This is a genomic window from Bacteroides sp. ET225, from assembly GCF_024733745.1.
Taxonomy (GTDB): Bacteria; Bacteroidota; Bacteroidia; order Bacteroidales; family Bacteroidaceae; genus Phocaeicola; species Phocaeicola excrementipullorum.
On record NZ_JANRHN010000005.1, the window covers coordinates 57672 to 173014 of the forward strand.

Sequence of the window (115343 nt, forward strand, 5' to 3'; positions counted from 1 at the left end):
GAGTATAACAAGTTTTTGTAGATATTTTCAGAAAGTTATTTTTTAATGCATTTTGTAGAAGATGTTAAAAAGGAAATAAACTGTCGCAAAGCAATGTCATTGGTAGCATAGCGAAGATCTTGTGTGTACATCAGTTTGTGTTTTTAAGATCCTTCACTGCGTTCAGTAGGGCAAATAAAAGCTAATTTTCATTTTGACACAGCTTTAAAAGTTTACGCTATCTCTCTCAGAATCTGTTCCACCTTTTCGAAAAAGAGCGAGATGTGCGCTCCGTCCACAAAAGCATGGCTTACGGTCAGTGCGATAGGCATGTAGAGCCGTCCGGCACGGGTGATGGCCTTGCCTGCATTCATCAGCGGATAGTCCAGCGGGTGGCCTACAGACTGCTGGGTGTAGGTGATAGACGTGAAGTAGAGTTTCGGTGTGGCACTCAGCAAGAATACATCAAAATCCCCTTGGGAGGCTATCTGTTTGTCGGTTCCGTAAGGATCGCCGTCTTCCGGAATGGAGGTTACTATCTGCCTGGCTTTCTCATAGAACGTGCAGAAATCCTTGTGGTAGGGGATGCGTACCGTATAGGAAGTCTTTCCCGGCACAGCGATGGGGGAGATGACATCTACAGTGTCGTGATAGACCACCTGCCCGTTCTTGTCCCAGCGGTAACGCAGCTCCTTGATTTCGTTTACAGACCGAAGAATGGCATACAGGTAATAAAGGAAAAAGGACTTTCCCTTTGTCTTGGCGGAAGCATACGCTTCGGTGCAGTCCGCTTCGCCGGTAACGGCAATCCATGAGTTGGCGAATCCGCGGAAGAAATTGTAGTTGTCCTTCCGCTCCCACGTATCGATGTCAATGATATGTTTCATGCTTTTCCGAATTTTTGCGCTACTTTATGATAGGTCGGCAGATTGACATGCAGGCGTTCTCCCAGTTCGATCATGTCAAACAGCAAGCCTTGTATTTCTGATTCGTGTCCGCGCGCAATGTCCTTCTGCATGGAGGCCGTGCTGTGCGGGTCGAGCTTGTCGATTACTTTCAGGTTGTATGCGACCGGGTCTTCAGGGAAAGCTATGCCCAGCCTGTGCCCGATTTCGGCGCTTTCGCGCGACAGGCCGACGAAGGTGTCGCGCACTTCTCCCTCGCGCTGCACTTCACCCATCGGAACGTCGTGATATGCGCCCGTACATGCCATGGCTGAGATGAACGCCCACTTGATGAAGGTGTCGCGGTTTATATCGTCGGAAACATCTGCTTTAATGCCGCATCCGCGCAGTTCTCCGGCTATTTCTTCCAGCCGTTTCCGGGCAATCCCCTGTTCGGGGCGTGCTCCGAATACCATGCGGAATATGCTTCCCATCTGGGTGATCTCTCCTTCGCCCGAAACAAAGCCCACGATATAGATGCATCCGTCGAGCACATCCACTGAAGGCACGAGCCGTCCGATACGCGGACCTGTGCCGTATACGTTGAGGATAGGAATCACCAGTGTGCCGGGAGCTGAGGCACGTTCCAGCACATCCTTGATTGAATCGATGGAATATCCTTTTACGCACACGAAGATCACGTCTGCTTTCCCTTCGAACTCTTCAGATGTGCAAGCTGTGACCGGGAGATAATGCTCTCCTTTCAGGTCTGACTTCAGGTGAAGTCCGTTGCGGCGTATGGCTTCAAGGTGTCTGCCGCGTGCGATGCAGGTTACATCTTTGCCTGCCAGGGCCAGGAATCCGGCTATGGAACCTCCCACGCCCCCTGTTCCTACTATCAAATATTTCATGCGAATGAGTTTTTATGTTCTTGTGTCTGCAAACTTATAGATAAACTGAAAAACAAGCAAACCTGAAGGCTTAAAAACATATTTGAATCCGATGGGGTTTGCGTGGTTTGGCTTCTGATTGTATGGAATTCCTGCCGGATAAGGATTGTTGTTAATGAAAGATGTTTGTATCGGAGTACACAGGTCTGTTATTCGTGTACTCCGAGGCGGTCCTTATACGTTGAAGCGGAAGTGCATGATGTCGCCGTCCTGCACTACGTAGTCTTTGCCTTCCACGTTCAGCTTGCCGGCTTCCCGTACGGCAGCTTCGCTTCCATAATGGAGATAGTCGTCATATTTGATGACCTCAGCGCGGATGAATCCTTTCTCAAAGTCTGTGTGGATAACGCCTGCACATTGCGGAGCCTTCCAGCCTTTGTGGTATGTCCATGCCTTGACTTCCATTTCGCCTGCGGTGAAGAATGTTTCCAGGTTCAGCAGCTTGTAGGCCGACTTGATGAGGCGGTTTACTCCGGATTCTTCGAGTCCCACTTCTTGCAGGAACATCTGGCGGTCCTCGTAGGTTTCCAGTTCGGCGATGTCTGCTTCTGTTTTGGCGGCAACGATCAGTATCTGTGCGTTTTCATCCTTTACGGCTTCGCGCACCTGCTCTACGTATTTGTTTCCCGTAACGGCGCTTCCTTCGTCAACGTTGCATACATACATCACCGGTTTCGAGGTCAGCAGGAAGAGGTCGTGTGCAATCTTCTGCTCGTCTTTCGATTCAAACTGTACGGTGCGTGCGGATTTGCCTTGCTCCAGTGCCTCCTTATAGCGCACCAGCACTTCATAAGTCTGCTTGGCAACTTTATCTCCTCCGGTTTGCGCCTGTTTCTGTACGCGCTGGATGCGGCTTTCGATGGTTTCAAGGTCTTTCAGCTGAAGCTCTGTATCGATAATTTCTTTGTCGCGTACGGGGTTGACCGTGCCGTCTACATGCGTTACGTTTTCATCGTCGAAACAACGCAGCACATGAATGATCGCGTCGGTTTCGCGGATGTTGGCCAGAAACTTGTTTCCGAGTCCCTCGCCCTTGCTTGCTCCTTTCACAAGTCCGGCGATGTCGACTATCTCTACCGTTGTAGGGACAATGCGGCCCGGATGTACCAGTTCGGCAAGTTTGTTCAACCGTTCGTCGGGAACGGTAATCACTCCCACGTTCGGTTCGATGGTGCAGAAAGGAAAATTGGCCGCTTGGGCCTTTGCGTTTGATAAGCAGTTGAAAAGAGTTGATTTGCCCACGTTCGGCAGACCAACGATACCACATTGTAATGCCATAAAGTTTATTTTGTTTTTAATATTATCCGTTGATATTCAAACGATGTGCAAAGGTACTTAATTTTTATCATATATTTGTGCGTGCAGAAATTGTAATTGCATGGTGGCAGACTTTTCCGCTCATCTGCTTTCAGTTTATAAGTGAAACCGGTGCTTTTGTGCGGTTAACTTTAGAAATCCGGTCGCAGAGAACAATAAAAAAGAGGCACTTCCTCACGAGGTGCCTCTTTCAAAAGATGAGAGAGTTTATGAATTTTGTTTTCTGCTATCAGGTGGTTTATTTATCCATTGTAACGGTCATTTCCGGAATCAGAATGAAATCTTTCTTTTTGTTGTTCCATTTGTAGTATTCCGTTGTAACGCTCTTGTTATCATAAATATAACGGATGCACAGGTCATTCTCCCAGCGGTTCTTCATGCCGTTCCATTTTTGTGACATGTTTTCAGTCATCTGGTTGTTTGCGTCATATTTATAGTTATATTTCATATAGTTGGTCAGCATATTGCCGTCTTTCTTGTAAACGGTTTCTGAAACTTTCACGCCGTTTACCTCTTCTGCGTTATAGATGAGATTGTTGTCCCATTCTTCTGCAAAAACTGTAAGATTAGCTACGAAAGCAATCACTACGACAAACAAACTTCTCAATAAACTTCTTGTCTTCATATCTTTATTTTTTTAAGGTTTGACTGACATTTTGTTTTTAATCACAGTGCAAATATACGGATAGTTTTGATATGGCGTATATGTTTTGCCGAAAATTTTGCGGTTAATTAGCAAAATGTTATCAAATAAAGATATGTTAACAATCTCTTCAAATCAATGCGCTTCGAGCCAATTCTTTCCCCAACCGCAGTCTGCACGCAGAGGTACTTTCATTTTGTAAGCACTTTCCATTTCGCTTATCACTATTTGCTTCACTTTTTCCTTTTCTTCAGGCAGTACGCTGAAGTTCAATTCGTCATGAACCTGAAGAATCATTTTCGATCGGATGCCCTCTTTCATGAAGCGTTGGTAGATGCGGACCATCGCTACTTTTATAATGTCGGCAGCACTTCCCTGTATCGGAGCGTTTATGGCGTTCCGTTCGGCATATCCGCGTACAACGGCATTGTGTGAATTGATATCCGGCAAGTAGCGTTTGCGCTTGAATATAGTTTCGATGTATCCCTTCTCACGTGCCGAGCGGATGCTTTTATCCATATATTCCCGTACGTGCGGATATGTTTCGAAGTATCCGTCGATAAGGGCTTTTGCTTCTTTCCGGTCTACATTCAGACGCTCCGCCAGGCCGAATACAGAAATGCCGTAGATTATGCCGAAGTTTGCTGTTTTTGCTTTGCTCCGCTGTTCGCGGGTGACCCCTTCCAGCGGTTCCTTATATATCTTTGCTGCGGTTGCCGCATGGATATCCTGCTCTTCATTGAACGCTTCAATCATGTGCGGGTCTTCGCTCAGATGCGCCATGATACGCAGCTCTATCTGTGAATAGTCGGCCGAGAAGAACTCGCAACCGTCGTCCGGTATGAAGGCCTTCCGTATTTCTTTGCCGTCTTCGTTGCGTACCGGGATGTTCTGAAGGTTCGGGTTGCTTGAGCTTAGCCTTCCCGTAGCCGTAACGGTCTGGTTGAACGAAGTGTGTATCCGTCCTGTCTTCGGGTTGATCAGTTGGGGGAGAGCGTCGATATACGTTCCCAGCAGTTTTTTGAGTCCGCGGTGTTCAAGGATCTTGCCTACGATTTCATGTTTCCCCTTCAGGCTTTCCAGCACTTCTTCCGAGGTTACATATTGTCCGCTCTTGGTCTTTTTGGCTTTCTCCACAATCTTGAGCTTGTCGAACAATATCTCGCCCACCTGTTTGGGAGAAGCGATATTGAAGTTTGTTCCGGCCAGCTGGTGCACCTCTTCTTCAATCTGGTTCATCCGAGCGGTGAAGTGTCGGGAGGTTTCCTTCAGAGCCTCCGTATCAATCCGTACTCCGTTCCGTTCCATATAGGCAAGTACGGGGACGAGCGGCATCTCGATTTCCTCGAACAGGTCTTTTACTCCGTTCTCGGCCAGTTCGCCTTCCAGCACATTCTTCAGTTTCAGCGTCACGTCGGCATCTTCGCACGCATACTTGTATACTTCATTGGGCGGAAGGTCACGCATGTTTTTCTGGTTTTTTCCTTTGGGTCCGATCAGTTCCTCTATTTTGATTGTATCATATTTCAAATAGATTTCCGCCAGATAGTCCATTCCGTGCCTAAGTTCGGGCTGGAGAACGTAGTGGGCAATCATTGTGTCAAACATTTTCCCTTTTAGGGTTACTCCATAGTTTTCCAGAACCAGCAGGTCGTATTTGATGTTTTGTCCGACCTTGACTGTTTTTTCGTTTTCGAATACGGGCTTGAATATGTTTACAATCTTTTGTGCTTCTTCACCGTCGGGCGGCACCGGAACATAAAAAGCCTGGTTTTCTTCATACGAGAAGCTCATCCCGACCAGTTCGGCACTGATTGGATCGGTTCCTGTTGTTTCTGTGTCTAGACTGAGAACTTGCGTTGTAATTAATTTTTGAAATAAATCACGCATTTTCTCTTCATTATCAACAAGTTGATAGTCGTAATGCAGGTCGTCAAGCCTCGTGAGATTTGAATTTTTCGTTTCTTCCGTTCCGTTGTCCGTGAAAAATCCAAAGAGATCAGGTTGTGCGGGCGTGGCCGGTGCGGGTTTCTTTTCTCCGTTCAATACCCGTTCTATGAGGGTGCGGAACTCCAGCTGCTCGAAGATCCGGCGCAATTCTTTTTCGTCCGGTTCTCTTCTTTTCAGGGTTTCCATGTCAAGCTCTACCGGCACATCGGTCTTGATGGTGGCAAGGAATTTTGAGAAGCGAATCTGTTCTTCGTTTTCTTCCACTTTTTTCTTGATAGCTCCTTTCAGCTCATCGGTATGGGCCAGCAGGCTTTCGATGCTTCCGAATTGCGCAATCAGTTTTTGCGCCGTCTTTTCTCCTACGCCGGGACATCCTGGAATGTTGTCAGCCGTGTCGCCCATCAGCCCAAGCATGTCGATGACCTGTGCGGGCGATTCGATATTGAATTTCTCCTTAACTTCATCGACTCCCATGATGTCGAAGTCCTTGTCGCCGTATTTTGGGCGATACATGAATACATGTTCGCTTACAAGCTGGCCATAGTCTTTGTCGGGAGTCATCATATACGTATTGATGCCCCTTTTCCCGGCCTGTGTCGCCAGTGTGCCGATCACATCGTCTGCCTCATAGCCTCTTATTTCCAGTATGGGAATCCGGTAGGCTTTGATAATATCCTTTATCGGCGTTACCGACCATTTGATTGCCTCAGGCGTTTCTTCTCTCTGCGCTTTGTATGCGGCAAAGGCATTGTGTCTGAATGTCGGCCCGGGAGGGTCGAATGCGATTCCGATGTGTGTGGGTTCTTCTTTCCGCAACACTTCCTCCAGTGTATTGACAAAGCCTAGTACGGCTGAAGTGTTGAAGCCTTTTGAATTGATACGGGGATTCTTGATGAATGCATAATAGGCACGGTAAATCAGTGCGTATGCGTCTAATAGGAACAGTTTCTCCATGTCGGCTAAAAATCTTTAGTTTTTTCATGTAAATGTACAAAAAAATACGCTATTATTTCTTTTATTATTATTTTTGTACGCTAAATAAATGCACATGAACAAAATAGATTTGATAAAGCAGCCCGTAGAAACAGAATTAAATGAATTTAGGGCACTTTTTGAGGCCTCTTTGACAAGTTCAAATCCGAGGCTGCAGGATGTGTTGTCGTATATAAAGAAGCGGAAAGGGAAGATGATGCGTCCTATTCTGGTGATGTTGATGGCCAAACTGTTCGGCAAATTGAATGACGCGACGTTTCATGCTGCTCTTTCTTTGGAATTGCTTCATACGGCGAGCCTTGTTCATGATGACGTTGTGGACGAAAGCGATGAACGTCGGGGGCAATCCTCTGTCAATGCGATCTATAATAACAAGGTGTCTGTGCTTGTAGGGGACTACATGTTGGCAACGAGTCTGAAGCATGCTTCACATACAGGGATGATACGTCTGGTTGAACTGGTCGCTTGTCTGGGACGGGACCTTTCTGAGGGTGAAATACTTCAGCTGACCAATATCGAGAACAATGATTTTTCAGAACAGGCTTATTTTGATGTCATACGCAAGAAGACGGCTGCTCTGTTCCGTGCGAGTGCTGAGAGCGGAGCTGTATCAGTAGGGGCAGGTGAGGAGAACATCCGCAAGGCCTCCCTCTTCGGCGAGCTGATTGGAATAGCCTTTCAGATCAAGGATGACATATTCGACTATTTTGACAGTTCCCAAATCGGCAAGCCCACAGGCAATGACATGATGGAAGGCAAGCTTACTCTTCCGGCCATTTATGTGCTGAATAAATTAAACGATTCCAAGTTGAATGAACTTGCTTTGCGCATACGGAAACTGGAGGCTTCGAAAGAGGAGATAGGCAGTTTTGTAGAGCGGGTCAAGAATGAAGGCGGCATTGGATATGCCGAAAAAACAATGAGGGATTTCCGGAACAAGGCTTTGGGCCTTTTGTCTGACTTTGAAGGCAATGCCATTTGCCGGTCGTTGGCTGCTTATATTGATTATGTAGTGGAACGCGACAAATGATTTTGCGCAGCATAAGAAAACAAGGGTGAGCAGGTGTATTTGTACGCTGTTCACCCTTGTTCTTTTGGGGACTCCGTTTCCTTTCGTATGGAGATGGCCGGAGCTTTGTTTTGCTTGAGATTAAAAGAGCTTCGTTTCTTCGCCCAATATGTCTGAAAGCAATTTGTTTGCCAGGCGGCTGGTTCCCAGACGGAACAAGTCGTTGTTCAGCCAGTCTTTGCCGAGAACTTCCTTTACAATGGTGTAATAAACGATGGCATCGTGCACTGTGTTTAGTCCTCCGGCAGGTTTGAATCCCACTTTCCTTTCCGTTTCAAGGTAGTATTCCTTTATAGCCTGACACATGACGTAAGCCGCTTCGGGAGTAGCGGCCGGCTGTTCTTTTCCCGTGGACGTCTTGATGAAGTCTGCTCCCGAATACATTGCCAGAATGGCTGCTTTCTTGATGTTTGAGGCAGAGCCCAAGGCACCGGTTTCAAGGATTACTTTCATGTGCTTTTCGCCGCATACGTCTTTCAGTTCCTGAATCTCGTCACACATTCCTTCATAATCTCCGCTGAGGAATTTTCCGACAGAGATCACAATATCTATTTCGTCAGCCCCTGCATGAAGCGCCATGGCCGTTTCTGCAACTTTTACTTCCATGAATGTCTGTGAAGAGGGGAATCCTCCGGACACGCATGCTATCTTCACATGGTCGGCTTCCAGTGTGTCGTTGACGATTTCTGCCATGTTGGGATAAACACAGATAGCTGCAACGTTTTTCAGATCGGGGTATTTGTCGTCGAAGTCATTGACTTTCTCTGTAAACTCCATCACGCTGGTTTCGCTGTCTGTACATTTCAGCGTTGTCAGATCGATGCAGTTGAACAGGAACTTCTTGACTTCAGGTGTGTTGTTTTCATCCGCATGCTTCTCGATGAGATGCGATACTTTTGATGCGATTTCATCGTCTTTGAGATCTGTATTGTATTTTCCCAAAGCCACCTCATATTTGCTGGGCTGGTTCAGGTTTTCTTTGTTTTCCTCTTCCATGTTGCGGAACAGGTCGCTTTCGAATTCGTCGTTGTTATACATATCGCTTATAATTTAGGGTTGTTCTTATGTCGGTCTTTGTCACGCGCAGTTTTCTTGTCGAGATTCTTTTTGAAGGCTTCTGTCAGGTCTGTTCCGGTTTGGTTGGCGATGCAGAGCAGTACCCATAGCACGTCGGCCATTTCATCTCCCAAATCGTGCTTCTCGCCTTCCTTGAAAGACTGGTCGCCATAAGTGCGTGCCATGATGCGGGCAAGTTCGCCCACTTCCTCTGTCAGAACCGCCATGTTGGTCAGTTCGCTGAAATAGCGTACGCCATATTTTTTTATCCAGTTGTCTACTGTTTTCTGAGCTTCTTCTATTGTCATTTTATTCTTTGTTTTTGGTGTCCATGCAGATTGTTACCGGACCGTTGTTCAGCAGTTCTACTTTCATGTCTGCTCCGAAGGTTCCTGTTCCCACCTGTTTCCCTAAGGCGATGCTCAATTCATTGCAGAAATAGTCATAAAGGGGGACTGCTGTTTCATGTCTGGCTGCACGTATGTATGAGGGACGGTTTCCTTTCTTCGTAGAAGCCATGAGCGTGAACTGACTTACTACAAGTATTTCTCCGTTTGTGTCTAGAATCGATTTGTTCATGACTCCGTTTTCATCATCAAATACGCGGAGATTGACAATCTTTTTGCACAGCCAGTCGGCATCTTCCCGGGCGTCGGCTTCCTCAATGCCCAGAAGGATCAGAAATCCCTCTTTAATGGACGACTTGCATGCTCCGTCAATTGTAACTGAAGCATGGCTGACACGTTGTATTACTACTCTCATTGGTTCTTGTTTTTTACAAAAATACGAAATTTATTTGTTTTCTTGCAGGCTTTCCTTGACGGTTTTTGCATTTGTTTCGCCAATTACTTCAGCCAGTTCTTCAAGGCTTGCCTGGCGGATACGGGCCACGCTCTTGAATTTCTTCAGCAGGGCGGTTTTCCGTTTTTCTCCGATGCCTTTGATGTTGTCGAGCGCCGAAGCTATCTGACTTTTGCTCCGTTTGTCCCTGTGGAAAGTGATGGCAAACCGGTGCACTTCATCCTGGATGTTTTCCAGCAGATGGAAGAGGGGCGTTCCTTGTTTTATGCCTACCGTTTGTGGGGGGAATCCGAACAGAATTTCCGAGGTCCGGTGCTTGTTGTTCTTGGCCAGTCCGACGATTGGAATTGACAGGTGAAGCTCGTCTTCGATGACTTCTCTGACCACCTCCATTTGTCCTTTTCCTCCATCGGTTAAGATGAGGTCGGGAAGTTCTCCCTGCTCGTCAAGGATTCGCGTGTATCGGCGCCTTACAACTTCCTGCATGGAAGCGTAGTCGTCCGGCCCGGTAACAGTCTTGATTATGTATTTCCGGTAATCTTTTTTGCTTGGCTTGGCCTTCTTGAATACTACGCATGCGGCCACAGCATCCGCTCCCTGGATGTTCGAGTTGTCGAAGCATTCGATATGGTTCGGCATATGGCTTAGGTTCAGCTGTTCTTGTATCTCTTTCATCAGGCGTACGCTTCGCTGTTCCGGATTCAGCTTTTCCGCCTGTTTCAGGCGGTCGATTTTGTATTGCTTTACGTTCATGACCGAAAGATCCAGCAGGTGTTTCTTTTCCCCCCGTTGCGGGATGGTAAACGTCACTCCGTTCATTTCCATATCCAGTTCGAACGGGATGATGATTTCTTTCGACTGGCTTTTGTATCTTTCCCTCATTTCTGCGATTCCGAGCTGAAGAAGCTCCTCTTTGCTTTCGTTCATCCGTACCTTGTACTCGAATGTGAAAGCCTGGTTAATGCATCCGTTGGTGATGTGCAGGTAATTGATGTAGGCCGAGTTTTCGTCCTTCTCGATAGAGAATACGTCAATGTTGTGCAGGGTCGAACTGACAACCTCGCTTTTTGAACGGTAGTTTTCAATCAGCAGGTATTTCTCTTTTACCTTTTGAGCTTCTTCAAATCGCATTTCGTCTGCAAGCCCTTTCATCTTTTCCATGAGAAGAGCACTTATGGACTGCGTGTTTCCTTTCAGTATCTCTTTTATCTGACCGACATTCTCCATGTATTCTTCGTGTGAAATCAGTCCGATGCAAGGCCCTTTGCAGTTCTTTATATGATATTCCAGGCAGACTTTGAATTTTCCTTGGCTGATGTTTTCGGGAGTCAGCGCAAGCCGGCAGGTGCGTAGCGGATACAGTTTCTTGATGAGTTCAAGCAATGCCATCATCGAAGGAATGTGGCTGTACGGTCCGTAGTAAGTTGATCCGTCCCGGATGATTTTCCGTGTTCTGTAGACCCGCGGAAAATACTCGTTGCTGACGCAGATTGACGGATAGGTCTTGTCGTCTTTCAGCAGGACGTTGTATCTTGGCTTGTATTTCTTGATGAGGTTGTTTTCCAGAAGCAGCGCGTCTTCTTCCGTATTCACCACGATATATCGTATGTCGGCAATTTTCGTTACAAGAATCTTTGTCTTCGCAGACTGATGCTCTTTTGAAAAATAAGAATAGACGCGCCTTTTCAGGTTTTTGGCTTTCCCTACATAGATGATTGTTCCTTCTGCGTTCAGGTATTGGTAGATGCCTGGCCCTTCCGGCAGATTGAGTACGATTCTGTGCAGGTACTCAGCCGTTGTCAACCCGTTTGTCTTTTCGTTTTCTTCCATTGCTGGATATTATAGCTGCAGCAGGGTAGTAACCTCCGTACCTTCTTCGAAGGCTTTTCTTCCGTTGAGTCCCTTCAGCTCGATGACAAAGTTTACATAAGCTTTCTCCACGCCAAAGCGTTTGGTCAGTCGGTATGCGGCAGCCATGGTTCCTCCTGTGGCCAGAAGGTCGTCGTGCAGCAAGACAACATCATCCTTTGATATGGCGTCTTTGTGTATCTGTATGGTGTCCGTCCCGTATTCTTTCTCGTAGGTTTCTTCTACCACCTCTGCCGGCAATTTCCCCGGCTTGCGCGCCATGATGAATCCGGCTCCGAGGCGTGCGGCCAAGGCTCCTCCCAGGATGAACCCTCTTGATTCGATTCCGACTACTTTTGTGATGCCTTTGTCCTTATACATCTCATACAGCTCTTCTATAAGTCCTTGAAGGCACTCGGCGTTTTTGAAGAGTGTCGTTACATCATAGAACAGGATTCCCGGTTTGGGGAAATCCTGGATTTCTCTCAAGTTCTTTCTTAATGTTTCTTTATTCATAACCAATGTTTTATGTGATTTCCTTAAATAAATTGTTTCACGTGAAACACTCCGTCCGTTACCGGCCCATCAGGACAAGAAGCACGTTGATGTCGCTTGGAGATATCCCCGGAATGCGGCTTGCCTGCGCAAGGGTTTCCGGATCGATCTTTATCAGCTTTTGTCTGGCTTCGGTTGACAGGGACTGGAGGTTGGCGTAGTCGAACTTGCCTTTGATCCGGATTGACTCCAGGCGATGGATCTTGTCGGCAATCGTCCGTTCGCGGTCGATATATCCCTTATATTTGATGAGGACTTCTGCCGCTTCTACGATTTCATCTTTCCGCTCCTTTACTTGGTCGATGGCTTCTTGAAGTGCGGGGATATGCGGCGCGATGTTTTCGACGGTGATTTGCGGCCGGCTGATAAGGTCGATCAGTTTGCACCCATGGGAGAGGCGTGCTGTTCCGAGAGCCTCCAGCGTGTCATTTATCTTGTCGGCCTTGATGGAGTAGGTCGTGGCAAATTTTGTCAGCCGTTCTATCTCTTCTTTCTTCTTGCAGAAGATGTCATAGCGATCCTGCTTTGCCAGCCCGATCCGGTAAGCCCGTTCCGTGAGTCGCATGTCGGCATCGTCCTGACGCAGAAGGATGCGGTATTCGGCCCGCGAGGTAAACATGCGGTAAGGCTCGTCTACGCCTTTGGTCACCAAGTCGTCGATAAGCACGCCGATATACGCTTCGTCGCGTCCCAGTGCGAACGGTTCTCCGCCATGGCAGTTGATGTGCGCATTGATTCCGGCAACGATTCCCTGTCCTCCTGCTTCTTCGTATCCGGTGGTTCCGTTTACCTGTCCGGCGAAGAACAGGTTCTTGACGATTTTCGATTCCAGCGTATGCTTGAGCTGTGTCGGGTCGAAATAGTCGTATTCGATAGCGTATCCCGGCCGGTATACTACAATATCCTTGAAGCACGGAATCTTTTTCAAGGCTTCGAGCTGGATCTCCATCGGGAGCGAAGAAGAAAATCCGTTCAGGTAAAGTTCGTGTGTCGTTTCACCTTCCGGTTCCAGAAAGAGCTGGTGCTGGGGCTTGTCGGGGAAAGTCACGATTTTCGTTTCGATGCTCGGGCAATAGCGCGGCCCGATGCTTTGGATCTGCCCGTTGAAGAGAGGAGAGTCCTTCAATCCGCTGCGCAGCACCTCATGCACTTCTTCGTTGGTGAAGCAAGTCCAGCACTGGAGCTGCTTGAGTTTGCGAGGCTCGCTGATGAAGGAGAAGCGGTGAAAATCATTTTCTCCGTCCTGCGTATCCATTAATTCGAAGTGTACGCTTTTCGCGTCAATCCGCACAGGTGTTCCTGTTTTCATTCTCCCCGCAGTTATGCCATGCCGGGTGATTGACTCGGTCAGATGATACGATGCAGGCTCTGCGCACCGTCCGCCGGCAAGCATCTTGTGCCCGATATGCATCAGTCCGTTCAGGAATGTACCGGCGGTAAGAACTACGCATTTGGCATGAAAGGTAACGCCCCAGCATGTTATGAGTCCCGTCACTTCGCCGTTCTCTACAATCAGCTCCTCCACCGTATCCTGCCAGATATGAAGATTTGGAATGTTGTCCAGCACTTCGCGCCATGCCCAGATGAATTTGCCGCGGTCGCATTGCGCGCGCGGGCTCCACATGGCAGGTCCTTTTGAGCGGTTCAGCATTCGGAACTGAATGGCGGTCTTGTCGGTTACCAGACCCATATATCCTCCAAGGGCATCGATTTCTCTCACGATTTGCCCTTTTGCGATGCCGCCCACGGCCGGGTTGCAGCTCATCTGCGCAATCTTGTTCATGTCCATTGTGATAAGACATGTTTTTGAGCCGAGGTTGGCGGCCGCGGCCGCGGCTTCACATCCCGCATGTCCGGCACCGATTACAATCACATCGTAGTTGAAGTTCATTCTTCTTTTTATAGTTTTGATTCGGGGGCAAAAATACGAAAAAATGGTGGCATGGTCAACACCAAACGTTCCGTTTAAAGCGGTTGCCTGATGTGATGAAAACTGCAGCCTGTTTCCCTGGTACGTTTAAGAGCCTGATATAATATTTTATTGGAAAATCAAAACGCTCTAAGGCTTTCGGAAGTCCGGGCCAAGCCGCATGTCTTTTGTGCATGAGCCGAAAAAACTGCGGCTTGGCGTCTTTTTTCTTTTTGTGTGGAAGAGGTGTTCCGGCGGGACGGGTTCATTGCATTTGGTCCAGCATCGCCAGCGCTCGGTTTTCCGCCGCTTCCATAATCTCGCGTTCTCCCGGTCCTTTGTCGTTGATTCCGCAGAGATGAAGGATTCCGTGGATGATGACGCGGTGCAGTTCGGTGTCGTACGGCGCATTGAATTGTTCGGCGTTGGTGCGTACGGTGTCAAGACTGATGAAAAGGTCGCCGGAGATCCGGTTTCCTTCCGTGTAGTCGAATGTGATGATATCCGTATAGTAGTCATGTTGCAGGTACTGGCGGTTTACCTCCAGTATTTTCTCGTCCGAACAGAAAACGTAGGCTATTTCGCCTGTGCGTTTTCCGTAAGTTTCGGCTACGGCTTTTATCCATGCCGTGATTTTTGATTTCTTGATGTCGGGCATTTCTACCCCTTCGGTCTGATAACTAATCATGGGTTGCGTAATATTTTAAAAGAACAGATAGCAGATGAAAATCGAAGCGATAACTCCGGCAAGGTCGGCCAGCAGTCCGCAGGGAATCGAATGCCTCATGCGGGAGATGCCGACGCTTCCGAAGTATACGGCAAGGATATAGAATGTAGTGTCTGTAGAGCCCTGGAAAATGCACGACAGGCGGCCGACGAAAGAGTCGGCTCCGTATGTGCTCATGGCATCTACCATCAGGCCGCGCGCCCCGCTTCCGCTCAGCGGTTTCATGAGGGCGGTGGGGAGAGCTCCTACGAACTGGCTGTCTATGCCGCAAAGTTCTGCCAGCCGTGCGATTCCCTGGATCAGATAGTCCATGCATCCCGAAGCGCGGAACACCCCGATCGCTACCAGTATCGCCACGAGGTAAGGAATGATGCGGATGGCGGTTGTGAATCCTTCTTTCGCTCCTTCCACAAAAGCGTCGTACACGTTGACCTTCTTTCGCGCACCGGCCCATATAAAGCTGATGATGATGGTGAAGAGAAGCACGTTGGCGATGGTCGTCGACCAGGTGTTTATCTGTTCTCTCGACAATGTGCTGAAGAAGAATATCAGGCAGGCGATGAACAGGCTGGCTCCTCCGAGAAAGAGGAGGATGGTGCGGTTGAGCAGGTTGATTTTCTGGTAAATGCTGACCGCAATGATGCCGGCCAGTGTAGAGAAGAATGTCGCAAGCAGAATCGGGACGAACACATCGGTGGGCTGGGCGGCTCCGAGCTGGGCGCGGTAGACCATGATGCTGATAGGTATCAGTGTGAGCCCCGACGTGTTGAGCACCAGAAACATGATCATCGGGTTGCTTGCCGTGTCTTTTTTCGGATTCAGTTCCTGCAAGCCTTCCATCGCTTTCAGTCCGAGCGGCGTGGCCGCATTGTCGAGCCCCAGCATGTTTGCCGCAAGATTCATGAAGATGCTTCCGGTCACGGGATGGCCTTTGGGAATATCCGGAAAAAGTTTGCAGAACAGCGGACTCAGAACGCGTGAGAGCACGTTGACCACACCTCCCTTTTCGCCGATCTTCATGATGCCCAGCCAGAGCGAAAGCACTCCTGTCAAGCCGATGGAAATCTCGAAGGCTGTCTTCGATGATTCGAAGGTAGAATTGATGACGGCAGGGAAGATTTCCGTGTCGCCGAAAAAGATCAGACGTACCGCCGCCACGATGAAGGCAAGGGCGAAGAAAGCAATCCAGATGTAGTTTAATACCATGTCCGTGTTTTTTGATTCGGATGTCAAAGGTAATGAAAAAAGTCGGAAAACAAAAAGCGATGCCGCAAACGCTGCGTTGGAAAACTTTTTGTAAATTCGTGGGCATGAAAACGATGAAGCAGAAATATGTCCGCTGGACGGTTGAGGGGATTCTGGCAGCCTTTGTGCTGGTGTGCCGTTTTGTGCCGGATTGCGGAGAATGGTATGCCCGCACGGTTTATCCTTCGGTTTCGTTCGTGCTTTCGGCCTGTACGAGCTGGATTCCGTTTTCGCTCGAAGAGTGGGTGGTGACGGGATGCGTTGCGGCACTTGTGCTCATCCCTTGGGCCGGGCGGAAAAAGAAGGCATCCTGGCGCACGGTCCTCCGGCGCGAGGCCGAACTTCTGGTCATTGTCTGGTGCTGGTTCTATGTGGGATGGGGAGCCAATTATTTCCGTCATGATTTCTTCACGCGCTCCGGAACAGAGCGGGCCGAATATCGTGCGGATGCTTTCGGCCGCTTCCTCCGCGCCTATACCGATAGCCTGAACAAGTCTTATACGATTGCCCCCATGCCTTCCCGAGAGAAGCTGGAAAGCGAGCTGAAAGCCGTGTTCGCTTCGGTCCGCCCGCATTTCGGACTTGCCCGGCCCCGTCCGTTCCATCATCCCAAGCGGGTTGCCTTCAACGGCCTTTATTCGGGTGTAGGCGTGCTTGGCTTCATGGGGCCTTTCTTCTCCGAATCGCAGTTGAACCGCGACCTGCTTCCCGTAGAATACCCGTTCACTTACGCCCACGAATATTCTCATCTGTTGGGCGTGAGCAGTGAAGCCGAGGCCAACTTCTGGGCTTACCAGATCTGCATCCGTTCAGATAGTCCGGCGGTACGCTATTCCGGTTATTTCGGCTTGCTTCCGTACGTGTTGTCGAATGCCCGTTCGCTGCTTCCGGAAGAAGCATACGCCGGGTTGGTTTCCTCCGTCCGTCCCGAAGTGCTGGACGATTTGCGGGAAAAGCAGGCGCATTGGGCTTCGTTGTACAGCCCTTTTGTCGGGAGCATTCAGGAAACCGTCTATTCATGGTATCTGAAAGGAAACCGGATACCTTCGGCCCAAAAGAACTATGCCGAGGTGATCGGGATGATTCTTTCGTTGCCGGATTCGCTCGCCTTGACGGATTGAGCGATTGCGCACATTGTCGTGAAATCCGGCCTCCGGCCGTCATAACGTTGTGAAAGTCCGGTTTGCGCTGACGGGCGAGGGCGTCGTTGGGAGTGAAACAGGATGCATCTTCAGGCAGGCTTCCATGCATACCCCGCTCAGGAGCCTTATGGAAGGGGCAGAATGACGGGACATCTTTGTCTGAACACCGCGGTGTTTGCCGGAATCTGACGGGACATTCCGGTAAAAGTGTCCCGTCAGATTGGGAGAAGTTTTCCGGATTTGTGCGTATCGTTTCAGAAAAACGTGGGCCGCGTGGCGGAAGAGGCATTTTTATTCTGAAAGCATTCGGGACGGATACAGTTTTGAAAAGACAAAAAGACAACAGAATGTCCGATTATGTTGTTTTGTTTCCTGTTTTAAGGCTTATTTTTCGGTCTTATTGTTGGCGATAGGGGTGAATCTGTTTCTATCTGACAATATTCGGGGCGATTTCCTTGCGATTTTTCCGGATTCCCCGTCCCTTGGCCGGAAATGAGCGATTCTCGTGCGTCCGGTTTGTCATTATGTCAAAATGATAAAAACGAAAAATGTGTGCGGACAATGTGATTCCCGATAAAAATCCTTATCTTTACAGCCTGAATTTTTCTATGCAGTAACGAAAGAAAAAGACCGATGACCATTACAATCAAGAAAGTAACGACAAAGAAAGAGCTCAAGAAATTTATCCGTTTCAATTACGAGCTTTATAAAAACAATCCTTATTCGGTTCCTGATTTGCTGGATGACATGCTGAACACGTTCTCTCCGCAGAAGAACGCAGCGTTCGAATTTTGTGAGGCTGACTATTTTCTGGCTTACCGCGGCGGTGAGATTGTTGGCAGGGTAGCTGCCATCATCAATCATCGGGCCAATGAAACCTGGAACAAGAAAGAGGTCCGTTTCGGCTGGATTGACTTCATCGACGAAGAAGAGGTGTCGGCGGCTCTGCTCAAGACCGTTGAAGAATGGGGGAAGGCCCGCGGCATGGAAGCGATGGTGGGTCCGCTCGGATTTACCGACATGGATGCCGAAGGAATGCTGGTGGAAGGATTCGACCAGCTCAGCACGATGTCTACCATCTATAACTATTCTTATTATCCGGAGCATATGGAGCAGCTGGGCTTCCAGAAGGAAATCGACTGGGTGGAGTATAAGCTCACCGTTCCCGACAAGCTGCCTGAAAAGTTTGTCCGCATCTCAGAACTTATTCTTCAGAAATACAAGCTCAGGATCAAAAAGCTCAAGCGGGGCGAGATCAAGAAGTATAACTACGGCCAGCGCATCTTCGATCTGATAAACGAGGCGTATGCTCCGTTGTACGGATATTCGAAGATGACTCAGGGGCAGATCAACCAATATATAAAGATGTATCTTCCGCTCATCGACCTCCGCATGGTGTCGCTGGTAGAAAACGAAGAAGGCGAGCTGGTGGCCGTGGGCATTTCGATGCCTTCGCTTTCGGAAGCTTTGCAGAAGGCGAAAGGCAAGATGCTTCCTTTCGGATGGTATTATCTGCTGAAGGCATTGTTCGTAAAACGTCCGAAGATTCTCGATCTGCTGCTGGTGGGAGTGAAGCCCGAATACCAGAGCAAGGGCGTGAACGCGCTTCTGTTTTATGACCTGGTGCCCGTTTACCAGCAGATGGGATTTGTGTATGGCGAAAGCAATCCCGAACTGGAGCTGAACAAGAAAGTGCAGTCGCAGTGGAGCGCTTTCGAATCGGTTCAGCACAAACGCCGCAGAGCTTACAAGAAAGTATTTTGAATGTCCCTCCGGCCTTTTCCGAAGAAAGGGCCGGCGAGGCTAAATGTATAAGTTATGGAAGACAATCGTATTCAGCAGAAAAATCCGGTTTCATATACAGAGGAAAACATCCGCCATCTGAGCGATATGGAGCATGTGCGCACCCGTCCGGGCATGTATATCGGTCGGCTGGGCGACGGTTCGCAGGCGGAAGACGGCATTTATGTTCTCCTCAAGGAAGTGATAGACAACAGTATCGACGAATTCAAGATGGGTGCGGGAAAACGTATCGACATCACGATGGAGGACAACCTCCGGGTTTCGGTGCGCGACTACGGGCGGGGCATTCCGCTGGGAAGTCTGGTAGATGCCGTTTCCATGCTGAACACGGGAGGAAAATATGATACGAAGGCTTTCAAGAAAAGCGTCGGGCTGAACGGAGTGGGAGCGAAGGCGGTGAATGCGTTGAGCTCCCGGTTTGTGGCGCGGAGCGTGCGCGACGGACAGATGCGTGAAGCCGTGTTCGAACGCGGCGATCTGGTGAGCGACACGTCGGGACCCACGGATGAAGAGAACGGAACCTATATCTTTTTCGAGCCGGACAATACGCTTTTCACGGGCTATCATTTCCGCATCGAATACATCGAAACGATGCTCCGCAACTATACTTATCTGAATACGGGGCTTTCCATCTATTATAACGGCCACCGCATCGTGAGCCGGAACGGTTTGGAGGATCTGCTCAACGACAACATGACGGCTCCGGGACTTTATCCGATCATTCATCTGGTGGGTGAAGACATTGAGATAGCCTTTACCCACAGCTCGCAGTATGGAGAAGAATACTATTCGTTTGTCAACGGGCAGCATACAACGCAGGGAGGAACGCACCAAAGTGCCTTCAAGGAACACATCGCCCGCACCATCAAGGAGTTTTACGGGAAAAGCCTGGAGTATCAGGACATACGCAACGGACTGGTGGCGGCCATTGCCGTCAATGTGATTGAGCCGACGTTTGAGAGTCAGACAAAAATCAAGTTAGGCTCGCTGGTGATGGCTCCCGAAAAAGACTCCGAGGGAAATCCTTATCCGTTGTCCGGAGTGAGCGTCAACAAGTTTGTGGGGGATTTCGTGAAGGAAAATGTAGACAATTACCTCCATAAGCATCCCGATGTGGCAGAGGTGATGCTTAAAAAGATACAAGAGTCGGAAAAGGAACGCAAGGCGATTGCCGGAGTCACCAAGATTGCCCGCGAACGTGCGAAGAAGGCAAATCTTCACAACCGCAAGCTGCGCGACTGCCGTGTGCATCTGAACGACCTGAAGGGGCCGAAGGACGGGGAAGACGACCCTCGCCTGGAAAGCTCTATCTTTATAACCGAGGGGGATTCGGCAAGCGGCTCCATCACCAAAAGCCGTGACGTGAATACGCAGGCCGTGTTCAGCTTGCGGGGAAAACCGCTGAATTCTTTCGGCCTTACAAAGAAGGTGGTTTACGAGAACGAGGAATTCAATCTGCTTCAGGCAGCCTTGAACATCGAGGACGGCCTTGACGGACTTCGGTATAATAAGGTGATAGTGGCTACCGATGCGGATGTCGACGGCATGCATATCCGCCTGCTGATGATCACTTTCTTTCTGCAGTTCTTTCCGGATCTGATAAAGAAAGGGCATGTGTATATCTTGCAGACTCCTTTGTTCCGTGTGCGAAACAGAAAGAAAGGGGTATACGAAACCATCTACTGCTATTCGGAAGAAGACAGGCTGGCGGCTATTGAGAAGCTCAGTCCGAACCCGGAAATCACCAGGTTCAAGGGATTGGGCGAAATATCTCCGGACGAGTTCCGTAATTTCATAGGAAAAGACATGCGTCTGGAGCAGGTTACGCTCCGAAAGACGGATGCGGTGAAGGAAATGCTGGAGTTCTATATGGGAAAGAATACGATGGAGCGTCAGAATTTCATTATCAACAACCTGGTGATAGAAGAAGACTTGATTAGTTAACAGCTGGAAACAGGCGGCTGGTGATTTGCAGTGAAGATTCCGGTTATCAGCTGCCAAGTGTCAATTATCAATTATTTAGAGGTGAAAAGGGCAATATTCCCGGGCACGTTCGACCCGTTTACAATCGGACATTATTCGGTGGTGCGCCGTGCGCTCACTTTCATGGATGAGATAATAATCGGTATCGGGATAAACGAGAGCAAACGCACTTGGTTCCCTACCGAGAAGCGTGTGGAAATGATCCAGAAACTTTATGCGGACGAACCCCGTATCAAGGTGGAGGCTTATGACGGGCTTACGGTCGACTTTGCCCAATCGCGCGGGGCGCAGTTTATCATTCGCGGAATCCGGACGGTCCGTGACTTTGAATACGAGGAAACCATAGCGGACATCAACCGCAAACTGGCCGGTGTAGAAACGATTCTGCTGTTTACCGAGCCGGAACTGACTTCGGTCAGCTCGACGATTGTACGCGAACTGCTTCAGTTTGGCAAGGATGTTAGCGACTTCCTGCCGGAAGGTATGGATATTGATTGACATTCTGACCCGATAGAGAAGAAGAACTCCGGTTTATGTAATGAAAAACAGTCTTTAATATAGAATATAGAGATGAAAAGGAATATCATGCTGGCAGCATTCTGCTGCCTTTTTTGGGGAGGGGTGTTCGCTCAAAACAGCAAGTTCAATTCTCCGTCGCGCAAGCTTCAGTTGGCTGAGTTTGCCATCGCAAATCTGTATGTGGACAATGTAGATGAAAACAAGCTGGTGGAAACGGCTATTGTCAAAATGCTGGAGGAACTGGATCCGCATTCCACTTACTCGGATCCCGAAGAAGTGAAACGTCTGAACGAGCCTCTGCAAGGCAATTTCGATGGGATAGGCATTCAGTTCAATATGGTGACAGATACCTTGTTTGTTATCCAGCCCGTGTCGGGAGGTCCGTCGGAGAAGGTCGGAATACTGGCTGGCGACCGGATTGTGGAGGTGAATGATACCGTGATAGCTGGAGTGAAAATGAATACGGATGAGGTGATGCGGCGCTTGCGGGGACCTAAAGGGTCGAAAGTGAATGTAAAAGTGCTTCGTGGAGGTGTAAAGGAACTTCTGTCGTTTACTATCAGGCGAGATAAGATTCCGGTGTATAGTTTGGACGCTTCTTATATGGTGGACGGACATATCGGCTATATCCGTGTAAACCGGTTTGCGGCTACGACGGGAAAAGAATTTGCCGATGCGCTGCATAACTTGCAGAAACAGGGCATGAAGGACTTGATTCTTGACTTGCAGGGAAACGGAGGCGGCTACCTGAATGCGGCTATCGACCTTTGTGACCAGGTGCTCGGATCCAAGGAGCTGATCGTTTATACGGAAGGACGCCGCAATCCGCGTACGGAGTTTAAGGCGAAAGGGGACGGGGATTTTCAGAACGGACGGCTCGTTGTGCTGGTGGATGAATTTTCAGCTTCTGCAAGCGAGATTGTGACGGGTGCCATCCAGGACTGGGACCGTGGAATTGTGGTAGGACGGCGTACTTTCGGGAAGGGGCTGGTTCAGCGTCCCATTGATCTGCCCGACGGTTCGATGATCCGACTTACCGTGGCGCGTTATTATACGCCTTCGGGCCGTTGCATCCAGAAGCCCTATGAGAGTGTGGAACAATACAACCGTGATCTGATCGAACGCTATAACCGGGGTGAGATGATGAGCGCCGACAGTATTCATTTTCCGGACTCATTGAAAGCCAAAACGTTGAAGCTCGGGCGTACGGTGTATGGCGGAGGCGGCATCATGCCTGACTATTTCGTGCCCATCGATACGGCGATGTATACCGATTATTATATGAATCTGCGTGACAAAGGTGCCATTGTCCAGTTCAACATCAAGATGATTGACCGCCATCGGCAGGAATGGCTGAAGAAATACAAGACGTTCAGCCGTTTTAACCGTGACTTTGAGGTGGATGACGCGATGCTGAAGGAGCTTGTGGCGTTGGGCGAAACGATGAAGATACCTTATAATGAAACGCAATACCAGACAGCGCTTCCGCTTATCAAGACGCAGGTGAAAGCGTTGATAGCTCGTGACATGTGGGATATGAGCGAGTATTTTCAAGTGATCAATACGCTCAGCGACAGCATGAAGAAGGCGGTTGAACTGCTCTCGGAGCCGGGAATGAATTTTCCGAGGCACAAGTGAATTGTCTGCAAATAACCGAAAAACTGATTATGAAAACAAAAAGATTGCCATCAAGTGTATTTTTCGTCCTGCTGGCCCTTTTCTATTTTGCGGGCGACGGAAACGCACAAGTCCGCTTCTCAACGGCAGGGTTTCATGTCCTTTCAGATTCCCCGCGCCAGGTCTTCGACATGAATCCCGGATGGAGATTCTGCAAAGGCAGAGCGGAAGGGGCAGAGCGGGTGGATTTCAACGATTCGGAATGGCAGGTCGTATCATTGCCGAACGGACTGGAAACATTGCCTTTGGAAGCCAGCGGGAGCATCAATTACCGTGGTGAGGCATGGTATAGAAAACATTTTACGCTTCCTTCCGGCCTGCAAGGCGAACGGTGTGTCCTCTATTTTGAAGGGATTATGGGGAAGAGTAAGATCTGGGTGAACGGAACTCTTGTCGGAGAACATTTTGGAGGCTATTTGCCTGTAAGCCTGGATATCACAGAACAATGCCGTTTCGGGGAAAAGAATCTTGTATCTGTCTGGGCTGACAATTCGGATGATCCGAACTATCCTCCTGGAAAACCGCAGACAATGCTGGACTTCTGCTATTTCGGAGGAATTTATCGTGATTGCTGGCTATATACTACCTCGGAAACTTACATTACAGATGCCAACATGCGCAATGCAAATAAGACAGGCAATGGGGGCGTTGCTGTATATTATGAGCATGTGAGCGACAAATCGGCGGATGTTTGCATACAGGTGAATCTGCAGAATGATGCCGTTTCGCCGGTCAGGGGTGAGGTGGAGTTCGTTTTGCGTAATGATTCCGGTGAAGAGGTGGCGAAATCCCGTGAGAACTGCAGGCTGAAGGGAAATACGACGCTGAAGAAGCGGATGACCTTGAGCAGTCCTGTGCTGTGGTCGCCGGATACTCCTTATCTATATACGCTGGAAGTGAGGGTGAAGGACGGAAAAGGAAATATGCTTGACGGATATGGAATCCGGACGGGTATCCGGACTATCGGATTTGATCCCAAACGGGGACTGATCCTGAACGGGAAGGTTTTCTCAAGAAAGCTTATCGGCGCTAACCGCCATCAGGACTATGCGCTGATAGGGAACGCACTTTCAAACTCGTTGCACTGGCGTGACGCGAAAAAGCTGAAGGATGCGGGCATGGATATCATACGGAATGCGCATTATCCGCAAGATCCCGCATTTATGGAGGCCTGTGACGCCTTGGGCCTTTTCGTCATTGTAAACACTCCGGGCTGGCAGTTCTGGAGCGACGAACCGGTATTCAGAGAACGTATTTATTCTGATATCAGGAATATGGTGCGCCGTGACCGGAATCACCCTTGTGTCATTATGTGGGAGCCTATCCTGAACGAAACCAACTATCCGGATTATTTTGCGAAGGAAGTGCACGGCATTGTGAAGGAAGAGGCTCTTCCGGGAAACAATTATACCGCGGCCGATCTTCGGGCTACGGGTTCACGGTATTTTGATATAAGCTTCACCGCTCCTCTGTCGGAAACAGATCCCGGTTACGATGAGAATAAAATTTATTTTACTCGTGAGTGGGGAGATAATGTGGATGACTGGAATGCGCACAATTCTCCCAGCCGGGTGGCCCGGCAATGGGGAGAGCACGCACAGCTGATTCAGGCAAGAGATTATGGCAAATCTCCTGTGGGATGGGCAAGCATAGATGTGTTGTATGAAACGAAGCCCAACCATCTCGGAGGATGCCTTTGGCATTCGTTCGACCATCAGCGCGGCTATCATCCGGATCCTTTCTACGGAGGAATCATGGATGCTTTCCGTCGTCCGAAATATTCATATTATATGTTCCAGGCCAAAAGCCATCAAACCCGTCCCATGGTATATGTTGCGAACCTTATGACTCCTTTTTCGCCTGAGGACGTAACGGTGTACAGCAATTGTGATGAAGTAAGGCTGACTACCCAAACCGGGGAAAAGCAGCGCGTATACAGAGTGCCTCAGGAATTGGGCAACAAACCTTTTCCTATTGTCAGGTTTGAAAAGGCTTTTGACTTTATGGTTGACAAGAAATTTGCACGGGGAGGCAAGCATTCTGAATCTTATTTGTTGGCTGAAGGTCTGATTGACGGGAAAGTAGTGGCTTCGCACAAAGTTTGTCCGGCTCGTCAAAGCGCCGAAATCCGTTTGTCTGCTGATACGGAGAATATGCAGCCGGTGGCCAATGGCGGGGATTTGGTGACTGTTGTAGCGCAGGTGACCGACCGTAACGGTGTGGTCAAGCGTCTGAACAACACTTCCATCGTGTTTGAGATAGAAGGAGAGGGGCGGTTGATTGGCGCAGATAAGGCAGTGCCCGTGCTTTGGGGAGAAGCCTGCGTGTTGGTTCAAACCACTTCCAAGGCTGGAAAGGTCAGAATCAAGGCACGGATGGAGTATGCTGGTGAGGTCAAGCCGTCGGCCGGCGAACTGGAGTTTGCCACCTTGCCTTCGCCAGTGCCCCAGCTCTTCGATGCAGATGAAGAAAAGCAGACCACGGTTGCTCTCCCGACACAAGGAAGCGGCGCATTGAGCGAAGAGCAGAAACGGGAGCTGATGAAAGCAAGCAAGATTGTAGAGGCTCAGCAGGAGCAGTTTGGAGAGAAAGACGGAAAGCGGTAGAATCTGACAGGTCGGCTGGAGGATTCTGTGCGGTGCAGACGGAGAACTTGTGCGGCAAAAATCTTCCTTTTCTCCGCACAAGTTTGGAAATATGCCAAAGTATTTGGTCAGATTAAAGAATTATTTCCTTAATCTTTTGTGTTATCTCGATAAAACTTCTAATTTTGCAACGTATTACGAATCATCGAGTAGGATATTTTAGTTCTAACAATTAAATAATTTAAATTCAATCATTTATGTGGTTAAGTAATTCATCTATTGGAAGGAAAGTGGTGATGAGCGTAACTGGTATCGCCCTTGTCCTGTTTCTTACATTTCACATGTTGATGAACCTGGTCGCATTATTTTCGGCGGAGGGTTATAACACGGTGTGTGAATTTTTGGGAACTAACTGGTATGCCCTTATCGGTACACTGGCATTAGCTGCTCTGTTTGTAATTCACATTATCTATGCCTTCTGGCTGACAATGTTGAACCGTGCGGCTCGTGGCAGCGAGCGCTATGCTGTTAGCGTGAAGCCTAAAACAGTGGAATGGGCATCTCAGAACATGCTGGCTTTGGGCGTTATCGTGATTTTGGGCTTGGCATTGCATTTGTTCAACTTCTGGTACAACATGATGTTCGCCGAACTGATCGGAAATCCCATGATGGGCGGTTTGAGCGCAACAGATGGTTACGGCTACATTATGGAAACGTTCTCAAATCCTGTATTCTTTGTGCTGTACATTGTTTGGCTGTGCGCCTTGTGGTTCCATCTGACTCATGGATTCTGGAGCTCAATGCAGACTTTGGGTTGGAACAACACGACCTGGATCAGTCGTTGGAAATGCATTTCTAACATCTATTCTACTATCATCGTGCTGGGATTCATGCTGGTAGCAGTTGTATTTTTCGTGAAGAATTTATAATACGTTGACAAAACAGGTTCAATGCCTTATCAACTAAAAAAGAAAACAATTATGACTAAGATACTTGATTCTAAAATACCTGAAGGTCCGATAGCTGAAAAATGGACCAACTATAAAGCTCATCAGAAACTGGTGAACCCGGCCAACAAACGCCGTCTGGATATCATTGTTGTAGGAACAGGTCTGGCAGGTGCTTCTGCCGCTGCTTCTTTGGGCGAAATGGGATTCCGCGTGTTTAATTTCTGCATTCAGGATTCTCCGCGCCGTGCGCACTCTATTGCAGCTCAGGGAGGTATCAATGCAGCTAAGAACTATCAGAACGACGGTGACTCGGTATATCGTCTGTTCTATGATACAGTGAAAGGCGGTGACTACCGTGCCCGTGAAGCTAACGTTTACCGTCTGGCTGAAGTTTCAAACAATATCATCGACCAGTGTGTTGCACAGGGTGTTCCTTTTGCCCGTGAATACGGAGGCTTGCTGGCTAACCGTTCGTTCGGTGGCGCACAGGTTTCACGTACATTCTATGCGAAGGGTCAGACTGGCCAGCAGCTCTTGCTGGGCGCATATTCTGCATTGAGCCGCCAGGTAGGTGCCGGAACTGTAAAGCTGTATACCCGTTATGAAATGGAAGACGTTGTCATCATCGACGGCCGTGCGCGCGGTATCATCGCCAAGAATCTTGTAACAGGTGAACTGGAACGCTTTGCCGCTCATGCCGTTGTAATCGCAACAGGCGGTTATGGAAATGCTTACTTCTTGTCTACCAACGCGATGGCATGTAACTGCTCTGCAGCAATGGCTTGTTATCGTAAGGGTGCGTTCTTCGCAAACCCGGCTTACGTTCAGATTCATCCGACTTGTATCCCGGTACACGGCGACAAGCAGTCTAAGCTGACTTTGATGTCTGAATCTTTGCGTAACGACGGCCGTATCTGGGTTCCGAAGAAGCTGGAAGACGCGAAGGCATTGCAGGCTGGCACCAAGAAAGGAAGTGACATTCCCGAAGAAGACCGCGACTATTACCTGGAACGCCGTTATCCGGCATTCGGTAACCTGGTTCCGCGTGACGTGGCTTCGCGTGCAGCAAAAGAACGCTGCGACCATGGTTTCGGCGTGAACAACACCGGTCTTGCTGTCTTCCTTGATTTCTCTGAAAGTATCGAACGTCTGGGCCTTGATGTTGTCCGCCAGCGTTACGGCAACCTCTTTGATATGTATGAAGAGATCACAGACGTAAATCCGGGTGAACTGGCCAATGAAATCAACGGCGCAAAATACTATAATCCGATGATGATTTATCCGGCTATCCACTACACAATGGGCGGTATCTGGGTTGACTATGAATTGCAGACAACCATTAAGGGATTGTTTGCTATCGGCGAATGTAATTTCTCTGACCACGGCGCTAACCGTCTGGGAGCTTCTGCTTTGATGCAGGGACTGGCTGACGGATACTTCGTATTGCCTTATACTATCCAGAACTATCTGGCAGATCAGATTACAGTTCCTCGCTTCTCTACGGACCTTCCGGAATTTGAAGAAGCAGAAAAGGCTGTTCAGGCTAAGATCGATCACCTGATGGGCATTCAGGGCAAGCGTTCGGTTGACTCTATCCACAAGGAACTCGGACACATCATGTGGGAATATGTCGGCATGGGACGTACAGAGGCAGGCTTGAAGACAGCATTGGCCAAACTGAAAGAAATCCGCAAGGAATTTGAAACAAATCTGTTCATCCCGGGCAAGAAAGAAGGCATGAACGTTGAGCTGGATAAGGCTATCCGTCTGAATGACTTTATCACAATGGGCGAACTGATTGCTTATGATGCATTGAACCGTAACGAATCATGTGGCGGCCACTTCCGTGAAGAATACCAGACAGAAGAAGGCGAGGCAAAACGTGATGACGAACACTACTTCTATGTGTCTTGCTGGGAATATCAAGGCTCAGACGATAAGGCTCCGGTTCTCTACAAAGAGCCGCTGGTTTACGAAGCAATCAAAGTTCAGACTCGTAACTATAAGAGCTGATCAGTGAAGTTAAACAATTAAAAGCATCTAAGTAAAATGGATAAAAATATATCATTTACGCTGAAAATTTGGCGTCAGAACGGACCGAAGGAACAAGGTCATTTCGATACATTCCAGATGAAAGATATCCCGGGTGATACCTCATTCCTGGAGATGTTGGATATCTTGAATGAGCAGCTGATTGAAGAAGGAAAAGAACCGGTTGTATTTGATCATGACTGCCGTGAAGGTATCTGCGGTATGTGCTCTTTGTATATCAACGGACATCCGCATGGACCGGCTACAGGTGCAACGACTTGTCAGTTGTATATGCGCCGTTTCCATGACGGTGATGTGATTACTGTAGAACCGTGGCGTTCTGCCGGTTTCCCGGTTATTAAGGACTTGATGGTAGACCGTTCGGCCTATGACAAGATCATGCAGGCTGGAGGTTATATCAGCGTGCGTACAGGTGCTCCTCAGGATGCGAATGCTATCCTGATTCCGAAGGACGTTGCTGATGAGGCTATGGATGCCGCTACTTGTATTGGTTGCGGTGCTTGTGTAGCAGCCTGCAAGAATGGTTCGGCTATGCTGTTTGTTTCTGCAAAAGTGAGCCAGCTGAATCTGCTTCCGCAAGGCAAGCCTGAGGCACTCCGCCGTGCAAAAGCCATGATTGCCAAAATGGATGAACTGGGATTCGGTAACTGCACGAACACCCGTGCGTGTGAAGCAGAATGTCCGAAGAACGTTTCAATCAGCAATATTGCCCGTTTGAACCGCGACTTTATCAAGGCCAAATTGAAAGATTGATTTAGTCTGTAGCTTTTATTTGATAAATAATTTGCCGTCTTATGGAAGCAGCTTCTGTCTGTTCCATAAGACGGTTTTTTGTGGTGGATCTGGCTGTATATGGCACAGTATGTTTCTTTCCGGTTTCGCTTGTCAGTCTGTCTTAAGTGTGAAATAAGACTAAAACATGGGCGGGAAAGGTAGACGGTGTTGCTTTTTTTAGATAGTATTCTTATATTTGTGTCGTGATTTTTTTCATAGTATTAGATTTAAGGTTAACAAGGGAGGGAGAAGGCGTTCTCCCTTTTTTATTTTCAGCCTTACAGTCCAAGCTCACTGTGTATTTGCTCGTAGGTAGCGTCCTTCAATATCACATTCTTATTTCCGTCCAGCAGGTAAAGGGAAGGCATGGACTTTATATTGTAGAGTGCGCGCATTCTGATGATTTCCTTGTCGGTGCCTATAATCCAGTTTGCCGGCATGTCTTTCAGCGAATTGCGCCAGGCCTCCATGTTTTCTTCAGTGTAGACAGCCAGTATGGAAAGTTTGTTTGCGTCGACAGCTCTTTTCAATGACTCGTCATTGATCATTTCCTGCAGGAGATGGTGGCAGGTGGGGCATTCGGGGTCATAGAAGACGAGCAAAAGCCGGTTGTTGTGCACTTGCGTATTCTTGAGCGTGTTTGTCTTTCCTGAAGGCAGATAGTAAGTGAAATCGGAAGCCTGTTTCCCTGGCTGGTTTCTGCTTATCAGATCCAGTCTGAACTTGAAGTTTTCTCTTACGGCTTCATCCGTTTCATACTTCCCGATCATCTGTTTCAGGTAAGCAGCATACAGTCGTTCGTTGTAGAACGGCGAGTTAGGATCGGACAGATAATCGTCAAACAGTTTCATGAATACTTGCCTTGCGTGCGGATGCGGGTACATGAGCCTGCATAGATTCCCGATGCTGGGTTCTGCTTCATCCGGATTCGTCTGCGTATCGGCAAGCAGGGCGATGTGGTCGACAAACCCTTGTTCGGTGACATTGCTGTTATTGACCAGGGCTGTATCTGCAAAGTTGAATTCATCCCAGTAATGCGCAAGAAGAAACGTCTTTCTCGATTTCGGATCCTTCAGCGATTCGGGAATCTTGGGGTAAGGGAACTGCGGTTCCTGCTGCACGGACTTTTCCGTTTGCAGGCTTTGCTGTGCTGCGTTTCCGATTTTTTGCCTGTTACTGTTCTTGCATGAAAGCGTAGAGATTGAAAATGTTGCAAGAAAGAGGCAATACATATATTTTTTCATGTTGCTGTATGCTGTTTTCATAAAATAGAAATGTTTGATATTGCTTTCGGGAGATTATAGAAGGCGGTATACTCCACCGGCCAATGCCTTTATAACCCCTTTCATTTCGAGTTCGAAAAGAATGCCTGCCATCCGGTTGATAGCGATGTTGCATTCCACCACCAGCGTGTTTATCTGTTTTCCTTCCGGCTGTTTCTTGAGCAGGTTTACAATCCGTTCTTCTTCTTCAGACAAGTCCGGGAAAAGCTGGCGCTGGATGGCCCTGGGCACCTTGTTTTCTACGTCCCAGCACATCGCTTTGACGAAATCTTCCGCATTTTGCACGAGCGTCGCCTTGTTTTGTCTGATCAGTTCGTTGCACCCTGCGGAGTATTCATCGTTGATTCTGCCCGGGAAGGCAAAGCAGTCGCGCTGATAGCTGTCTGCAATTTCTGCCGTGATGAGCGACCCTCCTTTTACGGCTGATTCGATGACGATTGTTGCATCGCTGATGCCGGCCACAATGCGGTTTCGCTTGACAAAATTCTGTTTGTCGGGATTTGTTCCGCTGGGGAATTCGGTGAGCAGTCCGCCGCACGAAAGCATTTCGGCAGCCGTATGTTTATGGACGGCCGGGTAAATCCGGTCAAGCCCGTGAGCCAGCACTCCCACGGTGGGAATGCCGTGATTGAGGGCCGCCCGGTGAGCATGGATATCGATGCCATAAGCAAGTCCACTTACCACCAGCACGTCCGGGAGCATTTCTTTCAGGTCGTGCAGAAAAGTTCTGCAAATCTCTTTCCCGTAATCGGTTGCATTCCGTGTGCCGACAACGCTGACGATGTGCAGACTGTTCAGGTCGGCGTTTCCTTTATAAAACAGAGCCAGAGGCGCATCGTCGCATTCTCTCAGGCGTGAAGGATATGCTTCGTCAGACGGTATCAGGCAGCGGATTCCGTTTTTCTCGGCAAACTGCAATTCCGCTTCACAGATGCGCAGAATGTCTGGCTTTCCCAAAGCCCCGGCAAGCTTCGGCGAAAGTCCGGGAATCTCCTCGGCCAGTTCTTTGGCGTGGAGTATGATTTCAGCGGCGCTTCCCGCCGTTTTCAGCAGATTGTGGGCACCGGCCAGTCCCAGCCCCGGCGTGCGGGTAAGCGCCAGCGTATATAGGCGTTCTTCGTCTTTCATTCGTTCAGGTAGGGGGCCAGAGTTTGATTCAACAGTTCGCTCTCTCCCAAACGTCCGTTGACGAGGCATACGGTTTCTACGCTTGACTTGACGACAGCCTTCATGTCCGGAAGCCGGAAGATGTCCTGGTAAAACACATATTTGATGCCTTCCTTTTTGATGTACAGTTTGGAAACAAATTCGTCCTGGCTGGTGAGCGGAGTCTTGAATGCCATGTTCAGCCGGGCGACAACAGGGTCTATTCCTTTCCGGTGCAGTTCGGCGAAGCTGATTCCCGTGGAAGACAGAAATTCATGGCGGGTATGTTCGATATAATGCTGGTAATTTGCGTTGTTAACAATGCCTTGCAGGTCGCATTCGTAATCGCGGACCTTCATCTTCAGTTCAAAAATGTATTTCTCCATAAATTCTATGTTTTTGTACAAAAGTAATGATTTTGTCGGAAGTAATGCGGGGTTCCTTGTGCGGATTCGGGAAAGGCCATCAAATTTCCGTCAAACCTTGGGCAGAGGGCATGCATCCGTTTGCTTTCCTTGTCCGGTTGAAACTGGCCGATCTGGCGGCAGGTTTTATAGTCCAGCATTTGGTCCGTACAGTCCAGCGGCTGGACTATACGGACCACATATGTGGACCGTACGGTTCACGGGCTGGACCATAGAATTTGTTCCGATGTCTGGCAGACTTTCTACTGCCCGCCGCATTGAGGCTTTTTGAGATATTCATATCCTATCCGGCAATAAAGGCATTTCTTTATGTCGCAGTAGTTCTTTTTCAGCTGGATCAGCGCCTGACTGTCACCTGCGTGTGCAGCTTCGAGCCCGCATTCTTTCCAGATGCGTACGATGAAATTGTTTTCCGGCCTCATTTCTTCCAGCAGGCCGTTGGCCCGTTGTATCAGTATATTGTCGGTCTTGTATTTGCCGTAGGCATATAAAAAAGGGATGACCGTGTTTATCACCAGCAGGTCGATAGTCTGGTTGCTCAGTGTTTTCGGGTGCGGCGGTGAAGCTTCACCGAACACATAATGCGTCAGCCAATACTCCGATGTGCCGCATCGCAGAATGTCGCGCAGACTTTTCAGGCTTTGCGCCTCCATCAGGGCAGACAACAGCCCCTGCGAGCGGTAGTAGAATGAGGCAAGTTGGGCGATTCGTACATGCGGAAAATTGTCCGGACGCATCCTCAGCAGCTTCCAGCGGCTGTTTGCCGAAGGCCTCAGTCCGAATTTGTGGCTCAGATAGGTATATTCCTTCATGAGCCTGTCCGTGTACTCGTCGGCCGGCACTTCCTGGAGCAGCCCCGCCTGTCCGAAGAAGAAGGCTTCTATCTGAAACAGGCTGTCGCGGTGTTTGTTTACCGCCTGCAGGGGGATGGTTTCGGCCCAGAACTCAAAGGCGTCGCTGTTTGTTCCGAATCCGAAGTTGCGAGCCAGGATGATGAAGAATACATGTTCCCAGTCTTTCCGGTGGCGTCCGAGGAGCTGCATGATTTTATCGGTCTTCTGCTCGAAGCGTTCGGTTTGCAGCCTCGAAAGCCAGCTGTGCAGGAGGAGTTTAGGCAACGCCGGTATCAGCCGGTAGCAGGCCGGATAGCGGTCGGCCTCGATGAGCTGCCGGTAGTTGTCCGACAGGTATCCGGGGCAGTGCAGTTCCAGTTGCGGAATCGTTTCACCGTCTGACCGGCGTACGCTTGCATCGATTTCTGAGGCTACATGCAGAATGACCGAATCGTAGTTGCTGTCAAGATGGTGTCCGTGCCGCTCCCATTCGGACGATTGCTGATGGATTTCGATGTTTCCCACCCAGACTACGCCTCCGATTTTGATTTTGGCATTGAAAAAGTCCGGTCCAGCATTGTAGTTTGCCTGACCCGGATCGATGATTTCGATGCTTTCCCCTTCGGCTGTAAGCAGCGGTTTCAGCGGAAAAAGCTTGTGTTTCCATACATAGTGTAGAAGTTGTTCCATGTTAACGAGGTGTAAATGTTCGGTAAATGTAATGATTAATAGCGAAAAACGCTATCTTTGCGGATAAAATGTTTTGTGTATTATGAAAATTGCATTGATCGGATATGGAAAGATGGGAAAGGAAATCGAAAAAATCGCGCTTTCCCGTGGTCATGAAATCGTAAGTATCATTGATATAGACAACCGTAAGGATTTTGATTCGGAAGCTTTCCGTTCGGCTGATGTGGCCATTGAGTTTACCGCGCCTTCGGTGGCCTACGGCAATTGCACGGAAGCTTTCAGACAAGGCGTGAAGGTGGTTTCCGGAAGTACCGGCTGGATGGCGGAACATGGCGAGGAAATGCGCCGCTTGTGCGCCGAAGAAGGAAAGACTTTGTTCTGGTCGTCAAACTTCAGTCTGGGCGTTGCCATTTTCTCGGCCGTCAACAAGTATCTGGCTAAAATCATGAACAGATTCCCCAATTATGAGGTGTCTATGGTTGAAACACATCATGTTCATAAGCTTGATGCTCCGAGCGGAACCGCCATTACGCTGGCCGAAGGCATCATTGAAAATCTGGACCGCAAGAACAAGTGGGTGATGGGTACGCTGACAGCTCCTGACGGCAGCGTGACCGGAACTCTCGAATGTGCTCCCGATGAGTTCCCCGTAAGCGCAGTCCGCAGAGGAGAAGTGCCGGGCATTCATACCGTCCGCTATGAATCGGAAGCAGACTCGATTGTCATAACCCATGACGCGAAAAACCGGAAAGGGTTTGCGCTTGGCGCCGTGCTGGCTGCCGAATATACGGCGACCCACAGCGGTTTTCTGGGAATGAGCGATTTGTTTCAATTTTAACAGATAGAAGAAGCGTATGAAAGAATGTTTGTCTTCCGGCGGAAAGCCATGCTTCGCTGAAAAGATAAGCCAGGCCCCTCGCAGGCAGTGGATCAAGTTTGCCACGGTTCTGGTATTGTATGTCATTTTTCTGATCTGGCTTCGGAGCTGGTTGGGCCTGGTGGTGATTCCGTTTATTTTCGATGCGTATATCACGAAGCTTATCCCCTGGACATGGTGGAAAAAGTCGAAGAACAAGACGGTGCTGGCCGTGATGAGCTGGGTTGACGCGATTGTGTTTGCTCTGGTTGCCGTCTATTTTGTCAATCTGTATTTTTTCCAGAACTATGTCATTCCGTCGTCTTCTCTGGAGAAATCTCTGCTGGTTGGCGATTATCTGTTTGTCAGCAAGATGAGTTATGGGGCGCGCATTCCGCAGACCCCTCTTCACATGCCTCTTACGCAGCATACGTTGCCGGTGTTCAACTGCAAGTCGTATGTTGAATGGCCGCATTGGGACTATAAGCGTGTATCGGGCTTGGGGCAGGTAAAGCTGAACGACATCGTTGTCTTCAACTTTCCGGCCGGCGATACTGTAGCTACAGGCAATCCAGCCGAAGACATCTATCGCATGAGCTATCAGCTGGGCAGGCAGTTGGCTCAGCCCGTCGACATGTCGCGGCTTTCTCCGGAGCAGCAGCGCGAAGTGTTTGACTTCTACTACAATGCGGGAAGAAAATACATCGACGAGAATCCCCAGATGTTTGGCAAAGTGATCACACGTCCGGTAGACCGGAGAGAAAATTACGTAAAGCGCTGTGTCGGGCTTCCCGGACAGACCTTGCAGATAAAGAACCGCATCGTTTACCTTGACGGCAAGCCCAACAAGGAGCCTGACAATGTGCAGTACCGTTATCTGGTGCATACGAAAGGGGTGCTTCCCGAAGACTTCTGCCATGAGCTGGGAATAAGCAAAGAAGACCTGAGCGCTTATTTTGTGGAAGAGTCTACCTATAATATGCCGCTGACCGAAGCTGCCAAGGCTGCTTTGCTGGGGCGCAAGGATCTGGTCGTTTCCATTGAGAATGTGCCCGATGACGATGCCGGAGGCTTGTATCCGAACAATAAACAGACCGGATGGACGGTAGACAACTACGGGCCGGTATGGATTCCGAAAAAAGGTGCCAGCATTGATCTGACGCTCGACAATCTTCCGCTTTATGAGCGTCCCATCAAGAATTACGAAGGCAATGCGCTCGAAGTGAAAGACGGAAAGATTTATATCAACGGACAGGAAACTTCAAAATATACATTCAAGATGGACTATTACTGGATGATGGGCGACAACCGTCACAATTCGGCCGACTCGCGTTTCTGGGGATTCGTTCCGGAAGACCATATCGTAGGAAAGCCGGTATTTATCTGGCTGTCGCTCGATCCCGACCGCAATTGGACGGACGGCAAAATCCGCTGGGACCGTCTGTTCCGTTTTGTGGATTCCATCAAATGATTTATGTGGATCAATAAGTCCGGCAAATGGTGGGCAAAGGCAGTCGGCTGCATTGTGGCAGCAGTTGTGCTGGTGCGTATGTTCCTTGTTACGGCTTGTGTCATCCCCTCTTCCGGCATGGAGAACAGCCTTTATGAAGGTGAGCGGATACTGGTCAGCAAATGGAGCTATGGGCTGCGTATGCCTTTTCCTTCAGTGTTCGGCTATCACCGGATTGCGGATTCGCCCGTGACGAAAGGAGATATCGTGCTGTTCAACAATCCCCATCCGCACGACCCGGACAGCCGGATAGAAAGCCGCGAGCTTTTCATAAGCCGCTGCATCGGTTTGCCCGGCGATACGCTGATGCTTGACCGGAATCTGTCTGAAATCCAGGGAGAAGTTCTCAGTCCCGACAGCAAGGCGCTGTATGCTTATCCGGCTGTGATGGAAGACACGATGCAGGCTGTGCTTGCTTCGCTGGGGCTGGATGACAACACGCTGGTCGGATATACCTCAGACGGAAACTACATACGCAGCTTCAGTCATTATGAATATTACCTGATTTCGCAGCGTCTGGAAAACCGTTTTTCCCTGCTCCCGATGAACCGGGGCAATCGCCGGGACGTGCATCCGTATGTTGTTCCCGGAAAGGGCAGGGCCGTGAAGGTTTATCCGTGGAACATCAAACTGCTGTGCAATACCATTCTAGCGCATGAACACCGTGCAGCCGAGGTGAAGGATGGCGTGCTTTATGTGGAAGGCAGACGGACGGATTCTTTTACTTTTACGAAAGATTATTATTGGATGGCCTCGAATGATCCGGTGAATCTGTGCGATTCGCGTCTGTTCGGATTCGTTCCCGATGACCATTTGATAGGCAAAGCCTGGCGCATCTGGTACTCATCCCGCGAAAACCGGTTTATGAGGAGAATAGAATGATGGAGGCACACGAACAAGGATATGAGCGAATGAAACAGAAAGTGGTTTTGGGTTCCGCTTATTTGGGCCCTGTTGAATATTATACAAAACTTTTTGCCTACGGCGATGTACGGATTGAGCGTTTTGATCATTACATGAAGCAGACCTACCGAAACCGTTGTGTGATTGCTTCTGCCGAAGGGCCGCTGGCACTTGCTGTACCCACAGAAAAGGGTGATGCCCTGAAGTGTCTGATGAAGGATGTGCGCATTTCCGACCACGGCAACTGGAGGCATGTGCATTGGAATGCCTTTGTAGCAGCCTATCGGCACAGTCCGTTTTTTGACTATTATGCCGACGAGTTTCAGGCTTTTTTTGTCAAGAAATATGCGTTTCTGTATGACTTCAATATGGAACTCTGCCGCTGGGTCTGTGAACAGATTGATTTGTGTTCGGTTTTATCTCCGACTGACGATTTTGCGGCCGAGATTCCGGATGCAGATGATTTCCGGGAGCTGATTCATCCGAAAAGGAACTATAAAGAGTCGGATCCGGACTTTGTAGCAGCTCCTTATTATCAGGTTTTTGAGCGTAAGTTCGGTTTCCTTCCCAATTTGAGCGTTGCCGATCTGCTGTTCAATATGGGGCCTGAAAGTTTGCTCGTGCTGCGCGACAGCATGGCCAAAAAAACGGCAGACTCCTTGCCGTAAAAGAATAATGTAGTACATTTGCAACAAAATCAATGATTTAACGATATATGAACAATTTACCGACAGTAACGAAAAATCTGCTGATTATAAATGTGCTCTGCTTTTTGGGCATGTTTGTGGCTGAAAGATATGGAATTGACATCAACCATCTGTTAGGACTTCACTTCTTTCTGGCGTCCGATTTCAATATAGGACAGTTGGTTTCCTATATGTTTATGCACGCCAATTTTTCGCATATTTTTTTCAACATGTTTGCCTTGTGGATGTTTGGCCGTGTGTTGGAGCAGGTGTGGGGACCAAAGCGTTTTCTTACTTATTATATCGTGTGCGGAATAGGTGCCGGACTGGTTCAGGAACTGGTGTGGGGTATGGAGTATGTGTTTGTATGGTCAAACTTTGCTTCAGTTGACACGGGCGTCGGCATCATCTCCATGGAAGGCTTTTTGAATGAACTGACAACGGTGGGAGCATCCGGCGCTGTTTACGGTATCCTGCTGGCATTCGGAATGCTTTTCCCGAACAGTCAGATGTTTGTCTTTCCTATTCCGATGCCGATTAAGGCGAAATATTTTGTAATCGGTTATGCTGTGCTTGAACTGTTTTTGGGGCTGGGCGGCAGTGACGGAGTTGCTCATTTCGCCCATCTTGGCGGTATGCTTTTTGGTCTGATACTGATTTTATATTGGAGAAAGAAAAATGGCGGAGGGAAGATTTATTACTGATTTGCGGAGAAAATTCGTACAGGGCGATATTGTCACACAGCTTCTGTATGTGAATGTGGCTGTGTTTATCGTGGTGGCTGTATTTAACGTGATAGCCACGCTGTTCAATCTTTCGCTCGTTTCATGGATAAAATGGCTTGAACTGCCTGCATGGCCCGAAACTTTTATCCGTCAGCCATGGTCGCTCTTCACTTACATGTTTATGCATGCCGATGTGTTTCATATTCTTTTCAATATGCTTTGGCTGTACTGGTTCGGACGGCTGTTTCTGAACTTCTTTTCGTCGAAGCATCTGCGCGGCCTGTATGTGCTGGGTGGAATTTGCGGTGGTCTGCTTTATATCCTTTCGTATAATGTCTTTCCCTATTTTGAGGATAAGGTATATTTTTCCTATTTGTTGGGTGCTTCCGCTTCGGTTTTGGCCATTGTGGTGGCGGCGGGTGTTCGTGAGCCGAACTATCCGGTGCAGTTGATGTTTTTCGGTACGGTGCGTCTGAAATATGTAGCGATTTTTATGGTCGTTCTGGATCTGCTGTTCATGACATCTTCCAACGCAGGAGGACATATCGCGCATTTGGGAGGAGCCTTGTCCGGCTGGTGGTTTGCAGCGGGATTGTCGAAGGGACACGATGCGACCAAATGGATAAACGGCATTTTGGACTGGTTTTCCGGTCTGTCCGGGCCGCGCCGGGTGAAGAAGCCTAAAATGGAAGTGCATTATGGCGACAAGCAGAAAGATTACGATTATAATGCGATGAAAAAGGAAAGGGAGGCTGAGGTGGACCGCATTCTCGACAAGCTCCGCAAGTCTGGATATGGCAGTCTGTCTGAAGAAGAGAAGAGGAAGCTGTTTGATGCCAGCAAGAAATGAAGTGAGGTAGTGAAATGAATATAATCGGTCATACATTGCAGGGCCTGGCGTTGCTTGCCAATTTGCTGGCAGGGGCTGGCTTTCTGTTTTGTTCTTATAGCCAGTATTTATCTCCTGTAGCACATCCTGTGTTGTCATGTGCGGGACTGTTTTTTCCTTTCTTTCTCTTTCTGAACGCTTTGTTCCTGCTGTTCTGGCTCTTTGTGCAGTGGAAATTTAGTCTGGTTCCATTCTTGTTCCTGTTGGCGGGATGGGGAAGCATCAGATCTTATGCTCCATGGGGGAACAAGGAAGAAGCAGAAGGAAAGGAAACCTTGAAATTCCTGACATACAATGTGATGGGAATGCCTGTAGAAAAGGGGGATTCTGTAAATCCGATTGTCGAGTATATCCGCAAGTCGGATGCCGATGTGGTTTGTTTGCAGGAGTATCCGGTTCATGACGAGAAAATCCGGAAAGCTCTTTCGTTCTATCCTTATGTTGAAACTTTTGCAGTCGCCGGATGGAACGGGATGGCGTGTCTTTCACGGTATCCGATTCTTTCGGTCGAACGTATCGGCTACAAAAGCGTAAGCAACGGCAGCTTCTTGCTGCGTTTGAAACTGGATAAAGATACGATGGCAGTGGTTTGCAATCATCTGGAGTCGAACAAGCTGGATGCTCATGACAAACAGGTTTATGAAGAAATTCTGAAATCTCCGGGCGAAAAGAATGTGAAGAGCGGAGGCAAATATTTGTTGGGGAAGCTGGCTGAAGCTGCGGCGCTCCGCGCTCCTCAGGCGGATTCCGTTGCCCAGGCTATTGCTGGGAACAAGTGCCGGTATATGCTTGTATGCGGCGACTTTAATGATTCTCCCTTGTCGTATGCCCACCGGATCATCGGACGAGGCCTGCATGATGCGTATATAGAGGCCGGAAGGGGACCCGGCTTTTCATATAACCGGAATTTTCTTTATTTCCGGATCGATCATCTGATGGTGGGCGAGGGATTCAGGGTGCTGGAAGCAGATGTTGACAATTCGATATCTGCATCAGATCATTATCCTTTGTGGTGTGTGGTAGAGAAATTATAACCTTAATAAAATTGAGTATTGATAATGAAACAACTTGTAATTGCTGCAGCTATGACGTGTTTGGTATGTGCGTGCGGACAGAAGACGAACGAGAGCGAGAATCCGTTCCTGGCGGAGTTTCAGACTCCTTATGGCACTCCTGATTTCAGCCGCATCAAGGTGGAACATTATGAACCGGCTTTCCTGGCCGGCATTGACCAACAGAATGAAGAGATTAGGACGATTGTGGAAAATGCGGATGAACCAACTTTTGAGAATACAATTGTCGCGCTTGACAAGAGTGGGGAGGTTCTTGATCATGTCAGCGGTGTGTTTTTTGCCTTGACAGAAGCTGATACCAATGATCAGCTGATGGAGCTGGAAACGAAATTCGCCTCAATGCTTTCAGAACACAGCGACAATATTTATTTGAATCAGGATTTGTATAAGCGCGTTGCGGCTGTGCATGATAAAGAAGCTGAAGGGAAAATCCAGCTGACAACCGAACAGCATTATCTTTTGGATAAATATTACAAGGGGTTTGTACGTGCAGGGGCTGCACTGGATTCAGCCAAACAGGCCCGTTTGCGCGAAATCAACAAAGAGCTTGCTACGCTTACCATCGAGTTCGGCAATCATGTGCTTGCCGACAACAACGCATATTTGTTGGTGGTTGACGATAAGAAGGATCTGGAAGGGCTTCCTGAAACGGTGGTTGAAGGGGCATCCCAGGAGGCAAAAGCCCACGGAAAAGAAGGCAAATGGGTGTTCACCCTGCAAGAATCCAGTCGTCTGCCGTTGTTGCAGTATGCAAAAAACAGAGAGCTGCGCAAGGATATTTATCAGGCTTATATCAATTTGGGAAACCACGGTGACGCAAATGACAACAAAGAACTCCTGAAACGGATTCTGACGCTTCGTCTGGAAAAGGCCAGGCTGATGGGATACAGCAATTATGCTGAATATCAGTTGGCGGAAAACATGGCGAAGACTCCTGAAAATGCACTTGACCTTCTGTATAAGCTGTGGGGATATGCTATCGGGAAAGCCAAGTCGGAGGCTGCGCAGTTGCAGACAATCATGGACCGCGAGGGAAAAGGCGAAAAGCTGGAGGCATGGGACTGGTGGTATTATGCAGAGAAACTTCGCAAAGAGAAATATGATCTGAATGAGGATGAAATCAAGCCTTATTTCAGCCAGGAAGATGTGCATAATGGACTTTGCTATGTGGTGAACAAGCTTTATGGCGTGACATTGACTCCGACGGACAGCATTTCTGTGTATAATCCGGATGTAAAGACGTATATTGTGAATGACGGTGACGGGTCTTTGCTGGGGATATTCTACAGCGATTATATGCCCCGTTCCAACAAACGGAGCGGTGCATGGATGAGCAATTTCCGTGAGGCTTCGGCTGATGTGCGCCCGCTTATCTACAATGTGGCAAGTTTTACCAAACCCGCAGGCGATCTTCCTTCCTTGCTTACATTGGATGAGGCTCGGACCATGTTTCACGAATTCGGGCATGCGCTTCACGGATTCCTGACAAATTGCCAATATAAGGGCGTTTCGGGAACTGCCGTTGCACAGGACTTTGTGGAACTTCCTTCCCAGATTATGGAACACTGGGCTATGGCTCCTGAGGTGCTTAAGGTCTATGCGAAGCATTATAAAACACGCGAAGCTCTTCCTGACGATCTTATAAAGAAAATTGAAAACCAGTCGCATTTCAATCAGGGTTTCATGACTACAGAACTGCTGGCTGCGGCCATTCTGGACATGGAACTGCATTGCCTGACCTCTACGGACAGTCTGGATGTCATGGGCTTTGAAAAACAGCTGATGGATAAAATCGGTCTGATTCCTCAAATCGCGCCGCGTTACCGTGCTACATATTTCAATCATATCATGGGCGGATACGATGCCGGATACTACAGTTATCTGTGGGCGGAACGCCTGGATACGGATGCTTTTGAAGCCTTTAAGGAGCATGGGCTGTTTGATCAGGAAACGGCCGCTTCCTTCCGCAAGAATATCCTTGAGAAAGGAGGATCTGACGATCCGATGAAGATGTATGTGGCTTTCCGCGGCGCTGAGCCGAGCCTTGAGCCGTTGCTGGAATCCCGCGGATTGAAGTAAACGGTTTGATTGCATAATCAAGCTTTTTGTAATCAAAAGTTTAAATATTTGCAATCGTTTCGGCTTATCTGATGAAAAAAAACTATATTTGCAACCTTGAATAAACGTATCAAATTAAAAATTAATATAATAAACTAAAGTAACATGCAAAACAAAGGATTTGTAAAGGTTTTTGCGGTATTACTGACACTTGCCTGCATCTTCTACCTTTCGTTCTCGTTTGTCACTCGCTATCAGATGAACAAGGCGGAAAAGGATCCCAGAGGTGCTGCCCATTATCTGGATTCCATGCAGAACCAGAAGGTATGGCTCGGTGTCTATACGCTGAAACAATGCCGTGAAATGGAAATCGGGTTGGGATTGGACCTGAAAGGTGGTATGAACGTGATTCTGGAGGTGTCTGTGCCTGATGTTGTAAAGGCATTGGCTGACAACAAACCGGATGCAGCCTTCAATAAGGCTGTTGAAGAAGCTGCCAAACAGCAGGTGACAAGCCAGGAGGATTTCATCACTTTATTTGTGAGAGAGTACAAGAAACAGGCTCCTGACGGAACGTTGGCCGAACTTTTTGCGACACAACAGTTGAAGGACAAGGTCAACACCCGCAGTACAGACGCTGAGGTAGAACGCGTATTGCGTCAGGAAGTACAGGCCGCTATCGACAACTCATACAATGTGTTGCGTACCCGTATCGACCGTTTCGGTGTTGTTCAGCCTAATATCCAGGCACTGGAAGGAACAATGGGCCGTATCATGGTTGAACTTCCGGGCATCAAGGAGCCTGAACGTGTCAGAAATCTGTTGCAGGGATCGGCAAATCTTGAGTTCTGGGAAACTTATGAAGCGAAAGACATTGTGCCTGTTCTCGTTTCGGCTGACGAACGCGCGCGTTTGCTGCTGGGTTCAACAACCGACTCTGTAAAGGTGGATTCGGCTGCGGTTGAAAAGGAAAAGGCTTCGGCTGCCATCTCTTCCAAGGACAGTCTTGCTGCTGTGTTGAAAGGTGAAACGGTAGACAACTCTGCAGCAAATGTAGAACAGTACAAGAAAGATCATCCCTTGCTGTCTGTGTTCCAGCCCAACCAAAGCGGAATGGGATCTATCGTGGGATATGCAGACTATAAGGATACAGCTGCTGTAAATGCAATTCTGAATATGCCGGGCGTTAAAGAAATCATGCCCCGCGACCTGAAACTGATGTGGGGAGTCAAGGCTTCCGACATGGATAAGACCGGACGCATCTTTGAACTTTATGCTATCCGCTCTACAGAACGTAACGGACGCGCTCCGCTGGAAGGAGATGTGATTACTGACGCTAGAGATTCTTACGACCAGTTTAACAAGCCGTGTGTAACGATGTCGATGAACAACGACGGATCCCGCCGTTGGGCCGCGCTGACTAAAAAGAACATCGGCAAGGAAATCGCTATCGTGCTCGACGGTTATGTATACAGTGCGCCGAATGTAAGAAATGAAATTACCGGAGGAAATTCTGAAATCACCGGTAACTTTACTCCGGAAGTGACCAAGGACTTGGCGAATGTGCTGAAGTCTGGTAAAATGCCGGCTCCTGCGCGTATCGTGCAGGAAGATATCGTAGGTCCGTCGTTGGGACAGCAGTCCATCAATCAGGGCCTTGTTTCGTTTATCGTGGCTTTGATCGCGCTGATGGCTTATCTTTGTGTGATGTACGGTTTCATTCCGGGTATGGTGGCCAACGGTGCCTTGATCTTCAACTTCTTCTTCACGCTTGGTATTCTGACTTCATTCCAGGCGGCGCTGACATTGTCGGGTATCGCCGGTATGGTGCTTTCTCTGGCTATGGCTGTCGATGCGAACGTGTTGATTTACGAGCGTACAAAAGAAGAGCTGCGGTTTGGAAAAACAATGAAAGATGCGGTTTCTGCCGGTTATTCGGGTGCATTCTCTGCAATCTTCGACTCTAACCTGACATCAATCATCACGGGTGTTATCTTGTTCTATTTCGGTACAGGACCAATCCGCGGATTTGCTACGACATTGATTATCGGTATTCTCTGTTCGTTCTTTACAGCCGTTTTCATGACTCGTCTGGTTTACGAACACTACATGAAGAAAGACAAATGGCAGCATCTTACATTCTCTACGGGAGTGTCAAAGAATCTGTTCCAGAACGTACATTATAATTTCATGGGCATTATCAAACGCTCGTTCACGATATGGGGCGTTTTGCTGTTGATCTGCATTGTTTCGTTCTTTACTCGTGGCTTGTCGCAAAGTATCGACTTTACCGGAGGACGTAACTTTGTGGTTCAGTTCGACAGAGTGGTTCAGCCGGAAACAGTCCGCGATCTGCTTGACGCGAAGGTAGGTGACGCAAATGTGCAGGCCATCGCTTTGGGAACAGACGGAAAAAGAATCCGCGTGATGACCAACTATCGTATTGAAGAAAATGATCCGAAAGTCGATTCTGAAATCGAGAGTCTGCTGTATACATCCCTGAAGGAAGGCAATCTGGTTCCTGAAGGCGTTACTCTCGAGCACTTTGTCGACCGTGATACGCAGGACGGATGTTCGATCATCAGTTCGCAGAAAGTTGGTCCGAGTGTCGCAGATGACATGAAAACTTCTGCTGTGTGGGCGGTTGTGTTTGCGCTGATTGCGATCGGTCTGTATATTTTGATTCGGTTCAACAATATCGCCTACAGTATCGGTGCTACGGTAGCATTGGCTGTTGATGCTGTATTGGTTATCGGTGCTTATTCATTGTTCTATGGTATCATGCCGTTCTCGTTGGATGTTGACCAGACATTTATCGGTGCCGTGCTGACAATCATCGGTTATTCTATCAATGATAAGGTGGTTATTTTCGACCGTGTGCGTGAGTTCAGCCATCTGTATCCGACACGTGAGCGTGCGAAAATGTTCAATGATGCGCTGAATACAACATTGGCCCGTACGTTGAACACAGGTCAGAGTACGTTGATTGTGCTTCTTATCATCATCATTCTTGGAGGTGACAGCATTCGCAGCTTCTCGTTTGCGATGATTTTGGGTGTTGTCATTGGAACATTCTCTTCTCTGTTTGTTGCAGCTCCTGTTGCCTATTTGCTGTTGGGCAACAAGATGCCGGCACAGGTAGGAGAAGGCGAGGTGAAGAAAGCATAAGGTTTGCTGACAAATGGCAGGTTGTACGCATGTGCACTGCCGGATAAAATAAAGGGGCTGCGCCAAAGTAGAGATACTGGTGCAGCCCTTCTTATGTCGGCAGGTTTCTGTTGCGTGATGGATTTGTATTCTTTCTTCCTTTGTGGAAGTCAGGAAGTAAACAAAGGAATGTCAGCCTTCCTTGATTTTCTTTAGATAGTCGGATGGAGTGAGTCCGAACTCTTCCTTGAAGCATTGGCGGAAATAAACTGTACTGTTTATTCCGACTTTAAAGGCAATCTCCGATATGTTATATTTGCCTTCGAGAAGCATTTTTTCAGCCAGCTGCATCTTGATTTTTCGGATATACTCGTTGGTAGACATTCCTGTCAATGCTTTCGTTTTTCTGTAGAGTGTGGAGGAACTCATGCAGAGGGTGCTTGCAAGGTAGTTGATGTCAATGGCTTCTGTCGCCGATAAGTTTTCAATAATGATATGTTTCATTTTATCAAGAAACTCTTTGTCTATCTTGTTCAGCGAATCCGTAATTATCGAATGTTTCTCTTCAAGTTCCTTGGTGGTAATCTTTTCTGAAACGATTTTCTCAGAATAGTGTTCTGCAAGGTGTCTGCGCTGTGTCAAAAGGTTATTGATCCTGCTGTGAAGGAGGCTTGCGCTGAAGGGCTTGGTCAGATAAGAGTCAGCCCCCGACAGATATCCTTCTTCTTTGTCTGTCAGTGTGTCCTTGGCAGTAAGTAAAATGATAGGGATATGGCTGGTCCGTATGTCTTTTTTCAATTTCCGGCACATAGTGATTCCGTCCATTATCGGCATCATTATATCGCTGACAATCAGGTCTGGTATACATTCTAGTGCGATTTCCATTCCTTCTTTTCCGTTTCTTGCGGTTTTTACTTCATATAAGTCGGTAAACGAATCAACGATGTAGGTCATAATGTCTTCATTATCCTCTACTATTAAAACAACAGGATGCTGATTGTCCGAAAGCGTGTTTTGTTTCATTTCTTCCGGATCGTTTTTATCCGGTGTCTTGGAAGAAGATGTTTCTTCTTCATCCTTGTGCAAGGCATTAGGATAGGTGTTTGCTGCAATAAGTCGTATCCTGAAAACCGTTCCTACATTCAGTTGGCTTTCAGCCTGGATTGTGCCTTCGTGCAGGTTTACCAGATTCTTTACTAGAGCCAGCCCGATACCTGTTCCTGAAGCCTGGTGGTGACTGCCTTCCTGGTAATATCTTTCAAAAATATGAGAGAGCGCTTCCGGACTGATGCCATATCCTGTATCTCGGATACTTAGCTCCAGATAGCGTACATTTTGTTCTTCTACCCATTGCGCACCAATGCTTATTTGTCCCTTCTCAGTATATTTCAGTGCGTTTGAAACCAGATTGTCTAAAATAATGGTTATGGCCTCTTTATCAAAGAAAAGTTCCATATTCTCTTCTTCTGTATGGATAGATATGGCAATATGCGGATTTCTGTTGAGCTCCTTGTATTTCAATCCTGTTTCATAGACGACAGAAACAATGTTGCTTTTGCATACACACAGTTTCTTGTTTTGAGTTTCAGTTTTTCTGAATTCCAATATTTGGTTGACCAGGTTGAGCAGCCTGACAGCGCTTTGATGGATTACAGAGATGCGCCGTTTGTCTTTTCCCGTGAGTGTAGTGCTTTCCTGCATGTCCTCCAGCGGACCGATGATGAGTGTCAGGGGTGTACGCAGTTCGTGCGTAATGTTTGTAAAGAATCGCAAGCGTTCATCATTAAGCTTTTGCTCTTGTTCATGACTCCATTTTTCGGACTCATACAGGTATTCCAGATTGATGCGCCGTTTATATATATGTAAGAAAACAGACAAGATGCCTAAGATAAAGATAATATAGCCTAATTTTGCCCACCAGGACAGCCATAATGGGGGAGCGATAGTTATTAGCAATGAGGTGCTTTTTTCTGGCCATTTTTGGTTGCGGATACGCGCTTTGACCAGAAATTCGTAAGTCCCATAAGGAAGATTCCGAAATGTCAGGCCATTATCATTGCTTATGGTGTACCATGAGTTTTCCATTCCCTTTAACATATAGGCATACTCTGTTTGGTTGGCGAGAGCGTAGTTAGGTATGCAGAATGAAATTTGGAAGTTGTTTTGATCGTGTTCAAGTCTGATGTTCTCACGTCCATTCAGTTGAAAGTTTTGTTCTTTTTCATTATGAAGAGAAAGAGGAGTCATTACATTGATTCTTGTAATTATGGCTTGTGGAGAAGTCCTTTTTCTGAGAACAAATTCCGGACTGAAATAACACAATCCGCCGATAGAACCGAAATACAATTCACCGTTTGTGTCTTTGCATACGCTTCCACTGGTGAAACTGGCCAATGGGATATTATCTTTATTGTTATAGTTGCAGATTTTGCTATATCCGGACAGAAGGCAGGAAATTCCTTTGTTTGTGCTCAACCATATATTTCCTGAATTATCTTCTATTATAGCCCGTATGTGTGTATTTACCAAACCTTTTTCACGCTTGTATACATTGTATTTCAAATCCTCATTTGGAGGGAATTGTATAAGTCCGTCCCCTGTAGCAACCCAGATATTCTGTTTGCAGTCTTCATAAATGTGATTTATTGTGTTGGACGGAAAGGATGCAAAAGTGTCGAATGTCTTAAGATGTTCCATATTGGCAGAATATAGGAATAATCCTCCGCCAAATGTTCCAACCCAGACCCTTCCAGCTGTATCTTTCAAAATCGTGCGTACGAGGTTGTTAGGGACATCTATGTGTTTGATGATTTTTTTTGTATCACTTGTCATTTGGTATATTCCGTTGCTTGTTCCAATCCACATCAGTCCGTCAGGGTCCTCAAATATTGTCCGGACATCAGCTTTCTCAAGTTCGTTAGGCAAGAGTTGGCGGAATTTTCTTTTATGCTGATCGTAGAACATGATTCCTCCCTGAAAGATGCCGAACCATAAGTTTCCCTTTGTATCACGAAATGCGGTTTGCACTGAGTTTCCACTGATCTGTCCGTCTTTTTCTGTGAAGGTTTTGATTCTTTTACCGTTTTCAAGTACGTTGATGCCTCCTCCGTCGGTTCCGACCCATAGTCTGTTTTGTGTATCTGTACACACAGCGCTTGCTGTTCTTGAGTTGAGGTTACTTCCGGTTTGGTTAGGCGAATAGCGATAAGCATTGAACAAGGTCGTGTTGCTGTTGATGAAGTTTATTCCTCCTCCCCACAGGCCGGTCCATATATTGTTATATGAATCTTGGAAGATACAGCGAACGCTGGAACTGCTTAAGCTGTATTCATTATCGCCTTCTTCGATGTAGTGTATTTTTACGTTTTCTGCTGCGGAGAAAAAATGTTGCGAGAGATCAATTATTGCAATACCTCCAGTTTCAGTAGCTACCCATAGGCGCTTGTCATTCAACTGCCTGATATTGAAAATTCTTCCGGCTAAGGGATTGTTGTTTTTCCCGAATCGGATAAATTCAGCGTTTTCAGTATTATAAATGGCTAGCCCATTGTCTGTACCTATCCAAATGTTTCCTGTATTGTCTTGGTAGATGCAATTTACTTCATTCCCCGGTATAGATTTAGGATTTTGTGGAGAGTTCATAAAGTTTCTGACCTGTTTGTTTTTCAGTGTCAATATGGTAAGTCCTTTATTTCTATGTCCAATAAATAAGTTTCCTCTTCCATCTTCCATAGCACTCAGTACATTGTTTTCTGGAAATTGCGGAACTGTTTCAGAGTTGTAGTGGGTGCACTTTCCTGTTTCTTTGTTTAGATAATCTATACCTTTCCAATAGGTTGTGATCCATAAGTTTCCGTCGGTGGAAGGCAAGATTCCAGTTACATCATCTGTCGCCAGACTGCTCGGATTATTCTTGTCGTGCCGGTAGACTGTAAAGGTGTTGGTTTCATAATTGAAAGCATTCAGTCCGGCTCGTTGCGTACCTATCCATAAGACCGGTTCCTCAGGGTCGTCAAGAAGGCAGTTCAGTTCGTTTCCGGTTATGCATTGTTTCCCTTTTTCCGTTTTGTAGTAAGTAAAAAAAGAATTCCCTTCCAGTTTGTTCAGCCCTTCCTCAGTAGCGAACCACAGGAAGCCATTTTTGTCTTCCGCGATATCTGTAACGTAGTTGTTTGAAAGTCCATTTTCAAGACCTAAACGTTGTATAGTGTAAGTTTCTGCTTGTACAATGATGGCGTTTAGCAGAAAAAAGATAAGTTGAATGTATTTCATCGATTTTGCTTTGCTTGTTTATTCAAAAATACTAAAAAATCTGTATACTGAGATAAATAAATCGTGCAATGACGGATTTAATATCTGTCACTGCACGATTTGTTAGAAGGTTGAATGCATATAACGCATATTTTTGCAACAATTTATTTAACCTTTGAAACTTGAATATAGTTTTTTTAATCATAAATACTAACATTATGGAAACAAAATTCTTTCGACGCTCTTTCTTGTACGCCTTTTTGGCGATAGGAGCAACTTTCACCGGATGTAGTGACGATGAGTTTGCCGATGTGGATGGATTGGAGCCTACATTGGAGTTGGCTACAGATCACGTGCGGACATTAGGTGGGTATGAGTTTCGTTTGGCAGGTACTATTACAGACAAAGATGGTATCCGGTCAATTCGTCTTTCGTGTCCTGAATTAAATCTGGACAGAACCATTGATTTATTTCAATACTATTCAGAAGTGCAGTATGAATATACTTTAGACTATGCGTTTACTGTTCCAGAAGATTTGGATGGTGACAATTTTAATCTTAAGGTGACAGTGTCTGATGTAGGCGGGCGTACTACAGAAGGTATTATCTTAATAACGATGGATGGTGATTATGAGGATCCGATAATTACAAATCCAAGTGGAGAGCCGATCGTTGTTGTGATAAGCGAAGGTGTGCTTTCGCCACAGTCTTTGACAATCTCCGCCACTGATAACAAGGCACTTGATTCACTTAGTATCAATGTGGAAGGTTACGGCAAGTTCATGGCTTATCCAACAGAAAGTGATCCTCGTGCCATCAACTATTCGCTTGATCTCAGTAATTTACCTGTTGAAAACAAGGATTATCAGACAACAATCATTGCATACGATACATTACTCCGGACGGATACAGTCAGTTGCGTGATTTCGGTAACCGATTCACCGGATTATGAAAAGATGTATTTGGCGGATGTAGCTACAGAGGAAGAGTTGACGAGCGATGTATTTGGTGTTCCGATGCTGATCGATCATACAGGAGCTTTCCAGTATAGCGCACGTTATTATAATCGGAATGCAGGAACAGAAATTAGCTTTATACCGCAGAAAGACAGTTTTGGACCGACTCGCTATGGCCTTGATTCTGCCGACAAGTCGAAACTGTCAAAAGAGGCGGATGCGGAACCGATTGTATTGGAAGAAAGCAATGTTTATTATCAAATAGACTTCAATATTGCAACGCTGACCTATACGATGAAGACCTACAGCGTGAATGAGGCGGATGATCCATGGCCGTCAAGCATGGTGTATGGTGAACCTACATTGGATAAGTGGAATGACGGTGGAAGCACTTGGATGGACTTTACTTTTGGTATGACTTCTACGAATCCTACGGAGGTAAATCCTTTTGTCCAGGACGGGAACAATCCGCATCTGTTTACTTATGATGATCCAATATATCTGCGAGCAAATGAACAAATGCATTTTATTATTCATAATTATCACACAGACCAATGGTGGGACTTTGTAAGTTGGCGCAGTGACAGTGCGACTGATCCAGAGGTATTCGGTTATAGTACTAAAAGCGCATTTAGAAACAGAAGCTATAGTGGACCGACAACGGGAGAAGATATATGGTCTGAACCTGTGGTGAAAGAAACTGGCAATTATCAGTTCTATTTCGATTCCCATCTGGGAAGGGCAAAACTAGTGAGAGTGGAATAATTTTAACCCAAATAATTATCTAATATGAGAAAACAGATATTGATTATGTGTTTGTTGTTGCTATCCGTATGTGGCTATGCACAACAAATAACAGTAAAGGGAGTTGTAACAGCGGAGAGTGACAAGTTGCCTTTGATTGGGGCAACAGTGCAGTTGAAAGGTACTACAACGGGAGTAATTACCGATTTTGACGGTAATTATCAGCTTGCCGTTCCTCAGGATGGAACATTGGTCTTCTCAATGATCGGTTATAAGACTCAGGAAATCAATGTGGCAGGGAAAACAGTCATTAATGTGGTGATGAAAGATGATGTGGAAACCTTGGAAGAGGTTGTCGTTATCGGTTATGGAGCTGTGAAGAAAGGTGATCTGACCAGCTCTATCGCAGCGGTGAAAGGTGAGGATTTGCGTTCGCTGAGTACAGGTAATGCAATGAACTCTCTGCAAGGTAAAATCAGTGGAGTGCAGATTTCAAATACAGGTAGTCCGGGTGCTACTCCACGTGTCATCATCCGTGGTGTATCCACCATTAATGGTTCTAATCCGTTGTATGTGGTTGACGGTATGCCTGTTGGTGATAATATCAATTTCCTTGACCAAAATGATATAGAAAGTATGCAAGTGTTGAAAGACGCTTCTGCTTCTGCTATTTATGGTACTCGTGGATCGAACGGTGTAATTCTGATCACGACGAAGAAGGGACAGACAGGAGCTGCTAAATTTAGCTTTACGGCTTCTGCCGGTTTTCAGACAATGAAGAAGCCGAATATGGCTAAAGCTTCGGAGTATGAATATGTGTTCAAGACACGTTATCTGAATGATGGCAGCGAGCCTCCCTATAACAGCAAAAATAATATTACCGATGCAGAAGGTACTGATTGGTGGGATGAGTCGATGCGGAAGACTGCGCTGGTTCATAACTATAATTTGAGCTTTTCTGGAGGAACCGAAAAATTAACTTATTCTGGCAGTATCGGTTATTATGGACAAGATTCACAATATAAAATTGGCAACTGGCAGAAGCTGACAGCACGTTTCAGCATGGAGTATATTTTTAACGATATAGTTAAAGCCGGAATTGATTTCACGCCGAAATATGAGAACTGGAATGACACTCCCAACCTGATAGGTTCGGTAATGAATATGGATCCGACTACACCTGTTATGCGTAGCCGTGACGAATGGACAGAAAACATGCTTGATAACTATTCTCGTTCACATAACAGTGAGGTGTGGAATCCGGTTGCTTCGATGGCGCGTATGAATCAGCATAGTGATGAATATGGTTTGCTGGCTACTCCTTATATAAACATCGAACCTATAAAAGGATTGATATTCCGTTCTCAGTTTGGATTGAATGCACGTTTCCGCCTGTCAGATACATTCACTCCGGAGTTCTTTTTGGACAATCTGGAAAAGGCCGACTATAGCACGGCTAAGCGAAATATGCATAATTGGGTGGATTGGAACTGGACTAATACATTGACTTGGATGAAGACGTTCAACGAAAAACATAACCTGAACCTGATGGGAGGTTATACAATGGAACGTTTCCAGTCGTATTGGCTGGAAGGTTCCCGTGACAATACTCCTACGAATGATAAGTTGTTGCATTATGTAAGTGCCGGTACACAGAATCCTCAGGCTTCCGGTTTGAATGAATATTCTTCATTGATTTCTTATCTAGGACGTGTGATGTATAACTTCAATGAAAAGTATTATATTACAGCGTCTGTCCGTGTAGACGGTTCTTCCAAGTTTATGCCGGACAATCGTTATGCAGTATTTCCTGCAGCCTCAGTTGCTTGGCGTATTTCGGGAGAAGATTTTATGCAGAACCAGCACATCTTTGACAATTTGAAATTGCGTGCCGGTTGGGGGCGGGTAGGTAATCAGGCAATTGATAATTCTGCCTATCAGTCTACAATTACAGCATCTGATTATGTGTTTGGTCCGGATGCAAATCGTATCATAGGAACTTCATTGGGTTCCGTAGGAAACACCTTGCTGAAGTGGGAAACGGTAGAAGACTATAACATTGGCGTGGATATGTCGTTTTTGAGAAACCGTTTGTCTGTTACAGCCGAATGGTTCCATAAACAGTCCCATGACATGTTGATTAAAAAAGATAACATGTTGATTCTCGGTTATCCGATGTGGAACGGACAGATGTGGGAAAATGTCGGTAAGATGAAGGCTACAGGTTGGGAACTTTCTGTAAACTGGAATGACCAGCAGGGAGATTTCACTTACGGAGTGGGTTTGAATCTGTCTTCAGTGAAAAATACAGCAGAGAAGCTGACGGGTGCCCCGATTTATACAAAGTCTTTTAAAGGCGATTATATTATTCGTAATGAAGAAGGAAGAGAAATCAGCCAGTTCTATGGATATATAGCAGACGGATTGTTCCAGAACTGGACAGAAGTCAGGTCACATACGGGTGAACACGGTGAGATTCTGCAACCGAATGCTCAGCCGGGTGATGTTCGTTTCAGAGATTTAAATAATGATGGTGTAATCAATGACTCGGATAAAACCTATATCGGTTCTGCTTTCCCTGACCTTATGGTAGGATTGAATTTGAACTTTGCGTGGAAGAATTTAGACTTTATGGCTAATTTCTATGGAACGTTCGGAAACGATGTGTTTAATACAACAAAAGGAAGATACTCGGGCGCTGGTGGTGAAAATGTATATGCAGGAACTTACAATGCGGCTTGGCATGGAGAAGGGACAAGCTATGATATACCTCGTTTGTCGGCCAATGATGCGAACATGAACTATACCCGCATTTCAAGTTTCTATGTAGAAGACGGTTCTTATCTGCGTTGCAAGCAACTTCAGATAGGTTATACACTTCCGAAGGATTGGACAAAGGTTTGTACATTGCGCCTTTCTTTCTCTGCTCAAAATCCGTTCACTATCACTAAGTATTCGGGAATGGATCCGGAGGCAGCAGCTACGGGTGCGGTAACAGAGTCTGGTGTAGATGAGGCTGGCTATCCGAACCCGCGTACATTCTTGTTTGGAGTGAATATTAATTTCTAATCAATCAAAAAGAAAAAGTTATGAGAAAATATATTTTTGGAATTTCTATTTCGGCATTTCTATTGGCCGGCTGTTCCGACTTTTTGGAGGAACCTATTTTGGGACAGCAGGATTTGACCGAATATTTTGTGAACGAGGACGAATGTGCACAGCAGATTACAGGTTGTTATCAGTCTGTCTTTTTTGACGATTGGTGGCAGATCCAGAAGTTCTATCTTTGCGGTGATATGTGTACGGATGATATGTGGATGGGAAATACCGAGCAAGATCCGGGTGAATACAAGGCCTTGGCTCATTATACGGGAGATACGCAGACTGGCGGAAACTGCTCACAAAATTTCTGGCAATACCGTTATAAGGGGATTCTGAGATGCAATGTATGTTTGGAACATATTCCGGGAGTGGACTTTCAGGATGAATCGTTAAAGAAACGTTATATAGCTGAAGCTAAATTTTTGCGTGGGTTCTTTTATTTTGACTTGGTTAGAAACTTTGGCGGCCTTCCTTTAGTGAAAGGTGTGCTGATGCCAAGCGAAATCGAAGGCATCACTCGTGCTTCGGTGGAAGAAACGTATGCACTGATTGAGCAGGACTTGAAAGAAGCAATCGTTGATCTTCCGCGGAAAAGTGAATATGCGGCTGAAGATTTGGGACGTGCCACTCAAGGGGCAGCACGTGGCATTCTGGCAAAAGCTTATCTGTATCAGGGAAAATATACAGAAGCAGAAGCCCAGTTGGATACATTGGTTCGTGTCCATAATGGGGAATATGAACTGGAAAAAGATTTTTCGAACGTATGGAGCGTTAGCAATAGAAATGGGGTGGAATCGTTGTTTGAGGTTCAAACCAACAATGACATTTCTTATAACCTCGGGATACGTATGCCTGTAGTTTGTGGTTCGCGTAATGATTCTGGATGGGCATGGGGACTTCCTACGAGTAATCTGGAGAAAGCATTCTTGGATGCAGGGGATGAAGAACGGTTGAAGTGGACAATTATTACAGACGGTGATCTCGTTCCTGGTGATGAAAGTCGTGGTGCGTATACAGTTGCTCCTGCAAGTCACAAGTCGGCACGGGTAAGTCGTAAATTATATATTCCATTGGCTGACCGTCCGAATCCATACGATGCTTCACATATTCCATTAAACTATCGTCTGTTGCGCTATGCTGATGTGTTGCTGATGGATGCGGAAGTGAAGAATGCTTTAGGGAAAGATGCCGAGGCTCGTACTTCATTGAATGAAGTAAGAGGGCGCGTTGGTCTTGATCCTGTCGCTTCAAGTGTAACGGGCACGGAACTTCGTGATGCTATCCGTTTGGAACGTCGTCTGGAACTTGCCCTGGAGAATAATCGTTTGTTTGATCTGCGTCGTTGGAAGACAGATGATGGCAAACCCATGATTTGCAGTATTATGGGGCCGAATGGAAGCTTTGTCCGCTACAACACAGAAGAATCAACAGACCAGTATGAACTTTCTAACCAGATTGAGGCTAGTGATAAAGGAATTACTTTCACTGCGCCGAGAGATTTGTTGTTCCCTATTCCTACATCAGAAATAACTATGTCGAATGGAACAATTGAACAGAATCCTGGATATTAATGAATAAAAAACAGAACAGTTATGAAAAGAAACAGATATTTTTTGTTCGGGTTTTCTTGCTTGGCTGCATTGTCGTCATGCAGTGATGATGAAACATTTGTACCGGCATATGAGCCTCCTGTTGAAATAGACAGTACGCTGACTGTAACCGTGAATGCAGCCGAACTCTATCAGACAATTGACGGTTTTGGCGCATCGGATGCATGGATGATGGATCCGATAGGAAAACATTGGAGTGAAGATAATAGAGAGGGAATTGCAAAACTGTTGTTCTCGCGCGAGAGAGATAACCTCAATAATCCAGAAGGGATTGGACTTTCCATGTGGCGGTTTAATGTGGGGACGGGAAGTTATGATCAGGGAGATGACAGTGATATATCGGAGGCGGTCAAACGGACGGAATGTTTCTTGTCTGGAGATGGAGGTGTCTATAATTGGACCAAACAGTCAGGACAGCAGTATTTTATGGAAAAGGCGAAAGAATATGGCTGTGAACAGTTTGTTCTGTTTAGCAACTCTGCCCCGGTTTATTTTACGGGGAACGGACGTGCTAACAATAATACGGACCTCCCGGAAGAAAGTTATAAGAAGTTCGGCGATTTTTTAGCTACTGTAGCTGAACATTTTCAGGGGCAGGGATATAACATCTCGTATATCAGTCCCATTAATGAGCCTGAATATGAATGGGGTGCCGGAGGACAGGAAGGATGTCGTTTCACGAACGCAGGTGTCCAAAAGGTTGCTGTGGCTTTGGATGGAAGCTTGACGGAAAAGGGACTGTCGAATACAATGATGCTTATGCCGGAAGGGGCTAAATGGGATTATTTCTATAGTACGGGCGATCGTGGAGCTGCTTACGGAAATAAGATTGATGAACTGTTTACTCCCGGTGGAAAATATTATATCGGCGATCTGTCGCATTTCCCAGATATAATCTGTGGACACAGCTATTATTTGGATAAAACATGGAATGTGCTTGAAAATACACGTATGCAAGTATATAACAAAGCTGTGGCACAAGGCTTGCGTATTTATCAAAGCGAATGGAGTATGCTTGATGAAGGATATGAGGATTATCCTAATTACGACGAGGCTACTTATATGGATCTGGCCTTGTCTATGGCAAAAGTGCTACATCATGATTTGGTTACAGCAAGTATGAGTTCGTGGTGCTACTGGACTGCTGTCAGCACAGAGGTCTACAGTCAGAAAAATCGTTTTTATCTAGTGCGCGTAATTCCTGGTGGGGGTGACTATGGTGATATAAATGAAGACGGATCTTTCTCTGCTGGAAAGACCCTTTGGGTATTAGGTAACTATAGCTTGTTTGTAAGACCTGGTTATCAGCGTGTTGGCGTAAATCTTCCGAAGGATTCCAAGGAGGTTTTCGGCTCTGCTTATATTTCACCGGAGAAGGACAGGCTGGTTGTGGTATATACAAACATGACAGAAAAGAATATTCAAATAGAAACATCGTTAGAGGGGATCGAAGGTGCTGTTGATTCTGTTGAACAGTTGGTAACATCCGAATCATACGACTTGGAACCGATAGAACATTATCGGGAAGGCCTGTTGCCTGCGAAATCGGTGTCAACTTTTGTCTATTTATTGAAGTGATTTGAAAAAGATTGTTTTATGAGAAAGCTGCCTCAAGCAGAAAACAGTTGTCAGAAAACAATGTTGTCCTAACGGGACGAAGTCAATCTCATGTGCACAACTTGCATCATAGAGATTGACTTCCGTTGTGGTATTACTCCTTCTTGATGCAATGACGGGGCGGCTATGAAGCCTGTTTGAGGTAGCATTCTTGTTTTGATTGTGCAAGATGTATACGTTTAGGCTTGCAGACTTGAATTTAAACGCTTTATGGTTACAAAGTTTTTTACATCATTGGTGATAGGTATATCTTGTGTCTCTGCTTCCTTCGCCGAAAAACAAGTTCCGCTTCATTTTACGGTTAGCCCCGACAGTGTCTGTCAGACGATTGACAACTTTGGTGCGTCTGACGCGTGGAGCATGCGTTTCTTGGGAAAATGGTCTGAAGAGCAGCAGAAGCAGGCGGCTGACTGGCTGTTCAGTTGTGAGATGGATGAACAAGGCAAGCCGAAAGGCATTGGACTGAGCCTGTGGCGGTTTAATCTCGGCGCGGGAAGTGTGGAGCAGGGTGACAGCAGCCAGATCAATTATGGGACGCGGACAGAATGTTTTCTTGCTCCGGACGGCTCATACGATTGGAACAAGCAGCAGGGGCAGCGCAATTTTCTCCGTCTGGCAAAAGAAAGGGGAGTGGACCAGTTTCTGGCTTTTTTAAACTCTCCACCGGTCTATTTTACCCAAAACGGGCTTGCAACCAATACGGGCCGGGGCGGAACGTTGAATCTGAAGGAAAACTGTTATGATGATTATGCTTGTTTCCTGGCTGATGCAGTGGAAGGAGTGAAGAAGCACGACGGTATCGCTTTTGATTATTTGTGTGTTGTCAATGAACCTGACGGGCATTGGAACTGGATAGGACCAAAGCAGGAGGGGACACCTGCCACCAATCGTGAGATAGCCCGTGTGGTGCGCGAAACAAGCAAGGAGTTTCAGCGGAGAGGGATAAGCACGAAATTGCTGGTAAACGAATCATCCGATTACCGCTGCATGTTGGGCGACTATATGAGCGGATGGGAGAGAGGCTACTCTATCAGCAGCTTTTTCGCGCCTGACAGTGCCGATACGTATATTGGAAATCTTCCCAATGTTCCTCGCCTGATGGCAGGACATAGCTACTGGACAAATACGCCGCTTGATAACTTGCGCGGTTTCCGTGTGCAGCTGCGCAATTCATTGGATAAGTTCGGCTTGAGGTTCTGGCAAACCGAAACCTGTATCATGTCGAATGATGAGGAAATCGGCGGGGGGCACGGCTTCGACTTCTCCATGAAGACCGCACTTTATGTGGCGCGTATTATTCATTGTGATCTGGTATATGCAAATGCCTCTGCATGGCAATGGTGGCGATCTGTAGGAGGCGACTATAAAGACGGGCTATTGAGGGCTTATCCCCAGCCTGAGGCGGATGACGGATATGTGGCGGATTCAAAACTGTTGTGGGCTTTGGGAAATTTCAGCCGCTTTATCCGTCCGGGAGCTGTAAGGCTTGCGGTTATGGCTTGCGACGGGAACGGCCGTAATGTGCCGGAAGGAGAAACCGACTTGACAGGAGTTATGGTTTCCGCTTATCGGAATGCCGATGGGGGGTATGTTGTTGTTGCCATAAACTATTCGTCAGAAAGCAGGAACTTTGACTTTCAGGTGCCGGATAAAAGTATATCCGGATGGAAGCTGTATCGTACGTCGGATGCAGAAGGCGAGGACCTTGCTCCCGTAGACACCTTTGACGGAATGCTTTCTCCACGCTCGATAACGACATTCGTTTCGTTTTAAAGAGCGTGCGTTCAATGCGTTCCCCGATACGGGAACCGTTGTCTTATTTCAGGTATTTGGGGAAGAATAAAGCTGAGGCTTCCCGCAAGAAAGTTCGTCTTCAGGCTAAGGATATATATCTTCAAGTTGGAGATATATGTCTTTAGCCTGGAGATTTGTATCTCTAGGCTGGAGATGCAGATTTCTTGCGCGAAGTCTTGTCTTTTCATGGATCTGATGGAAAAATATGTTTTTTCCTTTTTATGCAGCCGTTGGTTCTGTTTCTTATCCTGCCCAGTTTGCGCGGTCAAGGCTGCGGTAACTGATTGCTTCGGCAAGGTGGTGCGGCTGTATGCTTTCGGATAACTCCAGGTCTGCTATGGTCCGCGATACTTTCAGAATGCGGTCGTATGCGCGTGCTGAAAGATTCAGACGCTCCATTGCATTCCGCAGCAGGTTAAGGCCCCGCTCATCGGGGCAGGCGTATTTGTGCAGAAGAGCCGGCGTCATCTGTGCATTGCTGTATATGCCGGGGGTATCAGCAAACCGTTCCGATTGCACTTTTCTTGCCTGGATGACGCGTTTCCTTATCTCTGCGCTGCTTTCTCCCGATTCTCTTTCAGCCATTTTCTCAAAAGGTACAGGGACGATTTCTACTTGTATGTCGATGCGGTCTAGCAAGGGCCCTGAAATCCTGTTCAGATAACGTTGCACCTGCCCCGGTGAACATACGCAGTGGCGTGTGGGATGGTTGTAATAGCCGCATGGGCAAGGGTTCATTGAAGCTACGAGCTGGAAATTGGCCGGATAGTCGAGCGTGTATTTTGCTCTGGAAATAGTGATATGTCTGTCCTCAAGCGGTTGTCTGAGCACTTCCAGTACGCTTCGGTTGAACTCCGGGAGTTCGTCGAGGAATAGCACTCCATTGTGTGCCAGACTTATCTCGCCGGGTTGCGGGTTGCTTCCTCCGCCTACCATGGCTACCTGGGATATGGTGTGATGGGGACTTCTGAAGGGGCGTGTGGCAATCAGTGATACATTCTTGCCTAATTTCCCTGCTACGGAATGAATCTTTGTCGTTTCCAGGCTTTCTCCTAATGAGAGAGGCGGGAGTATTCCGGGCAAACGCTTGGCCATCATGGACTTGCCGCTTCCTGGCGCACCTATCAGAATGATATTGTGCCCTCCGGCAGCGGCAACCTCAAGGGCACGCTTCACGTTTTCTTGTCCTTTGACGTCAGAAAAGTCATATTGGAATGTGGACTGGTGCTGGTAGAACTCTTCACGTGTGTTTACGACTGTTGGTTTCAGTTCGTGCGTCCCATTGAAGAAGTTGATTACCTCAGCGATATTTTCTGCGCCGTATACAGCCAGATTGTTTACAACTGCTGCTTCACGTGCGTTTTGTTTCGGCAGGATGAATCCTTCAAATCCCTGTTGGCGTGCGGCGATGGCAATGGGCAACGCGCCTTTTATCGGCTGCAGGCTTCCGTCAAGCCCCAGTTCTCCGATGATCAGGTATTTCGCCAGTTTGTCGGCAGCAACCATTCCTGTGGCTGCCAGGATGCCGACAGCCAGCGGGAGGTCATATGACGAGCCTTCTTTCTTGATGTCGGCAGGTGCCATGTTTACCACAATCTGGCATGTCGGAAACTTGTATCCGTTTACTTGTATGGCGGATACGATTCGTTCATGACTTTCTTTTACGGCAGAATCGGGCAGTCCGACGAGAAAAAACTTGATTCCGCGCGAAGTGTTTACTTCGATGGTGACAATGGTGGCGTCGATCCCCTGGACGGCGGCACCGAATAATTTGATTAGCATTTAAGGTCAGTTTTTTAGGTTTCTATTTTTTCTTGTCCTTTGTAAGTTCTTTGATCTTGTTTCGCAGATCATCGCCATACAGGTCTGTTGCCAGCACTTTCCGACTTGAGTTGACAAGGATGTTTGCCGGAATCTCTTGTATGTTCATTTGTTCTATGATTTGATTTCCCCATCCTCTTCTGTCGCAAATTTCTATCCATTGTTCTGTATCCTCCTTGCATGACTTTTCCCATTGATCCTTGTCATAATCGAGCGATATGTTCAGAACTTTCAATTCTTTGTTTTTGAATTCTTTTGCCGTTGCATAGAGTGAGTCGCTTGCTGCTTTGCTTTTTTTGTCCCATGATGCCCAGAAGTTGATCAATATATACTGGTCTTTGGAGCTGTTCCATGAGATGTATTTCCCGCTTCTTGCTTTGGCTGAAAAGTAATTCACGTATTCTTTGTTCCTATTCCTTTGTTTGCTGTTGTCTGTCAGCGATTTCAGTGCTACGCTTAAAATCCGGCAATCTTTTACATTTCCGCTGAGCGGTTCGGTCAGTGATTTTATTTTTGCTTCATCCGGATGGGGTATCTGTACGAAATATTGGTTTATCAGATAAGCGGAAACGAGTGACTGGGGGTGTGATTTGACAAATGCTTCTGCTGCCTGCTGTATTTCTGTTTGGCTTGTCCTATTCGCAATCTGCGCCCGGAATTCTTGCAGTTCCTTGTTGGGTCCCTCTCCTTCTATTGTGAAAGTGTCGAAGTTTCCTTTCAAGGTCACTTGCCATCCTTTATTGGCAAATACGGGTATGGATTTGCCGGAGTCGTTCACCAGCCGGAATATGCTGAGTGTATCGGCGGGGACGCTGTAAGTGAATTTTCCGTCTTTGGGATATATCGTATCCGTTTTTGATTTTGGGTCATCATATATTGCTAGAATCATGTCAGAAGAGAGGCTGTTCAGTTCGCCTTTCAGTTCAAAACCTGATTTTTTGCTGCATGCTGTCAGAAAAAATATCAGACAGAAGGTTATTGCCGGTAAAGAATATCTTTTCATGCCATATAATGTTTGTTGCGAAAATACATAATATAATTGTAATTGGGTATTGTTTCGCTGGAAAATCTTCTTCTGGCAGTGAAAATGGCATCTCTATAATAAAAAAGCCGGAGGAATTTTCCTCCGGCTTTTGATTTTGATTCTGAATTCAATTATTGAATTTCATTGGCGTATTTTGCAAATTCGCGGTCGTTAACAGCTTTAGCTGCTAAAGTAGCGTCTTGCTGTTTAACTTTGTTCATGCTGCTCTTAACAAGGTCTGCATTGTTGGTTCTTGCTCCTACGATTGCCATCAGGTAGTTGGTGTAAGCGTCAGGATTCTTAACAGCAGTCAAAGTAGATTTAGCCTTGTTGTAGTCTTTTGCCAGAATCTGAGCCAAAGCAGCAGAGTTGGATTTGGTGTCGCCGAATGCTTCTACAGCACGGTCATACTGTCCTTGTTTGATGTACAGGTTACCAAGAGCTTCGTTAGCAGTGTCGGCACCGCTTGATTTGCTCAGGTAAGTTTCAGCCTCAGCAACATTTCCTTTTGCTAATGCGCAAAGTCCCAAGTTAGTGTTCACTTCAGGAGCGTTTGCGTTTTTGCGTGCAGCCTGCTTGAAGTAGTTTTCTGCAGCTTCGCGGTCACCGGCAGCGTAAGCCAGCATACCCAGATCGTTGTAAGCGCGATAGTCGTTCGGATACAGTTCTACTGTTTTCTTGTAGATAGCTTCCTTGCGTGCGTTGTCGTTGGTCAGAGTTGCGGCATAAAGCAGTTCGTCAACCTTTAATGAATCCGGATGAGAATCGAATGTTGCGTTGATTTCTTCATCGCTGCGTCCGATTACATCGTAGTTTACAGTCAAGCGTGCACGGCGCAGCTGCGGCAGAACTTCGTCAGCCAAAGTCTTGTAAACTGAAGAAATGTTCTTGATTTCAGTTTCACGCTGTTCCGGATCAGAATACATTGAAAGAACACGAAGGATCAGATCTTTGTCCTGAATGTTTGACTTAGAAACGAGTTCCTGGAATCCTTCCCAGTCCTGAGCAGTATATTTAGTGTCGACCTGAGTTTCGATTTCTCCTTTCTTCAGTTCTTTGTTGATATACTTTTCAGTGTTGTTCTGACGGTTTGCAGCCAGCTTGTCGTTCAGTTCAAAACCACCGTCAGGAGAAGCGTAAGCTGAAATTTCAATGTTGTTCAGCTTGTAGTTCTTCGTATCGTTGGCTACGTTTACAACCTGCTTGTTGAATGCCTTCAGGCTGTCTGACTTCAATTCGCTTGCGCGGATATTTGCCTGCTGGATGAGGAACATGATCTGAGCCTGCTTAGCCTGCTTGATGATGCGTTCGTAAGCATCTGCAGAATAAGCTGCATTAGCAGAGTTTACAGTCGGAAGTTCAGATGTTGCGATTACACCGTCAGCAATCTTTACAGAAGGAATAGTGTATTGTTTCTTCTTGTAAGTTACCTTGAAGTCCAGATACAATTCAGATTTAGCCATTTCGGGAACATAGTCGAACACGGCTTTCATTGTATAAGTACCTCCAGCCTTGTAGCTGATAGTTTGGTCGTTGCCCTCTACTTTTTCTCCTTGGAATGTTGCGGGCTGACCTTTAGCTTCTCCGCCATCCCATCTCAAAACCGGAGTAACTTCAACGATGGCGTTTTTCTTGAAGTATTTTTCCGGGAATTTGCCTGTAATAGTTACAGGGACTTTACCTGCTACTGCCTCCAACACTTCAGGGTCAGTGGTGAAATAGTCCGGAGATAATTCTCCCATCTTCTTACATGAAGAGAGAGCCAGGACAATCAATGCCACGAGTGGCAAATACAACTTTTTAATCATGACTTTAAATATTTAGTTTGTTATAATGAATAATCTAGTCGTTTTGCTTGATTATTTGGGGCAAAGATAAGAAAAACTCCCATAAGCGTTAATCTTTTCGCCTTTTTTTTTGAACAAATATTTAAAAAAAGATTAAAGACTGCACATTCTGTCACTTTTTGAGTAGATTTCTGGGGTGGTGTGTAATTATTTCTTCTCTCAGCCTGTTTCGGTCGATATGGGTGTATATCTCTGTGGTGCCTATGCTTTCGTGTCCCAGCATGCACTGGATGGCTCTTAGGTTGGCTCCTCCTTCGAGCAGATGTGTCGCAAACGAGTGTCTGAAAGTGTGCGGGCTGACCGTTTTTTGTATGCCAGTCTGTGCGGCCAGCTCCTTGATTATATGAAAAACCATTATGCGTGAAATGTTTTTTCCGAAGCGGCTTATGAATACGTAGTCTTCGTATCCCGGTTTTATAAGTCCGGCATTCCGGTCCGGGAAATAATTGTTCAGTTCGTTGATGGCTCGGGGCGAGATTGGTACGAGCCGCTGCTTGTTGCCCTTTCCTTCCACTTTGATGAATCCTTCGTCCAGGTAGAGGTCGGATATTTTCAGGTTACAGAGTTCGCTGACTCTGAGTCCGCAACTGTACAACGTTTCCAGAATGGCGCGGTTGCGCTGTCCTTCGCGCGTAGTCCGGTCAATGCTTCTTATCAGTGCGTCGATTTCTTCCAGGGTCATCACATCCGGCAGATGTTTTCCTGTCTGCGGCGATTCAAGCAGTTCGGTGGGGTCCTGTTCGATGTAGTCTTCCATGACGAGGAAATGATAGAACGAGCGGATGCCGGACAATATGCGTGCCTGCGAGCGTGCGTGGATGCCGATGTCGTTCAGCCCTGCCGAGAAGTTTTCCAGATTATCGAGCGTTGCTTCCCTAAAGTCTATACCTTCGATTGTCAGGTACGACAAAAGTTTGTCCAGGTCAGTCAGGTAAGCTTCAACCGTATTGTCTGACAGGGATTTTTCAAGCTTTAAGTATTGTTTATACCTTATTATTATTTTGTTTTTATCGGCTGTTATGGCTGTTGTCATTTCTTTTTCGTATCTTTGTCCCATATTTTCTACAAATGTATAAAATATTCAGGAAGTAGGCTTATATGAAAATACAAATTATCAATGGTCCGAATATCAATTTGCTTGGTAAGCGAGAACCTTCTATTTATGGCGCGGAAACGTTTGAAAGTTGCTTGGAAGATCTGAAGAAACGATATCCGTCGGTCGTATTTGAATATTTCCAGTCGAATGTAGAGGGAAGGATGATTGACAGAATTCAGGAAACAGGATTCGACAGCGACGGCATTGTGCTCAATGCGGGCGCATACACTCATACTTCTATCGCTTTGCAGGATGCAATTCGTTCTATAGCTGCTCCGGTCATCGAAGTGCATATATCCAATGTTCACAAGCGGGAAGAGTTCCGTCATAAATCAATGATTTCGTGTGCCTGTGTAGGGGTGATTTGTGGTTTTGGGCTTGACTCCTACCGTCTTGCCGTAGAAGCCTTGCTGAATATGAAGAAATAACTAACAGTTTTAGATAAGATCGTTATGATGCTCAAACAAACAAAAATCGTTGCGTCCATTTCGGACTTGCGTTGTGAAGTAGATTTCATCAGAGACCTGTTTGAAGCAGGTATGAATGTGGTGCGTATGAATACGGCTCATGCCAGCCGTGAGGGCTTTGAGAAGCTGATCAACAATGTGCGGACAGTTTCTAACCGCATCGGTATTCTGATGGATACGAAAGGTCCTGAGGTGCGCACAACTCCCATTGCTGACGGTACCATTGATTTCAAAACAGGCGACAAGGTCTGCATCGTTGGTAATCCGAACCAAGAAACCACCCGTGAATGTATTGCGGTGACTTATTCGGGTTTTGTAAACGACCTGTCGGTTGGTGCTCATGTCCTGATTGATGACGGAGAGCTTGAGCTGGAAGTAATGGATAAGAAAGACAATACGCTGTTTTGTGAGGTGCGTAATGATGCGACATTGGGAAGCCGTAAAAGTGTGAATGTCCCCGGCGTGCGTATCAATCTTCCTTCCTTGACAGAGAAAGACCGCAATAACATCCTTTACGCTATTGAAAAAGACATAGATTTCATCGCTCATTCATTTGTGCGCAATCGTCAGGATGTACTTGACATTCGTGAGATTCTGGATGCGCATGACAGTGACATCAAGATTATCGCCAAGATTGAAAACCAGGAAGGGGTGGATAATATTGATGAAATATTGGAGGTTGCCGACGGCGTTATGGTTGCGCGTGGTGATTTGGGTATTGAGGTGCCGCAGGAACGGATTCCCGGCATTCAGCGTGTGCTGATTAAAAAATGTATTCTTGCTCGCAAGCCTGTGATTGTCGCTACGCAAATGCTGCACACCATGATTAACAATCCGCGTCCGACCCGTGCAGAAGTGACAGATATCGCCAATGCGATCTATTACCGCACTGACGCGCTTATGTTGAGCGGGGAAACAGCTTATGGGAAATATCCTGTTGAAGCAGTGAGAACCATGGCTAAGATTGCAGCACAGGCAGAGAAGGATAAAATGGAAGAGAATGACATTCCTATACCTCTGACACCGGAAAATACAGACGTAACAAGTTTTCTGGCAAAACAAGCTGTGCGTGCTACAAGTCTGATGCCTATCCGTGCCATTATAACAGACAGCTTCAGCGGATTGACGGCCCGTAATCTTGCAGCATTCCGTGGAAAATATCCGGTTTTGGCTATCTGCTATAAAGAGAAGACCATGCGCCATCTGGCTCTTTCATACGGCGTTGAAGCCATTTATATGCCTGAAAAAGCCAACGGTCAGGAGTATTACTTTACTGCATTGCGCAAACTGCTCGACGACGGCGTCTTGTCAAAAAACGAGATGGTGGCTTATCTGAGCGGCGGAAAGAAAGGTACTCATACATCATTCCTTGAGATCAATCAGGTGGGAGATGTATTGGACGATGCGGACGATTATGTATTGCCTAACCGCAACCGTTATCTTTAATTGCCGGAAATGAAAGAAACTGAGGCTCTTGATGAATACATTCTTCAGCATATCGATCCTGAAGGTGAATATCTTGAGAAGTTATATCGGGCGACGCATGTCAAGCTTCTGCGTCCCCGTATGGCTTCGGGGCATCTTCAGGGGAGAATGTTGAAAATGTTTGTGCGTATGATCCGCCCGAAGCAGGTGCTTGAGATTGGCACATACAGCGGATATTCGGCTCTTTGTCTTGCAGAAGGGCTTGAAGAAGGAGCCGTGCTTCATACTTTTGAGATAAACGACGAGCAGGAAGATTTTACCCGTCCGTGGCTTGAGAATTCCCCCTATGCTGATAAAATCAGGTTTTATATCGGGGATGCGTTGGAAATGGTGCCGAAAATGGATGTGGTGTTTGATTTGGCATTTGTGGACGGAAACAAGCGGTTTTATGTGGAATATTATGAAATGATTCTGCAGAAAATGAATCCCGGCGGATATATTATCGCAGATAATACTTTATGGGATGGGCATGTTCTGGAAGAAACTACACGTCATGCAGATGCACAGACCATTGGAATTAAAAGATTTAATGATTTGGTGGCAGCCGATTCGAGGGTGGAGAAGGTTATTCTTCCTTTACGCGACGGGCTGACCATTATACGAAAAAAATAATATTTATGGAAACAACCAGACAAAATAAGATAGCCCGCCTGATACAGAAGGAGTTGAGCGATATGTTCTTGTTGCAGACCAAAGCAATGCACGGGGTGCTGGTTTCGGTCAGTGTCGTGCGTATAAGTCCGGACTTAAGTTATGCAAAGGCTTATTTGAGCGTTTTCCCTTCAGAACGGAGTGAAGAAATTGTGAAGAACATCAATGCGAATGTGAAAACGATACGTTATGAGTTGGGACAGCGTGTGCGTTTTCAGTTGCGTATCATTCCGGAACTGAAATTCTTTGTCGATGATTCATTGGATTATGCAGCGCGTATTGACGAACTGCTGAAGAAATAGTCATGAATTTTCCCTTCTATATCGCACGCAGATACCTGTTCTCCAAGAAGTCGCACAATGCGATTAACGTGATTTCGGCCATTTCGGTTTGTGGGGTTGCTTTGGCTACGCTGGCTCTTGTCTGCACGTTGTCCGTTTTCAATGGATTTCAGGATCTGGTATCTACGTTTTTTACGGCTTTTGATCCGCAATTGAAGATTGTTCCAGCCTCAGGCAAAGTTTTTGACGGGAAGGACAAGCGGATTCAGTTGCTGAAAAATATTCCTGAAGTGGCCTTGATGTGTGAGTCTGTTGAGGACAATGCACTGGTGCAGTATCAGGGAAAGCAGGCGATGGCGGTAGTGAAGGGAATGGAGGATAATTTTGATGAACTGACACCCATTGACACAATCCTTTTTGGGCGGGGAGAGCTTTTGCTGCATGATGAAGTGGTTGACTATGCCATTCCTGGGGTGCAGTTGCTGGCTTCGTTGGGTACGGGAGTCCGCTTCCTTGATCCGCTTGAGATTTATGCGCCCAAGCGCGGAGCGAAAGTGAACATGGCTAATCCTGCCGCTTCTTTCAATTCCGGCAATTTGTTTTCGTCGGGGCTTGTATTTGCCGTCAATCAGGAAAAATATGACGGCTCTTATATTATCACTTCATTGCAGTTTGCCCGGAAACTGTTTCAATATACAGATGAAGTAAGTGCCGTCAATCTTAAACTGGTTGCTGGAGCGGACGTGGATGCCGTAAAGCGCAAGATAGAGAATGTGTTGGGGAATGATTTCCGTGTGCTTGACCGTTATGAACAGCAGGCAGATACTTTCCGTATCATGGAAATCGAGAAGCTGATTTCCTATTTGTTCCTTACTTTTATTCTGATGATAGCCTGTTTCAATGTTATCGGTTCGCTTTCGATGCTGATTATAGACAAACGTGACGATGCGGCAACGCTGCGCAATCTGGGTGCCGATGAAAGGCAGATTTTCCGCATCTTCCTTTTTGAAGGGCGCATGATTACGTTTATCGGGGCAGTGTCCGGAATTGTACTGGGGGTGCTTCTCTGCTGGCTGCAACAACGGTTCGGCTTGATCTCATTGGGAAGTTCCGGAAGCTTTATCGTTGACGCGTATCCGGTAAGCGTCCATTGGGAAGATATCGTATTGATTTTTGTGACCGTTGTTGCAGTGGGCTTCCTTTCGGTATGGTATCCTGTGCGCTATTTATTCAAGAAATGTTTTTATAGATAAGAATGTCACTTTTTCTGGACGATGCGTGCTCCTGCCGGTACGCTTTCCGTGACCCAAATGTTGCCTCCTATGGTTGCACCTTTTCCAATAGTTATGCGTCCAAGGATTGTGGCGTTTGAATAAACGATGACATTGTCCTCCAGAATGGGATGGCGTGGGATACCTTTGATCGGATTGCCCTGTTCGTCAAGCGGGAAACTTTTTGCTCCCAGCGTAACACCCTGATAAAGTTTGACATTGTTCCCGATGATGCAGGTTGCCCCGATGACAACGCCTGTGCCGTGGTCGATAGTGAAGTGATCACCGATCTGTGCTCCCGGATGAATGTCTATTCCTGTTTCAGAATGTGCCATTTCAGTAATGATTCTTGGAATCAGAGGGATATTCAGGCGATAAAGTTCATGGGCGATCCGATAGTTTGTGACCGCCCGGATAACCGGATAACAGCAAATGATTTCACCGAAACAGGTTGCGGCCGGATCTCCGTAATAGGCAGCTTCAACGTCTGTGGCAAGTATGCGGCGTATTTCAGGTAGCCGGCTTATGAACTGTGACGCCAGTGCCGCCGCCGTTTCACGGCAGGGCGTATTTTCTATCGCTTCATGATTCTCTTTTCCGAAGCAGAGCCCGGCTTGTATTTGTTCTGTCAGCAGGTAGAACAGTTCTTCTACATTTACTCCAATATGGTAGTTGATAGTCTGGCTGTGGATGGTGGAATTCCCGAAATAGCCGGGGAAAAGGATGGCACGTGCCAGTTCAACAATCCGGCGGAGTTCTTTGCCGGAAGGGAGCGGTTCGCCGTCTTTGTGCTGGTGGAAAAGCCCTTGGTAAGATTTGCTGTCGGAAAGTTCGCTGACAGCTTTGGTCAGCGTATCGGTGTGTTTGGTTAGTGTCATGACAATATCATTCTGTTTGTTGGCAAATGTAATGATTATTTGCTATCATTGTTTGTTTTCAGAATAAAAACTTAATTTTGTATTGAATATGAGAAAAGCTAAGACTATAAACAAGAAAAATCCTTTTGCTTATAAGGCAAAGCAGAAAAGGAAAAAGAGCTGCGGGAAGCGAATAGGGAAATCACGTCCGGAGAAGGCTGACAATCAATTGAACAGGAGGATCCGTTAATCGCGGTTATTGGCGGCTGTTATTCAAACACCTTGAACGCATACCCCTGTTCAATCAGCCATTCGATAGAGCGTGGAAGAGCATATTTCATGTTCTTCTCTGATTTCAGCGAATCATGGAAGGTGATGATGGAGCCGTTGCGCACATAACGTTTGACGTTCTCAAACACTTGCTGGCCGTTGAGCCGTTTGCTGTAGTCGCGTGTTACCAGATCCCACATGACTATTTGATATTTTTTCTTCAATACATAGTATTGCGCCCATCGCATGTGACCGTGCGGAGGGCGGAACAGATTCGTGTGCAGGTATTCGTTTGCCTTGTCCGTGTTGTGCAGGTAGTTCCGGCTTAAGTATTCGAATCCTCTGATGTGGTTGAATGTATGGTTGCCTATGCGGTGGCCTCGTTCGACAACCATCTTGAATTCCTCCGGATGTTTGCGCACATTATCTCCCACCATGAAAAAAGTAGCCTTTATCTGATACTTGTCAAGCAAGTCAAGAACCCATGGTGTTATTTCCGGTATTGGTCCGTCGTCAAAAGTCAGGTAGACAGCTTTTTCTTTCTTGTCCATGCGCCAAAGAGCACGGGGATAAAGCAGACGCAGTATTTTCGGCGGTTGTTCGATCAGCATGTTTTTCTGTTTGTTGAAAGGTATATTCGTGCACAAAGTGACGAAGACACAAAACCCTCTGTGTTTGGATTCCAAGGAATCCATCTGTGGCTTTGTGTCTTCGTTCTTTAAAATCTACATATCTTTTTATTGAGCGCTTCCCACACGGCTTTCTAGTTGTTTGTATAGCTGTTCAAATGTTTGTCGGTAGTGCTTGCCGCGCGTTGAAGTTTCGTTTGCCCCCGGCTCCTGTATTTTGTTCATGCTCTTGCAAACATCATCCAGAATATAGAAATAGCGCATACAGCTTTCATACGAGTTTGCAAAACGGGCATCGTCCAGACTCAGATACCATGAAGCATATTCTGTGGCATCCTTAGCTAATGCTTCCAAAATGGCTTCAGCTTTGTCGTAAGCACCGAGAGTGATGTAGTCATCAGCCATTTCCTTTGAACTGCTGTAGATGTAGTCATGGCGTACCGTTGTGCTCGGAATGACCTTTTCGCAGTAGTCCAGTACTTCGCGGGCTTTGTCTTTCTTGTCTTCTTTGATAAGCTGGCTTGCCAGTTGCACGAACATGCGGCGGTGAGTATCGCACATTCTCAGTACGGTTTCATCGAGATAGATGTCCGGGTTGTCTATTCCGCCGAACTTGAATTTGTGCATCAGGTTGTCATACATCTTGTCCGAATCGATGCGCGCTCCCAACTGTTCGTGTGTGAACGGGGTGATGCGATAAGCCAGTCCTTCCTGCAGGAAGTTGTTTGTCAGGTTGAGCTGGTTTTCCGATCCTACCGTGATGGCCATATAGAGCGGGCGTTCCCAATTGGTGTTCGCCAGCATCTCCAGCATCATCAGTTCGCTCTTGTAGAGCAGGTGCTTTCCTTTGAGCGAGATGTTCATGTAGTCTGGAATAGAATCCGGAACCATCATGCCCGAACGTTTGATAGCCTCCTTGTCCAGCTTGATGACGATGCTGTCTGTCGGAATCATCTGCAGGTCAGCTTTCGGCGAGCGTACCCAATGTTCGAGAATGTTCTTCAGCTCGTAGGGATTCTCTCCGAACTCTTTCTTGGCCTCTTCCGGGTTCTGCTTGTAGAAATCATCGATTGTTTTCATCACTTCCGGGCGTACATATACAGCCTCGTTGTGTCCTGAAACGTAGTCGATGCGCTCCCAATTGATAGGTACAGAAGGCGAGTCGTATGCCGGTCGGCGCATCTGGTCGATATACCAGTCGGTTTGCAGGTAGCTCAGGTTGCATACACGTACATCTGTGCGGAATCCTTCCGTTTCCTGATTATACCACAGCGGGAATGTGTCGTTGTCGCCGTTGGTGAAGATAATCGGATTGCCTTCGTCCTGAACGCTGCTGAGGTAGTTCTGTCCGAAGTCGCGGCAAGTGTATCGCCCGCTTCGGTCGTGATCGTCCCATGTCTGGCTGACCATCTGGATGGGAACCAATATACACACTACCGATGCAATGACAGCGGCTGTGCTTTCCTTTATCTTCTTTTTGTTCAGCCATTCGGTGATGGCCGCTACTCCCAGGCCAATCCAGATGGTAAACGCATAGAATGAAGCGGCGTAAGCATAGTCACGTTCACGCGGCTGTTGCGGTGTCTGGTTCAGGTACAGAACAATGGCAAGGCCTGTCATGAAAAAGAGGAAGAATACGATCCAGAACTGCTGGATGCCTTTCTCTCCTTTATATGCCTGCCAGAACAGTCCGATGATGCCGAGAATGAGCGGCAGACAGTAGAATACGTTGTGTCCCTTGTTGTTCTTCAGGTCACTCGGCAGCAGGGTCTGGTCGCCTACCAGGGCATTGTCAATGAACGGAATTCCCGTGATCCAATTTCCGTGCTCGATTTCTCCCTGCCCTTGGATATCGTTCTGGCGTCCTGCGAAGTTCCACATGAAGTAGCGCCAGTACATGTAGTTGAGCTGATAGATGAAGAAGAACTTGATGTTGTCCCATTGCGTGGGAACTTTTACCATAACGGTTTCACCACACTGGTCGTAGGGAACTTGCCGCCCTTCTACCCCTCCCAGCCAGCTTTCGTAAGCTGCGGCATGCGCATCACTGTACATGCGCGGGAATATCATGTTCTGTGCGTATTTGTACTCAGTTTTGTGCCGTACGATTTCGTAACTGTCTTTTTCGTCCGGACTTTCTTTCTCCTTGCGCTGATAAACAGGCGCTCCTTCTTCCACGTCGTAAACGCAGCCGTTGTCAACCACTTTCAAGGCGGGCTTTGAAGCGTATGTCTGTCCGTAGAACAGCGGGCGTGTGCCGTATTGTTCGCGTCCCAGATATTCTCCCAGCGTAAAGATGTCTTCCGGAGAGTTCTGGTCCATCGGGGTGTTTGCTGATGAACGGATCACAATAACCGCATACGAAGAGTAGCCTACCACAATCATCATCATGGCCAGCAGGGTGGTATTCAGTGTGCGTGCGCTTACGCGGTATTTCTCTCCGAGGTTAGCGAAGAGATAGATTGCAAGAACGGCAAGCACGATGATGCCAATCAGCACGCTGCTCCATCCGTGTCCGTAGAAGGGGATACCCAGCAGTCCCACGGTGGTCAGAAATGAGATGTTCATGCGTTTGCGGCTCTTCACTGTGTAGCTTTCGTATACGCCCCAGATGATGCTTGCCGCCAGAATTATCATATAGACGATTACGCCTGTATTGAACGGGCAGCCGAAATCGTTGACAAACAGCAGTTCGAACCAGCCGCCGATTTTCACGATACCCGGCACGATTCCATATAATACAACAGCTACCAGCACCATCGATCCTATCAGCGCCAGCAGACTGCCTTTCAGGTTGGCGTGAGGATTCTTCTTGTAATAGTATACCAAGGTGATGGCAGGGATGCACAACAGGTTCAGCAGGTGTACGCCCACCGACAATCCGGTCAGGTAAGCGATAAGAATCAGCCAGCGGTCGCTGTGGGGTTCGTCTGCCCGGTTCTCCCATTTCAGGATGAGCCAAAAGACAAGTGCTGTGAACAGGCTTGAATAGGCATAAACCTCACCTTCTACGGCACTGAACCAGAATGTGTCGCTCCATGTATAGGCTAAGGCTCCCACTACGCCTGATGCCATGATGGCGATCAGTTTCCCGGAAGTAAGATCTTCATCTTTCGGACATACCAGTTTTTTTGCAAGGCATGTGATGCTCCAGAACAGAAACAGGATGCAGGCTGCGCTCATCAGTGCGCTCATGATGTTCACCATCTTTGCCACTTGCGAGGGGTCGCTTGCAAACTGGCTGAAAAGATTGGCTGTAAGCATGAAGAACGGTGCGCCGGGAGGATGTCCGACTTCCAGTTTGTAACCTGTAGTGATGAATTCAGGGCAATCCCAGAAACTTGCGGTAGGTTCGATGGTCATGCAGTAAGTAAACGCTGCAACGGCAAACACAAGCCAGCCTACCGCGTTGTTAATCTTGTCGTAGTGTTTCATGAATTATTCAGTTTCTCTTTAGTATTCAATGGGGGCAAAGATAGCAAACATTTGTCAATGAGCACACCGCATTTACTATGAATCTTCTCAAACACTCGTTAAATGTTCTTCCAGCCACTCCTGTGAGACTTGGGTGTCGGGGTGGTAGTGGAGAGTTCCGTTCACGAAAGCGATGCTTTTGGCATGATGCAGCACGGTGGCGATGTCGTGGCTTACGAGGATGATGGCGCATTCGCGGTTGATTTCCTCCAGCAGGGCGTAAAGTTTTTGGGCGAACTGTTTGTCGATATAGGTGTCGGGTTCGTCCAGTATGATGGCCTGCGGGTTGGATACTAAAGCGCGTCCCAGCAGTGCACGTTGCATCTGTCCTCCGCTCAATTGTCCGATGGCGCGTTTCTCCAGTCCTTGCAGCCCCATGCGGGCAATGGTTCGTTGCACCTGTGCGTGCTGTTCCGTTGTAAACGGGCGGAACAGTGACTTTTGTTTGTTGAGTCCCGACAGAACCACTTCGTAGACGGAAATGGGAAATTTCTTGTCGATGGTGTTGTATTGAGGCAGATAGCCTATGCTGATTTCGTTTGTCCTTTTCCCCTGCAGGCTGTATGCTATGTCGCCTGATGCGGGTTTCAGCAGCCCCAGTATCATTTTGATCAGTGTCGTTTTTCCGCCTCCGTTAGGCCCGATGATTCCTAAAAAGTCATTCGGATAGATTTCGAGGTTCACATTCCGGAGTACGATTTTGCCTTCGTACCCGCCGGATATCCGGGAGAGTTTAATCAGTGGCTGTCGGTCCATTCTCGGAAGCGTTTGATGGGTTTCTGTTCAATGTTTCGGCAATGCGCAGCATTTCTTCATTCCAGCGGTAGCTGAGCGGGTTGATTTCCACCAGCCTCAGTCCGAGTTCTTTTGCGATCAGTTCTGCATTGCGCCGGTCGAATTCTTTTTGGATAAAAACGGTGCGTACCTGCTTTTCCTTGCAGGTTCGGATCAGTTGTTGCAGATAAGCCGGCGACGGTTCTTTCCCTTCGGTTTCGATGCAGATTTGCGTGAGTCCGTAGTCCCGGGCAAAATAGGTCAGTGACGGGTGGTAGATGAGGAACGCTGAGTCCGCTTCCTCCATTTTTTCCGTGATTTTCCGTTCCGTGCCGCCAATGACTTCCATCAGGCTGTCCTTCCGGTTTTCGTAGTAAACCGTGTTGATGGTGTCTATCTTGCAGAGTGCTCTGCATATGTTGGCGGCTATCAGCCGGGCATTCGCCGGGGAGTTCCAGATGTGTGGGTCGGCATGGGCAAGTTCGTACTGATCTTTGTGAGCATATTCGTTGATTGGCATTATGCCTTCCGACATGTCGTAGAAAGGCATATCGGGAGCATTGCTTTTCAGCTTTTCAATCCAGGCCCGCTCGAAACCGATTCTGCCTATGCAGAAGTAAGCCTTGCTTTTTGCGAGCTGTACCATCTGTTGTGGGGTCGGGTCGTATGTTTCCGGATTGCTTCCTTCGGGAACCATGCTTATTACGCGGTATTTTTCTCCTGCGATAGCTTCTGTAAAGTAACGCAGCGGTTCAATGCTCACGGTGATGGTTGGGCCGTTTCCGTTTCCTTTGTTCGTTGTGCAGGCCGCAAGCGACCATATCATAAAAAGAAGCAGTGCCAGGCTTTTGTATTTTCTCATGCAAGTTCTTGTTTTATGTGATGTCTGCAAAGCTACAAAAACTTTGCGAAAACAGGCGGATGACTTGACGTTTTCTTTATCTCCAGGCTGGAGATATAAATCTTCAGGCTAAAGATACATATCTCCAGCTTGGATATCTCTGTCTTCAGACTGGAGATAAGGATTGTTTTTTTGTGCACATATCTTTTGCGCCCGTTTTCCGGAAATTCTGACGCGTTTCTGCATGTGTGTCATGAAGATTGTTCTTTTTGCCTTTTCTCCGCGGCTGAAAAAACTGTATATTTGCGGCCGGATTGATTTGGCAATTCATAGATAGAAGCAGGAGGTTGTAATGGGATATAAGATAACGGACAAACTGAAAGGAAGCCAGCATGTGGCGGAAGGAACTGCCTATGCGATTTTGTTTACAATAGGCCTTTGCCATCTGTTGAATGATATGATTCAGTCGGTTATTCCCGCCCTTTATCCCTTGCTGAAAGATAAGTTCGGATTCACTTTCGCCCAGATAGGTGTAATAACGTTGGTGTTTCAGATCACCTCGTCGGTGTTGCAGCCGTTTGTGGGGCAATATGCCGACCGCCATCCCCAGCCTTATTCTTTGTCTTTGGGAATGGGATTCACGCTTGTGGGACTCGTGTCGCTGGCCTTTGCTCCCAGTTTTCTGCTTATACTGCTGTCTGTCGCGCTGATAGGCTGCGGTACGGCTGTGTTCCATCCGGAAGCATCGCGTGTGGCGCAGATGGCGTCGGGCGGGAGAAAGAGTCTGGCGCAGTCAATATTTCAGGTTGGAGGCAACGGAGGAAGTGCTGTTGGTCCGTTGCTGACGGCTTTGATTGTTATACCCTACGGCCAGCACGCTGTGGGGTGGTTTGCTCTTGCGGCTTTGTTGGCTTCACTGCTGCTTGCCCGTGTGGGAAACTGGTACAGCATGATGCTGGCAGAGATAAAGACCCGTTGCCTCAGGCAGAAGGCGATGTGCGCTTTGCCTAAAAGAACGGTACGCATGGCGCTATGGATTCTGGTATTGATGATATTTTCAAAGTATTTCTTCAACGCCTGCATGACGAGTTATTTTACCTTTTATCTGATCGACAAGTTTGGCATCAGCGTGCAGCAGTCACAATATTGCCTGTTTGCCTATCTGGCCGCTTTTGCTATAGGCACGCTACTTGGCGGCTTTATCGGTGACCGCTATGGGCGCAAGTATGTCATCTTGTTCTCCATATTGGGCGCTGCTCCTTTTACGTTGGCGCTGCCTTATCTTAATCTGGGGTGGACCATTGTGATGTCTGTCATGTCCGGACTCATCATCGCTTCCGCCTTTGCGGCTATTGTAGTATATGCAACCGATCTGATGCCTGATAAGGTGGGCATGATTGCAGGCATCTTTTTCGGCCTTATGTTCGGCTTAGGAGGTATCGGCTCCGCATTTTTCGGTTGGCTGGCTGATCTTACCAGTATTGAGTATATATTTCGGGTAAGTACATGGCTGCCTCTTTTCGGTGTCATTGCCGTGTTTTTGCCAGATGTCCGTTCGGGCAAGAAGGTTAGCTGACTGTATCCTCGTCGGGCCGGATCTTCTGTTGGTTTGCTTATGGAGGGTCGGTGGGAGAAAGTATTTCTGAAGGCGTGGATACATGGACGTTCATATAAAGTCATGTATTCACGCCTTTTATACGGCATTGTCAGATAATTTCCTGTTCTGCTCCTTTCTTTCCAACAATCCAAATGATGTCACCGGCCTGGAAAAGGGTGTCGGGTCCGGGATTCATTGTGATTTGCTTGTCGCGTTCCAGACCGAGGACGATGAAAGCTTTGGTCTTGATGTCGCTTAGCCGTTTGTTGTTCAGTTTTGAGGTCGTTTCAAGACAAATGTTGCGGATACCCATCGGCAGGCGTTTGTCGGGATTCTTTCCCGTTTCCCTTCTGGTGTCCAGTTCCTGGCCGAATCTTTTCAGATCCTCATCGGTGCCGACAGCAGTTATTTTATCGTATGGATAAATGCTTTCATTTCCTTCCGGGAGGTCGATCTGATTTTCTCCCCGGGTGATGGAAATGATGTTTATCCGGAATCGGGTGCGCGGAGCTATTTTTTTCAGCATGCTTCCAGCACTGCACGAATCAGGAGAAACGGTGAAATCTGCTGTGTGTAAGTTGGCAAGCTGGTCGGCCCCGTCGAATAAAGACTTTGTCTGATTCATCTTTTCTTGGGTATCTTCTTGTCCCATAAAATTCTGGTTGAACCGTTCCTCAATCATCAGCGACTGCTTGCGAAGGCGTTTTGAGAAGTAGAAGCTGATGACAATGGCTGCGGCAACGATTAGGGCGGCTCCGGAGGCAACATTGAACAGCCGTACTACGAGGCTCATCAGGATTGCAATACAAAACAGCACCTTGACCAGTATCAGTGATACCAGCGCTCCCCGGTTGAAGCGGTTGTCATTCCATAGTTTCTGGAACTCGGGAGAGTGGTTCTTTTTGGTGATGATAGCCCATAGCAGTGGCGATACTACTGAAAATATAATGGCTGTACCTAAGGCTGTTCCATATATTCCCGGCAACCTTTCCTGGATAAACGGATAGATCTGCGAGAAGAACAGGGCAATGAATACGATACAAATTGTCAGGTAGACAGTCACGCCGATAAACATACTTTTCAGCAGCTTGTTCCAGTCGTTCTGGTGGCGGTCGGACATGGTTCCGGCCGCATATTTGGCCAGCAGCTGGTCTAATCCCTGCGGAATGTGTTTTTCTAGCAGATTGTATGCCGGTCCTGAAAGTCTGATCATGTAGGGAGTGAAGAAAGTCGTTATGACAGAAACGGCGACAATAATCGGATACAGGTTGCTGTCGGTGACTTTCAGACTTACACCGAGTGAGGCGATAATGAATGAGAATTCGCCTACTTGAGTCAAGGAGAATCCGGACTGTACGGCTACCTTCAGCGATTGTCCGGAAAGCAGGATGCCGATTGTCCCGAAGAATGTCTGTCCGGCCAGTACCAGCAAAGTCAGAATGATGATGGGGATGATGTATTCTGCAATAACATGCGGATCAATCATCATGCCTACTGAAACGAAGAAGATTGCAGCGAACAGGTCTTTAACAGGCTGTACAACCCGGCTGATCTTTTCGCTTTCTATCGTTTCAGCGAGGAGTGAACCCATGACAAATGCTCCCAGTGCCGACGAGAATCCGGCCCCTACTGCTATTCTTACCATCAGAAGGCAGAGGCCGAGTGAAACAATCAGCAGAATCTCGTCGCTGATGTATTGGCGTATTTTTTTCATGAAAGTAGGGAGCAGGTAGATGCCCAGTGCAGACCAGAAGATAAGGAAGCCTATCAGCTTGAACAGGCTGCCCAACAGGGCTGTTCCTTCAAAATGCTGACTGGCAGCGAGTGTAGACAATACAACCAGCATGACAACTCCCACCAGATCTTCTACGACCAGTATGCCAAGCACGATGCCTGTGAACTTCTGTTGCAGAAGGTTCATGTCGTTGAATGCCTTGAAAACGATGGCTGTGGACGACATGGAGAGCATGCCTCCAAGAAAGAGGCTGGTGATGTGGGTGAATCCCATTGCGTTTCCTGCCGTGTAGCCCAAAAACATCATTCCTGCCACAATGGTGAGTGTGGCGATAACGGCGCTTAATCCTACATTCAGCAGTTTCCGGAATGAAAATTCCAGTCCCATGGCAAAAAGGAGGAAGATAACGCCTATATCTGCCCAGATCTTGATGTTGGCGGTATCTGTTACGTTGGGCAGGAAGCTGACGGACGGCCCTGTAATGAATCCGGCCACTATATAGCCGAGGATGACAGGCTGTTTGAGCCATTTGAACAGAATTGTGACACATCCCGCTACAATCAGGATGGTCCCTAAGTCTGAAATGAGTGGTGCAAGTTCTGACATGGTTATTTCGTTTTTGAGTTGAGTTTTGTTGCTCTTAGTATTTCACGTTTTCCTCCCGGGGGCCCTGGAAGCCGTTCTACTGTTAATCCTGCTGATTGCAGCATCCGGCGTACAGTTCCTTTGGCGCAATAGGTAGTGAGGATGCCTTCCGGATTCATTTTGCTGTAAAGGTAATCAAAAAGTTTCTGATTCCACATTTCAGGCTGCTTCTCAGGGGCGAATGCGTCAAAATAAATTAAATCATAGCATTCGTCAAATAGGTGTTGCGTGAAATCTCCTTTTATCTTCAGCAAGGTGAAGTATGGTGTTATACGTTGTGGAGAACCCCATTCGGCTTCGTGCAGTTTGTAGAATGTGTCTGCTTGATCAGGAGCTATCGTTTCCGGATAGTGGAGAGAGCTTGCGGTCGTTTTATCCAGCGGATACCGTTCGATGGTTGTGTAATATATCTGTTTATGCGTTTCTTCTGCTTTCAGAAGCGTCAGAAAAGCGTTTAGTCCGGTGCCGAATCCGACTTCCAGAAGTTTGACTTCCTGTTTCCGGCAATGTTCCAGCCCCATTTTTATAAAAATGTGATCCGATTCTGTAAGTGCACCTTTTATGGAATGATAGTGTTCGTCAAGTTCCGGGACGAACAGTGTGTTGCTTCCGTCTGCTGTCTTTTCAATCTGTATCATAATTATTGGCATTTAACTGATAAGTTGTGCTGTCCCGATAGCTGTCATGACAATGACAGCGTACCGTATTAGTTTTCCGATGCTCATGGCGGCAGAAACGATCCATACATTGGCTTTCATGAGTCCAAGTGCGATGAGAAGTGCATCGCCGATAACCGGGAGGAAAGAAAACAGGGCCATCCAGGATCCCTTTCCGTGTATGAACCGTGCGGCTTTGTCCAGTTGTTTCCGGCTCACGCGAAAATATTTTTCTATCCATTCCATTTTGCCCAGTCTTCCTATCCAATAGCAAGTCAGGCCGCCAAGCACGTTGCCCAGTGTCGTGGACAGAGTGGAGAGCAGCGGGTCAAGACCTAAGGCAACGCATGCGAGCAAAACAACCTCGGAACTGAACGGAAGAATAGTGCCTGCCAGAAAAGCAGAGATGAACATGCCTCCGTATCCCCAGTCGATCAAGAATTGGATAAAGCTGTCCATAGATTGAATATTGTAAGAAGAATCCATGCTCCTGCCGTTATCCATAACAGGATGCCGGTGAACCGGCTGAAGGTCAGCGCGAACAGATGTCCGCTTGTTATGGCATAGATTACGAGCAGCAGGAGAAAGAATGCATTGAAATAGGAAGGTATGCAAGCTGTCAATGCCAGCACTGCGATGCCGCTCCAGATGATGATTCGGAGCATGATTCGCGTTTGTACCCTGTCCTGGTATCCTTTGTCCATTGTCTGTACGCAACTGATGGCGGTCAGTACCAGCAATAATCCTCCTGCAACCAGTTGTTGCAGAGAGAGTGCGGTGTAGTCTATTGGCGGTATTTCAGCTAGCTGCATGAACAGTTCTGCCATGGCAGCCGGATTGTCATTGTATAAGTAGTGGCAGAATAACAGTACGTAAGGAGTGCTTACGCCGATTAAGCCGGCAAAGAAACTTCTCGGGTTCAGTGAGCGGAGGGCTATCATGAAGCAGTATATCAGCGGCGTCAGATAGAGCAAATGGGGCAGAATCAGGCTGGCTATGCCAAGAAGCAGAAAAGAATGGAATATCTGCGCAGAAGAATGCGAGGATTCGTAACTTCTGAACAGGCATGATATGCTTCCCACATAAAGAAGCGGAATCCATGTTTCGGGCGAATATTCGTGGAGAAACAGACAGCTTGAGTAGAAGTACAGAAACAGAGAGGCATGCAGCGTTGTACGCGTGCGTATGAGTGAGAATGTGGTGTTCAGCTCGATCAGCAGATAAGTTGTGATGCCGCATGCAATGAGCGGAATCAGATTTTCTGGCTTGTTGAGTCCCAACGCAGACGAGATCAGGCAGAAAACAACAGCAACGGGAAAAATTATCTTTCCCGTTGCCAGATGGTATTGGAATCTGTTTCTTTCGAGCATGAATCAATTATTATAGGTCGAATCCGATATCAGACCGGAAATATTTTTTCTCAAAGAGTATCTTTCCGGCATTTTCGAATGATTTCTTAAGAGCTTCGTCTTTGTCTTTTCCATACGAGCTGACTGCTATGACGCGTCCTCCGGAAGTGACGGTTTGTCCGTCCTTTGCGGCGGTGCCAGCATGGAATACGATGCTTCCTCCCGCTTTGGCTTCTTCGATTCCGCTGATGGGAAATCCTTTTTCATAAGCTTCCGGATAGCCTCCTGATACGAGCATGACGCATACGGCCGAGCGCGGGTCTATTTCGAGCGTCTTTTCTGCCAGATTTCCGTTGGCCACCCCTTCGAACAGATCTACCAGATCGCTCTTGATGCGCAGCATGACACTTTCCGTTTCGGGATCACCCATGCGTACGTTGTACTCAATCACCATCGGATCGCCTTTTACGTTTATGAGTCCGAAGAAGATGAAGCCTTTGTATTCGATTCCCTCTTCTGCCAGTCCTTCTACGGTCGGGCGGATTATACGGTCTTCTACCTTTTGCATCCATTCTTTGTCGGCAAACGGGACAGGAGATACAGATCCCATGCCGCCGGTGTTCAGCCCTTTGTCGCCTTCTCCTATTCGTTTGTAGTCTTTAGCTTCGGGCAGAATCTTGTAGCTTTTCCCGTCGGTCAGGACAAATACGGAGCATTCGATGCCGCTTAGGAACTCTTCGATGACAACTGTTGCAGATGCATCTCCAAACATTCCGCCCAGCATCTCTTTCAGCTCTTTCTTGGCTTCTTCAAGTGTCGGCAGAATCAATACGCCCTTTCCGGCGCAAAGACCATCCGCCTTCAATACGTATGGAGCCTGCAGTGTTTCCAGAAAAGCCAGCCCTTCTTCCAGATTGCCGGCGGTTATGCTTTTGTAGCCGGCGGTAGGTATATGGTGCCGCTGCATGAATCCTTTGGCAAACTCTTTGCTTCCTTCAAGTACGGCACCGGTTTTTGACGGACCGATGACAGGAATGCTTTTCAAGGCACTGTCATTCTTGAAATAGTCGTATATACCTTTTACCAGTGGATCTTCGGGGCCTACGACTACCATGTTGATGCCGTTGTTGAGAACGAAAGCGCGTATGGCATCGAAATCGTTGGCTTTGATGTCCACGTTTTCGCCAACTTCACTTGTTCCGGCATTTCCCGGAGCGATAAACAGTTTCTCAATTTTGGGACTTTGAGCAATTTTCCATGCCAGCGCATGCTCGCGTCCGCCTGAACCTAAAAGCAAAAGTTTCATAATATCTTTTTTTAGCTTCCATTGCCGCAGACTGTACGGATCGCTGTTGTGTGCGGTCTGCGGCTTTGAATGTTTTATTTCAAATGATCTTCAAAGTAACGCGTGATATGTTCGTGCAGGTGCACCCGGTCGCGTCCCACCATGTTGTGTCCGTCCTCGGGATAGATGAACAGATCGGGATGAGTGCCGGCATTGATACATGCACGTAAGAATGTATAGGTATGTTGCGGTACACAAGTCGGGTCTGTTCCGCCGATGATGATTTCCAGCCGCCCTTTCAGGTTGCCGGCTTTTTGTTTCAGGTCAGAACCTTTATATCCTTCCGGATTGGTTTCCGGCGTGTCCATGTACCGTTCGCCATACATCACTTCATAATATTTCCAGTCGATGACCGGACCTCCGGCAACGCCTGTCTTGAAAATATCCGGATAGGTCAGCATCAGATTGGTTGTCATGAATCCTCCGAAGCTCCATCCGTGTACTCCGATGCGGTTGCTGTCAACGTATGGCAGCGATTTCAAGAATTCAGCCCCTTTTACCTGGTCTTTCATCTCTTCTACACCAAGGTGGCGGAACGTCACATTCTCAAATCTGATACCCCGATTGTCACTTCCTCTGCTGTCTACCGTAAGCATCACATATCCTTTCTGCGCCATATAAAGATCCCATCCGCGTGCATCGTAGAAACGCGTGTCGTGAATCATTTGTGCATGAGGGCCTCCATATACATAGATGACGGCCGGATATTTCTTGCTCGGGTCGAAGTCTACTGGTTTGATGAGGCGGTAATACAGATCGGTCACCCCATCGGCAGCCTTGATTGTTCCCACACTGATTTCGGGCATGTTGAACTGTTCTTCCATCGGGTCGGAAGCTGTAAGCAGGTTGGTCCCTTTCTTTCCGTTTGCCGGAAGAATGCTGATGCTTCGTCCCACCTTGGAAGATGTAAAGCTGTCGATGATGTAATTGCCGGAAGCAGAAACTTGAGCAGCATGGACACCTTCGCCGCTTCCTATCAAGGCGCGTTTCCCGTTCTTTGTGCTCAGTGCAAACACATTGGTCTGGAGGGGGGAGAGTTCGGTGGAAGTGATAATGATTTCTTTCCGTGCCCCGTTGAATCCCAATACAGACTTGACGAGCCATTCGCCTTGTGTCAATGGAACGGTTTTCAGGTATTCGCAGTACTGTGCCTCCTGATCCTTTCCGCTTTTCCATTCGCCTTGTTGTGCGGCCTCTGTATCCATGATATACAGATGGTTGAATCCGTCACGCTGACTCTGATAGATGAACTTTGTTTCGTCCCAGGGCAAGAAAATAAGCGGATGCTGGGGCTCTACATAGCGTGTATGCTTTTCTTCGTAGAGAATGGCTTCTTTTTCTCCTGTCACCGCATTGTAGCTGACCAGCTGCGCATGGTTCTGGTCGCGGTTCAGCTCGATGATGTAGACATGTTTTTCGTCGGGCGACCAGCTTACGTTAGTGAAATAACGGTTGGTCGGATCGCCGGTCTGCAGGTAGATGGTGCGTTTGCTTTTCACGTCATAAATGCCCACCGTTACTTTATGGCTTGTCATTCCAGCCATCGGATATTTGTCCGGTTCGAGCGTAGCGATACGTGTGGAAGTGTTGACCTGCGGATAGTCGGTCACCATACTTTGATCCATGCGGTAGAATGCCAGATAAGACCCTTTAGGGCTCCAGAACGTACCTTTATAAATGCCAAACTCGTTGCGGTGTACGGCCTGTCCGTAAATTACGTCTTTTTCCGGATCTTCCTTGCATCCGGTGCAAACGGAATTTATTTGTGCAGGGAAATCTCCTTCTTTTGCTACAAACAAATGGCGGCCGACGGTATAGGCCATGCATCCGTTTTCTTTGCAGAAGTCAAGGTTGGCTCCGTTTCCTTGGATGCGGAACATGTTCGTGATCTTTTTCTGAGCGAAATCATACCAGAACATGTAGATTTCGTTCCCTTCGCCCATTTCCACTCTGCCTAAGAATGCAATCGTTTTGCGGTCTTTCCAAGGCATGGAGGCAGAGTCCAGCGTGCGGAGCGGCTTGATCTTAAAATCAAGCTTGTAAGGCTTCTCACCGCTCTGCAAAACTTCGTTCACTTCGTCAAGCGTGACCAGTACGGTTTCTTTTCCTGTCTTGATGTCTACCTCATTGATGGTTTCCACATCAGCGCGTATGCATACATCGCCCCACCACTGGAGTCCTGTAATATTTCTCGGGCGGAGATTTGCGTAATTGTTTCCTCCCGGGATTACATCTTCCAGCGTGTAGGATTTCTTTTCCTGGGCATGTACGGCTGCAATTGACATGATAAACAAGAATATAAATAGAATATTTCGTTTCATTTCATTAATCCTGTTCGTTGTTTTCATCTTTTTGTCTGTCCAGCTCGTGGCGCTTGTGCATATATATGAAGCGTTTGGCCGGGATGCGTTTCTGCTCTTTTTCTGCGTCGGGGCGCTGGCGGTCGTTCGGAAACTCGTCCCTGTTTCTGAAGCCGGACCTGCGTTCGCGTGTGAATTCTTTGCCATCTCCAGCCTTGCGTGTGCGCAGCGAAGGCCTCTCGTCATTATTGCGTCTGAAGTCTTCATCTCTCCATTTCGGGCGTTCGTCATATTTCCTTGGTCCGTTTTCGTTCCATCTTGGGCGTTCGTCGTCGCGTCTTGGCCTTCTTTCTCTTTTCCCGTATTCAACTTTCTCTCCGTGGTGGCGGTTGCGGACTGGCCTTTCAGCATTCTCCTTCTTCAATCCTTTTTCAGGATTTTCAGCGCGGAATTCCTTGTATTTTCCATTGAAGATCTGATACTCCCGAAGCTGGCATTCCAGCGCGCCGTTGAAGAGCGGGATCTTTACCGATGCTTTCAGGCCGATCTGTTCGAAACATTCTTCACGATAGCTCAGCACCCATGCGTCATTGCCTGTGAACGCGTGCTTCAGACGTTCTCCGATCATTTCATAAAGTCCTAACAGGTCATCTGAGGAAATACGCTCTCCGTAAGGAGGATTCATGATGATGATGCTTTTCTCTGCGGGCTGTTCAAACTGCTGGAAAGGCTGTATTTTCAATACGATATCTTTGCTCACGCCTGCCGCCTTTACGTTGCGCTGAGCAATTGCGTTGGCTTGAGGATTATTGTCGTATCCGTAAATCTTGTGTGTGAACTCCCTTTCCTGCGAGTCATCATTGTAGATTTCATCAAACAGTTCCTGATTGAAGTCTTTCCATTTCTCGAATCCGAATTCTTTGCGGAACACTCCGGGAGCGATGTTGCGCGCAATCAAGGCAGCTTCGATAGGAATTGTTCCTGAACCGCACATGGGGTCAATCAGGTCACATTCCCCTCTCCAGCCTGTAAGCAGGATAATACCTGCCGCCAGCACCTCATTAAGCGGAGCTTCCACTTGTTCTTGCCTGTATCCCCGGCGGTGGAGCGATTCACCCGAACTGTCAAGCGAGAGCGTGCAGTTGTTCTCTGCTATATGTATGTTGATCTGGATATCCGGATTGTTGATGCGGACAGAAGGACGGTTTCCTGTTTTTTCACGGAAATAGTCAGCTATCGCATCCTTTACCTTATATGCTACAAACTTTGAATGGCGGAAATCCTCGGAAAAGATAACCGAGTCGACGGCAAAAGTGTTTGTGGCGTCAAGATACTCTTCCCATGCTATATCTTTAACGGCGTTGTATACCTCATCTGCAGTTGTTGCGGTAAAATGCTTGATGGGTTTCAAAATGCGTATGGCTGTGCGCAGATAGAAATTCGCCTTGTACATCATGGCTTTGTCCCCGGAAAATGAAACCATGCGGTTGCCGATCTGTATGTCTTCGGCTCCGAGTTCAGTGAGTTCCTGTGCCAGTACCTCTTCCAGTCCCTGGAATGTTTTGGCAATAAGCTCAAATTTTTGATTCATTGTGATAAAATTACGTAATTTCAATTGATGGTGCAAAAGTATGAATTTTCAGTCAGTCGGTCAACTGTTTATAGGGGTTTCTTTGGAGGATGGGCAAGATTTTCTGGTGTTGGAGGATGCTTTCATTTTTCAAGATTATGCCTTTCTGTCGTTTCTTGGTTTGTCAGTCCCACTTCATGAGAATTGGTCAGATCGAAAGAGAGATGGAGTAAGAACTTGTTTAAGTTTGCCAATAAAATACTATTCGATCAGGTTCTTTTGCGTTTGTTTCCTGTCTGTTGTTCCGATTCTATTCGTCAGATAGCCCGCTATCTTCCTCATCACACAAACGGAAATGCCTCAAAAACTCATCCCAAATCAGCACACGATAAATTCAAAACAGTTTCTGAAACGAACAGACTCCAAGTGGGGATAATTGCTTATGGAAGATTTGCTGGCGGTCGCAGCGGACACCATCTTGATGAAAAGGCAGGTTCAGCCCTCAATGACCTATGGCAAGTTGAAGAAGGTTGCTTGGATTAAAAGTTTTGGACGTTACTCCTTCAACAACTTCATCTCCCATTCTGTTGCATGCTGCTTCTTTGAAAAGAAAGCCCGTCCTTGATCTGCTCTATCAGGGACGGGCTGCTTGCAAACTTTGAATGATTTTCAGAATAAGAACATCTGGTGTTAATCTGTTTCATTCAAGCCATATTTTTCTAACTCGGTCTGCTCCCATTGTTCTTGTTGCTTCTTTATTTTGCTCCGTTGGCTATAATATGTGTCCTCTGTAACGAATATCAGGCGTTCGCATGCGTTCAGATATGAGGTCGGGACATCGGGAGCATTGATTGTGGTTTTCACAGAAATGACATCTCCTTGTTTTTTGCCGGCACAGTATATGGACTGTTTGTCATAGCCGATATTGCCTTTGTCGCCTGCCATGAGAAAATAGATATAAAAGGAGGACTTTTTTGCGTCTTTTTTCAGTTTGATGTCGAATGTCACTTCGAGTTTTACCCCTTCGCTTCCGAGATTACGGATCTTAGGCAGGAGCACTTCTTTTATGGTAATGTCCGATATGACTATATACTGTAAGCTGTCAGTCTGTTCATAAGGAATAGTCTTTCCAGCCATTTCATCGGCATAAGGACGTGCTTTTTTTTCCGTTTCTTTGAGTGCATCTTCCATTTTCTGGAAAGCCTCTTTTAATTTTTCGAGATTGTTGTCTGCCTTTTCTTTGTTTTTGTCTTCTTTTATCGCTTTGTTTATGTCGCTGAGATCCTGAAGCATGTCTGTTGTCGTTTTCTCATACATGGACGGAATTTTACCGAACATGCTGTCTGCGGAGCCGTTTCCTCCACAGGAAATTATGGCGAATGCAACTGTACAGATGAATATAAGATGTTTACATTTCATATGATTGAAGTTTTTCAGAGTTATTTTCCTTCCCAGTTGACAGGTATATTTTTTATTTCAAATCCTTTAAACTGATATGTGTCAAATTTGATCAGTTTGATGATTTTGGCGTTTTTGCTGACTCCTTTCAGTAGGATTTCACATTTTACGGGTATTTCTCCGGGCACAGGGACACCTGTCGGGCCTACGGCTTTTCCACCGACCGTGAATTCATCGCCTCCGAATTCGTACATGTTCCCTTGATCGTCCCATGCACGGCCTCCACCCCAGTTCAGATAGGTTTCCTCCGATTGGGTGTTGGTCATCAGGAAATTGATTAATACATTGTTGCTTCCCTCTATGAGATTATCTTTGTATTCCAGTTTCAGTTGTCGGGTAGGAGAAAGCACACTGGTAGCATCGCTGGCATCACTTCCGGATGAAATGTTTTGTCCTGTTTCTTGCCCGCGTGTGATGGGAATGTTTCTGACTTCGAATCCTTTATACTGATAGGTGTTGATTTCTATCTTTTTGATGGATGTAGCTTCTGCATTGACATCTTTCAGGCGTATCAATGCCTTTAATGGGATATCTGACGGAATTCCTACACCGGATGGAGATACTTGTTCCCCTCCTATGGTAAAAAAGTTATAGTCGAATTCATAGGTGTTTCCCAGGTTGTCATACCCTTTTCCTCCTCCCCAGTTCAGACCGATTTCCTTATCTGTAGTGTTGGTTATTTTCAGTACGACTACTACGTCGTGTCCTTCGTCATAGCATTCCACGAATTCCAGTTGCAGATCGTGGGACGGTGACAAAGTTTTGGTTTTCCCATTTGATGCGGTGGATAGCACCTTTCCATCTAAGGTATTGTTGACATCTTCCAGCTTCTGGTTGGTTTCTTCCAATGCTTTGTTCACTTTTTTTAGGAAGTTTCCAAATTTGCTTTGGGCTTGTGCGTTTGTGCTTGCCATAAGCAGGCAAGCACAAAACATAAAGAATATGTTTCTTTTCATTTTTTATGTTTTTCTTAGTGAGTAAATTCCACGTCGGTGTAAATCATTTCAGCCTGGTAGTCGCCGTTTTCTGACTTGATGACAATCCGAACCGTGTGTTTTCCCGTCAGCATATCGGTCGTGACGTTCATGCGTATGATATATGAGTTGGTAATCGCTCCGGTCACTTTCAGGTCATCAAGCGAAACGCCTTGAAACGTGCTGGGAACATCCATCCATGTGCCTCCGGTATATTTGGCGAAGTTGCGGGGGTTCTCTTTTGTCAGTGTGCTCCATGAGTATGTTTCGTCTTTATAGCTGCTCGTATTGCTGAAAACGACGTGTATGGTACCGCGGGTGCTTCCCCAGTCATAGTGTTCATAGCCTTTGTGTACAGATTCTACAGACCATTCCGGGCGTTTGTTTGGATAGTTCGGTTCGTCCGTGAAGTGGATATAGATCCGGTTGGCTCCCGGGCGGAACGTGAAGTTTTCGTCTGCGAAATGCAGCATAATTCCTCCGCATTCGTCATAGCTGCTGCCTCCGGTGCCATAGTTCGGTACCAGATCTTCCAGCCATTTCTCGGCGAATCCTTGTGTCCGTGATGTCCCGGATACCCCGCGGTCATTCAGATAGGAATGCAGGTTTTCAACAGTGGTGATGTCTATCGCGCCGTTTACGAACAGTGTGGAACTTCCAACACATCCGAACCGTACATCCATCGTTTGGGACAGCGTTTCAGACCATTCCGTGATTTCTTCTGCTATGGCATTAGCTTCCTCACTCATGCTTGATGAATTGTCCACCAGAAATACGATGTCAGCTTTTGCCCGTGAGCTTGTATTTGTGCTGCGGCGTGAAGGCTGTGCCATGTCTTCTCCGTTGATTACGGTGATGGCTTTCGGTTCTCCGTCCACTTCCAGCCAAATGTTTTGTCCGGCTTCTCCGGTCCCGTAGAGTTTCATCCATTCGTCCGTTTCCGGTATCTGGATTCCTGTAAGGCTCATGCACAGTACATCGTTCTCAGAACCTTCCTCAAAGTAGAAGGCAGGTTGCGGTATGTTCAGGTTGCCTTCTTCGGTGAGGGATGGGGTTTCTCCCGCATCCTTGTCTGAGATTCCTATGACAGCATGAGCGTCATAAGGGATTTCTATTTTTTCTCCGTTTGAGGCCAGTGTCAGTATGATATGCTCGTCTTCTGTCTTTGCCGAGGTTAGGAATGGAGCTTTTTGGTTTTTGTTGTCTTCCGTCAGACTGATCGGATTGCCCGATGCGTCCAGCACTTTGGTGTAGGTGTTGCCGTTGTCATAGCTTACCGTCCAGACGTTGCTTTCATCGATTCTTATTTGGGGATAACCGGTTGCGCCTGACACGGCTGCTTTATTACCCGATGCGTCGAGCAGCCATGTGGATTCTCCGCAGATCGTTTGTGTCCAGTAGTATTTGTTGTCGGAATCTTTGTCGACTCCAACCAGCAGTGCGCTTTCTTTGTTGTCAAGCCTAACCGAAGTGGCGTCCAAAAAATCTATCGTATATGCATTGTCTGTTGCGGCTGCCATGTTTGTGGCATAGACTCCGTCCTCCATTTTTGTAATTATCGTCTGCAGAGAGGGGATGGCATGGTTCAAATTGTCGATGCTTTCTTTCATATCCAGAGCCACCGCCTGAAGATTGGCTTCTTCATCGCCGTTACTGCAGGAAACGGCAGATACTGCGAGTGATAGTATCACCCAAATGTTTTTAGCTTTCATAAAAGATTTATTTATGTAAATTCGTTATTTAAGGAATACATGTAATGCTTTTCCATTGATGGTTTTTCCATTGATATGTAAATCCATGCGGGCCGTCTATCGACTGTATCTGATATTTGTTGCTGATGTTGAGCGTAAGGTCTATGTTTTTTGTTTGCGAGTTGACCGGTCCGAATGTGCTGCTATCTACCGTGATGGAGCCAGGATATGTCAGTTTGAGGGTTGTGAGCGCAGGACAGTTTGTGAATACATCCTGGCTGAAGAAGTTTGCTTTGGGCAATGCAATTTCAGTAAGAGCGTTGCAATATGAGAATACGGCTATCCCGAAATTTGTGGCTTCGGGAAGATTGACTTCTTTCAGGGTTTTGCAGCCATTGAATGCTTCATCTCCTATGGTGACGGCTTTGGGCAATGAAATATTTTCAAGTGAGGTGCATCCGTAGAACATTGCGGCTCCGGTACGCTTTGTCTGGTCGCCTTTTGTAGCTTCTCCCAGTGTTACCAGTTCAGGCATGTTCACGCTGATGAGCGATGTGCAATGATAGAAACTCATGGCACCTATGATAGTGGTTTGAGGGAAATTTGCTTCTTTCAGAGCTGTTTCGAAGAATACGCATTTTTCTATATTCTTTACTTGAGTCATATCAACGGATTCCAGTGCTGTACAATATTGGAATGCGTAGTTTGTGAGTGTTTCTATTCCTGGTGCAGTTGCTTTTTTCAGGGCTGTACATTTGTAGAAAGCATACTCACCGACTGTCTTCACTTCTTCGGGGAGGATGATTTCTTGTATCAGTTCGTGCTTGTAGAATGCTTTTTCAGGCATCCCGGGTTGTCCGCCCACCGATGGCCATCCGCTTACTCCGCTCAAATCAAGCATTTCAATGGCTATGCCGTCAAAAGGATTTGCGTTGGCAAAATCTAGTGCAGCATAGTTCCCGATGATGACAAAGTGTGTCACGCCGGCAGCAGAAGCTTCTGATACAGATTGGATTACCTGTTCGGAGGTAGCGTCAGTCAGGTCGATTGTAGCTTTGTTTCCTTCAATTTCTGCGATGGAAATGCTTACCGTTACTTCACAGGAAGCAGTTTTCTCTCCGGCAGTAGCTGTAATCGTGGCTTTTCCTTCGGCTACGGCGGTTACCAGTCCTTCTGATGTTACCGTAGCTACCATTTCGTCTGACGAAGCCCATATAACTTGTGGGTCGGTGGCATTTTCCGGCGTGATTTTTGCAGTCAGTTGGACTGTTTCTCCTTTTTCTGTCATTGTAAGTGCAGAAGGAGATATTTCAATGCTTTCCACCTCAATGGTTTCAGTGGCGATGGTTACCTGACAGGTTGCGCTTTTTCCTCCAGCCGAGGCAGTTATTACCGCATTTCCTTCCGATACGCCTGTCACCGTTCCATTTTGTGATACGGCAGCTACCTTGTCATCGGATGAACTCCAGGTAACACTTACGTGGGAAGCCTCTTCCGGGAGTATGGTTGCTTCCAGATCTTCTGTTTCCCCCACATTTAGAACGAGGCTTGCAGGAGATACTGTTATTTGTGTCACGGCAACAACATTTTCTTCGTCTTCGGAAGAACAGGCGATGAACGTCATTGAAAGGATGACCGTCATCAGTTTGAACAGATTGTGGAATTTACTATTCATAAGACATATTATTTTAAGTTTCTGCAAATAAATAAAATTTAAACGTGGCGAAATATCACCCAAAAGGATGATTTTGGCTGCATTATTGGGAAAACAGTATAGAAATTGTTCATTGGCACGTCGGAATGAATGATAATTTTTTGTGTGGAAAAATAAATAGTGTTTACTTTGCCTGTACGATAGTATTGGATGGGGAATTAAGGTTCCGGCGAAGGAGATAGACTGTTTCATGCGTAGCGTGAAGAGGCTGATGTTTTCCCGGATCCGGACCGGATCGGAGATATGAAAATAGAAATGATTCAATGATTACACATATGCAGACTTTGATATTTAGGCGCGTTGTTTTTCTGTTCTGCTGCTTTGTTTCGGCTGGTGCACTGGAGGCGGAAGAATGTCCGGTTGATACATTGCTGGTGCGTTTTTATGAAAAGGCCGCTACGTTGATGGGGGAAGGTGAATACGATTCGGCCCAATATTATTTTGACAGGGTCTTCTCGATTCCAGAAGTGGAGAGATCCTCCGTTTATCCTGTTTTGCTGAATGAGCAGGCTACTCTTTTCATCTATGTGGGGGAGGAGGAAAAGAGCTTTGAGATGAAAAAGCGGGTATTGCCCTATCTTCCCCGTGTGGACGATTTGGAGAAACACATCAGCGTTTACAATGATTTGGGTATTCTCTACCGCAGGAAACACATGCAAGACTCGGCTGTTTATTATTATAATAAGGCGCTTGATGTTGCCTTACGTTATGATGACGAGAGTTGGCTGGCCCATCTGAACATGAATCTTAGTGTCTTTTATTTTAACCTCAAACGGTATGATGATGCGGAAATCTGTATTGACCGTGCGCTGGCGCATGCATTGAAGACTGACGACAAATACGTGACGTTTTGTGTCTGGCAGGTAAGAGCAAGCATTAAGATGGAAGCGGGTAAGACAGATGAGGCCGGACACTCTATTCGGGAGGCATGGAGGCTGGCTTCCGAGGGGGAGGGGAACCCGGAATGGCAGATAAGATGCACCCCCGGGCTTTTTCGTTTTTTCGGCCAGAAGAAACAGAATGATTCGATAGATTATTATCTCCGTCTTGGAAACAGCCTGCTGGAAAAGCTGCCTGAAACTTCTATTCCGGTAATCGGCTTTATCCAGGCTAGGGCGAAGGTGTATCTGGAACAAGGCCGGTATACCGAAGCATTGAATGATTTCCTATGGCTCAGAGGAAGGTCGACGGGTACGGATTTCCACACATTGTTTGATGCCATGGCGCATTGCTATCATGAGTTGGGGATGCATCAAAAGGCATTCGTTTATATGGACAGTGCACGTATGTGGACCGATTCGCTAGTGGTGAAGAACCTGGCGGAGCAGATGGCTCAGTTTGAGGCCAGATATCATGCGCAGGAGCAGGAGTTGAAAATCAGCCGCCTCCAGGAGCAGGTGCTGGAGAAAGAAACGGAGGTCTTGAAGGTTGCCGTGTCGCTGACGGTGGTGCTGGCTTTGGTTATTGTGGTCTTGCTGGCGGTGCGCCAAAAGCAGAAGACAGCTGAGCGGAGAGTGGAACGGCTGAAGCAGGAAAAAGAACTGGAATCCGCGCGGCGTTATATTGAAGGTCTGGAGGTGGAATGCAGGCGCTTTGCATGTGAACTGCATGATGGCATAGCCAACGAGCTGTTGGGGCTGCAGCTGAAGATTGAAGGAGCTTCTTCCGGCGTATCTCCGCTGGAACTGTCTGGAGAAATCGGAAAGTTGCGCGAAGAAGTAAGGACGATTTCGCATGAGTTGATGCCTCCGGAGTTTGAACTGACTGGACTTGATGAGATTCTTTCCCGATATGCTGAGGCGGTGAGCCGTAATGTGGGATGTAAAGTAGTCTATCATTCTGAAATGGAATATGGAGGGGACGAGATTCCTTCCCGGACGGCATATGAATTGTACCGTATCGTGCAGGAACTTACCATGAATTCCGTGAAGCATTCCAATGCGACAACGATTGAGATTTCCCTGCATTCCGAGGCTTCCGGCCGTTGTCGGCTGCAAGTAACTGACGACGGACAAGGCATGACCGGGAATTCTGAGGAAGATCACCAAGGTATCGGATTGCGTACGGTCAGTGAGAGGGTGAAAGCCATCCAGGGTCATTTGGATTTTGAAACATCAGTAGGGGGAAGTGTTTTTATCCTTACATTTAATTTGTGCGGAGATGAGTGAGCAAGGATGGCAAGTGCTGGTGGTGGATGATCATCCTATCGTATGTGAGGGGGTGAAGAGGATTGTCCTGCAGCGGAAGAATGTTTCTTGTACGGGGGTTTCCGATGCAGAAACTCTTGAGAAATTGCTTGACAAGGTGTTCGACATGTATATCATCGACCTTGAATTCCCGGGGATAGACAGTCGGAAGCTCGTTTCTTGTCTGCGGAAATACGCTCCCCGGTGCCGCATCCTGATTTATTCTATGCATGACGAGCCTTGGGTGGCATCCAGATTGTCGGATTTGTGTATAGATGGAGCTGTTTCCAAGAATTCCGATGTAAGCGAATTGTGCAAGGCGGTTGACATTCTGCTGGAGGGGGGTACTTATTTTGATCGGTTTTTTTTGCCGGCCAGGCAAAAGAAGAATTGTCTTGCAGATGAAACGCACGTTGTAGTGCCTGAGCTGTCTTCTCGTGAAAAGGAGGTTCTGGTCTGCCTGTCACAGGGAATGAGCACATCTGAAACGGCGGAACGGCTTTTTATAAGTCCGAATACAGTGAAGACGCATCGGAAACATCTCATGGAAAAACTGGAGGCGAAGAATGTAGCGGAACTGATAGCCAAATGGAAGAGATGGCCGCTGTAGTGCGAATGGAAGCGGCGTGCCGGTTCGGCGGAATTTTTATAAAAACAGAAGAAAGAATAACAGTGCGATTCTATTTTCCAACATTTCGCAGAAAAAACTGCAAACCGCAGTGTGGCTTGTATGTTTGACACTGTGGTTTTTGTATTCCACATCGTGGTTTGTATAGACCACGATGCGGATTAAACTTTTTTCGCCGGAATCCAACCGTTCAAAACGGCATTTTTCCGGATTTGAATGCTTGTCATTGCGGGTAGTTGAGATTGTCTTCCGTAAGCTTTTCCAGCACTTCGTGCAGAAACTTGTCCGCTTCCCACTTAGCCATGGGCAGATTCATCATCAGATAGTTTCCGCAGTCTTTTGCGCTGGCTCCGGGAATCTCTCCTTCGAAGCCGGCGATAAAGCGGAACGTTTCTTTCATCAGATCCACAATGTCTTCGGAGCGCAGGTCGCCTTTCATCACCAGGTAATTCCCGGTAAGGCATCCCATCGGGCCCCAATAAATAACCTTGTCAGCCCACACCGGATGGTTGCGCAGGAATGTTGCGGCCAGATGCTCGATGGTGTGGATGGCTGCCGGACTCAATGCCGGCTCTCTGTTCGGCTCTTTCATGCGGATGTCGAATGTGGTGACGGTTTCGTTGCCCACTTCGTCTTTGCGCGACACATAGATTCCCCGCAGCAGCCGGATATGGTCGATTGTAAAGCTTGGTATTTTTTTCATGACGGTTATAGTTTGTTCGGTAATGCTTTTAAGAAAGTTTCGGTTACATGGAACGAGCGGTCGGCCATTTCGCCCCAGAAGTTCAGGTACTGCTCGAAGTGCTTGTCTGCTCCCGGCGTGTCGCTGATGATGCGGAAGCTGATGAACGGAACTTTATAGAGATAACATATCTGGGCGATGGCAGCCGATTCCATGTCTACGGCCAGCCCTTCGGGAAAGTTTTTCTTTATCTCGTTCAGTTCGCTGCGGTCGGTGATAAACTTGTCGCCCGTGCAGACCAGCCCTCCGTGTATCGGAGTTTCGGTATCAAGCGAGAGCGCGCACTCGTATAGTGTTTCGTTGCCCTGGAAGAAAGCGGGAAGTCCCTGTATTTGTCCGTAGGCGTTGCCTTCTCCGCACCATACATCATGGTAGACTATTTGCCGGCTTGCCACCACATCCATGATGTTCAGGCACGAGTCGATTCCTCCGGCCACTCCGGTGCTGATGATGCAGTCGGGCTGGAAGTTCCGTATCAGTTCCACGGTTCCTGCCGCAGCGTTTACTTTTCCGATTCCGCATTGCGTGAGGATTACTTCGTTTCGTCTGATAGCTCCTTCGATATACGAGAACGGACCCTTCTTGCTTTCTGTCTTGTCCTCAAGTTGGTTGGCCAGTTGTTTCTGTTCGGAAGACATGGCCGTAATGATTCCTATTTTCATGTATTCAAATGATTTTCGGGGCAAAGTTACTATTTTTCATGGACTATTGTGTTATCTTTGCCGATTGAAAATATAAACCTAATAAACAGTTGTTCTTATGAAAGGATTAAAGAGAATTCTTCCGGATATTGCGGCGATTGTGCTCTTTGCGCTTATTTCGTTCGCATACTTCTGTCCGGCAGTATTTGAGGGGCGGATCCTTGCCCAGCATGACGCGGTGGCCGGCATCGGCTCGGGGCGTGAAATGCAGGAATATCTTGAACATACAGGGGAGCGGACACGCTGGACAAATGCGATCTTCGGAGGAATGCCGACTTACCAGATGGCGCCCAGCTATGACTCTACTGACACGCTGAATGTTGTGCAGAAGCTGTATCATCTGTACTTGCCCACTTACGTGTGGTATGTTTTTGTGATGCTGCTCGGATTCTATATACTGCTGCGTGCCTTTGACTTCAAGGTGTGGATGTCGGCACTGGGGGCTATCGTATGGGCTTTCTCGTCTTATTTCTTCATAATCATAGCAGCCGGACACATATGGAAGTTTGTCACATTGGCCTATATACCGCCTACCATAGCCGGTATGGTGCTGGTTTACCGGGGGAAATATCTTGCAGGAGGAATCGTTACGGCATTGTTTGCGGCTTTGCAGATTGTGTCGAACCATCTGCAGATGACCTACTACTTTTTGTTCGTAATGCTTTTTATGGCCGTAGCCTACGGAGTGATTGCCTGGAAGGAGAAGCGTTTCGCCTCTTTTGTCAAAGGTACGGGCATTCTTGCTCTTGCGGGTGTGCTGGCGGTATGTGTCAATCTTTCCAATCTGTACCATACCTATCAGTACAGTAAGGAGAGTATGCGCGGCAAGAGCGAACTGGTGAAGGAACAGTCTTCCAACCAGACCGGGAGCGGACTGGAGCGGGATTACATCACTCAATGGAGCTACGGGATCGGTGAAACGTTTTCACTGCTTGTGCCCAACGTGAAGGGCGGAGCCTCTGTACCGCTGGCTCAGAACGAAAAAGCGATGAAAAAGGCCGACCCTGCCTATATCGGTCTTTACGGCCAATTGGGACAGTACTGGGGGGAGCAGCCCGGAACGTCCGGTCCGGTTTATGCAGGAGCGTTTGTCATGTTCCTGTTTGTGCTTGGCCTGTTTGTCGTGAAGGGGCCGATGAAGTGGGCCTTGCTGGCAGGTACGGTCTTTTCGATTCTCCTGTCTTGGGGCAAGAACTTCATGGGGCTGACCGATTTCTTCATCGACTACGTGCCGATGTATAACAAATTCCGTGCTGTATCTTCTATTTTGGTCATCGCTGAGTTTACGATACCTTTGCTTGCCATGATGGCCCTGAAGGAAGTGGTTCAGCGTCCGCAGCTGTTGAAAGAACGTCCGAACGTGTTTTACGGGAGCTTTGTCCTGACTGGCGGCATTGCCTTGCTGTTTGCTCTGGCTCCTGCTTTCTTCTTCCCCTCGTATGTGTCTTCGGCTGAGATGAGCGCGCTTCAAAGCGCAATCCCTTCTGACCAGCTGGCTCCGCTTCTGCTGAATCTGGAAGAGGTGCGTAAGTCAATCTTTACTTCTGACGCATGGAGAAGCTTCTTTATCGTTTTGATTGGCGCCGTTTGCCTGTGGTCGTATTGTGCCGGAAAACTGAAGGCGAAACCTCTTATCGGTCTGCTGGCGCTGTTGTGTCTGATAGACATGTGGAATGTGAACAAGCGTTACCTGTATGACGGGCAGTTTGTGGCAAAAGGCACAGAGATGCAGCCTTTCCTCCAGCCTTCGGAAACGGACAAGCTGATTCTGCAGGACAAGTCGCTTGACTACCGTGTGCTGAATCTGTCGACAAATACCTTCAACGAAAACAACACGTCGTATTGGCATAAAAGCATAGGCGGTTATCACGCGGCAAAACTGCGCCGTTATCAGGAAGTGATTGATGAACATATCCAGGGAGAGATGGCTTCTTTGTACAAGGAGATTCAGGCAACGAACGGCGATCTGGCGTTGTCCGGCGATTCGTTGACACCGGTTCTGAACATGCTCAACACCCGTTACATCATTGTCCCTCTGCAGGGAGGGGCCACGGCTCCGTTGTCTAATCCTTATGCTTTGGGGAACGCATGGTTTGTTGATGAGGTGAATTATGTGGATAATGCCAATGAGGAAATCGAAGCCCTGCATCATGTCAATCCGGGAAAGGTGGCTGTGGTAGACAAGAAGTTTGCTGCAGAGGTCAGGCAGGAAACGAATGCCGGCGACAGTCTGCGTAGCGTGAAGCTGGTCAGCTATGAACCGAATCTGTTGAAATATGAGGTCAATTCAGAAAAAGGCGGAACGCTTGTGTTCGCAGAAATCTATTATCCCGGCTGGCGTTCGTATATCGACGGCGAGCCAGCCGTTCACGGGAGAGCCGATTACATCTTGCGTGCGATGAATGTTCCGGCAGGCAAGCATTCGGTAGAGTTTGTGTTCGATCCCGTATCCTTGCACGCAACCGAAACTGTTGCTTTCATAGCGCTGGGACTTCTGGCTATAGGGCTGCTTGCTGTTATTCTCCTGCAAGTGCGTAAGTGCAAACGGCAGCAGAGCTGACCGGGCTATTTCTTGGTGATTGCCCGGACGGCAAATCCCAGATGGCGCAATACGGTCGGGATGTATCCGTAGTATTTGCACATGATGCGGAACCGTTCCTTTAATGATGCCTTGTGGTTGCGTGTCGTCATTCCTTCGTTGAGATAGTCTATAAGAGTCAGATGTGTATTATGAAGCGTCTGGCTCTTTTTCATGATGCGGATGCACCAGTCAAAATCTGCGGAGAACCGGTATCTTAGATCGAAAGGTTCTGCCAGGTCGCGCCGTGCGAAAAAGGCCTGATGGCATACCAGCATGCCGCTTTTGAAGCTTTTCCATGTGAGGTGCTCCGGAGCCGACAGGCGGCGCATGCGCACGAAGTGCCCTTCTTCGTCTACAATGGCTGTTTCGCCGTACAGCACGTCAGGCAAGGTGCTTTCTGTAATGGAATGCACCATCAGCAGCAAGGTGTCATCCTCATGCAGTTCATCCCCCGCATTCAGAAAACAGATGTAGTCGCCCGTCGCCTGTTTGATTCCCTTGTTCATTGCATCATACAGCCCTTTGTCCGGTTCGCAGATGACCTTGTGTATATGAGGCCTGTACTGTTCGATGATTTCCAGTGTCCGGTCTTTTGATCCTCCGTCAATGATGATGTACTCCAGATTCCTGTATGTCTGGGTGATGACACTTTGTATGGTATCTTCCAGCGTTGCTCCGGCATTGTATGTAACAGTGATGATAGAGAACTTGGGATGAAGACGGGTGTTATGCATTGTTCGCTGTAATGTGGTTATATATTTTTATGTATTGGTTGGCAATGGTTGCTTCCGAATAGGTTGTGGCCGCTTTTCGCCGTGCCTCCGAGCTGAGCGTTTCGTAATTGCCTTCAGTGAGTGTCCAACTGATGCCATTGGCCAGATCCTTTGCCGATTTATACTGGGCAACATATCCGTTGTGCAGGTGGTCGATCATCTGCGGTATTCCGCCGACGTTAAAGCCGATGCAGGGTACTCCGCAGGCCATTGCTTCTACGATGGTGTTGGGCAGGTTGTCTTGAAGCGACGGAGTTACATACAGATCTGCTGCATTGTAGATGTTCGCCAGCTCCTTTTCATTGCTGACATAGTTCATGTTGTAGATAGGAAAAGGGAATAAGGATGTGTATTGTTCGGCATGGCTTCCCAGCACGATAACGGCCAGCCGGCCGCTTAGTTCCTGTTCGTCCCTTGCCAATATTCTGCATGCTTCAATCAGGTAGTCTATTCCTTTTCGCTTGTCGGAGATTTTCATGGATCCGAATAGCAGGAGCGTTTTGTCGGCGGGAAGACGCAGCTTTTCCCGTATGGCTCTTTTGTGCGGCAGCGGGCGGAAGATGTTTGTATTTATGGCATTGGGAATATTGGTGACTGTCTGTTTCTGAAGGAGTGTGGCCTGTTTGGCAAGCGATTCCAGCCAGCGGCTGCATGCAACGAAAGTGATGGAAGCCTGTTCAAACAGTTGCTGCTTTTTTCTGAAAATAACGTGTGACAGGTCGTGCTTGTGCGGCTTCAGCAATAAGGGGCAGTTTCCGCAATGGGTTTTGTATTTGTCGCATTCAGACGAATAGTGGCATATTCCGGTAAACGGCCACATGTCGTGCAGTGTCCATACGATGGGCTTTCCCGACTTTGTAATTCTTTTGATGTCTTCCAATGAAAGCATGCCTTGGTTTATCCAATGGAGATGGATGACATCAGCTTGGCGGAACTCGGGCAGGGAAGTGATGTCTGTACCGGTGTTGGCGATGTCAACGGCAAACAGGTTTTTCCGATGAAACCCGTTTGAAGCCCAAATGACGATGCGTTCCCACAGGAATTGCCAGATGCGTCTCCATGATTTCTTCAGTGCTACCACGGTAACCTGGTTTGTCTGTTTGTCGCGGACCAGCATTTTGGCCTTGATGCCATTGTTCTTTAAAGCCTCCATAAGGCGGCTTGCTGCAATGGCTGCTCCCCCGATTCGCTCTGAAGTATTGATAATAAGTACTCTCATAGGTTGTGTTTTCTTTCTGCTTGCAAAGTTAGAATTTTTTTGAGGATTATTTTTAGCTCCAAGGTGCATTTATGCTCCGAAATCCCCTTTTAGTGTGCGCTTGATGCGTCTGATGGCTTTGGCAAGGAAAGAGTTGGTCCGTGCATAGTAGCTGACATACGCTTGCCGGGCCTGCATGTTTTCTTCAATGGGCCGGATGGCTTTTACGGGCAATTCGTGCATATATAAGTTTGATGCGTAAAGGCCTCCTCCTCCGCAATTGGTTCCGCTGCCGTCAAATCCGTTGTTCTGCACCAATGACTTTCCGACATTCAGCGACAATATGTCGTCCAGGAAAAGGGATGCATTCCAGCGGATAGCCCATGAATTGTTTTTCCCTTCGGTTTGCCTGCGCAGCATGCGGGTGTATCCGTATTTCCCGTTGAAATCGAAAGTATAGGTCAGTTTCCTTCTTTCCAGTTCAGCGAGCAGTGCTTTTCCGTCAGGGTTGAAGTGCTTCCATGCGCGTTTCCATGTTGCCCACCCCCAGCTGCCTGTCCACTTGATGAGGAACGTGTCTGGCAGGCCGGCAGCCTGCGTAAAGTCGCAAGCCTGTATGTGTCCGACTTTAGGCTCATTCTGATAAACCGTCAGAGCATCGTTCATGAATTTGAGAAAAAACGGAGCGACAATCAGATCGTCTTCCAGAACAATGACTTTCTCATATGTTTCTATTATTTCGCTTACTCCTGCAATGATGCTTTTGGCAAGGCCCCAGTTCTCATTTCTTTCCGTGATGTGAATTTCTTTGAAGCCTTTTATCCGGCGGATATATTTGCGCACTTCGTCAACGGCACTACGGCTGCTTTCATCTTTTGCTTCATCGGAAAAGATGAACAGTTCACTCTGGCCTGCAAGGCTGTTTGCCAGCAGTGATTCGACTATATTGCGTGTGTGTGCCGGGCGGTTATATACGAAGAGTAATATCGGAGCGTAATTCTTGTCCATGGGTTTCATTTGATTTTGAAGAAACATAAACGGTCTGACAGTCTGTCGAACCATCCATACTTGCATGTCTTTCTGTTGTTTCTTTTTTCTGTCAGGCAATTGGAAAGAGATTGCAGCGGCGCTTCAAAGAAGTATTTGTCTACGACAGCACGCTGCTTGTCCAGCAGTTTTCTATATAACTCCGGGTTCCTTTCAATCTTGTCGATGAGGCTGACCGCCTCATCCATTGATTTTACGTTGCATTCGTCAATGATCAGTTCTTTGTGGATCACTTCATTGCGGTTCATTATGGCGAGTGAGCCTAACGATATGGCTTCAGCGACAGAGTTTCCCCTGATGCTTCGCCCTCCCATTTTTACAAAATATTTTGAGTCGTAAATGCATGTCAGGTTTTCGGCTATTCTTTGTCTGTGGAGTATTATCTGAAAGCCTTTGTCCTGCAATGGCTTGAAATGGGCGGGCACTTGGGTTACAGGCCGTTCTTTTGTCGAATTTATTTCCATGAATATTCCCTTTTTTTGCGATGGACGGTTCAATGCCCCTTTCATGATACGCTCCAGGGTGTTTCCGGCTACAAACGTATAGGGAAAATCCACAACTCCGCAATGTGCGGCGACAATGCCTCTTGCCATCTGGTTGAGCGTGATGTCATATCCGAAGCGTGCTTTTCTTGTAGCCATGTTCGCTTCTCCGATCATGTATCCGAAGAGTGTGTTCGGGTAACTCAAGACAAGATGAGTGGGAAGGCTTACGTTGATGGAAATGACAATGTCGTATTTTCCCCAGTCGATGTCATAGCAGCTGACGGCAAATTCCCCGTTTGCGTGAGAGCTTCCCGGCTGTTTGAACTCTTGTCCCGGAATCTTGTCCAATGTCTGGGTTTTCAGAAGATGCAGGTAAGGGGCGATGTGCGGGATGACCTTCCTGTAGATCTGCGTTTCCTGTTCCGGCTCTTCCTTTACGATATAGAAATCGGCTCCCAGCTCTGCCATTAGTCCGATTGGGCCTACTCTTCCTTGTGACGAGAATAAAATGCGTGCCGGATCATGTTCTTCATGAGAACATACGTATAAGTCCTGATAGACTTCCTGCTTTACGAGGGCTATTTTCAGTTTGTTCATAGTTGTTCCTTATTGGAGAAGTCAGTAATTGCTCTTCTTAAAGCCTCAAGATACCCTTTCCCGTATTTGAGGTCAGGTTCCATGTAATTCCCTTCCGCCCATTCATTCCACGATTTCAGGAATACGATCCGATGTTCTTCCGGTTTGTCCTTTACATGCGCGAAAGCTGTCCGGACATGTTTTTCGAATTTCTCCGGCGTTGAGTTGATAAGGATGTGCGCTTTTCTCCCTGAACGTGGCGAGTGGTCCCAGTTGGGTATAATCGTCGGGTAGCAGTCTTCTCTGAGGTCTTCTTTTCCGGAGAAGTATTTTGCGGCACGGCTGTACTCAACAGCCTGCCCCTGTTTGAAGAACAGCTTCATGATTTTCAGCCGCACCCTTTCCGCCAGCGAATAGTCGCGTTTGAAGAAGTGAAAGAGCCGGACCAGGTTGACTGCATCGAACCCCATCTCTTTCATCGGCTCAATGTCTTCTATATTTGCCGTATGCCCGATGAAATGAATCCCCTTCAGTCCGTTTTCAGCGGCCAGCTTTTGCCATAGAGCAATAAAATGAGGAGCGTCGGGCAATTCGAAAGCCGAATAGACCAGAAAGACCGGCTTTCCTTCCACGCGGATATAGCGGTGGTCTTTAAATGCAGGCAATACCGAATGAAAATGCCGGATGTAGTCTTCATCTCCCGGATACAGTTGCTCCATCAGCATTCTGTGTGTTCCGTCCTTGCTGAACTGCTTGTCTTCCCAGCTGTGGTTCGCCCATCCCAGACAGAACGGGAAATCTGGCTTTCCGCTTTTCAGCACTTCTTCAAACGGACGCTTCAGCAGTTCCCTTCCGTTGCCGAACCAATAGTGCCAGTAGCAGAATCCCTCGATGCCATAGGCTTTGGCCATCTCAGCCTGTTCGATTCGGGTTTCCGGAACTCTCAGGTCATAATATCCCAGGTCGGCAGGAACTTTAGGCTGATAGTGTCCCTTGAACAGAGGCTTGGCCTTTCCTACATTGGTCCATTCCGTGAACCCTTTTCCCCACCACCGGTCGTTTTCGGGTGTGGGATGAAACTGAGGCAGATAAAAAGCGATGACACGTATTTTGTTTGTATCCATATCATTTACCGTTTAGTGCGAAGTTTTTCATTTGTTTTCTTGAGGAAACGTTTCAGGCTGTATTTGCGCAGTCTGCGGATTGCAAAGATAGGCAACATTTGCATAAAGTGCGAAACGCATCCGGATTCATTCAGATATTCAAACCATATCCGCTGCTTCATTACTCCCCAGCTGTTCCAAGGTTTCTTTTCACCTACATAGTGAAGCTGGACCGGATGCTCCAATGCATGGGTGAACACTTTCCTTGCCTGTTCCTTATCTTTAGGAAAGCCGTCGTTGTCCTTATAGAATGCAGCTCCTTGTGCATACATTTTATAGTAGCTGTTGCATACGACATATTCAAGCGGCAGGTAGCGTATATCCGGCCAGCAGCACAATATGATCGTGTCCTGTTCCGGCAGGCAGAGGCGCGGATAGTTTTTCCTGTAGAAATCCGTCAGTCGTCTTTGCATGTCATTTTCCCGGATTGACTTCAGGTTCATCAGCAAATAGCCCGCGGCTATTTCTTTCTTCAGCACTTCTGTTTCCGCGGCATTGAACTTGCCCTGATAGTTTTTCATCCGGTTGCTTTCCAGAACCTGTCCGACTCCTGCGAAGTAGAAGTTTTCGTCCGGAAACATGAAAAAGGAGGGAGAGATGTCATCCATGAACACCACATCAACATCCGAGCAAATAATACGGTCGTATTGGGGAAAGATCTCTGCGGCAATCAGCTTATAGTAGATTTCTTTGGAAAAATGCCCTTTTGCCTGTCGGATTTCCTCGCTGTCAAAGGCAGATGTGTCGATGAACTCAACCGAGGCATGGGGAAACCTGCCGACAACCTTTTCAATATTCCTCATGGATGACTCTGTTACGTCTGTGTGCAGCACATAAAGTCTGTAGCTGTATGCGCGGGAGGCGTGTTTCAAGAGAGAATGAAAGGCAACCTCCGCGGGCACGGCGTAATAGTTGTTGAATGTAAAGAATATAGGTATGATGTCCATGCTGTCAGTCTTTTAAAATATAGCATCCGTAATCGCGGATAAAATAGAGGGGGATAAAGAAAGCCCGGAGGCATTGTATGATTCCGGATTTGTCAGTAACCAGCTCCTTTCTGTGCCGCAGGCAAAGATAACATGTTTTGAGGATATTCCAAAGGCTGCCCCGGCTCATGAATAGGGCGGCCTTGTGCGTGTCTTTGTCGGCAAAATGGAGTCGGACACATAGCGTGAAGTATTTCCTTGTCGTTTCTCTGTTCTTCTTGAGAGATAAAGCTTTGACTGCGCGGATATATCCGTCCAGTTTGCTTTCCTGCCTTTTCTTTCCGGAGAAAGTTGCCGCATTGTCGTGCCTGCGCCACCTGACCAGCGGTTCGTTGATGTATCTGATGCGCCCGAGGCTTCTGCTTGCGGTATAGATGAAGTAGTCGTATGACAGGTTCAGTGTAAGGAACGGCTTGATCAGGCCGAGCACTTCTTTCCGGAACATAATCTGATGTCCGAAGCTTTGCGGCATCAGGAGGGCGGAAAGCGAGCTTGGATAGGCTGGCAGTTGTCTGGTGTGCAACTTTCCCAATCTTCCCTGCGAGTTGAACAGAACCGAGTTGTGGAATACCAGTGCATTCTCTTCCATCGCCCTTGCCAGAATCTCTATTTTTCTTTCACTCCAGATATCATCCTGATCGCAGCAGGCTATCAGTTCTCCGGATGCTTTGCTGCAGGCGTCGAAGAAATTGCGGTTGAACCCCAGTTGGCGGGAGTTCCGGAAAACCGTTATGTTCGCTTCGGGATACCGCTGCCGGTATTCTTCGGCTATGGCAACCGTTCCGTCTGTCGACCCGTCGTCCTGTACTATCAGCTCATGCAGCGGATAGGTCTGGCTCATCAGTGAATCCAGTTGCTCACGGAGGTATTTGCTTCCGTTGTAAGTGCACATGACCACAGAAACCGTTTTCATTTCTTTTTCTTGATTAAGTATTGGATGCTTTCCTTGAATGTCACCGAGCCGCTTGCCCACATGACCGACGTGTAGATGGCGGCGGCAAACAGAATCTTGAGGAGGAGCGTGAGATAAATGTTTTCGGTGCATAAGCCGACCAGAAAGCCGGTCAGCAGCATGGTTCCTCCTGCGGTGAGGCAGAAAGGCAGGATGTCGGCTAAAGCCTCGAAAAGGTTCAGGCGGATTTCTTTCCATACGAAATACTGCCACACGAACAGCCAGAGGATGTTTATCCCTATATAGCAGCGTATCATTACGGGAATACCGTAAGGATGGCAGGCAATCATGGCCGCAACCTGTACCATTCCCTGGATGATGGTGTTCCACATGAAGATGTGTGACTTTCCCTTGCTTATGATCAGATTTGAATAGAGGCCTACAAGACTGGTAAAGGCGCTTCCGATGCACAGCATCTGCAGAATATGGGAACTTTCCGCCCATTTCGACGTGATGGCGATGGTTATCAGTTCTGTTGCAATCAGCGAGAGGCCGAACAGTGAAGGGAAGGCGAGAAAAGAGGTGAAGCGGAGCATCTTCCGGAATACGCGTTTCTGGCGTTCCTTTTCGTCGGCTACCTTAGCGAGAATCGGCTGTGCCACACCGTTTATCATCCCTGTGATGACCGAATATCCCATGTAGTTCCATTTGTTGGCCTGGTTGAAGTCGCCGACTTCTTTCTCTGAGTAGAATTTTCCGAGCACGACCGACAGTATGTTGTAGTTGATGTGGCCGAAAATGTTGGTGATGAGCAGGCGGCTGCTGAAGGACAGCATTCCTTTCAAGGGACTGAAGTCGATGCGGAAAGAAGGCCTCCAGGGAGAAAAATGCCAGTAGAGCGCAGTGACGGAAGCGACATATACGATGTTTTGTGTGGCGATGCCCCAGTAGGCAAACCCGTTGAGCGCAAGAACGACTCCCACAGTGCCGGAGATGACGAGGCCTGCGAACATGGAAACGGCACGCTGTTTGACCATCAGATTCCGGAACATGTAGGCACTCTGGGCTGTCCCCAGGCTTGAGATGAAGAAGCCGAGAAACGAGTAGCGCGACAATGCCTCAAGCTCGGGCGTGTTGTAGAACCTTGCGATCAGGGGAGCGGACAGCGACAGAAGCAGATAGAGGGTGAGGCCGGCCAGCGAGCTGAACCAGAATACGGCATTGTAGTCTTCGTGCCGGATTGCCTTCTTGTTGGCCAGTGCAGCCGTAAACCCGCTTTCCTGAATCGAACTGGCGATAAGCGAGAAGATGCTCAGCATGCCGACCATTCCATAGTCTGCGCGCGAAAGGATGCGCGCAAGAAAAATTCCGAAGAAAAGGTTGAGCAGCTGCTGGGCTCCGTTGCTTAATCCTCCCCACAACAGGCCTTTCGCGGTCTTTTCCTTTAATGATTGTTCGGGCATATTGCAAGATTAAAAGATGAAACACAGATTAACGCAGATCAGCGCGGATTTTGTATGTTTAGAATCTGCGGAAATCTGCGTTAATCTGCGTTTCAGGATAAAAAGATTACTTCACTTCGCTGCCCGGCTTCACCTCACGCAAGACGGAAGTGACCGCCAGCGAGCCGTCGAAGTTTTCGGCGCTGAGAATCATGCCTTCGCTCACCAGGCCGTTCTTGAACTGGCGCGGAGCGAGGTTGGCGATGAACAGCACCTGCTTGCCTACCAGCTCTTCGGGCTTGTAGTGCTGGGCGATGCCGCTCACGATGGTGCGGTTCTCCAGCCCGTCGGCAATCTTGAATTTCAGCAGTTTCTTCATCTTGGGCACATTTTCGCACTCCAGCACCGTGCCCACGCGGATGTCCAGCTTGTCGAAGTCTTCGATGGATACGGTCGGCTTGATCGGATTGGCCTTGTAGTTGGCGGCTTCGTTCGCTTTCTTGGTGGCGAGCAGCTTGTCAATCTGTGCCTGGATGGTTTCGTCCTCAATCTTTTCAAACAGCAGTTCCGCCTTGTTCAGCGCATGTCCTGCCTCCAGCAGGTCGGTGCGTCCCAACTGTTCCCAGTTGAAGCTTTCCATGTTCAGCATCTTGCGGAGCTTCTCGGAACTGAACGGCAGGAAGGGTTCGAAGGCGATGGAGAGGTTTGCCACCAGTTGCAGGGCAATGTGCAGGATGGTTGCCACACGGTTCATGTCGGTCTTCGCCAGCTTCCACGGTTCGGTGTCGGCCAGGTATTTGTTGCCGATGCGTGCCAGATTCATGGCCTCCTTCTGTGCATCGCGGAACTTGAATGCATCGAGCAGCTTTTCCACTTGAACCTTCACGTCGGCAAACTCCCGGAGAGTTTCCTTGTCGTAGTCGGTCAGTTCGCCGCAGGCAGGAACCTTTCCTTCAAAGTATTTGTGGGTGAGCACCAGCGCACGGTTCACGAAGTTGCCGTATACGGCCACCAGTTCGTTGTTGTTGCGTGCCTGGAAGTCCTTCCATGTAAAGTCGTTGTCTTTCGTTTCCGGCGCGTTGGCGGTGAGCACATAGCGCAGCACGTCCTGCTTTCCGGGGAAATCCTGAAGGTATTCGTGCAGCCATACCGCCCAGTTGCGTGAGGTGGATATCTTGTCGCCTTCCAGATTGAGGAACTCGTTTGCCGGCACGTTGTCGGGCAGGATGTAGCTTCCTTCCGCCTTCAGCATGGCGGGGAACACGATGCAGTGGAACACGATGTTGTCTTTTCCGATGAAATGGACGAGGCGTGTTTCGGGGTCTTTCCACCATTTCTCCCACGAGTCGGGAAGCAGTTCTTTTGTGTTCGAGATGTAGCCGATGGGTGCGTCAAACCATACGTAGAGCACCTTTCCTTCGGCTCCCTCTACCGGAACGGGGATTCCCCAGTCGAGGTCGCGGCTCACGGCGCGCGGCTGAAGTCCCATGTCGAGCCAGCTCTTGCACTGGCCGTACACGTTGGGCCGCCATTCCTTGTGGTCTTCCAGAATCCATTGGCGCAGCCATGCCTCGTGCTTGTCGAGCGGCAGATACCAGTGGGTGGTTTCCTTCATCACCGGCTGGCTTCCGCTGATGGCGCTCTTCGGATTGATAAGTTCCGTGGGCGAAAGCGTGGAGCCGCACTTCTCGCACTGGTCGCCGTATGCGCCCTGCGCATGGCAGCGCGGACATTCTCCCGTGATATAGCGGTCGGCAAGGAAAGTCTTGGCCTCTTCATCGTAGTATTGCATGGAGGTCTTTTCGATGAACTCTCCTTTGTCATAAAGCTTGCGGAAGAAGTCGGATGCCGTGTCGTGGTGCACTTTTGATGAGGTGCGTCCGTACACGTCGAACGAGATGCCGAACTCCTTGAACGAGTCGCGGATAAGCGTGTGGTAGCGGTCTACGATGTCCTGCGGCGTGCAGCCTTCCTTTTTTGCCCGGATGGTGATGGGTACTCCGTGTTCGTCGGAGCCGCCGATAAAGAGTACGTCCTCCTTCTTCAGGCGGAGGTAGCGCACGTAAATGTCTGCCGGCACATAGACTCCTGCCAGGTGGCCGATATGCACCGGTCCGTTGGCATAGGGCAGAGCCGAGGTGACAGTTGTCCGTTTGAATTTCTTTTCCATATATTTCTGTTTTTTTCCTGATACGATATTAGCTCTGCAAAGATACAGATTATTAATGAATAAATGCGGGGTAGGGAAGCAGAATTTGCGCTTTGCCCCGTCTTTGGCGTTCCGCCTCCCGAAGCGCGGAATCATAAATCTTCCGGAAACGGGGATTTGCTGACGGAATGCTGGAATATCGTCGTTCTCACTGACAGGGCTTGCTGCGGTTTCCGTCCGTTTAGGGATGAATTGTTAATAAAATTCGGCATTTATCCCTTTTATAGGGCTTGCAAGTAGGGGCGAAATTGCATCTGCCGGTAAAAAAGAAGCGTTTTTATGCGGGAAATGACGGGACATTTCATGTCAGATTCCCCGTCATTCCTTGCAGGATGTTGGAATATGTCAGAAAAATGTCCCGTTATCTTTTTGAATCAGTCTGTTCTGCCCCGTTTCTTTTTCTGGAATCCTTGTGAAAAATGATACTTTTGAAATGATAAAATGTTCGGATTATGCCGTATTCTTGGCTTTCTGCCGGTTCTGTTTGTCGGATTCTTTGCTTATGCCATGGAAATGCGGTTTGCGGTGGAAAAGTGATTCCGTTTGAACGGTTCTCCCTGCGTAATTTCTGCCATGTTCTGCCGGAGCTCGGAAATGGCGGAATCTCGGTCCTTCGGATTGTCATTGTGTCAGTTTGTCAAATGATGGAAGTCCCTTTGTGAAAGGTGAATGAATGTTATATTTCTGTGTCTTAATTTCTGTTGTTTTGTTTGTCTTGTGTTAATGCAGCTTTTGTCCAGTTTTATTTCAAGGTATTTGTTTGCATATTTGTAAAAAAATCTTTTTCTTTACACAAAACATGCTAAACCTTAAAGTTATGAGAAGCACAGGTCTTATTCTGTTGTTCATTCTGTTCGTGTGCGGCTGTACATCGAACAGATACGAGGACGGAGCGTGGGAGGTTGCCGAGACCTCCGCAACCAATGGGGAAGAACTTTCCCGTTTTCTGGAACATTACAAGGACGGCGGCGATAGGAAAAAGTACGAAGCCGCCTGCTTCCTGGTCTGCAACATGCCCGGCAAGTATTCCGTGACGGGCGGCAGGCCCGTCTATGACGTGGACGTGGTGAAGGCCGATTCGCTGGTCCGCTCGCTTGAAGCCTCGTTTGCCCTGCGCGGGTCATCGCCCTATCTGAAAGACTACAGCTTCGGGCAGTTTCTGGAATACATACTTCCATACCGTGTGGCGAACGAGCCGCTGGAATACGGGTGGAAAGAGGACTGCCCGAACCGTTTTGCTCCGGAAAAGGGAATGGGAATAAAGGAAGCCGCCGATGCCGTCAACGCGCAGGTAAGGCTCGACCTCTCTCCGGCAAGCTACGGCGACCTTCCCCAGTCGTATTCCTCGCTCATGAAGAACGGCTTCGGCAAGTGTGACGACCGTACCGCCCTGCTTGTCATGGCATTGCGGGCCGCCGGCATCCCGTCTGCCTACGAGTTTGTCCCCCAATGGGGCAGCAGCAACAACGGGCATTCGTTCGTGTCGGTCATCTTGCCAGACGGTTCCGTCTATCCGCTCCAGAATACGGACAAGGCGACGGGCGACGGCTACCTCTCGCGCAAGCCCACCAAGATTTACCGTAAGATGTATGAACTGCAGGGCGGCGGACCGTCCGGCAATGACTCTTCCATTCCGGAACTGTTCCGTTACGGGGACCTGCTGGACGTGACCTCCCTCCATCGGGTCGGTTCCCGTGACGTGGAAATCAATGCGAAGGGGAACGGGCGGAAAGGCGGCCTTTATCTTGCCGCGTTCCTTCCGGGCGGCTGGAATCCGGTCGCCGAATCCCATACCGGCCTGTTTAAAGATGTAAGTACAGGTACACGCCTTGACATGCCGAAAGAGAGCGAGGCAGAGGGGCTGGGCGACGGGGTGGTGTATCTTCCCGTCCGCTGGAACAGCGGCAGGGCTGAAGCTGCGGGCAATCCCGTAATCGTTTCCGACAGTGCCGTCCGTGAAATCATTCCGGACACGGCAGTCCGTGAAACGGTGCGGCTGCTCCGGAAATATCCGCTGAACGCCCGCATCGTCAGCTTCGCGAAGCTGATGGTGATGGGACGGTTTGAGGGTGCGAACCGGGCGGACTTCTCGGATGCGGAAACCGTTTACCGCATTCTGGACACGCCGGAATGCCGGATGCAGCGTGTTGTTCCGGACACGGACAAGGCGTTCCGTTATGTCCGCTACATCCGCCCGAAAGGCACGTTCAGCATTGCGGAACTTGCCTTGTACCGTCCGGACGGCAGTCCGATACCGTTCCGTCCGGTGGTTTGCGAAGCCCTTTCGGAAGACAGTCTGGCAGACAATGTGTTCGATTCCGATCCGCTCACCTATTACCAGACGGGCGGAGGCATTGAGCTGTGGGCGGGTGCCGACATGGGCAGGCCGACGGCTGTCGGCTCGATCGGCTTTGCTCCCCGCAACGACGACAACGCGGTCAACTCCCGCGACTCGTATGAGCTGTTCTGGTGGGACGGGGGATGGAAGAGCCTGGGCGTGCGCACCGCCTCTTCCGACACGCTGGTCTATGAGAATGTGCCGGAACATGCGCTGCTCTGGCTGCGCGACCTGACACGGGGCAGGGAGGAACGTCCGTTCACATACGAGAACGGGCGGCAGGTATGGTGGTAAGAGACAAGAACCTTTTAAAATAAAGTTTATGAGAACAATTCTGTTTCTGTCCGCGCTTCTGATTGGAAGTGCGGGCTATGCGCAGCAGATGCAGGATGCGACCAACAAGGACCGCAGGCCGTATATGACCGCGACCTACCACATCCACAGCATCAAGACGCGCAACTACGAGCAGCTCCGCAAGCGGCTGCTCAAGGCCAACGACAGGCTGAAGGACAGGGTGATGAGTGCGGAGCGTTTCAGGGCCGAGCAGAAGAAGCTTTACCATCTGTACGGCGACACCATCAGCCAACTTTTCGACAAGGGACGCTCGCGCACATGGAGCCGGATTACGCAGGAACTGGAACGCTACCAGATGCTGAGCGAGGTGAAGCTCACTCCGCGTGACAAGATGCTTGCCCTACACAAGCTGGAGGGCGAATGGGAGAAGGAGCGTGAAGCGATGTGGAAGGGCAGCGATACGGAAGCCCGGAAGCAGGCGAAGGAGGCGGACATGATAGCTGAGTTGAACGGAGAAATCCGCAAGCTGCTCGGCACGGACGTGGGCAACTGGTACATCGAGAACAAGATGCTGGACTTCATGGCGCTGATGAACATGGACAAGTACAAGACTTCGTATAAGAACGGCCACACCATTGCGGAGATAGAGCTGAAGTTCAGAAAGAAGCGTGCCGACATCCTGAAGACGAAGAAGAAGTATGCCGAGAAGGAGGTGGAGTCTATGAAGAACGACGAGAAGAAGGAGCAGGAAATTTTCGCTTCCGTTCCGGCGGACGTGGCGAACCGGTGGAAGAAGGTGAATGCCGCCGTGCTGGACTATACCTTGCAGAACCGCTACGGCCTGAACCTGTCGCAGGTGACTAAGTTCAAGGCGGAATACAACAAGTATGCCATTGAGGAATACAAGATTCTGAACGCGAAGAAACTCTCGCCGGCTGACCGCTATGCGCGGCTGGACAAGCTGGGCGACAAATTCTGCCAGAAAGTCAAGCCGCTGTTCTCTGCGGAGAACTACGTAAAGTGGCAGGGCTGGTGGAAATATGACTTTGAGCGGAGGATGAAACGGAAAGGACTTAAATAGTTTGTGTTATGAAGAAAAAGTATTGTTATTATGGCGCTTCTCTCCTGCCTGCCTTTGTCTGTTGGCTGGCAGGATGTACGGACGAGTTCCTTCCTTCTCCTGCTGTGCAGACTGAACTGAAGGAGTTTGCGCTGGAGGAGGCCCAGGAATATTTCCGCAGCGAGGCGGAAAAGGAAGGTGTGCGTTCGCGTGGGGAGTCGGAGGTGAAGGCTCTTTCTCCCGGTGACTTCGTGCCTGACTGGGACGGTGCGGTAGGTTCTTCCAGCAACGGGCTGGCTTGTTATGACGTTCCCATTGAGGCGGATTACAGGTACAAGGCTGTCTATGCGGAGGAAAGACACGGCACGGTGTCTGCCGAACAGGTGAGCGTATACCAGAAGCTGATAATCGTGAAGGACGTGAAGTCGGAGCGTATGTCGCAGTATATCCTGACGCTCATTCCCTCGAAGGCGTATGACGCACGCTACGGCAGTTCCGTCTGCGGACGTTT

The 115343-nt window shown here is 47.8% G+C and carries 87 protein-coding genes (2 of these 87 cut by a window edge); 38 read left to right on the top strand and 49 right to left on the bottom strand.

The genetic code is table 11. The features are described from left to right. Positions 1-21 carry the final stretch of a hypothetical protein gene (locus tag NW212_RS03645; RefSeq protein ID WP_258337281.1) on the top strand. It extends 471 nt beyond the left edge of the window, so the window shows 21 of its 492 coding nt (coding positions 472-492); its start codon lies off the left edge, out of view; its stop codon occupies positions 19-21. A gap of 191 nt (positions 22-212) precedes the next feature. Here the strand turns inward: NW212_RS03645 and NW212_RS03650 are convergent, their stop codons facing one another. The 5 genes from NW212_RS03650 to polA all read right to left on the bottom strand — a co-directional run bounded on the left by NW212_RS03650 (position 213) and on the right by polA (position 6677). Then, positions 213-866: a chloramphenicol acetyltransferase gene (locus NW212_RS03650; RefSeq protein ID WP_258337282.1), complete on the bottom strand. Its 654-nt coding sequence runs from the start codon at positions 864-866 to the stop codon at positions 213-215. Next, entirely contained in the window at positions 863-1774 is a 912-nt protein-coding gene (locus NW212_RS03655; protein WP_258337283.1) for a ketopantoate reductase family protein, read from the bottom strand. The genes NW212_RS03650 and NW212_RS03655 overlap by 4 nt, the downstream gene beginning before the upstream one ends. A gap of 213 nt (positions 1775-1987) precedes the next feature. After that, entirely contained in the window at positions 1988-3091 is a 1104-nt protein-coding gene (gene ychF, locus NW212_RS03660; RefSeq protein WP_258337284.1) for a redox-regulated ATPase YchF, read from the bottom strand. Positions 3092-3368: 277 nt separating this feature from the next. Beyond that, complete coding sequence (locus NW212_RS03665) at positions 3369-3755, bottom strand: DUF3836 domain-containing protein (protein WP_258337285.1); 387 nt, start codon at positions 3753-3755, stop codon at positions 3369-3371. A 153-nt stretch (positions 3756-3908) separates the two neighbouring features. Beyond that, positions 3909-6677 carry a DNA polymerase I gene (gene polA, locus NW212_RS03670; protein WP_258337286.1) on the bottom strand — a complete coding sequence of 923 codons (2769 nt, stop codon included), beginning with the start codon at positions 6675-6677 and terminating at the stop codon, positions 3909-3911. A gap of 94 nt (positions 6678-6771) precedes the next feature. Here polA and NW212_RS03675 point away from each other — a divergent pair, with 94 nt between their 5' ends. Beyond that, positions 6772-7746 carry a polyprenyl synthetase family protein gene (locus NW212_RS03675; RefSeq protein WP_258337287.1) on the top strand — a complete coding sequence of 325 codons (975 nt, stop codon included), beginning with the start codon at positions 6772-6774 and terminating at the stop codon, positions 7744-7746. A 120-nt stretch (positions 7747-7866) separates the two neighbouring features. On the opposite strand, the gene deoC is transcribed toward NW212_RS03675, so the two are convergent. From deoC to NW212_RS03715, 8 genes are all read right to left on the bottom strand, one after another. Then, entirely contained in the window at positions 7867-8781 is a 915-nt protein-coding gene (gene deoC / locus NW212_RS03680; RefSeq protein ID WP_258337377.1) for a deoxyribose-phosphate aldolase, read from the bottom strand. Positions 8782-8828: 47 nt separating this feature from the next. Continuing rightward, on the bottom strand, positions 8829-9149 hold the full coding sequence (locus tag NW212_RS03685) for a nucleotide pyrophosphohydrolase (protein WP_258337288.1): 321 nt from the start codon (positions 9147-9149) through the stop codon (positions 8829-8831). Between the two features lies 1 nt (position 9150). Beyond that, positions 9151-9603 (bottom strand): D-aminoacyl-tRNA deacylase, encoded by a 453-nt coding sequence (gene dtd / locus NW212_RS03690; protein WP_258337289.1) that lies wholly within the window; start codon positions 9601-9603, stop codon positions 9151-9153. 30 nt (positions 9604-9633) lie between these two features. Further along, positions 9634-11472, bottom strand: coding sequence for an excinuclease ABC subunit UvrC (uvrC, locus tag NW212_RS03695; protein WP_258337290.1), 1839 nt, complete (start codon positions 11470-11472; stop codon positions 9634-9636). A 9-nt stretch (positions 11473-11481) separates the two neighbouring features. After that, positions 11482-12006 (bottom strand): adenine phosphoribosyltransferase, encoded by a 525-nt coding sequence (locus NW212_RS03700; RefSeq protein ID WP_258337291.1) that lies wholly within the window; start codon positions 12004-12006, stop codon positions 11482-11484. Positions 12007-12064: 58 nt separating this feature from the next. Further along, positions 12065-13936, bottom strand: coding sequence for a tRNA uridine-5-carboxymethylaminomethyl(34) synthesis enzyme MnmG (mnmG, locus tag NW212_RS03705; protein WP_258337292.1), 1872 nt, complete (start codon positions 13934-13936; stop codon positions 12065-12067). Positions 13937-14219: 283 nt separating this feature from the next. Next, on the bottom strand, positions 14220-14642 hold the full coding sequence (gene ybeY, locus NW212_RS03710; RefSeq protein WP_258337293.1) for an rRNA maturation RNase YbeY: 423 nt from the start codon (positions 14640-14642) through the stop codon (positions 14220-14222). A gap of 15 nt (positions 14643-14657) precedes the next feature. After that, entirely contained in the window at positions 14658-15887 is a 1230-nt protein-coding gene (locus NW212_RS03715) for a nucleoside recognition domain-containing protein (RefSeq protein WP_258337294.1), read from the bottom strand. Between the two features lie 104 nt (positions 15888-15991). On the opposite strand from NW212_RS03715, the gene NW212_RS03720 reads away from it, so the two are divergent. The 9 genes from NW212_RS03720 to NW212_RS03760 all read left to right on the top strand — a co-directional run bounded on the left by NW212_RS03720 (position 15992) and on the right by NW212_RS03760 (position 29390). Then, the gene (locus NW212_RS03720; protein WP_258337295.1) at positions 15992-17047 is read left to right on the top strand and encodes a DUF3810 domain-containing protein; all 1056 of its coding nucleotides are present in this window, start codon (positions 15992-15994) and stop codon (positions 17045-17047) included. Positions 17048-17701: 654 nt separating this feature from the next. Then, positions 17702-18832, top strand: coding sequence for an N-acetyltransferase (locus NW212_RS03725; RefSeq protein ID WP_258337296.1), 1131 nt, complete (start codon positions 17702-17704; stop codon positions 18830-18832). 54 nt (positions 18833-18886) lie between these two features. Continuing rightward, positions 18887-20815, top strand: a complete 1929-nt coding sequence (locus tag NW212_RS03730; RefSeq protein WP_258337297.1) for a DNA topoisomerase IV subunit B — start codon at positions 18887-18889, stop codon at positions 20813-20815. An 81-nt stretch (positions 20816-20896) separates the two neighbouring features. Next, positions 20897-21352 carry a pantetheine-phosphate adenylyltransferase gene (gene coaD, locus NW212_RS03735; protein WP_258337298.1) on the top strand — a complete coding sequence of 152 codons (456 nt, stop codon included), beginning with the start codon at positions 20897-20899 and terminating at the stop codon, positions 21350-21352. A gap of 72 nt (positions 21353-21424) precedes the next feature. Next, on the top strand, positions 21425-23011 hold the full coding sequence (locus NW212_RS03740) for a S41 family peptidase (protein WP_375337942.1): 1587 nt from the start codon (positions 21425-21427) through the stop codon (positions 23009-23011). Positions 23012-23040: 29 nt separating this feature from the next. Next, positions 23041-25656 carry a glycoside hydrolase family 2 protein gene (locus tag NW212_RS03745; protein WP_258337299.1) on the top strand — a complete coding sequence of 872 codons (2616 nt, stop codon included), beginning with the start codon at positions 23041-23043 and terminating at the stop codon, positions 25654-25656. A 236-nt stretch (positions 25657-25892) separates the two neighbouring features. Continuing rightward, the gene (locus NW212_RS03750; RefSeq protein ID WP_258337300.1) at positions 25893-26564 is read left to right on the top strand and encodes a succinate dehydrogenase/fumarate reductase cytochrome b subunit; all 672 of its coding nucleotides are present in this window, start codon (positions 25893-25895) and stop codon (positions 26562-26564) included. A 51-nt stretch (positions 26565-26615) separates the two neighbouring features. Further along, positions 26616-28598 (top strand): fumarate reductase/succinate dehydrogenase flavoprotein subunit, encoded by a 1983-nt coding sequence (locus NW212_RS03755; protein ID WP_258337301.1) that lies wholly within the window; start codon positions 26616-26618, stop codon positions 28596-28598. Between the two features lie 36 nt (positions 28599-28634). After that, positions 28635-29390 carry a succinate dehydrogenase/fumarate reductase iron-sulfur subunit gene (locus tag NW212_RS03760; RefSeq protein WP_258337302.1) on the top strand — a complete coding sequence of 252 codons (756 nt, stop codon included), beginning with the start codon at positions 28635-28637 and terminating at the stop codon, positions 29388-29390. A gap of 299 nt (positions 29391-29689) precedes the next feature. Here the strand turns inward: NW212_RS03760 and NW212_RS03765 are convergent, their stop codons facing one another. The 4 genes from NW212_RS03765 to NW212_RS03780 form a co-directional block, all read right to left on the bottom strand. Next, positions 29690-30676, bottom strand: coding sequence for a DUF5106 domain-containing protein (locus NW212_RS03765; protein ID WP_258337303.1), 987 nt, complete (start codon positions 30674-30676; stop codon positions 29690-29692). A 33-nt stretch (positions 30677-30709) separates the two neighbouring features. After that, positions 30710-31822, bottom strand: a complete 1113-nt coding sequence (dprA, locus tag NW212_RS03770) for a DNA-processing protein DprA (protein WP_258337304.1) — start codon at positions 31820-31822, stop codon at positions 30710-30712. Then, on the bottom strand, positions 31819-32226 hold the full coding sequence (locus tag NW212_RS03775) for a thioesterase family protein (protein WP_258337305.1): 408 nt from the start codon (positions 32224-32226) through the stop codon (positions 31819-31821). The genes dprA and NW212_RS03775 overlap by 4 nt, the downstream gene beginning before the upstream one ends. Before the next feature lie 281 nt (positions 32227-32507). Then, positions 32508-33788, bottom strand: coding sequence for a DUF2851 family protein (locus NW212_RS03780; RefSeq protein WP_258337306.1), 1281 nt, complete (start codon positions 33786-33788; stop codon positions 32508-32510). An 82-nt stretch (positions 33789-33870) separates the two neighbouring features. Here NW212_RS03780 and dapB point away from each other — a divergent pair, with 82 nt between their 5' ends. From dapB to secDF, 9 genes are all read left to right on the top strand, one after another. Then, positions 33871-34626, top strand: a complete 756-nt coding sequence (gene dapB / locus NW212_RS03785; RefSeq protein ID WP_258337307.1) for a 4-hydroxy-tetrahydrodipicolinate reductase — start codon at positions 33871-33873, stop codon at positions 34624-34626. A gap of 16 nt (positions 34627-34642) precedes the next feature. Then, positions 34643-36115, top strand: a complete 1473-nt coding sequence (locus NW212_RS03790) for a S26 family signal peptidase (RefSeq protein ID WP_375337943.1) — start codon at positions 34643-34645, stop codon at positions 36113-36115. Between the two features lie 3 nt (positions 36116-36118). Further along, the gene (gene lepB, locus NW212_RS03795; RefSeq protein WP_258337308.1) at positions 36119-37036 is read left to right on the top strand and encodes a signal peptidase I; all 918 of its coding nucleotides are present in this window, start codon (positions 36119-36121) and stop codon (positions 37034-37036) included. 29 nt (positions 37037-37065) lie between these two features. Continuing rightward, the gene (locus NW212_RS03800; RefSeq protein WP_258337309.1) at positions 37066-37725 is read left to right on the top strand and encodes a WbqC family protein; all 660 of its coding nucleotides are present in this window, start codon (positions 37066-37068) and stop codon (positions 37723-37725) included. A 47-nt stretch (positions 37726-37772) separates the two neighbouring features. Beyond that, positions 37773-38447 (top strand): rhomboid family intramembrane serine protease, encoded by a 675-nt coding sequence (locus NW212_RS03805; protein WP_258337310.1) that lies wholly within the window; start codon positions 37773-37775, stop codon positions 38445-38447. Beyond that, complete coding sequence (locus NW212_RS03810; protein WP_258337311.1) at positions 38422-39318, top strand: rhomboid family intramembrane serine protease; 897 nt, start codon at positions 38422-38424, stop codon at positions 39316-39318. The genes NW212_RS03805 and NW212_RS03810 overlap by 26 nt, the downstream gene beginning before the upstream one ends. Positions 39319-39332: 14 nt before the next feature. After that, a complete protein-coding gene (locus tag NW212_RS03815; RefSeq protein ID WP_258337312.1) occupies positions 39333-40391 on the top strand; it encodes an endonuclease/exonuclease/phosphatase family protein in 1059 nt (352 codons plus the stop codon). Positions 40392-40415: 24 nt separating this feature from the next. Next, positions 40416-42509, top strand: a complete 2094-nt coding sequence (locus NW212_RS03820; RefSeq protein ID WP_258337313.1) for a M3 family metallopeptidase — start codon at positions 40416-40418, stop codon at positions 42507-42509. 144 nt (positions 42510-42653) lie between these two features. Continuing rightward, the gene (gene secDF, locus NW212_RS03825; RefSeq protein ID WP_258337314.1) at positions 42654-45656 is read left to right on the top strand and encodes a protein translocase subunit SecDF; all 3003 of its coding nucleotides are present in this window, start codon (positions 42654-42656) and stop codon (positions 45654-45656) included. Positions 45657-45827: 171 nt separating this feature from the next. Here the strand turns inward: secDF and NW212_RS03830 are convergent, their stop codons facing one another. After that, entirely contained in the window at positions 45828-49907 is a 4080-nt protein-coding gene (locus NW212_RS03830) for a hybrid sensor histidine kinase/response regulator transcription factor (RefSeq protein ID WP_258337315.1), read from the bottom strand. Positions 49908-50104: 197 nt separating this feature from the next. Between NW212_RS03830 and NW212_RS03835 the strand changes: the two genes are divergently transcribed. From NW212_RS03835 to NW212_RS03855, 5 genes are all read left to right on the top strand, one after another. Continuing rightward, positions 50105-51607, top strand: a complete 1503-nt coding sequence (locus NW212_RS03835) for a hypothetical protein (RefSeq protein WP_258337316.1) — start codon at positions 50105-50107, stop codon at positions 51605-51607. Between the two features lie 24 nt (positions 51608-51631). After that, positions 51632-54655: a TonB-dependent receptor gene (locus tag NW212_RS03840; RefSeq protein WP_258337317.1), complete on the top strand. Its 3024-nt coding sequence runs from the start codon at positions 51632-51634 to the stop codon at positions 54653-54655. A gap of 20 nt (positions 54656-54675) precedes the next feature. After that, positions 54676-56259 carry a RagB/SusD family nutrient uptake outer membrane protein gene (locus tag NW212_RS03845; protein WP_258337318.1) on the top strand — a complete coding sequence of 528 codons (1584 nt, stop codon included), beginning with the start codon at positions 54676-54678 and terminating at the stop codon, positions 56257-56259. 21 nt (positions 56260-56280) lie between these two features. Further along, the gene (locus NW212_RS03850; RefSeq protein WP_258337319.1) at positions 56281-57876 is read left to right on the top strand and encodes a glycoside hydrolase; all 1596 of its coding nucleotides are present in this window, start codon (positions 56281-56283) and stop codon (positions 57874-57876) included. Positions 57877-58125: 249 nt separating this feature from the next. Next, a complete protein-coding gene (locus NW212_RS03855) occupies positions 58126-59688 on the top strand; it encodes a glycoside hydrolase (RefSeq protein WP_258337320.1) in 1563 nt (520 codons plus the stop codon). A 264-nt stretch (positions 59689-59952) separates the two neighbouring features. On the opposite strand, the gene NW212_RS03860 is transcribed toward NW212_RS03855, so the two are convergent. From NW212_RS03860 to xerD, 4 genes are all read right to left on the bottom strand, one after another. Further along, positions 59953-61491 carry a YifB family Mg chelatase-like AAA ATPase gene (locus NW212_RS03860; RefSeq protein WP_258337321.1) on the bottom strand — a complete coding sequence of 513 codons (1539 nt, stop codon included), beginning with the start codon at positions 61489-61491 and terminating at the stop codon, positions 59953-59955. 22 nt (positions 61492-61513) lie between these two features. Beyond that, the gene (locus tag NW212_RS03865) at positions 61514-62533 is read right to left on the bottom strand and encodes a thioredoxin-like domain-containing protein (protein WP_258337322.1); all 1020 of its coding nucleotides are present in this window, start codon (positions 62531-62533) and stop codon (positions 61514-61516) included. A 152-nt stretch (positions 62534-62685) separates the two neighbouring features. Further along, the gene (locus tag NW212_RS03870; protein WP_258337323.1) at positions 62686-64362 is read right to left on the bottom strand and encodes a tetratricopeptide repeat protein; all 1677 of its coding nucleotides are present in this window, start codon (positions 64360-64362) and stop codon (positions 62686-62688) included. Between the two features lie 151 nt (positions 64363-64513). After that, the gene (xerD, locus tag NW212_RS03875; RefSeq protein WP_258337324.1) at positions 64514-65434 is read right to left on the bottom strand and encodes a site-specific tyrosine recombinase XerD; all 921 of its coding nucleotides are present in this window, start codon (positions 65432-65434) and stop codon (positions 64514-64516) included. A gap of 65 nt (positions 65435-65499) precedes the next feature. On the opposite strand from xerD, the gene aroQ reads away from it, so the two are divergent. Genes aroQ through NW212_RS03900 form a run of 5 tightly spaced genes read left to right on the top strand, consistent with a single transcriptional unit; the run spans position 65500 to position 69634 of the window. Further along, entirely contained in the window at positions 65500-65925 is a 426-nt protein-coding gene (gene aroQ / locus NW212_RS03880; protein ID WP_258337325.1) for a type II 3-dehydroquinate dehydratase, read from the top strand. A gap of 24 nt (positions 65926-65949) precedes the next feature. Continuing rightward, positions 65950-67410 (top strand): pyruvate kinase, encoded by a 1461-nt coding sequence (pyk, locus tag NW212_RS03885; protein WP_258337326.1) that lies wholly within the window; start codon positions 65950-65952, stop codon positions 67408-67410. Positions 67411-67419: 9 nt separating this feature from the next. After that, a complete protein-coding gene (locus NW212_RS03890; RefSeq protein ID WP_258337327.1) occupies positions 67420-68061 on the top strand; it encodes an O-methyltransferase in 642 nt (213 codons plus the stop codon). Positions 68062-68066: 5 nt separating this feature from the next. Beyond that, positions 68067-68402: a 30S ribosome-binding factor RbfA gene (gene rbfA, locus NW212_RS03895; protein WP_258337328.1), complete on the top strand. Its 336-nt coding sequence runs from the start codon at positions 68067-68069 to the stop codon at positions 68400-68402. A 2-nt stretch (positions 68403-68404) separates the two neighbouring features. After that, positions 68405-69634, top strand: a complete 1230-nt coding sequence (locus NW212_RS03900; RefSeq protein ID WP_258337329.1) for an FtsX-like permease family protein — start codon at positions 68405-68407, stop codon at positions 69632-69634. Positions 69635-69639: 5 nt separating this feature from the next. Here NW212_RS03900 and NW212_RS03905 read toward each other — a convergent pair whose 3' ends face one another. The 5 genes from NW212_RS03905 to NW212_RS03925 all read right to left on the bottom strand — a co-directional run bounded on the left by NW212_RS03905 (position 69640) and on the right by NW212_RS03925 (position 76518). Beyond that, positions 69640-70530 carry a serine O-acetyltransferase gene (locus NW212_RS03905; protein WP_258337330.1) on the bottom strand — a complete coding sequence of 297 codons (891 nt, stop codon included), beginning with the start codon at positions 70528-70530 and terminating at the stop codon, positions 69640-69642. A gap of 248 nt (positions 70531-70778) precedes the next feature. Continuing rightward, positions 70779-71390, bottom strand: coding sequence for a polysaccharide deacetylase family protein (locus NW212_RS03910; RefSeq protein ID WP_258337331.1), 612 nt, complete (start codon positions 71388-71390; stop codon positions 70779-70781). 126 nt (positions 71391-71516) lie between these two features. Beyond that, positions 71517-74843 (bottom strand): DUF2723 domain-containing protein, encoded by a 3327-nt coding sequence (locus tag NW212_RS03915; protein WP_258337332.1) that lies wholly within the window; start codon positions 74841-74843, stop codon positions 71517-71519. 87 nt (positions 74844-74930) lie between these two features. After that, positions 74931-75638 carry a metal ABC transporter ATP-binding protein gene (locus tag NW212_RS03920; RefSeq protein ID WP_258337333.1) on the bottom strand — a complete coding sequence of 236 codons (708 nt, stop codon included), beginning with the start codon at positions 75636-75638 and terminating at the stop codon, positions 74931-74933. Then, positions 75616-76518 carry a metal ABC transporter solute-binding protein, Zn/Mn family gene (locus NW212_RS03925; protein ID WP_258337334.1) on the bottom strand — a complete coding sequence of 301 codons (903 nt, stop codon included), beginning with the start codon at positions 76516-76518 and terminating at the stop codon, positions 75616-75618. The genes NW212_RS03920 and NW212_RS03925 overlap by 23 nt, the downstream gene beginning before the upstream one ends. Before the next feature lie 331 nt (positions 76519-76849). On the opposite strand from NW212_RS03925, the gene NW212_RS03930 reads away from it, so the two are divergent. Continuing rightward, on the top strand, positions 76850-78073 hold the full coding sequence (locus NW212_RS03930; RefSeq protein WP_258337335.1) for an MFS transporter: 1224 nt from the start codon (positions 76850-76852) through the stop codon (positions 78071-78073). Between the two features lie 130 nt (positions 78074-78203). On the opposite strand, the gene NW212_RS03935 is transcribed toward NW212_RS03930, so the two are convergent. The 7 genes from NW212_RS03935 to NW212_RS03965 all read right to left on the bottom strand — a co-directional run bounded on the left by NW212_RS03935 (position 78204) and on the right by NW212_RS03965 (position 87715). Then, on the bottom strand, positions 78204-80435 hold the full coding sequence (locus NW212_RS03935; protein ID WP_258337336.1) for a cation:proton antiporter: 2232 nt from the start codon (positions 80433-80435) through the stop codon (positions 78204-78206). Between the two features lie 2 nt (positions 80436-80437). Beyond that, positions 80438-81109 (bottom strand): tRNA (5-methylaminomethyl-2-thiouridine)(34)-methyltransferase MnmD, encoded by a 672-nt coding sequence (mnmD, locus tag NW212_RS03940; RefSeq protein WP_258337380.1) that lies wholly within the window; start codon positions 81107-81109, stop codon positions 80438-80440. Between the two features lie 15 nt (positions 81110-81124). Then, complete coding sequence (locus NW212_RS03945) at positions 81125-81589, bottom strand: YqaA family protein (protein ID WP_258337337.1); 465 nt, start codon at positions 81587-81589, stop codon at positions 81125-81127. After that, positions 81565-82500 (bottom strand): hypothetical protein, encoded by a 936-nt coding sequence (locus NW212_RS03950; RefSeq protein WP_258337338.1) that lies wholly within the window; start codon positions 82498-82500, stop codon positions 81565-81567. The genes NW212_RS03945 and NW212_RS03950 overlap by 25 nt, the downstream gene beginning before the upstream one ends. A gap of 10 nt (positions 82501-82510) precedes the next feature. Beyond that, on the bottom strand, positions 82511-83785 hold the full coding sequence (gene purD / locus NW212_RS03955) for a phosphoribosylamine--glycine ligase (protein ID WP_258337339.1): 1275 nt from the start codon (positions 83783-83785) through the stop codon (positions 82511-82513). A gap of 74 nt (positions 83786-83859) precedes the next feature. Next, a complete protein-coding gene (locus NW212_RS03960; RefSeq protein WP_258337340.1) occupies positions 83860-86145 on the bottom strand; it encodes a S9 family peptidase in 2286 nt (761 codons plus the stop codon). A gap of 4 nt (positions 86146-86149) precedes the next feature. Then, a complete protein-coding gene (locus tag NW212_RS03965; protein ID WP_258337341.1) occupies positions 86150-87715 on the bottom strand; it encodes a class I SAM-dependent RNA methyltransferase in 1566 nt (521 codons plus the stop codon). Between the two features lie 421 nt (positions 87716-88136). On the opposite strand from NW212_RS03965, the gene NW212_RS03970 reads away from it, so the two are divergent. Continuing rightward, positions 88137-88319: a hypothetical protein gene (locus NW212_RS03970; RefSeq protein ID WP_258337342.1), complete on the top strand. Its 183-nt coding sequence runs from the start codon at positions 88137-88139 to the stop codon at positions 88317-88319. A 65-nt stretch (positions 88320-88384) separates the two neighbouring features. On the opposite strand, the gene NW212_RS03975 is transcribed toward NW212_RS03970, so the two are convergent. From NW212_RS03975 to NW212_RS03990, 4 genes are read right to left on the bottom strand one after another with little or no spacing between them, the layout of a single operon-like run. Next, complete coding sequence (locus NW212_RS03975; protein WP_258337343.1) at positions 88385-89113, bottom strand: hypothetical protein; 729 nt, start codon at positions 89111-89113, stop codon at positions 88385-88387. 20 nt (positions 89114-89133) lie between these two features. Further along, positions 89134-90108, bottom strand: coding sequence for a hypothetical protein (locus NW212_RS03980; protein WP_258337344.1), 975 nt, complete (start codon positions 90106-90108; stop codon positions 89134-89136). Positions 90109-90122: 14 nt separating this feature from the next. Then, a complete protein-coding gene (locus tag NW212_RS03985) occupies positions 90123-91838 on the bottom strand; it encodes a PL29 family lyase N-terminal domain-containing protein (protein WP_258337345.1) in 1716 nt (571 codons plus the stop codon). 28 nt (positions 91839-91866) lie between these two features. Continuing rightward, on the bottom strand, positions 91867-93492 hold the full coding sequence (locus NW212_RS03990) for an Ig-like domain-containing protein (RefSeq protein ID WP_258337346.1): 1626 nt from the start codon (positions 93490-93492) through the stop codon (positions 91867-91869). A 302-nt stretch (positions 93493-93794) separates the two neighbouring features. On the opposite strand from NW212_RS03990, the gene NW212_RS03995 reads away from it, so the two are divergent. Continuing rightward, complete coding sequence (locus tag NW212_RS03995; RefSeq protein ID WP_258337347.1) at positions 93795-95699, top strand: ATP-binding protein; 1905 nt, start codon at positions 93795-93797, stop codon at positions 95697-95699. Continuing rightward, a complete protein-coding gene (locus NW212_RS04000; protein WP_258337348.1) occupies positions 95692-96327 on the top strand; it encodes a response regulator transcription factor in 636 nt (211 codons plus the stop codon). The genes NW212_RS03995 and NW212_RS04000 overlap by 8 nt, the downstream gene beginning before the upstream one ends. A gap of 241 nt (positions 96328-96568) precedes the next feature. On the opposite strand, the gene NW212_RS04005 is transcribed toward NW212_RS04000, so the two are convergent. Together NW212_RS04005 and NW212_RS04010 are read right to left on the bottom strand one after the other, a co-directional pair. After that, positions 96569-97048 carry an S-ribosylhomocysteine lyase gene (locus NW212_RS04005; RefSeq protein WP_258337349.1) on the bottom strand — a complete coding sequence of 160 codons (480 nt, stop codon included), beginning with the start codon at positions 97046-97048 and terminating at the stop codon, positions 96569-96571. Between the two features lie 5 nt (positions 97049-97053). Beyond that, entirely contained in the window at positions 97054-97749 is a 696-nt protein-coding gene (locus NW212_RS04010) for a 5'-methylthioadenosine/adenosylhomocysteine nucleosidase (RefSeq protein WP_258337350.1), read from the bottom strand. 97 nt (positions 97750-97846) lie between these two features. On the opposite strand from NW212_RS04010, the gene NW212_RS04015 reads away from it, so the two are divergent. Beyond that, positions 97847-100348: a YfhO family protein gene (locus NW212_RS04015; RefSeq protein WP_258337351.1), complete on the top strand. Its 2502-nt coding sequence runs from the start codon at positions 97847-97849 to the stop codon at positions 100346-100348. Positions 100349-100353: 5 nt separating this feature from the next. Here NW212_RS04015 and NW212_RS04020 read toward each other — a convergent pair whose 3' ends face one another. From NW212_RS04020 to metG, 9 genes are all read right to left on the bottom strand, one after another. Continuing rightward, positions 100354-101103, bottom strand: coding sequence for a glycosyltransferase family 2 protein (locus tag NW212_RS04020; RefSeq protein WP_258337352.1), 750 nt, complete (start codon positions 101101-101103; stop codon positions 100354-100356). Next, complete coding sequence (locus tag NW212_RS04025) at positions 101096-102361, bottom strand: glycosyltransferase family 4 protein (protein WP_258337353.1); 1266 nt, start codon at positions 102359-102361, stop codon at positions 101096-101098. The genes NW212_RS04020 and NW212_RS04025 overlap by 8 nt, the downstream gene beginning before the upstream one ends. Before the next feature lie 69 nt (positions 102362-102430). Next, positions 102431-103402 carry a glycosyltransferase gene (locus NW212_RS04030; protein WP_258337354.1) on the bottom strand — a complete coding sequence of 324 codons (972 nt, stop codon included), beginning with the start codon at positions 103400-103402 and terminating at the stop codon, positions 102431-102433. Beyond that, positions 103354-104469: a hypothetical protein gene (locus tag NW212_RS04035; protein ID WP_258337355.1), complete on the bottom strand. Its 1116-nt coding sequence runs from the start codon at positions 104467-104469 to the stop codon at positions 103354-103356. Before NW212_RS04035 ends, NW212_RS04030 begins: the two co-directional genes overlap by 49 nt. Next, positions 104466-105572: a glycoside hydrolase family 99-like domain-containing protein gene (locus tag NW212_RS04040; protein WP_258337356.1), complete on the bottom strand. Its 1107-nt coding sequence runs from the start codon at positions 105570-105572 to the stop codon at positions 104466-104468. The genes NW212_RS04035 and NW212_RS04040 overlap by 4 nt, the downstream gene beginning before the upstream one ends. A gap of 5 nt (positions 105573-105577) precedes the next feature. After that, the gene (locus NW212_RS04045; RefSeq protein WP_258337357.1) at positions 105578-106558 is read right to left on the bottom strand and encodes a glycosyltransferase family 8 protein; all 981 of its coding nucleotides are present in this window, start codon (positions 106556-106558) and stop codon (positions 105578-105580) included. Between the two features lie 4 nt (positions 106559-106562). Then, positions 106563-107510 carry a glycosyltransferase gene (locus NW212_RS04050; RefSeq protein WP_258337358.1) on the bottom strand — a complete coding sequence of 316 codons (948 nt, stop codon included), beginning with the start codon at positions 107508-107510 and terminating at the stop codon, positions 106563-106565. Continuing rightward, complete coding sequence (locus NW212_RS04055) at positions 107507-108952, bottom strand: lipopolysaccharide biosynthesis protein (RefSeq protein ID WP_258337359.1); 1446 nt, start codon at positions 108950-108952, stop codon at positions 107507-107509. Before NW212_RS04055 ends, NW212_RS04050 begins: the two co-directional genes overlap by 4 nt. A gap of 106 nt (positions 108953-109058) precedes the next feature. Beyond that, entirely contained in the window at positions 109059-111101 is a 2043-nt protein-coding gene (metG, locus tag NW212_RS04060) for a methionine--tRNA ligase (protein WP_258337360.1), read from the bottom strand. An 856-nt stretch (positions 111102-111957) separates the two neighbouring features. Between metG and NW212_RS04065 the strand changes: the two genes are divergently transcribed. The 3 genes in view from NW212_RS04065 to NW212_RS04075 are tightly spaced (at most 28 nt apart) and all read left to right on the top strand, a layout consistent with a single transcriptional unit that may run on beyond the window. Further along, positions 111958-113772, top strand: coding sequence for a transglutaminase-like domain-containing protein (locus NW212_RS04065; protein WP_258337361.1), 1815 nt, complete (start codon positions 111958-111960; stop codon positions 113770-113772). A gap of 28 nt (positions 113773-113800) precedes the next feature. After that, positions 113801-114853 (top strand): hypothetical protein, encoded by a 1053-nt coding sequence (locus NW212_RS04070; RefSeq protein ID WP_258337362.1) that lies wholly within the window; start codon positions 113801-113803, stop codon positions 114851-114853. Positions 114854-114861: 8 nt separating this feature from the next. Continuing rightward, positions 114862-115343, top strand: partial view of a hypothetical protein gene (locus tag NW212_RS04075; protein WP_258337363.1) — the start only. It continues 1105 nt past the right edge of the window; only the first 482 of its 1587 coding nucleotides appear in the window; the start codon lies at positions 114862-114864; its stop codon lies beyond the right edge, outside the window.

Bases quoted from the DNA above. Each gene is read 5' to 3' on its own strand.
- NW212_RS04010 (WP_258337350.1), bottom strand. From the start codon at position 97,749: ATGAAAATAGGAATCATTACGGCCATGTCTTCCGAACAGAAACAACTG.
- secDF (WP_258337314.1), top strand. From the start codon at position 42,654: ATGCAAAACAAAGGATTTGTAAAGGTTTTTGCGGTATTACTGACACTT.
- NW212_RS03915 (WP_258337332.1), bottom strand. From the start codon at position 74,843: ATGAAACACTACGACAAGATTAACAACGCGGTAGGCTGGCTTGTGTTT.
- NW212_RS03870 (WP_258337323.1), bottom strand. From the start codon at position 64,362: ATGATTAAAAAGTTGTATTTGCCACTCGTGGCATTGATTGTCCTGGCT.
- NW212_RS03995 (WP_258337347.1), top strand. From the start codon at position 93,795: ATGATTACACATATGCAGACTTTGATATTTAGGCGCGTTGTTTTTCTG.
- pyk (WP_258337326.1), top strand. From the start codon at position 65,950: ATGATGCTCAAACAAACAAAAATCGTTGCGTCCATTTCGGACTTGCGT.
- ychF (WP_258337284.1), bottom strand. From the start codon at position 3,091: ATGGCATTACAATGTGGTATCGTTGGTCTGCCGAACGTGGGCAAATCA.
- NW212_RS03740 (WP_375337942.1), top strand. From the start codon at position 21,425: ATGAAAAGGAATATCATGCTGGCAGCATTCTGCTGCCTTTTTTGGGGA.
- dapB (WP_258337307.1), top strand. From the start codon at position 33,871: ATGAAAATTGCATTGATCGGATATGGAAAGATGGGAAAGGAAATCGAA.
- NW212_RS03725 (WP_258337296.1), top strand. From the start codon at position 17,702: ATGACCATTACAATCAAGAAAGTAACGACAAAGAAAGAGCTCAAGAAA.
- NW212_RS04040 (WP_258337356.1), bottom strand. From the start codon at position 105,572: ATGGATACAAACAAAATACGTGTCATCGCTTTTTATCTGCCTCAGTTT.
- NW212_RS03855 (WP_258337320.1), top strand. From the start codon at position 58,126: ATGGTTACAAAGTTTTTTACATCATTGGTGATAGGTATATCTTGTGTC.
- NW212_RS04065 (WP_258337361.1), top strand. From the start codon at position 111,958: ATGAGAAGCACAGGTCTTATTCTGTTGTTCATTCTGTTCGTGTGCGGC.
- uvrC (WP_258337290.1), bottom strand. From the start codon at position 11,472: ATGGAAGAAAACGAAAAGACAAACGGGTTGACAACGGCTGAGTACCTG.
- NW212_RS03950 (WP_258337338.1), bottom strand. From the start codon at position 82,500: ATGCTCGAAAGAAACAGATTCCAATACCATCTGGCAACGGGAAAGATA.
- deoC (WP_258337377.1), bottom strand. From the start codon at position 8,781: ATGGAAGAGGAAAACAAAGAAAACCTGAACCAGCCCAGCAAATATGAG.
- NW212_RS03730 (WP_258337297.1), top strand. From the start codon at position 18,887: ATGGAAGACAATCGTATTCAGCAGAAAAATCCGGTTTCATATACAGAG.
- NW212_RS03980 (WP_258337344.1), bottom strand. From the start codon at position 90,108: ATGAAAAGAAACATATTCTTTATGTTTTGTGCTTGCCTGCTTATGGCA.
- NW212_RS04015 (WP_258337351.1), top strand. From the start codon at position 97,847: ATGAAAGGATTAAAGAGAATTCTTCCGGATATTGCGGCGATTGTGCTC.
- dprA (WP_258337304.1), bottom strand. From the start codon at position 31,822: ATGAAAGACGAAGAACGCCTATATACGCTGGCGCTTACCCGCACGCCG.
- NW212_RS03720 (WP_258337295.1), top strand. From the start codon at position 15,992: ATGAAAACGATGAAGCAGAAATATGTCCGCTGGACGGTTGAGGGGATT.
- polA (WP_258337286.1), bottom strand. From the start codon at position 6,677: ATGGAGAAACTGTTCCTATTAGACGCATACGCACTGATTTACCGTGCC.
- NW212_RS03810 (WP_258337311.1), top strand. From the start codon at position 38,422: ATGGCGGAGGGAAGATTTATTACTGATTTGCGGAGAAAATTCGTACAG.
- NW212_RS03820 (WP_258337313.1), top strand. From the start codon at position 40,416: ATGAAACAACTTGTAATTGCTGCAGCTATGACGTGTTTGGTATGTGCG.
- NW212_RS04005 (WP_258337349.1), bottom strand. From the start codon at position 97,048: ATGAAAAAAATACCAAGCTTTACAATCGACCATATCCGGCTGCTGCGG.
- NW212_RS03715 (WP_258337294.1), bottom strand. From the start codon at position 15,887: ATGGTATTAAACTACATCTGGATTGCTTTCTTCGCCCTTGCCTTCATC.
- NW212_RS03655 (WP_258337283.1), bottom strand. From the start codon at position 1,774: ATGAAATATTTGATAGTAGGAACAGGGGGCGTGGGAGGTTCCATAGCC.
- NW212_RS03910 (WP_258337331.1), bottom strand. From the start codon at position 71,390: ATGCTGATCGAACAACCGCCGAAAATACTGCGTCTGCTTTATCCCCGT.
- NW212_RS03745 (WP_258337299.1), top strand. From the start codon at position 23,041: ATGAAAACAAAAAGATTGCCATCAAGTGTATTTTTCGTCCTGCTGGCC.
- NW212_RS04050 (WP_258337358.1), bottom strand. From the start codon at position 107,510: ATGAAAACGGTTTCTGTGGTCATGTGCACTTACAACGGAAGCAAATAC.
- NW212_RS03970 (WP_258337342.1), top strand. From the start codon at position 88,137: ATGGAAGATTTGCTGGCGGTCGCAGCGGACACCATCTTGATGAAAAGG.
- NW212_RS04030 (WP_258337354.1), bottom strand. From the start codon at position 103,402: ATGGTTCGACAGACTGTCAGACCGTTTATGTTTCTTCAAAATCAAATG.
- metG (WP_258337360.1), bottom strand. From the start codon at position 111,101: ATGGAAAAGAAATTCAAACGGACAACTGTCACCTCGGCTCTGCCCTAT.
- NW212_RS03830 (WP_258337315.1), bottom strand. From the start codon at position 49,907: ATGAAATACATTCAACTTATCTTTTTTCTGCTAAACGCCATCATTGTA.
- NW212_RS03665 (WP_258337285.1), bottom strand. From the start codon at position 3,755: ATGAAGACAAGAAGTTTATTGAGAAGTTTGTTTGTCGTAGTGATTGCT.
- NW212_RS03935 (WP_258337336.1), bottom strand. From the start codon at position 80,435: ATGTCAGAACTTGCACCACTCATTTCAGACTTAGGGACCATCCTGATT.
- NW212_RS03930 (WP_258337335.1), top strand. From the start codon at position 76,850: ATGGGATATAAGATAACGGACAAACTGAAAGGAAGCCAGCATGTGGCG.
- NW212_RS03780 (WP_258337306.1), bottom strand. From the start codon at position 33,788: ATGGAACAACTTCTACACTATGTATGGAAACACAAGCTTTTTCCGCTG.
- rbfA (WP_258337328.1), top strand. From the start codon at position 68,067: ATGGAAACAACCAGACAAAATAAGATAGCCCGCCTGATACAGAAGGAG.
- NW212_RS03975 (WP_258337343.1), bottom strand. From the start codon at position 89,113: ATGAAATGTAAACATCTTATATTCATCTGTACAGTTGCATTCGCCATA.
- NW212_RS04020 (WP_258337352.1), bottom strand. From the start codon at position 101,103: ATGCATAACACCCGTCTTCATCCCAAGTTCTCTATCATCACTGTTACA.
- NW212_RS03775 (WP_258337305.1), bottom strand. From the start codon at position 32,226: ATGGAGAAATACATTTTTGAACTGAAGATGAAGGTCCGCGATTACGAA.
- NW212_RS03860 (WP_258337321.1), bottom strand. From the start codon at position 61,491: ATGCTAATCAAATTATTCGGTGCCGCCGTCCAGGGGATCGACGCCACC.
- NW212_RS03945 (WP_258337337.1), bottom strand. From the start codon at position 81,589: ATGGACAGCTTTATCCAATTCTTGATCGACTGGGGATACGGAGGCATG.
- NW212_RS03905 (WP_258337330.1), bottom strand. From the start codon at position 70,530: ATGACACTAACCAAACACACCGATACGCTGACCAAAGCTGTCAGCGAA.
- NW212_RS03675 (WP_258337287.1), top strand. From the start codon at position 6,772: ATGAACAAAATAGATTTGATAAAGCAGCCCGTAGAAACAGAATTAAAT.
- NW212_RS03920 (WP_258337333.1), bottom strand. From the start codon at position 75,638: ATGGACCGACAGCCACTGATTAAACTCTCCCGGATATCCGGCGGGTAC.
- NW212_RS03890 (WP_258337327.1), top strand. From the start codon at position 67,420: ATGAAAGAAACTGAGGCTCTTGATGAATACATTCTTCAGCATATCGAT.
- NW212_RS04045 (WP_258337357.1), bottom strand. From the start codon at position 106,558: ATGGACATCATACCTATATTCTTTACATTCAACAACTATTACGCCGTG.
- NW212_RS03805 (WP_258337310.1), top strand. From the start codon at position 37,773: ATGAACAATTTACCGACAGTAACGAAAAATCTGCTGATTATAAATGTG.
- purD (WP_258337339.1), bottom strand. From the start codon at position 83,785: ATGAAACTTTTGCTTTTAGGTTCAGGCGGACGCGAGCATGCGCTGGCA.
- NW212_RS04025 (WP_258337353.1), bottom strand. From the start codon at position 102,361: ATGAGAGTACTTATTATCAATACTTCAGAGCGAATCGGGGGAGCAGCC.
- NW212_RS04035 (WP_258337355.1), bottom strand. From the start codon at position 104,469: ATGAACAAACTGAAAATAGCCCTCGTAAAGCAGGAAGTCTATCAGGAC.
- NW212_RS03650 (WP_258337282.1), bottom strand. From the start codon at position 866: ATGAAACATATCATTGACATCGATACGTGGGAGCGGAAGGACAACTAC.
- NW212_RS03790 (WP_375337943.1), top strand. From the start codon at position 34,643: ATGAAAGAATGTTTGTCTTCCGGCGGAAAGCCATGCTTCGCTGAAAAG.
- NW212_RS04055 (WP_258337359.1), bottom strand. From the start codon at position 108,952: ATGCCCGAACAATCATTAAAGGAAAAGACCGCGAAAGGCCTGTTGTGG.
- NW212_RS03850 (WP_258337319.1), top strand. From the start codon at position 56,281: ATGAAAAGAAACAGATATTTTTTGTTCGGGTTTTCTTGCTTGGCTGCA.
- NW212_RS03750 (WP_258337300.1), top strand. From the start codon at position 25,893: ATGTGGTTAAGTAATTCATCTATTGGAAGGAAAGTGGTGATGAGCGTA.
- NW212_RS03755 (WP_258337301.1), top strand. From the start codon at position 26,616: ATGACTAAGATACTTGATTCTAAAATACCTGAAGGTCCGATAGCTGAA.
- NW212_RS03685 (WP_258337288.1), bottom strand. From the start codon at position 9,149: ATGACAATAGAAGAAGCTCAGAAAACAGTAGACAACTGGATAAAAAAA.
- NW212_RS03960 (WP_258337340.1), bottom strand. From the start codon at position 86,145: ATGAAACGAAATATTCTATTTATATTCTTGTTTATCATGTCAATTGCA.
- NW212_RS03815 (WP_258337312.1), top strand. From the start codon at position 39,333: ATGAATATAATCGGTCATACATTGCAGGGCCTGGCGTTGCTTGCCAAT.
- NW212_RS03765 (WP_258337303.1), bottom strand. From the start codon at position 30,676: ATGAAAACAGCATACAGCAACATGAAAAAATATATGTATTGCCTCTTT.
- NW212_RS03845 (WP_258337318.1), top strand. From the start codon at position 54,676: ATGAGAAAATATATTTTTGGAATTTCTATTTCGGCATTTCTATTGGCC.
- mnmG (WP_258337292.1), bottom strand. From the start codon at position 13,936: ATGAACTTCAACTACGATGTGATTGTAATCGGTGCCGGACATGCGGGA.
- xerD (WP_258337324.1), bottom strand. From the start codon at position 65,434: ATGACAACAGCCATAACAGCCGATAAAAACAAAATAATAATAAGGTAT.
- NW212_RS03990 (WP_258337346.1), bottom strand. From the start codon at position 93,492: ATGAATAGTAAATTCCACAATCTGTTCAAACTGATGACGGTCATCCTT.
- NW212_RS04000 (WP_258337348.1), top strand. From the start codon at position 95,692: ATGAGTGAGCAAGGATGGCAAGTGCTGGTGGTGGATGATCATCCTATC.
- NW212_RS03865 (WP_258337322.1), bottom strand. From the start codon at position 62,533: ATGAAAAGATATTCTTTACCGGCAATAACCTTCTGTCTGATATTTTTT.
- lepB (WP_258337308.1), top strand. From the start codon at position 36,119: ATGTGGATCAATAAGTCCGGCAAATGGTGGGCAAAGGCAGTCGGCTGC.
- NW212_RS03800 (WP_258337309.1), top strand. From the start codon at position 37,066: ATGAAACAGAAAGTGGTTTTGGGTTCCGCTTATTTGGGCCCTGTTGAA.
- dtd (WP_258337289.1), bottom strand. From the start codon at position 9,603: ATGAGAGTAGTAATACAACGTGTCAGCCATGCTTCAGTTACAATTGAC.
- NW212_RS03965 (WP_258337341.1), bottom strand. From the start codon at position 87,715: ATGAATCAAAAATTTGAGCTTATTGCCAAAACATTCCAGGGACTGGAA.
- NW212_RS03900 (WP_258337329.1), top strand. From the start codon at position 68,405: ATGAATTTTCCCTTCTATATCGCACGCAGATACCTGTTCTCCAAGAAG.
- NW212_RS04070 (WP_258337362.1), top strand. From the start codon at position 113,801: ATGAGAACAATTCTGTTTCTGTCCGCGCTTCTGATTGGAAGTGCGGGC.
- NW212_RS03985 (WP_258337345.1), bottom strand. From the start codon at position 91,838: ATGAAAGCTAAAAACATTTGGGTGATACTATCACTCGCAGTATCTGCC.
- NW212_RS03925 (WP_258337334.1), bottom strand. From the start codon at position 76,518: ATGAGAAAATACAAAAGCCTGGCACTGCTTCTTTTTATGATATGGTCG.
- NW212_RS03840 (WP_258337317.1), top strand. From the start codon at position 51,632: ATGAGAAAACAGATATTGATTATGTGTTTGTTGTTGCTATCCGTATGT.
- NW212_RS03835 (WP_258337316.1), top strand. From the start codon at position 50,105: ATGGAAACAAAATTCTTTCGACGCTCTTTCTTGTACGCCTTTTTGGCG.
- NW212_RS03760 (WP_258337302.1), top strand. From the start codon at position 28,635: ATGGATAAAAATATATCATTTACGCTGAAAATTTGGCGTCAGAACGGA.
- NW212_RS03700 (WP_258337291.1), bottom strand. From the start codon at position 12,006: ATGAATAAAGAAACATTAAGAAAGAACTTGAGAGAAATCCAGGATTTC.
- aroQ (WP_258337325.1), top strand. From the start codon at position 65,500: ATGAAAATACAAATTATCAATGGTCCGAATATCAATTTGCTTGGTAAG.
- ybeY (WP_258337293.1), bottom strand. From the start codon at position 14,642: ATGATTAGTTATCAGACCGAAGGGGTAGAAATGCCCGACATCAAGAAA.